We start from the raw sequence: 111246 nt of genomic DNA on the forward strand, positions 1-111246 counted from the left end.
CGTAGGAAAGGCGCATGACACAGCAAATGACATATCCGGGCCACGCCCGAGCCATCACCGTGATGGGGCTTCCGCTTGTAGGCGGGCATCTGGGGCAGATCGCGATCGGGGTCTCCGACACGGTCATGGCGGGCTGGTACAGCGTAGAGGCGCTGGCCGCTGTCACCCTCGCCAGCACATATTTCTTCGTGCTGCTGATCTTCGGATCGGGCTTTGCATGGGGCGTGATGCCGCTGGTCGCCGCCTTTGACGCCGAGGGCGACGAGGTCGGCCTGCGCCGCGCCACCCGCATGGGCATGTGGCTGTCGATGGGCTTTGCCGTGCTGGCGCTGCCGCTGATGATCTGGTCGCGGCCGATCATGGCATTGATGGGGCAGGATCAGGCGCTGGCCGATATGGTCGACGGCTATCTGTTCATCGCCGCTTGGGGCATCTTCCCCGCGCTGATGGTCATGGTGCTGAAAAGCTACCTCGCCGCGCTGGAACGCACACAGGTCGTGCTCTGGATCACGCTGCTGGCGGGCGTCGCGAATGTGCTGGCCAACTATGCGTTCATCTTCGGCAACTGGGGCGCGCCAGAGCTTGGCGTGCGCGGTGCGGCCATCGCCTCTGTCACGTCGCACAGCGTGTCGCTGGTTGCCGTGGTGATCTATGTGCTGTGGAAAATGCCGCAACACCAGATGTTTGTCCGCCTCTGGCGCCCCGATTGGGAGATGTTGGCCCGTGTTTTCCGCCTTGGCCTGCCCATCGGCTTCACAGGGTTAAGCGAGGTCGGGCTCTTTGCCGCCAGCGCCGTTATGATGGGGTGGCTGGGCACTGTGGCACTGGCCGCCCACGGCATCGCGCTGCAACTGGCGTCGATCACCTTTATGGTGCACCTTGGTATCAGCAACGTGGCTACGATCCGCGCAGGCAATGCCTATGGCCGCCGCGATCCGGCGCATCTGGCGCGTGGCGCGATCACCGCGACGGTGATGTCGGCGCTGGTCGCAGTGTTGACGATCTTTGTCTTCGTTATGTGGCCCGAACCGCTGATCAACCTGTTCATGCAACGTGACGAACCCGCGCGTGACCAGATCCTTGTGATCGGGGTGGGGCTGCTGGCGATGGCGTCACTGTTCCAGCTTGTCGATGGCGCGCAGGCCGTGGCCTTGGGCATTCTACGCGGAGTGCAGGACACCACAGTGCCGATGCTCCTTGCGGGCTTCAGCTATTGGATCGTGGGCATGCCCGCGTCGTATCTGCTGGGCTTTGTCTTTGATCTTGAAGGGGTCGGGGTCTGGCTTGGGCTGGTCTTTGGCCTTGGCGTGGCGGCGATCCTGCTGAACGCGCGCTTCTGGGGCAGCGTGCTGAAACGTCTGGGGCCAACAGACCCCGCAGCCGCGTAACACCGCTTCCTGACCGGCAGCCGCCTAGGGCAGCCGGTCGGCCTTCTTGCGTACCAAGGTGCTGCGCAGATCATGCATCGCCAACAGCAGCGCGTCCGTGACAGCATCAAGCTGGTCGTCCGTGGCCTTTGACTGCACCCATTGCGTTGTCAGGTTCAGATAATCCACCGCACGGTGGATATCGTCGATGTCGCGCTGCGCCAGCACCTGTGCGCGCTCGGTCATCCACTGGCGGATACGCGCCAGATCGCCCTCCGACAGCACGCGATCGCCTTGGGGTTTGATCTCGCCGTTGCGGATGTTCACAACGGCGATCTGGTCCATCTCGATCCGCCGCTGGCGGTTCTCTGCATCCACGCGAAACACCGCCGCGCCATTCTCGCGCACGCGAAAGTAATACTCTGGCAGGTCGCTCGCCATGGGGGGCTCCTTTACGGTCTGGCTTAGCTCAGCGCGGCGCAGAACTGCTGCAAACGGGTGCAGGCTTCTTTCAGCGCCTCGTCCGAGGTGGCATAGCTGATGCGGAAGTTCGGGCTCAGGCCAAAGGCCGCGCCAAAGACGACGGCAACACCGGTGTCTTCCAGCAGCGCCGTGGCGAAAACCTCGTCATCGGTGATAGTGACGCCCGACGGGGTGGTCTTGCCGATCAGCCCTGCGATGGACGGGTAGACATAGAACGCGCCTTCGGGTTTGGGGCAGACGATGCCGTCGATCTCGCTCAGCATATCCACCACCAGATTGCGACGGCGGGTGAACATCTTGTTGTTCTCGGCGATGTAATCCTGCGTGCCGTTCAACGCCTCCACCGCGGCCCATTGGCTGACGGTGCAGGGGTTCGACGTGGATTGCGATTGTACCTTGCGCATCGCGCCGATCAGCTTTTCCGGCCCCGCCGCATAGCCGATGCGCCAGCCGGTCATGGCATAGGCTTTGGACACACCGTTGACCGTCAACGTCCGGTCATACAGCGCGGGCTCCACCTGCGCGGGGGTGCAGAATTTGAAATCATCATAGGCCAGATGTTCATACATATCATCGGTCATCACCCAGACATGGGGGTGACGCATCAACACATCGGTCAACGCTTTCAGCTCATCCCAGCTATAGCCCGCGCCCGTGGGGTTCGAGGGCGAGTTGAAGATGAACCATTTCGTATTGGGCGTAATCGCCTCTTCCAAGGCCTCTGGGGTCAGCTTGAAATCATTCTCCAGCGTCGCGGGGGCAATCACCGGCGTGCCACCGGCCAGCAGCACCATATCGGGGTAGCTGACCCAATAGGGCGCAGGGATCACGACCTCTTCGCCGGGGTTCATCGTGGCCATCAGCGCGTTGTACAGGATCTGCTTGCCACCGGTCCCGACGCTGACCTGAGACGGCGTATAGTCCAGCCCATTGTCGCGCTTGAACTTGGCGCAAATCGCCTGCTTCAGCTCGGGGATACCGTCCACGGCGGTGTATTTCGTCTTGCCCGCGGTGATCGCGGCGATACCGGCGTCCTTGATATTCTGCGGCGTGTCGAAATCCGGCTCTCCGGCACCCAGCCCGATCACATCCTTGCCTGCGGCCTTCAGCTCGGCGGCTTTTTGGGTCACGGCGATGGTGGGCGACGGTTTTACGCGCGCAAGGGTCTTGGACAGCAGTTCCATTTCGGCCTCAGTTTGTTATGTGTTCGTGATACTCATAGGGCTGACCCCCGCACCGATCAAGCCAGATCGGTCCAAACAGGAGAGACGCAATGGCCGAGAACGAAGACTGGTACGCATCCGACGTGGCAACCTTTGGCGACCGGGTCGCCGCCGCGCGCGAGAACGCGGATATGACACAAGCCGCGCTCGCCAAGCGGTTGGGGATCAAGCAATCCACCCTGCGCGGCTGGGAAGACGACCTGTCCGAACCCCGCGCCAACCGCCTGTCCACGCTCGCCGGGGTCCTGGGCGTGTCGATGATGTGGCTGATCAACGGCGAGGGCGAAGGCATCGACGCCCCCGATGACACAGCCGCCACCGACGCCAATATCAAAGAAGCATTGATCGAACTGCGCGACATGCGCGCCGATCTGTTGAAACGGGCCGAACAAATGGGCCGTCTCGAAAAGAAACTACGCCGGATTTTCAAAGGGAACACCCATGGCTGAGCTGCACGAACACAAGGTCAAACGTCTGCATATGCGCTCCATGCGGCGAGGTATTAAGGAAATGGATCTCATTTTACCTTCTTATGCCTCGACCCGTCTCGCGACGATGGATGACGCGGCATTGTCACTATATGACGACATGCTAAGCGAGAATGATCACGATCTTTATCAATGGGTTACGGGGCAAACACCTGCGCCCGAACCCTTTACCGCGCTGATCGCGGACATCCAGACTCATCTGGCTGCAAACCCGCTTTAGGCGCGGTTTCCCCTGCGGATGTCGGCCCCCGCACGCCGACATCCGTCCGGTTTAACGATATATTTTATTTTTATCTTCAGCTTCCGCCCCAATCGCAATGTCGGAGTTGAATATGAGTATCCAAAACCCCATCCCCATCCCCCCGTCAGAGGCGGGATTCATGCAAAGCTACCTCGATGCGCTCGGGCTGGTCGAACGGCTGCACCGCCTGTTGCTGGACGTGATCAAGGATGAATTCGAACGCGTCGGCGTGCTGGACATCAACGCCGTGCAGGCGCTGCTGCTGTTCAACATCGGCGATAATGAAGTCACCGCCGGAGAGTTGAAAAGCCGCGGCTACTATCAGGGCAGCAACGTCAGCTATAACCTGAAAAAACTGGTGGATATGGGCTATATGCACCACCAGCGCTGCCAGATCGACCGCCGCTCGGTGCGCGTGCGGCTGACCGGCAAGGGGCGTCACATCAGCGGCGTCGTGTCAGACCTGTTTGGTCGCCACGCCAGCGGGCTGATGCACAAGGGCGCGCTGGGCGCATCGGGCATGGATGACATCACCCGCGCGCTCAAACGGATGGAACGCTACTGGACGGACCAGATCCGCTATATCTACTGACCGCGCAGGGCGGGCGGGGCTTCGTCAGCTAGTTGCGCCAGCGACAGCACCGCCAGCTCGCGCAGCAGCTTGGTGGTCATGGCAGATTGATAGGCATCAAACCCCGCGGCGGGCAGGGCAAAGGCACCGGGGCCGGTGATCACCTCTGCCACGAAATACCCCGTTAGCGTTCTGTCCTCCCCCGCCGCTTCGACCACCAGCGCGTTTACCGTCAGGTCACGTCCCGCAAGCTGTCGTTTCACGTCACGGGGGCGGGGCCCAAGGTTGGATATCCCGTCGCCCGAGATATCAAGCGTGTGCTTCAAACATGCGGGCCGCTGCGCCAGATAGGCCGCCCCCGCCGCCACCGCCACGCCAAGCGCGGTGCCGGGCGACGCCGCCGCGCGCTCTACCTGTCGCAGCCCGTCGATCAGCTCTTGCAGGGCGGCGGCATTACTGATCGACCGCCACGGGGCAATAACGCGCTGGTCTGTCGGGCCGCTCCATTCATAGACCAACAGGGACACCGGTGCTTCCGGTGCCGACAGGATCGCCGCGCGCACCGCCGGATCGTCCAGGGCCCCGGCAACCCCGTCCAATTGCAAGCGGTACTCCCGCGCATCGACGGACCCCGACACATCCAGCCCCAAGGCCAAGGCCTGCCGACACTCCGCCACGCCAGCCGACGCCCAAAGCGTTGCGCCGACAAGGGCCGCAACCCCGGCGCGGATCATCCCGCGTCCTCGACCACGGGCAGGCTGCCAATCGCAGGGGGCGTCAGCTCGCGTTCCAGCTTGATCCGCATGGCGCGTTCAAAATCCTCGAACCCGTTGGCGATCACCAGAAACGCGCCGGGGCCGTGCAAGACTTCGCGTTTGTAAAAGGCGATCAGCCCTGTCTCGGCCTCGAAATCGGCGGCATTCACCACCAACCCGTTGACCGTCACATCGTCGAAATCAAACGACCGATAGGCCAGCGGCGGGCCAAAGCCTTCGTTGTTCTGACCATCCCCCGCCAGATCAATTGTCTTGTATAAACAACGCGGTGCCCGCGCCATGACCGCCGCACCAAACCCCAGCGCATAGCCCATGGCCGTGGGGAAATCATTGTGACTGCGCTGGCTACCCGCCACCACGCCGGCCGCGCGCGTCAGATCGTCGGGCGAGTCTATCATCTGCCAATCGAGCACCATCTGTTGGTTATAGCGCCCCGACCATTCATAAACGGCCAGCGCCACCGGCAGATCACTGGCGAAAAACGCCCGCCGCACCGGGTCCGACAGCAACGCGGCGGCGGTGCCGCCACGCTGCAAACGGTCCTCGACCGCATCAACCGAACTGGACACATCCATCGCCAGCAGCAACGCCAGCCGACACTCCGCCGCCGCAAGGGCCGCGGGTGCGACGCCCAGCGCTGTGGCAAGGAAGGCCGTCCGGATCATCGGCTTACCAATGGCCGGTGTTTTCCATGCTGGCCCAGGGTTCCTGCGGCTCCAGCCGGTCCCCTTCTTGCAGCAATTCGACCGACACATTGTCGGGGGACCGGATGAACGCCATATACCCGTCGCGCGGAGGACGGTTGATCGTGATCCCGTTCTCTTGCAACATCTTGCAGGTTTCATAAATGTTTTCAACAGTATAGGCGAGGTGCCCGAAATGACGGCTGTCATCGGGCAGCGCATCATCGCCGTCCCAGTTATAGGTCAGCTCCACATCCGCATGGCCGTCGTCCTGCCCGGGAGGGCACATGAAAATCAGCGAAAACCGCCCATCCTCATTGTCGATCCGGCGGCGCTCTTTCAGGCCCAGCAGCTCGTAGAAGGCTTGCGATTTCTCCAGATCCTTGACGCGCACCATCGTGTGCAAATATTTGATCGGCATGGGTTGGCTCCTTTGCTTTCGTCTTCGACCTGCAGGGTAGCACGGCTGGCGGCGGTTGCCAGCGGATGTCAGAATTTTGACTGAAATCCCAACGAGACGGAAAACTCGCTCGTTTCGAACCGGCTGACATTGGATCGCGTCCGTCCGGCGCGTAAAGTCACACTGGGCGCAAACCCCGCATAGTCCACATCAGGTAACATGATGTTGACGTCAGCATAGGTTGCGTAGTCTTGCTTGCCACCGGGGACATCGAAAACCGCAAAATAGGTGTCGTAGTCGGTTTTTCCCAAGGTTAAGCCTGCATTCACAACCGCCGGACCGATTTGATCGGCGAAGCTATAGCTTAACCGTAGAGATGCGGCTTGCGAGGCATAGTTAACGAAGTCGCTGTCGGTCTCGCGTAGATTGACGGAAACGCCGATACCATCACCCCAAGCGAGCTTGTGTTGGGACCCTACAATCAGGGACACGGTGTTACTGTCAAAGTAACTAGTTCGGTCACTAAACCGTTTTTCTAGCGTCGCGCCCATGGAGACCGAAGTCGAAGCAGACATCTGCCAGCGGCGACCGACGCCAACACGCATGAATGAATAGCTGCGATCGCCTCCCGACCAGTATTCGCCAAGCGATCCGGTTACATCGGCGCTTCCGCCCGCCGCGCCGACCGCGAAGGATTGCCGAAGTGAAATATCTGCATAGGTTGCTCCGAAATCACTGTTACGTGCTTCAGGTGCCAAATCATGCGACCCGCTATCAAGCGCCACACGTTGTACAAACAGGCGACCCGAAAGATCCGTCCGCGTCTTTTGAGTGCTCCGCAAACGGTACCCGACGACCGCGTCGACGGTACCGACGATACCCGATAGGGCCTGCGCCGATCCGCTGAGCCGCCCGGTAAACGGCAAGCCGTCGATCACCTGCTGTGCGGTGTCAGCACCATTGTTGACATTGCTAGAGGGCTTCACCCCGCCTGTAATGGAAAAGCGAAACGGATTTTCACGCCGCACACGGGCATAGTCACGCGCAAGCTGCTCTTCTATCTCAGGGGTCGGGGCGTTTTGAACGGCACGTCTAAGCCAAAGCTGAGTGAGGGTCGGGTGCCCTTCTGCAAAGGTCAGCCGTGCTGCCAGTTCCGCGGCCTGAAACTTCTGTACCCTGGTGTCCGCATAGCGGTAGGCTCGGGCCGCAGACTTTCGCCCATCCGTTCCGTGCCCCATATCTGCATGCGCTGTGGCCAGAACATAATGCGCATACGCCGAATGCGGGTCCGCGACCAGCAACCCTTGCGCGATCTGCGACGCCAGAGCGGGGCGTTCACCATTCAGCGCATGGACCGCCAATGATCGGGCCTCGGGCAGGGACAACGCGACCGACTGCTCTGCCGCGGCAGAGCCACTGTTCAGCAGGCAGAGCCCGGCCACTGCACAGCCGATGGCGCAATTGGCGAAAGACACGAGACAGCCGCTCTATCGCTGGGGCTGATTGCAGATCGCGTCTTCACCGGGTTGGCCACATTGGGTCAGGACAAACGCGCCATACTCGATCGGTGTGCCCGATCCGCCAAGCGCAATGTGGTTCTCGGCGTGGATCACACCAGCAACTTCCGTGGCACCCGTGCCCCCGAAAATACCGCCGTATTCGCCGACCGCGCCGTTAGACTGTGACGCGGTCCCGAAGAAAGAGCCGTCGTCCGCGATGCCAGTGCTGTCCAGCGCGATGTTCTGCGCCTCGAAAGGGGTGGCGGAGTTGGGATCGTAGGTGCCGCCTGTATCAAAGTCGGTCACCTTGCGTTCATAGATGATCCCTGTAACCGCCGCGTCGGTAAAGTCGCCGGTCAGAACCACTTTGCCCGTCACTTCGGCGGCCTGACGCGACAGGGTGTCGGGGTTAGTCCCGTCTGCAACCGGTGCCAGATCTTCCCCTGACCCGGCGCCGTTCAGCAACCCGATGTAATTCCCCGCATAGGTCACCAGCCCGCCCTCGGACTGCGTGCCCGGTGCGACCGGCGCTGAATACGAGGTGTTGGAATATCCGGCACCCGAAAAGACCTGCTCGAATTGCCCGCCCGTCATCACCACAGCGGCGCGGGTGCCATCGATGCCCTTCACATACGCGGTGACGTGGCGGTCCAGCGACCCGTCCTGCGCGGTGTAGGCTTCATATCCGTTGCGGTCCAAGCCGGGGCGGCGGCGATAATTGGCGGTGAACTCGCTATCATCTGCGGTGATACCCGTGATCGACAGCGTCTGGGACGCCGGATCATAGCTAAAGCTCTTGAGGTCCTTCGCCAGTTCTGCGGGAATGGCACTGGCACCTGTGCTCCCGCCGGTGCCCGTGCCCGTATCTGCCCCCGTCTCGCCGTTAAACGGCGTGCCACTGCCACATGCTGCCAAAAATACGCACAGCGCCAGCGCTGATGTCCCGAATTTCATAACTGTCTGCCTCGAAAATTTCTTGTTGATTGCCGCGACAGTCGCCAATCGTGCGCCCTGCTGTCAACGCTCCACCTTGCCCCACGTGCATTTGCCGCCAAAGTGCTACCCAAAAACAATACCGCATATGGCGGTTCCGGTGGCCTGCTGCCGCAGATATAGTAGACCCCGAATCCACGCCCATATGACAGGACGCCCCCCATGCCGATCAGCCCCGACCAACAAGCCGAAATCGACGCTCTGCGGGCAGAGCCGAAACAGACCCTGCGCGCCGTCTCCGAAGGGATGGAGGCCCATCTCTACAAGGCCCTTCCCGTGCTCGACCACGGGTTTGTGCGCGTCATCGACTATATGGGCGACGATGCGGCGATCTGTCAGGCGGCCCGCGTCAGCTATGGGCGCGGCACGAAATCGGTGCAGAACGACGAAGGGCTGATCCGCTACCTGATGCGCCACTGGCACTCCACCCCCTTCGAGATGTGCGAGATCAAGCTCCACGTCAAACTGCCCGTCTTCGTCGCGCGCCAGTGGATCCGCCACCGCACCGCCAACGTCAACGAATACTCCGCCCGCTATTCGATCCTGGACCGCGAATTCTACATCCCCGAGCCGTCCCATGTGAACGCCCAAAGCGTGGTGAACAATCAGGGCCGTGGTGGCGTTCTGGAAGGGGCAGAGGCCGCCCGTGTGCTCGAGATCCTCAAGTCCGACAGCAACCGCGCCTATGACAATTACGAGGCGATGATCGCCGAAACCGGCCCCGACGGGGAACCGCAGGACGGTCTGGCACGAGAGTTGGCACGGATGAACCTGCCGTCGAACATCTACACGCAATGGTACTGGAAGGTGGACCTGCACAACCTGTTCCACTTCCTGCGTCTGCGCGCCGATGCCCACGCCCAATACGAGATCCGCGTCTATGCCGATGCCATCTGCAACGTCGTCGCCGACTGGGTGCCCGCCGCCTACCGCGCCTTCGAGGATTACCGTCTAGGTGGCGCAACCATGTCCAATACAGCTCTTGAGTGTATCCGCCGGATGGTGAAGGGTGAGGAGGTCACGCAGGAGACCTCTGGCATGAGCAAGGGGGAATGGCGGGAGTTTATTGGAGTGATTGGATAGTGTATAGAGTCGCGATCTTCATTAGTCATTCTTGGAAGTACTCACATCACTATGATACGCTTAGTTCATGGATATTTTCTGGATCATGGAATGTGGGTGGTATTAGTCTCGAATTTTCAGATACCTCTGTACCGAAAGATAACCCAATTCATAATGCTCCAAATTCGGGTGCGCTCGAAAGCGCGATCTACGAACGCATAAGGCAAAGCCAAGTCGTGATCATTCCCACAGGGATGTATGCCAATTATTCTACGTGGATTAAAAAAGAAATTGCTGGATGCTCATATCATCAAAAACCCATATTAGCTGTTAATCCTTGGGGGCAGAAGAAAAGTTCTTCAGTCGTGTCTATGGCCGCTGCAGAAACGGTCGGTTGGGCAAAGAACTCAGTTGTCAATGGTGTTTGGCGGTTGTCTCGATAGTAAGGCTTGAGATGGACATTTTTATCATCCATAGATCTGGCGATTATGATAGTGCCAACAGCTTCATCAAGGATGCGAAAACTGCGCTAAGTATAAAGCTTTCACCCCGGATGCTGAAGAATTCGTCTGCGCCGAATTGGAAGAGCCACGCGGAAGGCGAAATTAGGTCCTGCGAGCTTGTTTTGGTTTACGATACTAAGCAATGCTCGGAGTCTGAAAATACGCTTTGGGAGATAGAAGTCGCTGAAAAGCTGAGTAAGCCGATTGTCAGATATGATAGAACAATAGGGAAAGATAATTGCTTTCAGGATCTTAAGCTTGCTTATAATTTTGAGGAAGAATTTGAAGAATGTTTCGTTTCCGACGAGGGTAAATCAGAAGATCGCTTTTTGTTATTTAAGACAATGCTCGAGACTTCAGAGGAACTCATTCGCAGGCGTCAAATAACAAATGGCTTTTTCATAACGATTATCGGTGGGTTGCTGGCAGGATCTGGTTTCCTACTTAAGGAAAACATTGTTGCGGATAGGTCTAGTTGGCTACTTTTAGTACCAATTATGCTCGGGCTGTTATTGTGTATGTCTTGGTGGAATTTATTGGACAACTATGGGAAGCTTAATAGAGCGAAGTTTAAGGTTATTAATCGACTAGAACGCCAATTGTCATGTCAGATTTTTTCGGCCGAATGGATAGCATTAGGAAAAGGGGTTCGGAAGGAAAAGTATCGCTCGTTTACAGATACTGAGAAAAGGGTGCCGCTTCTATTTGGTCTTTTGCTGTTGGTTGTCGCTTTGGTTATTGGTTTTGAAAAGTTTTCTGAATTTCTGGTTGCATACAACCTAAACACCTCTCAGGTATCACACCCTCCTTAATTCTGCATATTGTAGTAGAACACCCTACTATTCATCAATGACTTAAGCCTTCAGAGCGCATCCTTTCGAACCCTGGAGCCAACATTCGTCCATGCCCAATCTCCGATTGGGCAGCGCCCGAACCGCCCCCACGGGGCGGGTCAGCGGATGCAAAGCATCCGCGTCACCGACGGAGCGAAGGCTTGCCTTCGCGGAGTCGGCGCTTCGCTTCCACCCCTCGGTTCGGGCGCGGCGGTTCCGATTTAGGTCACCTCACACATCTCCGGCGAAATGCTTGCGCATTCCGCGTTCGGCCCTTCGAACAGTCCACTGGACTGTTCAATCCGGCTTTGCCGAACCAAACCTCACACCAACGAACGCCCCCCACCGCACGCCGGTATAACCAAAAATAAACCAACAATAACAATTACTTAAGTTACCCATGGGTAACCCGAGCCCCGCTCCGCAGCCCGCGCCTCTCCCGCCACGCCGTACCAGCAACACACCCCTAGGGGGCAAAAAGGCTAGACTTGGCCGCTGACGCGGGGCAAATTAAGGGAAATTGAAAATAACGAGGGATATTATGCGTCTAACAACAGGAATGATGGCCGGATTGGGTCTGATGGGCGCGGTTCTGCTGCCCGCGCAGGTCTCGGCAGAGCCCAAGATCTATGCCTACCCGTCCTCGGCCAACTATTGCCCCGCAGGGCTCCAGCCGATCACCATTTCCGGTGTCATCTGCTGCGGCACGCCGAACACCAGCACCAGCTACCAGCAGATGATGGCGCACCCCGCGCCGAAAAAGCATAAGGTGCGGCACTATACGCCGCGTCCCGTCACCTATTCCTGCGTGCCGGGGGAAAAGGGCTGCCGCTAAGCCGCAGCCCCGCGTGCCTCTGCCCGCATGACGACCAGAAAACCCGGTGTCCCTTGGGCATCGGGCTTTTTTACAGCAGTTCCAGATCCGTCGCCATCTGACGGCCATCACGGCCCTCGGACATCTCGAAAGACACTTTCTGCTCGTCCGCCAGTCCGGTCAGCCCCGACCGTTCCACCGCAGAGATATGGACAAACACATCCGATCCGCCGCCCTCCGGCGCGATGAACCCGTATCCTTTGGTGGTGTTAAACCATTTGACTGTACCCGTTGGCATTTCTCAACGCTCCTCATTAATCGCTGTCACGGCGTCGAAAAATTGCTTTCGCCGCCTTACGCGATAAAAGGTTGTTCACCCGCGCCGGAAATCAAGAAATTTTGCGCTGCCCGATTATCTTAGGACATATGAAACCCCAAAAAAGTGAGGTGAGAATGCTGATCTACGGTCTGAAAAACTGCGATACCTGCCGCAAGGCGATCAAGGCGCTGCCCGACGCGCAGCTCGTCGATGTGCGCAAGGACGGTGTCCCCGCCGACGTGCTGGCCCGCGCCCACGCGCAATTCGGCGCAGCACTGGTCAATACCCGGTCGACCACATGGCGCGGTCTGGACGAGGCGGCACGCGGTGCCGATCCGCTGGAATTGCTCGCGGCCCATCCCGCCTTGATGAAACGCCCCCTGATCGCGGTGGGGGAGGATCTGTTCCTCGGCTGGAACGACGCCACAGAGGCAAAGGTCAAAGCCGCGCAGTAACCCTCAGCGGCGGCGCGCCAGCAAGACGCGATCCAGCGCAACCGGCCCGCCGCCCTTGACCACCAGCACCACCAGCAGCATCACCCAAAGCCCGCGTTGGTCCAGAATGGTCCCGTCCGGCAGGCGGTCAAACCACTGGCCAAGCGCGCTCCATTGCCCGTGGCCGTATAGATCCGTAAGCGATTGCAGCACCACAAAGCCGATCATCCCCAAGGCCGCAAACCGTGTGAACAGCCCCAGAACGATCAACGCGGGCAGCACGAACTCCGCCAGCGTCCCCGCATAGGCCACCAGCCCGTGCCACGCCGACAGCGCGGTCGCGTCATAGCCCGCCGCCTCGAACGCGCGGGGGAAGATCTGGACATAGGCACCGGTGCTCAGCGTGAACAGACCGTCAAGCTTGGTCAGGCCGGAGGTAAAGAAATACTGCGTCAGCACCGCGGCGAACAAAAACCGCGCCAATGTGGGCAGCAGCCAGTCTTGCGCGGTGATCCAGCCGGTCGCGCGATCGTAAAGGGTGAGGGTCTTCAGCATCTTATCCGCCGTTCTTTGCGCAAAACGCGCCGGTTGCAAAGCACAGGCCCAAAGCCGCGCCAAGGTCGAAATCGGGGTGCGTGGCCAGCGCGGTGTCATGGGCCTGATCAAGCGTGGCACCCCCAGCCAAGGCGGCGAACCATGCGCCGCCGCCGGCGGGCAACAGATGCGGGGCGGGGTCGAAGTCGGGACGGGTGATCAACACGTCCTGCGCCTGCATCTGCGGCTTGGGGGCATCCGCCTGCATGTTGAACCGCCAGATGTCATACAGCGGCCAGTCGGAGCGGAGCAACACCGTCGCGGGGGCGGGGGGCAACTGCGCCTGCATCATCGCGTCGGGCGCAATCTGCTGGAAGGCGGCAAGGTCAAAGGGCGCGCTGTCGGCGGCGTGATAGGACCGGCGGAGTGCGAGGTCGAGACGGGCGCAATCGGGCAGGTAACCCATTTTTGACAAAGGCGGTTGCGCGGCAAGAAACTGCGGAAAATCAGCGCCATAGTGCATCATTAACGGAGAGCTCGGCGGATGCGCACGCACAAAGGCGGGGGCGATCTGGTCGAAGTTCTGCGTGCCCAGAATCTTGACCACCAAGGGAAAGGCGCTGTGCAGCGCGCCGATCAGCGAATGGGTGACGTTGTTGCGGTAAACGTCATAGCGCGTGTCAGCGGGCGCGCCAGCGGCACCGCGCAACCCTTCGGGGCGGTCCTGCGTTGGGTCCAGCAGGGGGGTCCGAAACCGGTGCAGCGTGGTCATCGGGCCAGCACATCCGCCGCACGCTCTGCCTCGGCGCGCAGGGTCGGCCAATCGGGCACGTCATTGTCCCATTCCACCAGCACGGGCTTGGGGCCGGTACGGTCCAGCGTATAGGCCAGCAGATCCCAAACGGGGTCGACCACGGGGCGGCTGTGGCTGTCGATCAGCAGCGGCTGGTTGAAACCGACGCTGTCTTCCTCGTGACCGCCGACGTGAAGCTCGCCCACGGCGTCTACCGGATAGGCGTCGATATAGTCGCGCGGGGAGAGGGCGAGGTTTTTCGCAGAAATGAAGACATTGTTGACATCCAGCAATAAACCACACGAGGTCCGGTGGGTTAGCTCGGCCAAAAAGTCAGTTTCAGACAAGGTGGATTCATCAAAGGCGAGATAGCTGGAGGGGTTTTCCAGCAACATTTGACGCCCGATCGTGTCTTGCACCTGACTGATATGATCCGCCACGCGGGACAGGGTGGCTTCGGTATAGGGGAGGGGCAGCAGGTCGTTCAGAAACTCGCTGTCATGGGTAGACCATGCAAGATGTTCGGAGAAACTGGCAGGGTTTGCCCAGTCACAGAGCTTTTTCAAACGGGCGAGGTGGTCGCGGTCCAGTGGCATTTCGCCACCGATGCTCAGCCCGACGCCGTGCACAGATAGGGCAAATTTTTCGGACAGGGCGCGCAGCTGTGCCAGCGGGCGGCCGCCATCGCCCATGTAATTCTCTGCATGGATTTCGATCCATTCAACTGGACCAGGATCGTCTTGCAGATCTTTGAAATGCTGGGGTTTATAGCCGACGCCCGGGCTCGCGGGCAATGTGTCGAAACGGGTGGCACCGTCTGGCATAAGAGGCTCCCTATCCGAGGGGTCGCGTAAAGGGGCCTGCGCGGCGGCACGGGGCGTGCCGCGCAGGCGAAGGGTTTAAGCCGCTAAGGGCTTAGGCTGGCAGGTCACGGTCCAGCGCTTCGAGGGAGCCCATACGCTCGGACCCGTCGGCCATTGCGGGCAGTTCCATGTCAGCGCAGGTGCCTGCGTCAACCAGTTTCCAGGCGTTGCCCTGGTAGTCGGTGACGGATGTGCCAGCGCATGTGGTGCCCGGGCCTGCGGCGCAGTCATTCTGACCGGCAAGCGCCACGCCGTAGCATTTTTCTTTCGACGCGGCGTTTGCTGCGGTCGAATGTGCGGACAGGGCAGCGGCAACTGCGCCTGCAACGGCGAGTGTTTTCATTGTGTTGGACATTGGTGTTTCCTCCTGAGGTTGGTTGCTTGTCGATAAGGACATTAAGCCGCGTGGGGTGCGACAAAGCTACTCACATCGGAGTGTGTCACGGAGGCGTCAGAAAATCGCCGGTTTTTTTGTAACAATTCGCGAGATTCCAGCGTTGGGAGGCGCAATTTTGAAACATAGTGACATGTTCGGGGCGCAAGATCGTTGCGCCCCGAGAGGTTTGTTACAGTTTTCAGCCGCGCAAATCGGGCGGTGTGGCTTCGATGCCCAAGGCGTTCGCCACATCCGACAGCGCCTGAACCGAGGTCTGCTTTTCCCCCAGACGGCGGACGGACACGGTTTTCTCTTCGACTTCGCGCGCGCCGACTGCAAGGATCACCGGCACTTTGCCGACCGAATGTTCACGGACCTTGTAGTTGATCTTTTCGTTGCGGATGTCGGCCTCGGCGCGGACGCCTTGCGCCTTGAGCGTGGCCACGACCTCGTGCACGTAATCATCCGCCTCGGAGGTGATGGAGGCGACGACGACCTGACGCGGGGCGAGCCAGAAGGGCAGCTTGCCCGCGTGTTCTTCGATCAGGATGCCGATAAAGCGTTCGAACGACCCCAAGGTGGCGCGGTGCAGCATGACGGGGCGGTGTTTCGCGCCGTCCGATCCGATATAGGTCGCGTCCAGCCGTTCGGGCAGCACGAAGTCCACCTGATGGGTGCCGCATTGCCAGTCACGGCCGATGGCGTCGGTCAGCACGAATTCCAGTTTCGGGCCGTAGAACGCGCCTTCGCCGGGGTTGAGCGTGGGTTCGATGCCTGCCTTGCGGGTGGCCGAGAGCAACGCCGCCTCGGCCTTGTCCCAGACCTCGTCCGAGCCGGAGCGTTTTTCGGGACGGTCTGAGAATTTGACGCTGAAGTTTTCGAAGCCGAGGTCTTTGTAGATGCCCGACAGGAATTCGATGAACTTGGCGGTTTCAGCTTCGATCTGGTCTTCGGCGCAGAAAATATGGCCGTCGTCCTGTGTGAAGCCGCGCACGCGCATGATCCCGTGGAGCGCGCCCGAGGGTTCATAGCGGTTGCACGATCCGAATTCGGCCATGCGCAGGGGCAGGTCGCGGTAGGATTTCAGACCCTGGTTAAAGATCTGCACGTGGCAGGGGCAGTTCATCGGTTTCAGCGCGTTGACCGATTTCTCGCGGGCGTGTTCCTCGTCCACTTCGACGATGAACATGTGGTCTTGGTATTTCTCCCAGTGGCCGGAGGCCTCCCAGAGTTTACGGTCCACGACCTGCGGTGTGTTCACCTCGACATAGCCGCCGGCGCGTTGCTTGCGGCGCATGTAGTCTTGCAGCTGGGTGTAGATCAGCCAGCCGTTGGCGTGCCAGAAGACCTGACCGGGGGCCTCTTCCTGCATGTGATAAAGGTCCATCTCGCGGCCCAGCTTGCGGTGGTCGCGTTTGGCGGCCTCTTCCAGCATGTTCAGGTGGGCTTTCAGCTTTTCCTTGCCGGTGAAGGCCACGCCGTAGATGCGTTGCAGCATCGCGCGGTCGCTGTCGCCGCGCCAATAGGCCCCCGCGATGGACATCAGTTTGAACGCGTCGCCCGGCACCTGTCCGGTGTGTTGCAGGTGCGGCCCACGGCAGAGGTCCTGCCAGTCGCCGTGCCAATACATGCGCAGCGGTTCGTCGCCGGGGATGCTGTTGATCAGCTCGACCTTATAGGGTTCGCCGTTGTCCTCGTAATGCTTGATCGCGCGCTCGCGGTCCCAGACCTCGGTCCGGACGGGGTCACGCTTGTTGATGATTTCCTTCATCTTCTTTTCGATCAGGCCAAGGTCTTCGGGAGTGAAGGATTCCTTGCGGTCGAAGTCATAGTACCAGCCGTCCTTGATGACGGGGCCGATGGTGACTTTTGTGTCGGGCCAAAGCTCTTGCACGGCGCGGGCCATGATGTGGGCGAGGTCGTGGCGCACCAGCTCGTTCGCCTGCGCTTCGTCGGCCATGGTGTGGATCGCGATGCTGGCGTCCGCGTTGATCGGCCATGCCAGATCGTAATGGGCACCGTCCACGGTGGCGCTGATCGCTTTCTTGCCAAGCGATTTGGAGATGTCGTTCGCCACGTCGCCCGCAGTGATACCTGCGTCGTACTGACGTGCGTTGCCATCGGGAAGGGTGAGGGTGATCTGGGCCATCTGGGCCTCCTCGTCGGTTTGGCGCCTACGAGACGCCCGGTTGCGGGTTATATGCGTCCGGGCTGTTTGGCGTCGGTGGTCTGGCTTGTCAATATCGCGGTGGGGCGCGGGGGCGCGGCGTGTGAAATGGGGCGCTGTCCTTTCCTTGGGGGCGCGGTGCCATAGATAACATCAGATTAACGGGTAGCGACGGGACGCGAAGACATGCAGGATGATGTGGCGCAGCGGGCGTTTGAGACGCTTTCAGGGGCAGAGGGCGACGCGCAGGATCTGTCGCCCCATGCGCAAGAGGCCGAGGCCCCGAACGCCCTGCGCCATATCGCCAGCCTGACCATGACCAAAGTGGCTGACGGGCTGATTGACCCCAAGCTCATGTTGTCGTGGCTGCTGACGGCACTTGGCGCGCCTGCGGTCTATGCCGGGGCGCTGGTGCCGATCCGCGAGGCGGGGGCGCTGTTGCCGCAGATCGTGATGGCGGGCTGGGTGCAGGCGATGGCGCGGCGTAAATGGGCGTGGGTCGCGGGATCTGCGGGGCAGGGCGTCTTCGCGGCGCTGATCGTACTGGCGGCGCTCACGTTGGACGGATCAGCGGCGGGGCTGGCGATTTGCGCGGCGCTGGCGGGGCTGGCGGTCAGCCGTGCGGCCTGTTCGGTGTCGTATAAGGATATCCTTGGCAAGACCGTGGGCAAGTCGCGGCGCGGGTCGATCACGGGCACGGCGGGGTCTGTCGCCTCTGCCGGGGTGCTGGTGCTTGCGCTTTTGCTGATGTCGGGGTTGGTGCAGGATCGCGGCGTGGTGATTGCGGCGATTGCGTTGGCCGCGCTGCTGTGGGGCGGGGCGGCGCTGTTGTTTTCCACGCTGGACGAGGCCAAAAGCGAGGGCGGCAAAGCAACGCCTGCCAGTTTCTCTATCCTGAAGGAGGACGCGAACCTGCGGCGGTTCATTCTGGTGCGCGGGCTGCTGGTCGCCACATCGCTTGCGCCGCCGTATTTTGTGGTACTGGCGGGGGGCGAGGACCAATCCGCCCTCGGCCAGCTTGGCGCGCTGGTGCTCGCCTCGGCCTTGGCGTCGCTGTTAAGCTCGTACGTCTGGGGGCGGCTGTCGGATCAATCGAGCCGTCGTGTGCTGATGTTGACCGGCATTGTCGGGGCCTTGGCGATGGTCGGTGCGGTGGCGCTGGCACTGCTTGGGATGGCGACGCAGATCTGGGCCATGCCGCTGGTGCTGTTCATCCTGATGATCGCCTATCACGGGGTGCGGCAGGGGCGGTCTACCTATCTGGTGGATATGTCGCCCAAGGACCAGCGGTCGGCCTATGCCGCCGTGTCCAACACGGTGATTGGCGGGCTGCTGTTGGTCGCGGGCGTGGCGGGGGGCGGTGCCGCGCTGATCGGGCCGGTGGCAACGCTGGTTCTATTCGCCGTCATGTCCGCAGGGGCCGCGATTGCGGCGCTTGGGCTGCACGAAGTCGAAGCGGCGGATTGATCGTCGGGGCTGCGAGGCGTATGACTGGGGCGCGCATTTGATCCAAAGAGGTTCGCCCATGTCCAAACACAACCGCAACTTCGAGCTGACGATCAGCGATATCGACCTGATCGAGGCAGCGCTACATGTGACCAAACGCGATCTGTCGATGGATGCGCTGGACGAGACCGCATCGATGCTGCCCGCCGATGCCGCCAAAGACAGCCTGCGCCGGATCGACGATCTGCTGGGCCGTCTGCACAACCAGAAAATCTTTTATCGCCCCGCCAAGGGCACCTATCTGGGGGGCTGAGGATGACGGCGCCGATGTATCTGGAGACGCCCCAAGGGCGGCGGCTGGCCTATCACAAGACCGAAGGCACAGGCCCCTGCGTGGTGTTTCTGGGCGGTCTGAAATCCGACATGATGGGCACCAAGGCGGTGTTCCTTGAAGACTGGGCCAAACGCGAGGGGCGGGCGTTCTTGCGGTTCGATTACTCGGGTCACGGGGAATCCTCTGGCGCGTTCACGGAGGGCTGCATTGGCGATTGGGCCGAAGACACATTGGCCGCGGTAGAGGCGTTGACCGAGGGCCCGATCCTGCCGGTAGGATCATCCATGGGCGGCTGGCAATCGCTGCTGCTGGTGCGCGCGCTGCCCGCGCGGATCGCGGGGCTGGTGACCATCGCCGCGGCCCCTGATTTTACCGAAGACGGCTATTGGGCCAGCTTCACCGAAGCGCAGAAAAAGACTCTGGCCGAGACGGGGCAGGTCGAACTGCCATCCGATTATATGGAGCCTTACATCATCACCCGCCGGATGATCGAGGACGGGCGCAAGCAGCTGGTGCTGCGCGATCCGCTGCATCTGCCGTTCCCGACGCGCTTTCTGCAAGGCACCGCAGATACCGCTGTCAGCGTCGCCACAGCCGTGCGTCTGCTGGAACATGCGCAGGGGCCGGATATGCAGTTGCAACTGGTCAAGGATGCGGACCACCGCTTTTCCGACGACCGCTGTCTGGAGCTGCTGATCCAAGCGGTGGAAGAGGTCTCTGCCACGACCTGAGGATAAGGGGCTTTGCCATGCGTAAACCGGCCAGCATGTGGAGCCTTGAAACCTTTGGGCGGGTCCGGCTGTCGCGGCATTTCTTTATGCGCGATTTCATGTACTCCGAGATCTCGGGGTTTCACGGGCAGCCCAATATCCCCGACAATCCCGATCTTGCCATTGAAAACGGGCGGGCCTTTTGCACGACCCTGCTGGACCCGCTAGAGGAAACCTTTGGCCGCATCGCCGTGCGGTCGGGGTACCGGTCGGCGGCGCTGAATGCCTATGGCAACCGGCACAAGCTGAATTGCGCGGCCAATGACAACCCGATCGAATGTCACATCTGGGACCGTGGCGCGGGGGCGATTGCGGGGGCGACCATCGTGATCCCGTGGTTTGCCGACCAGTATGATCAGGGGCGCGACTGGCGTGATCTGGCGTGGTGGGTGCATGACCATCTGCCCTATTCCGAGATGTGGTTCTTTCCCAAGCTCGCCGCCTTCAACCTGACGTGGAGACCGCAGCCGCTGCGCAGCATCTCAAGCTATATCGCGCCGCGCGGGATGCTGTTGCGCGGCGGGAAGTCGCCGTCGGAGCCCCTGGCGCAGCGCCGTGCGCGCTATGGCGATTTTCCGCCCTTGCGTGGCATCGCCTATCCGTGATGAGGTGCGGCGCAGCAGCAGTGTCCCGAAGTGACGCGAATTTATGACTAGTGACAGGGACATACATGGCTGACCCTCTTGTTCTTCTGCCGGGCCTTATGTCTGACGCGCGGGTGTTCTGGCCGCAGATCGCCGAGCTGTCGGCGAAAACCGCTGTGACTGTCGCCCCGATTACCCAAGGCGAGCGGATCGAGGAAATCGCCTCTGGTCTGCTGGACCAGTTGCCCAAGCGTTTTGCGCTGGCGGGGTTGGGGTTGGGCGGTGCTGTCGCGCTCGAGATTTTGCGCCGTGCGCCGGATCGGTTGACGCGGTTGGCGTTGATCGATGCCAGCCCGCTGGCCGAAACGCCGCAGAGTGCCGCCGCGCGCGAGATGTTGATCGTCAAGGTCAAGTCGGGGCGGCTGGCCGATGCCATGCGTGAAGAGCTGAACCCCGTCTGGCTCGCCCCCGGTCCGAACCGCGCGGCGATTTTGGAGATCGCGCTGGATATGGCCGACACGCTGGGGCCGGAAGTCTATGTGCGCCAAGCCCGCGCCTTGCAACGGGCCCGTGACCAGCAGACGGTATTGCGCAAGTGCAAGGTGCCGACGTTGGTGATGTGTGGCGAGGTGGGCAGGCTCAACCCCGTCAAACGCCATGGTTTCATGGCTGAACTGCTGCCCTATGCGATTTTGCGCGTGATCGAGGGGGCAGGGCATCTGCCCACGCTGGAACAGCCCGAAGCCACGACTGCCGCGATCAAGGAATGGTTGAAGATGCCCCTGACCCCTGCGTGATCGGGACGGGTCAAGTGCCGGTTAGCGCAGCGCCTCGGTGATCGCCTTGCGCTGGTCACGCGGAACGATGTGCACGGGGCGTTTGGGCGTTGCCGTGTCCGGATCGATAAAGGGGTTTACCTTCCAGCGGCCTGTCACCTTGGCCCCGGCCGCCCGCGACAGCGCCCCCCAGATCAACCGTGGCAGCCCTTCGTTCCGCAGTTTGCCCGAGGGCGTCGGGATATAGCCGGTGCCGACGATCGGCCCAAGCGGGGCAGGGTCGGACAGGGTACGGGTCATGATGCTGGCAAAGGCGAGCTTGGGCTTGCGCAGCGTGTTGAACATCGGCGTGCCACAGCAAGAGGCATACCAGCGCAGCAGATTTGTCTCTCCGAAGGAAAACACTGACAATTTGTCGAAACCCTGGTCGAAGTGGAACCTGTCGGGGGTGGTCTGGAACAGTTGGATCGCCCGTGGCGCGGGGTCGGGCTGGTCGAGGTAGACCTCGGCCGCGCGGCAATCGATGCAGTGGCATTGGGCATGGCTGCCGCGCGAGGGTGTCACGCCGCGCAGGGTCCCTTTGACCGTGCCGCAGGCACAGGCAAAGGGCAGGTCACGCGGCGCGGCGGGCATTATGCCGTCGACTTCTGTGCGGGGACCGAGGTTTTACCCGCGCTGGCCGGAGCCGCAGGGGCCTTGGGGGCTGTCGCCTTGGCCGTGCGCTGGTTGTCGTCGATGAACTTCAGCACCAGCGGGCGGATATTCTCGCGCCAGCTTTTGCCGGCAAAGATCCCGTAGTGCCCTGCGCCGTCTTCAAGGTGGCTTGCCTTTTTGTCGTCGGGCAGACCGGTGCAGAGGTTCAGCGCCGCGATGCATTGACCGGGGGCCGAGATATCGTCCTTGGTGCCCTCGACCGTTTTGACGGCGACATCGGTGATCTTGCCGATGTCCACGGGCTGACCCTTGATCGAGAAGCTGTTGGTGCCGATCTCGTTGTCCTTGAAGATCCGCTGCACGGTGGAGAGGTAGAATTCAGCGGGCATGTCCATCACGGCGAGGTATTCGTCGTAGAACTTGTTGTGTTTGTCGTGGTCGCCCGCCACCCCTTGTGCGACACGCATGATCTGGTCGCGGAAGGCCTTGGCATGGGTTTCGGCGTTCATCGTGATAAAGGAATTCAGCTGCAGCAGACCGGGATAGACCTTGCGGCCCACGCCCTGGTGCTGGAAGCCGACCTGCTGGATCATCATCTCTTGCAGCTGGTTCATGTTCACGCGGTGACCGAAATCCGTCACCTCTGTCGGGCTGGCCGCGGTGTCGATGGGGCCGCCGATCAATGTGAGCGAGCTTGGTTGCGCCTTGGGGTCCTGTTCCGCCAGATAGGCCGTCGCGGCGAGGGTCAGCGGTGCGGGTTGGCAGACGGCAATGACATGCACGTCGGGGCCCAGATGGCGCATATAGTCAACGAGCCGCAGGGTATAATCCTCTACGTCGAACTTGCCGGCGCTGACGGGGATGTCGCGGGCGTTGTGCCAGTCGGTGATATAAAGGTCCGCGTCAGGGATCAGGCTGATCACGGTCGACCGCAGCAGCGTCGCATAGTGGCCCGACATGGGCGCGACCAGCAGGATCTTGCGCTTGGGCGCGTCGCGGCCCTGTACGACGAAATGCACCAGATCGCCAAAGGCACCTTCCAGCTCTTTCTCGATCAGGACGGGATGATCCGCACCATCAACGCCCACGGCGGGGGGGATATCCCAATCAGGTTTGACCACCATGCGCGAAAAGCTGCGTTCGGTCACTTCGCCCCATGCGGCCATCCAGTTCAGCGCAGGGTTCGGGATGGCGGCAAAAGCGGGATACGATGCCATCGCCAACGCCGTGGCACCCAGCCACTGGTTGGTGTTTCTCATCGTTTCCATTAAATCGTAAGATGCCATATACTTCATGTAAGGGGTCTCCTGTTGGGGGCCTTGTGCCCGGCATCTTGTCAGACCCTCCCCCAAAGGTCGGCGCGATGCTGCAGGTGCAAACATAGGGAGGAACGGTTACTATGACAATAAAAACAACCAAGACCGACGCAGAGAGCTCCAAGGCACAGGAACGTATGGAGGAAAACCTGCGTAAGGTCGAAGCGCTTGGCGCGCGGCTGTCGCAGATCATGGTCGGGCGGGACACGCATCAGGCGAGTTTGGACGGCCCGAATCAAGAGCTGTTTGCAAAGGCCGCCGCGTCCTATTGGACCGAAGCCGTACAGAACCCCGCCAAGATGATCGAACAGCAGGTATCCTACTGGAGCAAATCCGTCGGCCACTTTATGGAGGCGCAGCAGGCGCTGGCCAAAGGCAAGCTGGCCGCGCCGGAAGATACCTCGCCCGAGGATCGCCGCTTTGCCAACCCGCTGTGGAAGTCGCACCCCTATTTCAACTTTGTCAAACAGCAGTACCAGATCAACGCAGAGGCCTTGGGCCAAGCGGTGGATCACGTGGCCGATCTGGCCCCGCATGAAAAGAAACGGCTGCAATACTTCAGCCGCCAGATCATCGACATGATGAGCCCGACCAATTTTCTGGCCACCAACCCCGATGCGCTGGAGCGCGCTGTCGCGACCGAGGGCGAAAGCCTGATCCGCGGGCTGGAGAACCTGATTGCCGATCTGGAGGCGAATAACGGCGAGCTGATCGTGCGGCTGGCCGATGAAAGCGCGTTCGAACTGGGCCGCAACATCGCCACATCCCCCGGCAAGGTCGTCTATCGCAACAATCTGTTCGAGCTGATCCAATACAGCCCCAGCACCGAAAAGGTCGACGCCACGCCGATCGTGATCTTCCCGCCCTGGATCAATAAATTCTATATCCTTGATCTCAAGGCCCAGAACAGCCTGGTGAAATGGATCGTGGATCAGGGCTATACGCTGTTTATGGTGTCATGGGTCAATCCGGACCAAAGTCATCGTGACATCGGCATGGGCGACTATATCGAGGACGGGTTCCTGACCGCGATCCGCGAGGTCAAGGAGATCACCGCGCAGGAACAGGTACACGCCGTAGGCTATTGCATCGCGGGGACCACGCTGTCGCTGACGCTGTCCTTGATGAAGCAGCGCGGCGATACATCCGTCAAATCCGCGACCTTCTTTACCGCGCTCACCGATTTTTCCGATCAGGGGGAGTTCCAGCCCTTCCTGACCGATGACTTTATCGACGGGATCGAGGCAGAGACCAAGGACAAGGGGATTCTGCCCTCGGTCATCATGGCGCGGACGTTCTCTTTCTTGCGGTCGAATGATCTGGTCTATGGCCCCGCGATCAAAAGCTACATGCTGGGCGACACGCCGCCGGCTTTTGATCTGCTGTATTGGAACGGCGACGGGGCGAACCTGCCGCAGCGCATGGCGATGGAGTATCTGCGCGGGCTTTGCCAGCAGAACAAGCTGGTCGAGGGCGGCTTTGAACTGTTGGGTCATCGTCTGAAGCTGGAGGATATCGACGTGCCGCTGATCGCCATCGGCTGCGAGACCGACCACATCGCGCCGTGGAAAGACAGCTATCGCGGTGTGCGCATGATGGGCAGCGCGGACAAGACCTTTGTGATGACCCAATCTGGCCATATCGCGGGGATCGTGAACCCGCCGAGCAAAGGCAAATACGGCCACTACACAAACGACAACCTGTCGTTGGATCACGAGGACTGGCTGGAGGGGGCAAAGTTCCAGGAAGGGTCGTGGTGGCCCCGCTGGGGCGCGTGGCTAGAGAATCGCTCTGACGGGAAAGTCGATGCCCGTATTCCGGGTGAAAAGGGCCGTGATACCTTGGGCGACGCGCCGGGGACCTATGTGGTGCGCAAGGCAAGGGGCTGATCTGATTAGTCAATTTTTTATGGGGCGGTGGGCCGGAATGGCCTGATGCTGCATTGCAGAAAAAACTTGCAATGCCGCACCGCAGCATCTATCTATGGGGTAGTCATAACGTAGCGGTAGACGCCGCTTGACCCCAGAAGGAGAGTTTACCATGACGAAGACACCAGATTTCGCCGCGATGATGAAAGACATGATGGGTGCATTCCCAGTTGACACATCCGCAATGAACGACGCGTTCAAAACAACCGCGACACTGAACGAAAAGCTGTCCGGCGTAGCGCTGAACGCTGCCGAGAAATCCGCCGAGATTTCCAGCAAATGGACAAAAGACACTCTGGCAAAAATGTCCGAGATGTCGAAAGCCAAGCAAGAGCCAGCAGATTACGCCAAAGCAATGACCGAGTTCACCTCGGCCTCTGCTGAAGTCGCGTCCGAGCATATGGCCGCTTTCGCTGAAATCGCGAAAAAGGTCCAGATGGACACAGTCGAGCTGATGATGGCTGCGGGCAAAGACATGTCCGAAGAAGCAACAGCTGCTGTGAAAAAAGCGACATCCGACGCGACAGCCGCCACAAAGAAAGCCGCTGCGAAGTAATCGCACCGGCCTTTGGTTCAGGTAAAGATTGATCAGGGCAGACTTTGCGGTCTGCCCTTTTTTGTGGCACCTATCTTTTTCATTTAAGCTGCCCTAAGCTGCAATGCAGCATGCTATTTGGGAAGGATCTACCGTGACCGAAACAGTCAAGCCCCTGCTTATCAAACGATATGCCAGCCGCCGCCTGTATAATACCGAAACCAGTGACTATGTGACTCTGGATGATATCTCGGGGTTTATCCGCGACGGGCGCGAGGTGCAGATTGTCGACCTGAAATCAGGTGACGATCTGACCCGCCAATATCTGCTGCAAATCATCGCCGAACACGAAAGCCGCGGTGAATCCGTGCTGCCGGTGGATGTGCTGAACGATCTTGTGCGCAGCTATATGTCCCCCGATGCGAGCGTTGTGCCGCAGTTCCTCAAGACATCGTTTGACATGCTGCGCGACGGTCAGGCGCGGGTGCTTGAGAACATGAACACGATCAACCCGATGGCGAAGATGCCCGGTTTCGAGGTCATGCAGGCCCAGCAAGAGGCGTTCATGAAGGCGATGACCGGCAATATGCCGACGCCTTGGAACGGCATGGGCAAGACCGACCAGCGCCCCGCCAGCGCCAAGGGCGATGACGCCGAAAGTCTGGATGCGATCAAACAACAACTCGCCGAGCTGCAGGAAAAACTCTCCAAGCTGAAGTGACGGCGATTGGCCCCCGTTTGAACGGTTAAAGCCCACCCGCTGACGGGTGGGCTTTGGTGTGTCTGCCGGATGCCTCCGGCGGGAGTTTATCTGGCAAAATGAAGCCTCAGGCCGCGGCGGATTTCGTCACCGTCGCCAGCGCCCCGAGCAGCACATTCACAATCGCGTCGAGCTCGGCTGGTTGCAGTTGCACGGGCAGGCGCACGTCGCAGGCGGTCATCAACATGGCGCGGGTCCGGGGCAGGTCGGGCAGGTCTTCGATGAACTGCCAGTTCCAGAAGGCGCGCGCGTTGTCGGTGCTTTGGCCGAAGACCTGAACCTTGACGCCGGCCTTGGCGCTGGCTTCGGCAAAGGCGCGGATGGCGGCATCGTCCAGCCCGACCAGATTGAACTGTATGGAATCCGGCGCGCGGGTTTCGGGGGGCAGGGGGGCGGGGACGTCGATCTGGGGGGCGGCGTTCAGCTTGGCCGCGACATAGTCGTGGTTGCGCAGCCCGTCGGCCACACGGCGGGGCAGTTCGGCCAGTTGGGCCCGCACCAGCACCGCCGACAGGTTATTGAGACGCAGGTTATAAAGCGGCAGTTTGTTTTGCCAGCGCGCGCAGGCGTCCGCGATGCCGGGGTGTTTCTTCCAGTTGTGTTCATAGGCACCGGACATGATGATCGCACGGGCCACCAGATCGGCGTCGTCGGTGATCAGGATGCCGCCTTCGCCCGCGTTGACCATCTTGTAGGACTGGAAGGAAAAGCAGCCGATCTTGCCGATGGTGCCGATCTTGCGGTCGTGCCAGAGGGTGCCGAGCGAATGAGCCGCATCCTCGATCACCGGCACGTTTGCGGCATCGCACAGCTGCATGATCGCATCCATATCCGAGGTATGCCCCCGCATGTGGCTGATGATCACCGCGTCGACACCCGGCAGCTTGGCGGCGAAATCCGCCATATCGATACGGTAGTTTTCCCCGACCTCGCAGAGCACCGGCGTATAATTGGCGTGGATCACGGCAGAGGGCACGGCCGCGAAGGTAAAGCCGGGGATCAGCACCTTGGCATTCTGCGGCAGGTCGAGCGCCAGCAGCGACAGAAACAGCGCGGCAGAGCAGGACGACACCGCCAGCGCATAGCGGCTGCCCATCATCTGCGCAAACTCGGCCTCCAGCAGGGACACCGGCGCATCGGCGGCAGCGGTGTAGCGAAACAGATCGCCGCTTTGCAGCAGCTGCTCTATCTCGGCGCGGGCTGTGTCGGGAATGGCTTCGGCGCTGTGCATGTCGGGCAGGGTCATATTTCAATATCCTGAATGTTTGTTTTCAGAATGGTAAAGCAATGCGCCTATGGGACCAAGCCTTTTCCCCGTTCCGCTTCATGAATGTTTTGTGACTATATCCCCAGACGGTCGCGCAGGCTGAACCAGCTCATGGCGAGCGCAAGCAGCGGGCTGCGCAGCGCGCCGCCGCCGGGGAAGGTCGGCGTGGGCAGGGCGCTCATCGTGTCAAAGCCGTCGCCATCGCCCTGGATCGCACGGGCCATCAGCTGCCCTGCGTGGATCGCGGTGCCGACGCCGTGGCCGGAATAGCCCGAAGCCGACAGGATGTTCGGGGCCACGCGGGCCAGAAAGGGCAGCCGTTTCATGGTGATCGCCAGCGTGCCGCCCCAGGCGTAGTCGATCTTGACGTCGCGCAGCGCGGGGAAAACCTGGCCCATGGGTTTGCGCGCCTTGGCGGCGAGGTCGCTGGGGAAGCGGTAGCCATAGCTTTCGCCGCCGCCGAACAGCAGCCGCCCATCATGGCTGAGCCGGAAATAATTCACCACGAATTTGCTATCGGCCACGGCGACATCCCGGGGCAACACGTCTTTCACGCGGTCGCCCAAGGGTTCGGTAGCGACGATAAAGTTGTTGATAGGCATGACCTTGGCCGCAACCTTGCGGTTCAGCCCGCCCAGATAGCCGTTGCAGGCCAGGATCACATGGTCCGCCGTCACCCGCCCGCCATCGGTCTGCACAGTGGCGGGGCTGCCTTCGGTGATGTGATGCACGGCGCTGCGTTCATAGATCTCGACCCCTGCTGCCTGCGCCGCCCGTGCCAGCCCGAGGGCAAGGTTGAGCGGGTGCAGATGCGCGGCCCCCATATCCAGAATGCCGCCGCGATAAGCAGGCGACGCACAGACGTTGCGCAGCGCGTCGCGGTCCAACACCTCTATCCGGTCGTAGCCATAGCGGTCCTGCAAGAAGCCGGCATAGGCGTGCAGATGCTCTACGTCACCGGCAGAACTGGCGGTCCAGGCGACGCCGGGCTTGAGGTGGCAATCGATGTCATGGGTCTTGATCAGACTTTTGACAAGCGCTTTGGCGTCCTCGCCCAGATCCCATAGGCGCGTTGCGGCGTCGCGTCCGACCATCTTTTCCAGCGCGTCCTGTTCGACGCGCTGACCGCTCCCCAATTGCCCGCCATTGCGCCCCGAGGCCCCAAAGCCCACGCGCTGCGCCTCGACCAGCACGACGCGACGACCGGCCTGTGCCAGATGCAGCGCAGCCGACAGGCCGGTATAGCCGCCCCCCACAACGCAGACATCCGCGCGCTGATCGCCCTTGAGCGTGGGGTAGGCATCGGTCGGGGTTGCGGTCGCGGCGTACCAGCTGTCTGGATAGAGGCCCGGCGCGTCGTTTGCGTATAGCAGGTTCATTGCAGATCGGCCCCCTTGGCCGTTTCCAAATGGTCTTAAATCCTCGCCGAAGGCTCCCGCGGGTGCGGCGGGCCTAGACGTTCATCAACAGGTGCTCGCGTTCCCACGGGGAAATCACATGCAGGAACTCTTCGTATTCTGCGCGTTTGACGATGGCGTAGACGCGGGCGAACTCGGGGCCCAACACCTCGTGCAGGGTCGTGGCCTCTTCAAACAGATCCAGCGCGGATCCCAGCACCTGCGGGATATCCCCGTCGCCGTCATAGGCGTCGCCCTTGAATTCGGCTTTGGGCTTTTTCTGTTCCATCAGGCCCAGATAGCCGCAGGCGAGCGAGGCGGCGATGCCGAGGTAGGGGTTGCAATCCATCCCGGCGAGGCGGTTCTCGACCCGGCGCGACGCGGGGCCGGACAGGGGCACGCGGATGCCGGTGGTGCGGTTGTCGCGGCCCCATTCCAGATTGATCGGCGCGGCATGGTCTTTGACGTAGCGCCGGTAGCTGTTCACATAGGGCGCAATGACGGCCAGCGCGTCGGGCATGTGGTTCTGCATGCCGGCGATAAAGTGGTAAAACGCGTCCGTCTCGCCGCCTTGCGGGCCGGAGAAGATGTTCTTGCCCGTCGTGGCATCCAGCACCGAATGGTGGATATGCATGGCGCTGCCGGGTTCGTTGGCGATGGGTTTCGCCATGAAGGTGGCATAGCAATCGTGGCGCAGGGCGGCTTCGCGGATCAGACGTTTGAAATAGAATACCTCGTCGGCCAGCCGCACGGGGTCACCGTGGATCAGGTTGATCTCAAGCTGGCCCGCGCCGCCTTCCTGGGTGATACCGTCAATCTCGAACCCCTGCGCTTCGGCAAAGTCGTAGATGTCGTCGATCACGGGGCCGAATTCATCGACAGCGGTCATGGAATAGGCCTGACGCGCGGCAGCAGGGCGGCCGGAGCGGCCCATCATCGGTTTGATCTCATGCGCGGGGTCGAGGTTGCGCGCGACCAGAAAGAATTCCATCTCGGGGGCGACAACCGGCTCCCACCCTTGCGCGCGATAAAGATCGACAACGCGTTTCAGCACATTGCGCGGCGAATATTCGACCGGATTGCCGTCGCGGTCAAAGGCGTCGTGGATCACTTGCAGCGTCCAGTCGCCGGTCCAGGGGGCGGCGGTCGCGGTCGAGATATCGGGCCGCAGGATCATGTCTTTTTCGATGAACCCGTCGGCACCGGCGGCGTCGCCCCATTCACCGGTGATGGTCTGGTAGAAGATGCTGTCGGGCAGGTGGAAATATTCCTGCCGTGCGAATTTTGTGGCGGGCACCGCTTTGCCGCGTGCGATGCCGGGGAGGTCGGGGATGATACATTCAACTTCGTCGAGCCGCTTGCCCTCCAGATATTCGCGTGCTGCGGGGGGAAGCTCTTCAAGCCAGTCGGACATCATAATCTCTCTTTCTTGAGGAAATCTGCAATATGGTCGGCGATTTTTGCATTGTCGGTGGGGGCGTCCAGCAGGGCAGAGGCCGCCTGAAGCTGGTGATCGGGCACCACGCCCTTGCCGCGGGTGCGGATCAGCCCGTCGATAAAGTCTTGGGTGAATTCGGGGTGGGGCTGGATGGTCCAGATGTGATCATCATACAGCAGTGCCGCATTGGCGCAGAAGTCGGACGCGCCGACCACCTTGGCCCCCTCGGGCAGTTGGGTGACCTGATCCTGATGCCAGGCGTTCAGGGCCAGGGTCTCTCCGTCGATGGTGTATTCGGTGCGGCCCACGGACCAGCCGCCGGCGAATTTTTCGACCTTGCCGCCAAGGGCTTGTGCAATGATCTGGTGGCCAAAGCAGATGCCGACCAGCGGACGGCCTGCCTCGTGGATGGCGCGGATCAGCTGTTCCAGCGGGGGGATCCAGTCGTGATCTTCGTAGGCACCGTGTTTCGATCCGGTGATCAGCCAGCCGTCCGCATCCACCGCCGAGGCGGGGAAGTCGCCATCGACCACGGACCAGATCTGGAAGTCGAACCCGTGCCCGCCCAGCAATTTGACGAACATATCGCCATAATCGCCAAGCGCGTCCGTCATGTTGTCGGGGGAGTGGCCGGTTTGAAGGATACCGATTTTCATGGGGGGCATCTGATTACACCGTGTCCAGATAGATTTCGACCTGCTCTTGCGGGGTCAGTTCCTGCATATAATGCAGCTCTTGCCGTTTGGTGAGGATAAAGTTGCGCACCATTTCGGGGGCAAAGATACGCTTTACCTCGGCGGAGTTTTCAAAGGCGTCGATCGCGGATTTCCAGTCGCCGGGGATTTGCGGCAGGTCGGCGGCATAGGCGTTGCCGGTGATCGGGGCGGGGGGCTCTGCCCCGTCCTCGATGCCGTTCATCGCGGCACCCAGCACGGCGGCCAGCATCAGATAGGGGTTCACGTCGCCGCCCGACACACGGTGTTCGATCCGCCGCGCCTTGTGGCTGCCGGACGGGATACGGATGGAGGAGGTGCGGTTCTCGTAGGCCCAAGAGATCCCCGTGGGGGCGTGGGCACCGGGCACCATACGGTCAAAGCTGTTGGCATGGGGCGCAAAGACCAGCGCGCAGCCTGCCATGGCGTTCATACAGCCCGCCACAGCGTGACGCATGATCGCCGTGCCTTGGGGGCCGCCGTCGTCAAAGACATTGTTACCGTTCTTGTCGAGCACCGAGAAATGCGTGTGCAGGCCCGACCCGGGGTAATCTTCGTAGGGTTTCGCCATGAAGCTTGCGGCAAAGCCGTGGCGGCGGGCGAGGCCCTTGACCAGCATCTTGAACAGCCAGGCATCATCGGCGGCGCGCAGGGCGTCGTCGCAATGCATGAGGTTGATCTCGAACTGGCCCAGACCCGCTTCGGAAATGGCGGTATCGGCGGGGATGTCCATCTCTTCGCAGGCGTCATAAAGATCGGTGAAGAATTCATCGAACTGGTCCAGCGCGCGGATCGACAGGGTTTCGGCGGCCTTGCGGCGTTTGCCCGACCGCGGCGACAGCGGCACCTGCAGTTTGCGGCCCGAATCGTCGATCAGGAAAAACTCAAGCTCGACGGCGCAGACCGGCGTCAGCCCGCGATCCTTGTAGCGTTCGACCACCGCGCGCAGGGCATGGCGCGGGTCGCCGCCATAGGGGCGCCCGTCCTCGTGGAACATCCAGATCGGCAGCAGGGCCGAGGGCGCATCAAGCCAGGGCATCGGCAGAAAACCGCGTTCGGTCGGGTGCAGGATGCCATCGGCATCGCCGCTTTCAAACACCAGCGGGCTGTCGTCGATGTCTTCGCCCCAGATATCGAGGTTCAGCACCGACATGGGAAAGCGCGTGCCGTCCTCTACCACCTTGTCGGCAAAGCGCGTGGGGATGCGCTTGCCGCGGGCCTGACCATTGAGGTCGGCGGCGGCCACACGAATTGTGCGGACCTGAGGATGTTTGCGGAGCCAGTTTTTCATATCACACCTTGCAAGCGGCGGGCATGAACGGCGTTCTTACAACGTGAAAACCGGGGGTAGCGCCCACGCGCTAAATAATTTGATCAAAAAACAGATACTACCGGATCAGATTTAGACGCAAGCGAATTTTCCGCACCGCAGCCTGAGGCACATGGCGGTTCAAACGGCGGTTGATCAGCCCGAAGATGGCGATGATCACCAGCGTCAGCAAAATGAAGTAGCCCGCCAGAATGGGGTAGGGGATAAACGGGTTAAACGTCTTATCCGCGAAATAGCTGGCGTAATACAGCGCGTCCCCGCGTTGTTGCAGCGCCGGAAAACCGGTGAAAAACACCAGCGTTGTCGCATGAAACAGGAAGATCGCCTCGTTTGTGTAGGCGGGCCATGCTAGTCGCAGCATGGTGGGCCAGATGATGCGCTTGAACCGCGGCCAGCCGGAAATGCCGTAGGCATCGGCAGCTTCGGTGTCGCCCTTGGGGATGGATTGCAGTGCGCCATAGAAGATCTCGGCCGAGTAGGCAGAGGTGTTGAAGAACAGAACAATCAGCGCCCCAAGCCACGCAGAGGTGAACATATCAAAGAACGGGTGCACAGATTTTAGGCTAAGGAACAGGAAATAGCCAAAGAAGAACTGGATGAACAAGGGCGAGCCGCGGAACAGGAAGATAAACCACTCCGCCGGTTTACGCAGCCAAGGGCTGGGGTGGGCCTTGGCCACGGCCAGCGCGGTCGCCAGCAGGAAGCCGCTGACCAGCGCGAAAAACCCGTAGTAGATGTTCCAGATCATGCCCGACCCGATCAGGGTGAACTGGTCACATAGCGTAAAGTCGCTGCGCGGTAGCAGCCGTTCGCCATAGCCAAGCGAGCGCAGCCCATAGGATTGGATGGTTTCCCAACAGGTCATGCCGCTGCCTTTCGCTGTGCTTCGCCGCCAGCGGTGGCCTGACCCTTGGTCAGACGGCGCATCAGCCGGTCGAGCACGATTTCAGACACACGGGTAAAGCAGAGGTAGAACACCAGCAGCGCCAGAAAATACCACATGCGCCAGTCGGGGTGGGGGTAATCGGTAAAGCGCGGGGTCTTGGCTCCGCCCAGATCGCGCGCCCAATAAACGATGTCTTCGACGCCCAGCAGGAACAACAACGGGGTGGCCTTGATCAGCACCATCCACAGGTTCCCCAGACCGGGCAGCGCATAGACCCACATCTGCGGCACAAGGATACGCCAGAAGGTCTGGCGCGGGGTCATGCCATACGCCTCGCCGGTCTCGATCTGGGCGCGTGGCACAGCGCGCATCGCGCCATAAAGCACATTGGCGGCAAAGGCCCCGAAAACGATGGCAAAGGTCAGTACCGCGAGCGAGAATCCATAGGCCTCGTGGACCCATTGGGCAGAGTTGCCAAGCGGCATCTTGGCGGCCTGACAGACGATAAAGTCGCTGCCCTGACGGATCGGCTGATCCCAGTCGGGGCATTTCACCTTGTGGCGCAGGTATTCGATACCCTGATCCAGCGCGATGACAAAAAACAGGAAGAAGGCGATGTCGGGCACGCCGCGCACAATGGCGATATAGGCGCGGCCCAGCCATGACAGCGGCGCAAAGGGCGACCGCGCGGCCATCGCGCCGCCAAAGCCAAAGGCAAGTGCTGCGGGGGCGGTGATGGCGAGCAGCAGCAAGACGGTGCCGAATGCACCATAAAAGGCCAAATGCTTGCCCGTGGTCAGGTAGCACGTCAGCCACGACAGGCCGGAAAGCGTTTCTGGGTCGGTGCAGGCAAAAATGGCGGAATGTCCCGGTGGTATGCGCCCTTTGGCGGGCGTCTGGATTTGGGTCTTTAATCAGATCGGCAGGCAGAGAAAAGGGGCGGCCTCTGCGCCGCCCCGATCAAGATCAGAATGTTTTAGCGTCTTCGCCGAACCATTTGATGATCAGCTTGTTCAGGCTGCCATCGTCCTTCATGGACTGGATCGCGGCGTCAAATTTCGCTTTCAGCTCTGTGTCGCTTTCGCGCAGGCCAAGGCCGATGCCGCCGCCCAGTGGCACGTCGTCACCGACAAAGACCATCTCGCCGCCGGATTCCTCGACCGTGGGGACCAGCGCGTCCTTGTCGGCGAAAACCGCATCCGCTTCGCCATTGTTCACGGCTGCGACGGTTTCATCATAGGTGGCGAATTCCAGCAGGGTGGCACCGGATTCAGCCACGTGACCGGCCTGGATCGTGCTGGTCTGTGCTGCAACAACACCGCCCATCACATCGGCATCCGCCGATTTCGCCGCATAGGCGGAAGCCGCGGGCGGGAAGTAGTTCTGTGTGAAATCAATCACTTCTTCGCGCTCGTCGGTGATGCTCATACCGGCGATGATGGTGTCGTAGTTGCCCGATGTCAGGTTCGGGATGATGCTGTCCCATTCGTTGGTGACCCATTCGCAGGTCAGCTCGGCGCGGGCGCAGAGCTCGTCACCGACTTCGCGCTCAAAGCCGTCTACTTCGCCCGCGTCATTCAGGAAGTTATAGGGAGGGTAGGCCCCTTCGGTCCCCATGCGGATGGTCTTGCCGTGGGCGTCTGCCATGGCGAAACCGGTGCTGAGCGCCAGTGCGGCGGTTGCAAGAACGAGTGTTTTCATTTTTGAAGTCTCCCAGTTTATTGTTTTTAGGTGGTTTTACTCTGCGTGAGTGGCCGAGAGGAACCCGCGCAGACGTTCTGATTTAGGGGCGCCGAACAGGTCTTCGGGGGCCCCTTGTTCTTCGATCAAACCCTGATGCAGGAACACGACGTGATCCGAGACATCGGCCGCCAGTTTCATATCATGGGTTACGATCATCATGGTCCGCCCTTCGGCGGCCAGATCCTTGATGACTTTGACGACCTCTTGCTCAAGCTCGGGGTCCAGCGCCGAGGTCGGTTCGTCGAATAGTAGTGCTTCGGGCTCCATACACAGCCCGCGTGCGATGGCGGCGCGTTGTTGCTGGCCGCCCGACAGTTGCGCCGGAAAGACATCGCATTTGTCGCCAATACCCACCTTGTCGAGATAGGCCCGCGCGGCGGCCTCAACCTCGGCACGGTCGCGGCGCAGGACGGTCAGCGGGGCCTCCATCACGTTTTGCAGGATCGTCATATGGGACCACAGGTTGAACTGTTGGAACACCATCGACAGGTTCGTGCGGATGCGCAGCACCTGTTTGGGATCGGCAGGGCGGCGGTGGTGGCCGGTGCCTTTCCAGGTGACGGCCTCGCCGTTGAAGCGCAGATCGCCCTCTTGGCTGTCTTCCAACAGGTTACAGCAGCGCAGCAGCGTGGATTTACCAGAGCCCGACGACCCGATCAGCGAGATGACGTGCCCGCGCGGGGCCTTGACCGATACCCCCTTGAGCACCTCCAGAGGGCCATAAGCCTTGTGAAGATTGTTGATCTCAATAACGGGGGGCTGATCTGTCACTGTGCTGCCTTATTGTGCATTCCGCAGCAAGTTAAGGTGATTTCAAGGGGGATTTGCAATCCAGAACTTGGGTTTCGCCCAATAATTCAACGGTTGACCCCGCGTAAATTCACCGCCTGCGCGTAAACTAGTCTTTGTCTTCAATCTGCTTGCGAACGATGGCGCTGTCGGTGTCTGTGACCCCCAACAAGTTGGCCACCAACCGCAGCAATGCGTTTTCCTCGTCAGAGCGGCTGCCATCGGCCAGCACGACTTCCCACAGGGCTTTGATCACGGCAAGGCGGTCGTCATAGGGGACGGCATCCTTGATCGCGCGGGTAAAGCGGACGGTATCGGGGGCTTCGGCTTCCAGCGCTTCGGCGTCCGCCCGCAGGGAGGCGGTGCCGTCAGCGTCCAGCGCATAGCGTTTCGCGATGATCTGGTCGATGCGCGCGCGCTCGGACGGGGCGTAATCATTATCCGACTTGGCGATGCGCACCAAAAGCGCGGTCAGCGCAAGGCGGGCATCCCCATCGGGAAGCTGGGCGGGATCTGGCTGGGTCAGCCGTTTGATGAATTCTGCGAACATGGGCGTGATATAGAGCGGTTGCGGCGCAAGGCCAAGGTCACAAAGCGTTCAGCGCTTTTTCGCGGGCGGCGGTCATGTCGGCGTCGCTGAGGCCTAGCGCGGTCTCAATCGCCAGCAGCTGGATCTCTTCGTCGTCGTCACGTGCACCATCGGCCAGCGCCACAGACCACATCGCATCGCCAAGCGCCTTGCGGTCCTCATAGGGGACTTCCTCGCGCAGGATCTGGGCGAATTCGGGCGTACCGGGGGCGTGGCGTTCCAGCGCTTCGCAGGTGGCGCGGAGTTTCGCGGCCTCGATCGGTTTCAGACCAAAGGTCTGGGCGAGGATGCGGTCGATCTGCCCCACTTCGGCAGCGCGGTAGGTGCGGTCGGCCAGCGCCACACGCACCAGCAACGCCCCAAGGGCAAGCTGGGGGGTCGGCTGTGGCAGCGGCTTGGGGTCCGGCTTGCGGCGGGGGAATAGACGTTCAAACATGGCAACTCTTTATACTTGCGGGCACATGAGGCTAACCCGATTCCGCGCGCAGCGTTCCGTTTTTCCCATATTCGCAAAGGGGTGATGTATAAAAAGCGCAATGCCGCAGGGGCAGGCGGGGCGGGGGCGTCGGGGAGCCTGTCGCGGCCTTAGGCGTCATACCCTTCGACGATGACCAGATTGCCATCGGACACGGACGACCGGATATCCTTGGCCGCCTGATAGCCCTCGCTTTCATAGCAGGCCACGGCATCGGCCAGCGAGGCAAATTCGATCACCACGATGCGCGGGTGCGACGTGCCTTCGCGGATGTCGGGCGCGGCCCCACGCACCAGAAACTTCGCCCCAAAATCGGCAAAGGGCTTGGCGTTGGCGGCGCGGTATTTGTCGTAGACTTCGGCATCATGCACGTCGACGTTAGCGATCCAGTAACCTTTGGGCATCGGAGGCTCCTTATCGGGGTAGGGTTTTGAACTTGGCCGCCAGACGGGCCGCTTCTTCTTTCAGCCCAAAGGGCGGGTTCAGCACGAACATGCCAGAACCGACCATCCCGTGACCGGGGCGGGCAGGGGCAAAGCTGACCTCGTGGCGCAGGGCCTCGGGGTGGGCCCCCATCAGCGCGCTGAGCATCGGTTGATGCGCTTTACTGGTCAGAATCGGATACCACAGCGCGATGATGCCGACGTTCCACGCGCGCGCCAGCTTGCCGATGTGGCGCGGGATATCGGCGTAGTCTGTCTTGATCTCGAAGCTGGGGTCGATCAGCATCAGGCCACGGCGCGGCGTGGGCGGGGTCAGGGCGAAAGCCATGTCGAACCCGTCGCGGTGGTGGCATTTGACGTCATAGGGCGACATCGCCAGATCAAGGGCGGCATGTTCGCCGGGGTGCAGTTCGGCCAGATGGATGCTGTCGCTGTCGCGCAGCAGCTTGGCCGCCATCAGGGGAGAGCCGGGATAGGCGTCTGCGCCATGTTCACCGGTGATCTGGTCAAGCACCTGTGCGTAAGGGTGGGCATCGTCGAACCAGCCGCGCACGCGGCCAATGCCCTGCGCCGCCTCGCCTGTTTTCAGCGCCGGGGTGTCGGAAAGGTCATACAGCGCGCGCCCCGCATGGGTTTCCATATAGGACAGCGGTTTGTCCTTGCGGGTCAGATACCCCAACATCCACGCCAGCAGGCTGTGTTTGTGAACATCGGCCAGATTGCCGGCGTGGTAGATATGTTGGTAGCTGAGCATGCCGTTGGCCGCCTTTCGCGAGGGTCAGACCAGCCGCGACATTTCCTTGGCGGCGCGGATGAAATCCTTGAACAAGGGGTGCGGATCAAAGGGCTTGGATTTGAGTTCGGGGTGGAACTGCACACCGATGAACCACGGGTGATCAGACCATTCCACGATCTCGGGCAGCATGCCGTCGGGCGACATCCCCGAGAAGGTAAGACCCGCTTTTTCAAGCTGCTCGCGGTAGGCGGTATCGACCTCGTAGCGGTGGCGGTGACGTTCGTCGATGGACGTGGTGCCATAGACTTTGGCCACGTTCGACCCTTCTTTCAGCGTCGCGTCATAGGCACCAAGGCGCATGGTGCCGCCTTTGTCATCGTCGACCTTGCGTTCAACCTTGTGGTTGCCCTGCACCCATTCCTTGAGGTGGTAGACCACGGGCTCGAACCGTTTCTTGCCGGTGGATTCGTGGTCGAATTCTTCCGAGCCTGCGGTCGTCAGACCGGCCACGTTGCGCGCGGCTTCGATCACGGCCATCTGCATGCCCAGACATATCCCCAGATAGGGGACTTTCTGCTCGCGGGCATATTGCGCCGCCTTGATCTTGCCCTCGGTGCCGCGTTCGCCAAAGCCGCCGGGCACGAGGATCGCGTGGAACCCTTCGAGGTGGGCCGACACATCATCGCTCTGATCAAAGACCTCGGCATCGACCCAGTCGATCTTGACCTTGACGCGGTTGGCCATGCCACCATGAGTCAGCGCCTCTGCAATCGACTTATAGGCATCTTCCAACTGGGTATATTTGCCGACGATTGCGACGTTCACTTCGCCTTCGGGGTTGTGCACGCGGTCAGAGACATCGCGCCAGACCGACAGTTCGGGCTTGGGCGCGGGGGAAATATCGAAAGCATCCAGCACGGCCTGATCCAGACCCTGCGCGTGATAGGCCAGCGGCGCGTCATAGATGGTTTTCAGGTCATAGGCCGCGACCACGGCCTCTTTGCGGACGTTACAGAACAGGGCGATTTTCTCGCGCTCTTTCTCGGGGATGGGGTGTTCGGAGCGGCAGACCAGAATATCGGGCGCGATCCCGATGCTTTGCAGTTCCTTGACGGAGTGTTGCGTCGGCTTGGTCTTCAGCTCGCCGCTGGCCGCGAGATAGGGCAGCAGGGTGAGATGCATGAAGATACACTGGCCGCGTGGCTTGTCGTGGCTGAACTGGCGGATCGCTTCGAAGAAGGGCAGGCCTTCGATATCGCCGACGGTGCCGCCGATTTCGCACAGCATAAAGTCGACCTCGTCATCGCCGACATGCAGGAAATCCTTGATCTCGTTGGTGACGTGGGGAATCACCTGAATTGTCTTGCCCAGATAGTCGCCGCGGCGCTCTTTCTCGAGCACGGTGGAATAGACCCGACCCGAGCTGATCGAATCCGTCTTGCGCGCGGCCACGCCGGTAAAGCGTTCGTAGTGGCCCAGATCCAGATCGGTTTCGGCGCCATCGTCGGTGACGAAAACCTCACCATGTTCAAAGGGCGACATCGTGCCGGGATCGACGTTCAGATAGGGGTCCAGTTTGCGCAGACGGACGGAGTATCCGCGCGCTTGCAACAAGGCCCCCAAGGCCGCAGAGGCAAGGCCTTTGCCAAGGCTGGAAACCACACCACCGGTGATGAAAATATAGCGTGCCATGTGATGAAGGCCCCCGTGAGTTCAGATTTGATGCGGCAAAAGCCAAGCAATTGAGCTGCGGAAAACCGCAGCATCACGGGACTTAAGCCTAACAGGATTCGGATGGAAAAAGCAAGGCCAAGCCGCAACATCCTGTTGCGTATCTTGGCCCAACCTCAAGCTGTTGTAGTGTCTGGATTAATCCGCAGTCGGCACTTGCGGTGTATTTTCCGCAGGTGTCGGTGGCAGCAGCGCGTCGGCATCGGGCAGCGCTGGTGCGTCACCCTGGTTCAGCGCGGGTGGCGTGCCGCCCAGACGATCGATAACCGAAGAACCGGCAGATTTTTCAGCCGCGATGATGGTCAGCGTGATCGAGGTCACGATAAAGGCCGCGGCCAGAACCCAGGTCAGTTTGCCCATGGCTGTGGCTGCTGCACGACCGGAAACGGCCCCGCCGCCACCGCCGCCGCCCATGCCAAGGCCGCCCCCTTCGGACCGTTGCAGCAACACGACTGCAATCAGGCCAAGGGCCAGAATGAGATGGACAATCAGGACTACATTTTCCATGGGTACCTACGGCTCTGCGTTTTGGACTTTGGGCGTGTCTAGGCAAGTTTGCCTATGGGGGCAAGGGAGGATTGGCACCCGCGGTGCCGCTTGGGCGGAAAGCCCGTGTGAAAGCCGCCTCAGGTTTCCACATCGTCCACGTCTGCCTGACCGGATACCGCCCTGCGAAAGATGCTCCAGCTGAGGCCGATGCCCAGCACAAAGCTCAACGCGACAAGGCCGAGCCATAGGTTAAAGCTGCGGTTGTCCAGCCTTAGAGTCCGATTCAAAACGGGATGAACGATTTCAATCTGTTGCAAGGAGCCGGGTTACGCGCCGGATATGGGCGATCAGCAGCCAGGCCTCGGCGCTCTCGATGGATTTCTCCCAATCCTTTGCCAAACGACGGCAACGACCGAGCCATGCGAAGGTGCGTTCCACGACCCATCTGCGTGGCAGAACCTCGAAGCCCTTGGCGGTGTCGGAGCGCTTGACGATCTGCAGCGTCCAGCGTCCGAGGCTCACGAGGGCGCCCCGCAGCTTCGGTCCGGCATAGCCGCCGTCCGCGAACATGTGGCGCAGTTTCGGAGCCTCGCGGCGGAGCCTGGCAAAGACCCCGAGCGCACCGTCACGATCCTGAATGTTGGCGGTATGAACCTCGCATGCGATCAGGTTGCCGCAGGTGTCAGTGATGATATGGCGTTTTCGTCCGTTGATCCGCTTGCCCGCATCGTAGCCGGAAAGGGACGTGTTTTCAGAGGTTTTCACGCTCTGACTGTCGATAACACCGGCTGTCGGCTGCACATCGCGTCCTGCCGCGAGGCGCGCGTCCGCGACCAGGTGGCGATTGATCTCGGCCAGCAGGCCATCATCGCGCCAACGGTAGAAATAGTAGCGCACGGTCGAGACCGGCGGAAAGTCCTTCGGCAGGAGCGACCATGCGCACCCGGCGGCGGCAAGATACTGGATCGCATTCCAGACCCGGCGTAACTCCACCTTGCGCGGACGCCCAAGGCGGTTGCGACCGGGCAACAATGGCCGCACGATCTTCCATTCCGCATCGGTCAAATCGCTTGGATAGCGCTTCGTCTTGCGCTTATGCTGCGCACGGGTGAGTTCGGTCCAGGCCATCGTGATCTCCGTTTTGTTTCGCAACCGAACAGAATCACAACCTGCTGAATTCACTCAACCCATTTCCGATTAGACACTTAGGATGCCCAGATCATAAAGCACCCAAAGGCTTGACCCCACGAGCGCCAGCACCAGCAGCATCCCCAGCCCGCCGATAGAGCGCAGCGTCGCGCGGAGATAGATCACGTAGCCGATGAACAACAAAAGCCCCAGCAGCACCGCGATGGACAGGTTCATATGCCCGTATCGCTGCGCCCATGTGACATAGTTATAGGGGGTCGGGTTAAAGGTCGCGGCCAGCAAGACAAAGGCGCAGGCCCAACGTATGATGAATCCCATCTGCGGTACTTCCTTCTTTGATCCGGCATGGAATATCGGTGCAGCCCAGGCAAAGTCTATGGCCCGATGCGAAGTTTCACGGCCCCAAGCTGATAAATGCCCAGAAAAATGACGCGGCGGCGTTTTGGCTGCATTTTACAGTTTCGGTCCCCGACGGTCGTCGCTATACCTCCACGGGTTTGCACGGTTATTTGAACTGTTAAAGGAATATCTTCATGGCCAACGTCGTAGTCGTAGGCGCCCAATGGGGCGACGAAGGAAAAGGCAAAATCGTGGACTGGCTCAGCGAACGGGCCGATGTCATCGCGCGTTTTCAGGGCGGCCATAACGCGGGCCACACATTGGTCATCGACGGCAAGGTCTACAAGCTGCACGCGCTGCCTTCGGGCGTTGTTCGCGGCGGCAAGCTTTCGGTCATCGGTAACGGTGTTGTGCTGGACCCGTGGCACCTGCTGAAAGAGATCGAGACGATCCGCGCCCAAGGCGTAGAAATCACGCCGGAAACGCTGATGATCGCGGAAAACACGCCGCTGATCATGCCCTACCACGGCGAGCTGGACCGCGCCCGTGAAGAGGCCGCATCAAAAGGGACCAAAATCGGCACCACCGGTCGCGGCATCGGCCCGTGCTACGAGGATAAAGTCGGCCGCCGCGCCATCCGCGTCGCCGATCTGGCCGATACAGCCACGCTTGAAGCCCGCGTCGACCGCGCGTTGCAGCACCATGATCCGCTGCGCAAGGGTCTGGGCGTCGAAGCCATCGACCGCGACGGGCTGGTTGAACTGCTGAAAGAGATCGCACCGAAGATCCTTGAATACGCAGCACCTGTCTGGAAGGTGATGAACGAAAAGCGCAAGGCCGGTAAGCGTATCCTGTTCGAAGGGGCGCAAGGCGCGCTGCTGGACATCGACTTTGGCACCTATCCTTTCGTCACGTCGTCGAACGTGATTGCAGGGCAGGCGGCAACAGGAGTCGGCATCGGACCGGGCGCGATCAACTATGTGCTGGGCATCGTCAAAGCCTATACCACCCGCGTCGGCGAAGGCCCGTTCCCGACCGAACTGCATGATGCGGACGGTCAGCGTTTGGGCGAGCGGGGCCATGAATTCGGCACCACCACCGGGCGTAAGCGTCGCTGTGGCTGGTTTGATGCGGCTTTGGTGCGCCAGACTTGTGCGACCAGCGGCGTCACCGGCATCTCGCTCACGAAACTGGACGTGCTGGACGGGTTTGAAACGCTCAAGATCTGCACCGGCTACGAGCTGGACGGGGAGCAGTTGGATTATCTGCCCACAGCGGCCGACCAGCAAGCCCGCTGCACCCCCATCTACGAGGAAATGCCCGGTTGGTCCGAAAGCACCGAAGGCGCGCGCAGCTGGGCCGATCTGCCCGCGAACGCGATCAAATACGTGCGCCGCGTCGAAGAGCTGATCCAGTGCCCCGTGGCGCTGCTGTCCACCTCGCCAGAGCGGGACGACACGATTTTGGTCACCGACCCCTTCGCCGATTGATCTGACACGCCGGGGCCCTTCGGGGCCCTTGGCACGTGATGAAAGGACGACACAATGGCCCTTGGATATAAAGCACGCCGCCGGTGGGCGCTGGTCATTCTGCTGATTGGTCTGCCGCTCTATATCATTGCGGCGGTGGTCACCGTGTCGCTGTTTGACCGGCCACCCTTCTGGATCGAACTGGTGATCTATATCGCGCTTGGCGTGGTCTGGGCGATCCCGTTCAAATTTGTGTTCAAGGGGATCGGTCAGGCGGACCCGAACGCGGATCACGACGCGGAATAACCCGTTTCGCCTGCACGTCTTTCAGCGTTGCTAATCGCAATTATCGCATAAAAAAACGGCCCCCTCGGGGGCCGTTTTTCGTTTCGGTTGTCATGTTTTGTCCGCTTAGCCAGCGGCGCGTGCATCCGGTTGGAACCCGATCTGTTCGGAGGCCTTGAAGCGGCCACCTTCCAGCTTTTGCAGCTTGCCGGTGCGCAGCAGCTGACCGAAGGAACGCAGACCTTCCTCGCGGCTGAAATCCTCGGCACCGCCTTGGCGGACGGTGTTCATCAACTGCGGACGCGAGAAATCGTCCATGCCTTCGACAAAGGCCATATAGGCCGCGGCCGCCTCCAGCAGGTCGGGAAGCTGGGTCGCGCCCATTTCCTCGGCGAATTCGGCAAAGCCACCGGCTTGCGGCACCGGCGCGGGGGCCACTGCGGCCACGCGGCGAGGGCGTACGGGCGCCACATTGCGCGGCTGGTCCGTGTCGATCCGCTGTGCCGCTACCAGTTTCAGCGGGGCAGGGCGCGGTTCGGCGGGGCGTTCGGTGCGGGCCGTGGTTGACGCGGGGCGGCGCGGTTTGACCACCTCGGCCAGATCGCTGCGGTAAGCGTTGTTTTCGCGTTCAGCAGCATCGGGCGCACCAAGGGCCATATCGGCCTTTTTCGCGGCCACGGCGGCGCGCAGATGGGTGATCGCGTCGCGGCGTGTGGCGGCTTCGGGTTCGTCCATCTGGTTGTCGGTTTCCGCCAGCAGACGGTTCATATCCGGGCCGCTGTCCGCGTCGAGCGTTGGCAGGCTGCGGCGTTGCGGGGCGGCTTTGGGGGCTTCCGTTGCGGGCTCTGCCGCGGTTTCGGCTTGGACCTCGGCCTGTACCTCTTCGGCGTCATCCTCGGAAACATCAGTGTCGAGTGTTTCTTCTTGGGCCGTGTCTTCCTGCGAGTCTTCCTTGGCGGTCTCTTCTTTGGCGGTCTCTTCTTCGGGCGCGTCGTCCTCATCGGCGACAGCTTCTTCAGCGTCCTCGGGCGCGTCGGTCAGCGTGTCGGCAGCGGCAGAGGATAATGTTGCCTCAAGCTCGGCCAGCTCGCGGGCCAGATCTTCTTCATCCTCGTCAGAGAGCGTCGATTCGGGGTCGCGCTGGATACGCAGGGCGGGTTTTTCAGGCTCTTCCAGTACCGCAGGCGCGTCTTCTTCGACCTCTTCCAGCTCGCCTTCGGCGATGGCACGGTCGATGTCGGCGCGTTTGACCTTGAGCACACGGCCACGGGGCGCTGTGTCTTCTTCAGCTTCATCGGTTTCGTCAGCGTCAACCTGCGCGGCGTCAGCTTCTTCGACTTCATCAGTCGCAACGTCTTCGTGCTGTTCTTCACTCTCTTGTGCAGCGGTAACGTCTTCTTCAGCTTCGAGGTCGGAAGATTGTGCGATATTTTCGACCGTATCGTCGGCGTCCAGCGCGCCCTCAATGTCGTTGATCGCGTTCGCGATGACATCGTCGGTGCTATCTTCGGCGTCGATTGTGTCCTCGTCGTCAAAGACCTGAGGCTGCGGTGCGGCGGGGGCATCCTGATTGGCGACCACGGCGCGGATGCGCTGAAGTTTGGCCGCGATGCTATCGACGACAGGGGCTGCAACGGGCTGGATCTCGGCGTCTTGGTCGTCGACGGTCACCTCGTTGCGCGGGCTGTCGGCGAAAAACGCTTCGACATCTTCGTCGGGTTGGCCGGGGACGATATCCACCTCGGGGGCGGGGGCCGCAGAAGCAGGTGCCGCAGAAGCAGGGGCCGCTTCGGCTTGCGTGGCTTCCGGCTTTGGCGCGGCAACATCACGGCTGACCACCTCGTCGCGCGGTGCGGCGGCTTCGGCCTGAGGCGCTGGTGCGGCCTCTGGCGCTGTCACTGGCTCGGCAGATTTCAGCGCGTTGATGCGGTAGGCGTCATAATAGGCAGAGATTTCCTTGGGCCGGCGCGGCGCGAAGGAGGTCGACACCACCGACGGACCGGCAGCGGTGCTGCTGACCTGCGGCTGCGGCGCGGCAGGGGCCTTGGGTGTTTCGGCGGCTTCAGGCGCAGGGGCGGGCTGCGCTGGCGCTGCGGGTTCTTCCGGGGTCTGCGCGCTCAGGACGATCTGACCGTCCTGCTGGCGCGCCTCGACGCGACGCGAGATTTCTTTCTGGGCGATATGGGCCAGCATCTCCGCATCGGGCTGTGCGGGTTCTGCACCGAAATACCGATCCTCCGACGACAGGTCGCGGAAATACTCTGCGATGGCCTTCATGGTGCCGAATGAATCGTCAAAGCCTTCCAACGTGCACGAGAAAGTGCCGTATGAGACCGTCAGAATTTTGTTGTTATTCATCATCGGATGGTCGTCCTCTGCCTATTTGCAGCTTACTGTTTACCATAAGGTTCAAGACCAATTCGGCTCGAATCTGTGCCCTGCAACGTATCATTTAATGTCAAAATTGCGGCATTGTTTCCAATTTGAGGTAAAACCGCGTGAAAACAACCATTGTGGCAAGCCGCAGCCCTGTCACCGTCATTGGGGGCGGGCAGCCCGGCCCGAACGACCTGAACGAGGCGTTGCAGCTTGCCCCGATGTGTGTGGCGGTCGATGGCGGGGCAAATCTGGCCCGCGACGCAGGCGTAGAGATCGCGGCGCTGGTGGGCGATTTCGATTCCGTCACGCCCGAGACCCTGTCGCAAATCCCGCTCGCGCGGCAGTTCAAACTGGCAGAGCAGGAAACCACCGATTTCGACAAGGCGCTGCGGTCGGTGGCCGCGCCGTTGATCGTGGCGGTGGGGTTTTCGGGCGGGCGCGTGGACCATCAGCTTGCCGCCCTGAGCTCTTTGGCGCGGCATCCGCACCAGCGTTGCCTGCTCATCGCCGGAGAGCAGGTGATTTTCCTCGCGCCGCCCCGGCTTGATCTGCCGACGCGGGCGGGGGATGTGGTGTCGATATACCCGCTGGCGGCGGTCCACGGGGAAAGCAGCGGGCTTGAGTGGCCGCTTGACGGGCTAGAGCTTTCGCCGCTGGGACGATTGGGCACATCGAACCGTGCGACGGGGCCCGCGACCCTTAGGGTCGATCGTCCCGCTGCGTTGGTGATGGTGCCCAGGGTGCTCATTCCGCAGGTTGCACAATCGCTGCTGCAGCCAGACGCCGCTGCGTGGCCCGCTCCCTCAGAATAATATAGAGACCGGCGGCCATGGTGATCCCCATCCCGAGCGCCGCCAGCGCATCGGGCAGATCGCCAAAGACGATCAACCCGACCAGCGTCGCCACGGGAATTTCGAGATATTGCATCGGTGCCAGCGTGGCCGAGGGGGCGTAGCGCAACGACCATGTCATCAGCAGATGTGCCACGCTGCCAAGGATGCCGATTGCGATCAGCAGCATCCAGGCGTTTGCGTCAGGGACGCGCCAGCCCAAGGCGGGCACCGCTACGGTTTGACCCAGACCCAGCAAGGGCAGCAGTATCACCACGGCCATAAACCCGCTGATCGTTTGCAGGCTGATCGGATCGGTGTGTTTGGCGATCTGCCGTGTCACCAGCATGAACAGCGCAAAGTTCAGCGCTACGCCAACGGGGAGCAATGCGGGCCAGCCCACCTCGGCAAAGCTGGGTTGCACCACCAGCAGTGTGCCGCAAAAGCCGACGATACAGGCGAGAAGCCGGCGGGTGCCGACCTCTTCCCCCAGCACGTATTTGCCGAGCAGAAGCATAAAGAAGGGCATGACAAAGATAATCGCCACCGCATCGGCCAGCGGCAGGTATTTCAGCGCGGTGAACATCATCGCGATCCCGATGACATGCAACACTGTGCGCACAAAGGCGAGCCACAGCGTTCGGCCCCGCATCGCCAGCGGCCTGCCCGTCAGCAGCACGAGCGGCAGCAAGATCAGCAATTGCACGGCAAAGCGGATAAACACGACCTGACCCAGCGGCACGGACGATCCCAGCAGTTTCGCAATCGCATCACCCACAGGGGCAACGATGCAAAAGCCAAGCATCATGGCAATACCGGTCATCGGTTTATCGGGCAGCATGGCAAAGCCTTTGTCGTGGATCAGGGGGATACGCCCCGGATGTGCAGGCATATCGCGGCGAGAGTGGCGGCATTTTTCCGGCTTTGCAACCGTGGGGAGAGGATGATTTCACGCCGCTGACCGGATCAGACCGACGCGATCGCGCCCTCGGTGTTTCGCACTGTATAAAGCTTGATCCGCGCGGTCGATCAGCTCTGCCGCGATGGCCGAGGCATCAAGTGGGGCGGGGAAGGCGTCGCTGGTTTCAGGCTGTGCGGTACATAGCCCGATGCTGATCGTGGCATGGATAGGCTGCGCGCTGGCGGGGATGGTAAATGGCGTCGTGCGGTAGGCTTCGCACATGCGTTTGGCCATCCGGGTGGCCTCTGCCTCTGTGATGCCCGGGAGGATGAGTAAAAACTCCTCCCCTCCGATGCGGGCGGCAACGTCGAGCGGGCGCAGACATGATTTCAGCCGGCGTGCCGTTTCGACCAACACGGCGTCCCCCGAGGCATGGCCGAAAGCGTCATTCACGCGTTTGAAGTGGTCTATGTCTGCCAGCATCACGGCCAGCGGTATCCCTTTGCGGCGGGTGCGCAGGGCCAGCCGCGCGACCTCTGACAGGGCGTGACGGCGGTTGTAGATCCCTGTCAGCGGGTCAAAAACCGCTTCGCGCAGGCGTGTATCGACATCACGCCGGATCGTGTCACCCTGCTGTTTGCGCGCCAGAAGCCCGGTCAGCCGCAGCGAAAGTTCTTCGATATCAAAGCCATGCTGCATCAGGTCGTCGGCCCCCAGATCCAGCGCATGGGCGGCACCATCGGGGTGGGGGCGGGATTGGAGCACAAGAATACCGCAGTGGCGCGTCGTCGTATTCGCCCGCAGGGTCGAGATCAGGCGCAGTTGCGCCTCGTCGCGCGTTTCGACACCGGTCAGGGGCAGGATGAAGACATCGGGCAGCGCGTTCTGCCGGATACCGGTCAAAGCGTCGCGGATGGTCGTCTGGTTGACTGCCCCCCTCAGACGTTTGCGTAGCTGGGTGACATGCACCTGTGTCTCTGCCTTGTCATGGCTGACGACCTGGAACGTGCCCGGGCGGGTGAAGGTGGCGGCGGTTTCTTCCAGCCCGAGCGGGGGGCACATCGCGTCGCGCATGGCCGTGGGGCTGGCCCCGTGGCCCGCGCGTATCATGCTGCGCACCCGTCCCAGAAACAGCTTGTCGCAGACAGGTTTGACCATCGCTTCCTGTGCGCCATTCGCCAGCAGGTGCAAACACAGTGCCGCGCCACCGCCATCGGCTAAGGCAAAGACAGGTATCCGTGACGTCCGCGGAGACCCCGCGAGCATCGTGCATAGGGCCGTCGCATCCTGCCCGTCCAGATGATGCGCCGTGATGACCAAATCAGGCCCCGACCGGCGCGAGATGTCGACCGCCTGGGCCACGGTGGACGCCTGCCATACCTCGTAGGAGGCGGACGTGAGTTTGGTTTTCAACGCGATGCGGTTGGTCGCAACCGTATCCACAATCAGGACTTTACCGGGCACTTGTCTTCATTCTCCACTCACGTGTAACTGGCTTAAGCGCCCTTTGTTGCCGTGATTGGTTAACAAAGGGTTTCGTTTGGGAAACCGTGATGGAAATTAATATGATGAAGCAAGATGCCGCCGAGACGGTCGCCCTGCAGGCCTTGGCCTGGCTGGCCGCGAACGAAGACCTGATGCCCACCTTTATGGGATCAACGGGCGCATCTGCCGAAGATCTGCGCACGCAGGCCGGTGATCCGGTGTTTCTTGGCGCGGTGCTGGATTTCATCATGATGGATGACGCCTGGGTCACGGCGTTTTGTGATACGGTGAACATCCCTTACGATCGTATCATGCAAGCCCGTCAGTCGCTTCCGGGTGGCGCGCAGATGAATTGGACCTGAAAATGATCAAAGCCTTGCTGTTCGACAAAGACGGAACCCTGTTCGACTTCGCCGCCACATGGGAGGTATGGGCCAATGCCTTCCTGACCCGGATCAGCAAGGGCGACGGAGAGAGAGCGGCTTTGCTGGGGCAGCAGATCGGCTTTGATTACGGCACGCAGAAATTCTCGCCCGACAGCATCGTTATTGCGGGCACGCCGGGGGAGGTCGTCGATGCGCTGGCCCCCCATGTGGTCGAGATGGCGAAGACGGATCTCTTGGACCTGCTGAACCACGAGGCCGAAAACGCCCCTCAGGCAGAGGCGGTGCCGCTGATTGCCTTGCTAGAGGCGTTCAAGGCACGCGGGCTGGTGCTTGGCGTCGCCACCAATGACGCCGAAGCGCCCGCCCGCGCGCATTTGGGCGGTGCGGGGGTGACCGGATATTTTGACTTTATCGCAGGTTTCGATAGCGGCCACGGTGCTAAGCCCACGCCCGGGCAGCTCTTGGCGTTTGCCAAAGCCGTGGGGGTGGACCCGTGTGAAGTCGCGATGATCGGGGACAGCCTGCACGATATGGCGGCGGGCCGTGCGGCGGGTATGGCCTGCGTTGCGGTGCTGACGGGGCTGGCCACACGTCAGGACCTAGAAGGGGCCGCCGATGTGGTGCTGCCCGACATCGGCCATCTGCCGGCGTGGCTGGACGGGCAGAGGCATGACCCGCAGGGCTGACAGCTAGATTGCATTTGAGACAAAACCAAAGCGCATTCCGCCGCGGCGGAGGTTTAGCCTTCGGCCTTTGTTAACTCTCAGCCGCCATCTTCCCCGTGAAACGGCGGAAAGGGGCGCGATGCACGGGCTGATCAACCATACGATCCAACGGTTCGTGCTGGATAGCTTTGGCCACCGTGTCTGGGCGCAGGTCGCCCTGCGCGCCGATCTTTGCGCCGTTATGGGCACGGCGGATTTCGAACCGATGCTCACCTATGACGATGCCATCACGCCGCGGGTTATCAACCGCCTGTCTGCCGTGATGAAACGCGCGATCCCCGATCTTCTGGAAGATCTGGGTGCCTGGCTTGTGTCCAACCCCGACCGCGAAGGCGTGCGGCGCTTGCTGCGCTTTGGCGGCGACGATTTTGAAGAGTTCTTGCATTCTCTCAACGACTTGCCAGAACGTGCCACCCTCGCCGTGGAAGACCTGCAACTGCCCCAGATGGAGGTCGCGCAGCTTGATGACTGGCGCTTTACGCTAACGTGTCGCGGGAAAGTGCAAGGCTTTGGCTATGTGATGATGGGCGTGATGCGGGTGATTGCGGATGATTATGGCACATTGGCCCTGCTTGATTGCAAAGCCGCCCCACCGGAGGGGGAGGTGATTACCGTCACGATTATTGACCGGCACTACGCGCAGGGGCGCAGCTTTGATCTGGGTGCGCGCGGGTGACAGTAGGGGCAGCTTATGAGGCGGCATTAGATGTTCTATGCCCGATGCATGTGATCGTGCAGCCCTGCGGACGTATCCGGCATGTGGGCCCCACCATCCACAAACTGCGCCATCGTGGCACTTGGATCGGGAGCAATTTTTTCGACCAGTTTGTCATGCGCCGACCGAATATGGCCGACAGTATTGCGCAAATTCGCCCAATGGCGGGGCGCAAGCTGCATCTGGCGTTGCACGACCGGCCCGAGCAGATTTTTAAGGGGGTTCTGGTCCCGCTGCCTTGTGGCACCGAACAGATGGAAAGCTCGGAAACCGACTGTCTGATAAACCTGTCATTCGGGATATCGATCCTGAACGGCGTCCGCACCCATCGCCTGAGCAATGCCGATTTCGCGCCGACCGACCTCGCGGTCGAGATGCTTTATCTGATGGAGGCGAAATCGGCGGCGATGGCGGCGTCGCGTGCGCTGAACCAGAAGCTTGAGGTCGCAAAGATCGCGGCGGAGGAACAAGCGTTTACCGATACGCTGACTGGCTTGAAAAACCGGCGCGCGATGGATCACGTGCTGTCCCGGCTTATCGCGGGGAACAAGGGGTTCGCCGTGATGCAGATCGATCTGGATTACTTCAAGGCGGTAAACGACAGTCTGGGTCATGCGGCGGGGGATCACGTGTTGCAAACCGCGGCCCGGATCATGGTGGAGGCAACACGGGACATCGACACCGTCGCCCGCGTCGGCGGTGACGAATTTACCCTGCTGTTGCCTGGGGTTACCGGCAGCGCGCATCTGGCACAGGTCGCCGAACGGATCATCACGCGACTGGAATGGCCGATCGGATTTGATGGCGCGGCGTGCCGGGTCTCCGCCAGCGTCGGCAGCATATGGGTTAAAGCGGGGCAGAACGCCGTGGCCGAAGATGTCCTGTCGGACGCCGATGCGGCGCTTTACCGCTCTAAGCAGGCTGGGCGTGCGCGGCACACGGTGCACGGTGAAACTGTGCCAGACGCCATGCAGAAGGGGAGGGAGAAACCACACGCGCTGCAGTAGATGACGGCGCGCGCTGGGCGTGCTGGCTTTGGTACGCGTCATAAAAGCGGGGCCTGTAGATCTGCGGGCGTTCAATCTGCGCAATGCTTCAAGATTGTGCAGTTTGCCTCAAAACGCGCCGCAGGGGGCTGCGGCGACAGGATTATGGGGGCGCCGCTTTTGGCTGCTCGTCACACCGGCGCGGCTGCGTTAGGGTTTTGGGAAAGAATATTCAGGCAAGGCAGGACATCATGACGGACAGTGCCCGTTCTCTCGGCTCTCGGCTCAGCGCGGTGTTGGCAGAGGTCTATCCCGATCTGGATGCGGACATCCTTTCCAGCATGGTGCTTGATGCCTTCTGGCCCGAGGGGACAACCCGCCGCAAAAGAGGCCGGATTGCCGGCAATACGCTTTGGTCGGAACGTGACGCGCTGCTGATCACCTATGGCAACTCGATCGTAGACGGGGCGCATAAGCCGCTGGATTTGTTGAACGACTTCTTGCACCGCTACCTGCGCGGCACATTGAACAGCGTGCATATCCTGCCGTTCTTCCCCTATACCTCTGACGACGGGTTTGCCGTCTCCGATTTTCGCGCGGTGAACCCGCAGCTTGGGGATTGGCCTGATATCAACCGCATCGCCGCCGATTTCACGCTGATGTCCGATCTGGTGCTGAACCATGTGTCGAGCCAGGGGAACTGGTTCAACGCCTACCGTCAGGGGCAGGCCCCCTATGACAAGTTCTTTTTCGAAGCCTCGCCGCAAGACGATCTGCACGAGGTGGTGCGCCCGCGCACGACGCCGCTGTTGCAAGAGGTAGAAACCTCAAGCGGCCCGCGCCATGTCTGGTGCACCTTCAGCCATGACCAGATCGACCTTGATTTCCGCAACCCCGAGGTGCTGCTTGAGTTTTTGCGGATCATCCGCCTGCATGTGGATAATGGCGTGCAGATCATCCGGCTGGATGCGGTGGCGTTCTTGTGGAAGCAGATCGGCACCCCGTCGATCCACCTGCCGCAAACCCATGCGATTATCCGGCTGATGCGGTTGCTGTGCGACTATGCGCCGGAAAAGATCATCCTGCTGACCGAAACCAATGTGCCCAAGGCTGAAAACCTCAGCTATTTCGGGGCAGGGGACGAGGCACATGCGATCTATAATTTCCCACTGCCGCCGCTGATCTTGCATGCGATGATGTCGGGCAATGGGGCGCATCTGCGGCGCTGGCAACGCACGATGCCGCCGGCTCCCATGGGTTGCGCCTATCTGAACTTTACCGCCAGTCACGACGGCATCGGCATGCGCCCCGCCGAAGGGTTGTTGCCCGAGGATGAAAAACAACAGGTCATTGATACGGTGCTACAGGTTGGCGGGTTGGTGTCGATGCGCAGCCTGCCCGACGGCGGGCAAGGCCCGTACGAGCTGAACACGACCTTTTACGACGCGCTGTCGCGGACCTTTAAGGGCGAGGATGACCATCATCATGCACGGTTCATCTGTTCGCAGACCATCGTCATGTCGCTGGAGGGGATACCCGCCTTCTACATCCACGCCATGCTGGCGACGCCCAATGATCACGCGCAGGTCGAACATCGCGGGATGAGCCGCGCGATCAACCGACACCGATGGGATTATCCGAGCTTGCGCGACCGGCTGGCCGATGCGTCCAGCGCGCAGGCGCGCGTCTTGGGCGATCTGTCGGCGCGGCTAAAGGTGCGGCAGAAACAAAAGGCGTTTCATCCCAACGCGACGCAATTCACCGTGAACCTGCAAGATGACCGCGTGTTCGGCGTGTGGCGGCAAGGTCTGGACCGCAAACAGTCGATCTTTGCGCTGCATAACGTCAGCGACGCCTCTGTCGCGATTTCGGCGGCGGCGCTGAACCTGATCGAGGATCAACCGTGGCAGGACCTGATCAGCGGCGATTTGATTGACGCCAGCGCGGATCACATCACGCTGGCCCCCTATCAATGCTTGTGGATCACAAACCGGTTCTGACCCCGCCGCCCGCGCGGCCCCTAGCTAGGTGTATTCGGCGTCATCCGCTGCGGCGGCCTCGCGCAGATTGGTAAGGAACTCGGGCGCGGCGGCGTGGACGCGGTTCCATGTGGGGATAAAGGGGGTCTCGTGCGGGTTATCGAGAAAGAAGTGTCCCGCCCGCATGATATTCTCGGTAAAAAGCTCGATCGCGCGTTCTTCTTTGTGGCGATCGATGCTCAGCCCGTTCATCTTGGCGTCGTTGTAGTAGGCATCCAGCAGGTCGAGCGCACAGCGGTAATAGGTCGCCTTGAGCGTGCGAAAGACATTGGGCGTGAACACGGTGCCGTCTGCCGCCAGCTTGCGGAAAATCGCCTTGCAGATGTCGGTGGACATGCGGTTCAGCCCCGCATCGGCGTCGGCCTCGCTCAGATCTTGGTGCTTGTGGTCATAGTCGTCGGCGATTTCGACCTGACAGACGGATTTCGGCGCGAGGTTGCGCCATGCCTCTGACAGCACGCCGATCTCCAGCCCCCAGTCGGAGGGGATGCGCAGATCGGGCAGGATATTGGTCCGCATGGCAAATTCGCCCGAGAGCGGATAGCGGAAGGCGCGCAGGTAATCGATATAGTCACGGTCGCCCACGACCTTTTTCAGCGCGATCAGCAGCGGGCTGACCAGCAGCCGCGTGACCCGGCCGTTCAGCTTGTCGCTGCCCACCCGCGCGTAATAGCCTTTGGCGACCTGATAGGGGAAATTCGCATTGGCGACGGGGTAGATCAGCCGCGCCAGCAGGTCGTTGGTATAGGTCACGATATCGCAATCATGGATCGCCATCACCGCACTGTCCTGGCAGGCGATCAGGTAGCCGAGCGAGGACCAGACGTTCTTGCCTTTGCCTTGTTCCGCGGGGGCGAGGCCCATGTCTTTCAGCTGCGCGCCAAGCGCCAGCATCCGCGGGCTGTCGTTCCAGATCACGATGTGGTTCTGGTTGAGACCCTTGAAGAACTCTTTCGCATGGCGGAACTGTGCCTCGTCGGCGCGGTCCAGACCTATGATGATGCGGTGCAGATAGGTGACCTTGGACAGCTCTGCCAGAATGCGGGGCATCGCCTCTGTCTCTAGCTCGGAATAGAGGCAAGGCAGGATCAGCGCCATTTTGCGGGTCTGGGCAAACGTCTCGAGCTCGTAGGTCATTTCGTCCAGCGAGCGGGTGCGCAGATTGTGCAGGGTCGCGATATTTCCGTTTTGATGAAAATCAGCCATGCTTTGTCATTCCTTAGTTCAGGTTAAGCCGCGCGATCAGGTCCAGCACGGCACCGTTCCATCCGGCAGGGCCGGGGAGCGTGGTGCGGATGATCCTGCCGGTATCCTCACCGGGCAGCGGGGGCAGGGGGTCGCGGTGCGGGTTGGCGACAATGACGCCAAAGTCGGCTGCTTGCAGCATTTCTATGTCATTGGGGGCATCGCCAAGCGCCAGCGTATGGCGCGGCGCAAAGGCGTCGGTCAGCGCGGCCATCTGGTCGGCTTTGGTGCGCCCGTAGGAGAGGGTCAGAAACCGTCCCCCTTCGCGGGCATGGATGCCGTGATCGTGCAGGGCGTCGATAAATGCGCCGCGCAACTCGGCGCTGCCCGACCAGATGCCGGGTTCGGAAAAGGCCCGCTCTGCCGCGTTGGCGGCGTCATTATGCGACAGGCCGGTGATCTGTGCGATCTGCGCCACCGTCATATCGCCGAACCCGCAAAACGGGTCGCGCAGCTCCGCAGGCAGGCTGTCGAGCGTTTGGCGCAGGCGCACGTAACTGTCCGTTTTGGGCGTGTCGGTGCTGTCGGGCGGTAAAATACCGGCACCGTTTTCGATGATCGAGGGGCAGTGATCCCATGCCAGTTCGGCGCGAATCTCTGCGATCTCGGGCGCGGTTTTCGAGCTCGCCAACACCACTGCGGCCCCGATTTTGCGCAATGTATTCAAGGCCGGGGTGGCCGCATCCCAGCGATAGGAACTATGTGACAGCAACGTGCCATCAAGGTCGGTAAACACCAGCAGGGGTAAAGACATAGCCATAGATCAAGCGTGTGGTGCGGGACCGATTGTTGCAACTGTGCACAGGTGTTCATCGCGCGGTTTGCATTGTTTTTCTAGCTTTTGCCTAAAAAATGTGCAGAAACTGGACTGCGTAGATGCGCACGTATAAATAGAATCACAGGGGCGCTTTCGGGGGGAGGCTCCGGGGTAAAAGATGTCAGGTGACGTCGCGACCAAGGGTTCTGTTTTCACTCTGACAATAATTTTTATTGTTGACGTAAACAAAGTTGCGCGACAGTCTGAGCGCCAAGATACGCCAAAGCGTGCTTCGGGGGATTATTTGTCAACAACTGCGATACAGGCGGCGGCGCTTTCGCCGCCAGAGGGATTAGGCGACCGCATGCGGATGCAGCGTCATCGGATGGCGATGACATTGCAGCAGCTGTCGGCGGCCTCCGGTGTGTCGGTGGGCTATCTGAGCCAGGTGGAACGGGGCAACGCGACACCGACGCTTGGCACGCTGAGCCAGATCGCTGCCGCGCTTGACGTTGATGCGGATTTTTTCGTGCGGACCCCGCGCACGGTCGACAGCCTGACCCGCGGTGCCGCACGGCCCCGTTTCGCGGTGGCAGGATCGTCGATTGAATATGAACAGATCGGTGCCGAACGCGCGGGCCACGAGATGACATCCTATGTGATGAACGTGCCGCCCGGCTATGAATCCGAAACGGTGACCCATGTTGGCGAAGAGATCATCTATATCCTTGAGGGTGAGATCTCGCAGATGGTTGGCGAACGGGAGTATCTGATGACGGCGGGCGACAGCCTGCATTATCTGGGTACAACGCCCCATTGCTGGGCCAACAGGACAGACCGGCAGGCCCGCATCTTATGGGTCGGTCGCATGAAATACGATAAGTCCGGGGAAATCGGACAGAGTGAGGCCGCGCCAGCAGAGAGCTCGCGCGAAATGTTACCCCTCAGGCGTTAACCCTATCGCCCTCATCGGCCCAGAGAGGCCGTGGGGAGATAACACTTTACCAACTAGGAGAGTAAATCGAATGTCTTTCAAGAAAATCATGGCCACGGGCCTGCTGCTGAGCACGCTTGGCGTTGCGGCGCAGGCGCAGTCGCTGGTCTATTGCTCGGAAGGGTCGCCAGAAGGCTTTGACCCGGCCCTGTATACCGCAGGCACGACCTTTGATGCGTCCAGCCACCCGATCTACAACCGCTTGGCGGAATTCAAGGTCGGTACCACCGAAACCGTTCCCGCGCTGGCCGAAAGCTGGGAAGTGTCCGAAGACGGCAAGACCGTGACGTTCAAGCTGCGCAAAGGCGTCAAGTTTCACAGCAACGCCCAGTTCACGCCCACACGCGATTTTAACGCCGATGACGTGATCTTTAGCTTTGATCGTCAGGGCAACGCCGACAACCCCTACAACCAAGTATCGGGTGGCACCTGGGAATACTACGGTGCGATGTCGATGCCTGACCTGATCGAAAGCATCGAAAAGGTTGACGATTACACCGTTCAGTTCAACCTGACCCGCGCCGAAGCGCCGATCATTGCCAACATGGCAATGGACTTTGCCTCGATCGTGTCCAAGGAATATGCCGACGCGATGCTGGAAGCCGGCACGCCGGAAATGCTGAACCAGGCGCCTATCGGTACCGGCCCGTTCACCTTCCAAGCCTACCAGAAAGACGCCGTGATCCGTTACGTGCGCAACGACGAATACTGGGGTGACCCGGCGAAAGTCGAAGCGTTGATCTTTGCGATCACACCGGACGCCTCCGTGCGCTACCAGAAGGTACAAGCGGGCGAATGCCACGTCATGGCCTATCCGAACCCTGCGGACGTGCAGGCGATGAAAGACGCCGAAGATATCGTCGTGATGGAGCAAGAGGGTCTGAACGTGGGCTATCTGGCGTACAACACGCAGATGCCTCCGTTCGACAACGCCAATGTGCGTAAAGCCTTGAACATGGCGATCGACAAGCAAGCGATCATCGACGTGGTGTTCCAGGGCTCCGGCGAAATCGCCAAGAACCCGCTGCCGCCGACAATGTGGTCCTATAACGATGCGATCGAGGACGACAAATACGATCCGGAAGCCGCGAAAGCCGCGCTGGAAGCCGAAGGCGTATCCGACCTGACGCTGAAAATCTGGGCGATGCCGGTCCAGCGTCCCTATAACCCCAATGCCCGCCGTATGGCCGAGCTGATGCAGGAAGACTTCTCGAAGGTCGGTGTCGACGTAGAGATCGTGTCCTACGAATGGGGTGAATACCTTGAGCGTTCCAAAGCGAAAGACCGCGATGGTGCCGTTCTGCTGGGTTGGACCGGTGACAACGGTGACCCCGACAACTTCCTCGCGGTTCTGCTGGGCTGTGACGGCGTAGAGAAATCCAACCGCGCACAATGGTGCAACGAGGAATTCGACGCGCTGGTTCAGGAAGCCAAGGTTCTGCCAACACAAGAAGAGCGTGCGCCGCTGTATGAAAAAGCGCAGGAAATCTTCAAGGACCAAGCCCCTTGGGCCACCATCGCGCATTCGGTTGTTTACATGCCAATGCGCCCCGAAGTTGAAAACTATGTTGTGCACCCGCTGGGTGGCCACATCTTCAACCAGGTTGGCCTGTCGCAATAACAGCGATGACAAAGCAATGGGGACGGTGCATGTCGCGCCGTCCCTTCCTCTATTCTAGGCCCCGGCCACGTTAACGAAAGGCGCAAGCCCCCGTGTCAAAGAACCTCTCTCAACGTCTTGCCGACTATGCCGCTGTGGCCGCCGATCTGGGCGTCGATGCCGTGGCGCTGGTGCCTGGGCCCAATTTCTCGCGCGCTGTCGGCCAAAGCTTCATGAGCCACGAACGCCCCTTTGTTCTGGTGATCCCTGCGGAGAAACCCGCGGCGGTGCTGTTGCCGAACCTTGAACTGGGCAGCTGGGACACGGTCGGCTTTGACGGCGCGGTGTTTGATTGGCGCGACCAGACCGGCTATGCCGATGCTTTTGCCGCGCTGACGCAGCATTTGGGCATCACGTCGCTGGCGGTCGAAGGGCAGGTGATGCGCGTCTTCGTGCACCATGCGTTCAAACAGGCACAGCCCGATCTGACCATCACCGATGCAGAGCGTGAAATCTCTGCCCTGCGGATGATCAAAACCCCCGAGGATATCGCCGCCCTGCGCGAGGCGATCGGCATTTCCGAACGCGCCCTCCAGCGCACGCTGGACAGCGTCAAGCTGGGCCAGAGCGAGAAGCAGATCGAACAGACGCTGGTGCAGGCGCTTTTTGCGGAAGGGGCGGATGACCTGTCCTTTGGTCCCATCGTGGCCGCCGCGGATGGCTCGGCCCGCCCCCATGCCCATGCGCGCGAGGATTACGCGGTCAAGGCGGGCGATGCGCTGCTGCTGGACTTTGGCGCGCGCAAGAACGGCTTTGCCGCCGACATTACCCGCACCGTTTTTCTGGATCACGTCACCGACGAGGGGCGCGATGTCTATGACACCGTGCTGCGCGCCAATATGGCAGGGCTTGCCGTGACCCGCGCGGGGGTGACCGCCCATGACATCGACGATGCCGTGATCTCTGTGCTGGAAGCCTCGCCCTATGGGGACCGCATCCGCACCAAGACCGGCCACGGTCTGGGCCGCGAGGTCCATGAGGCCCCCTATATCATGCGGGGCAACCACATGACTTTACCCGCCGGAACGGTTTACACCAATGAACCCGGCCTCTACGAGATCGGAAATTTCGGCGTGCGCATCGAGGATGACGTGCTGATTACCGACGACGGCTATGAAACGCTGACCAACTTCCCCAAAGAGCTGATGGTGATAAAATGCTGAACTATGTTCTGGGACGACTGCTGACGTTCATCCCGACCTTCATCGGGGTGACGCTGATCTCCTTCGGGTTTATCCGCGCGCTGCCGGGCGACCCCATCCAGGTGATGGCGGGCGAGCGCGGCATCTCTGATGAACGCTATGCCCAACTGGCCAAACAATTCGGCTATGACCAGCCGATCTATGTGCAATTCTGGGACTATCTGACCGGCGTGCTGCAGGGTGATCTGGGCAATAGCTTTGTCACCAAGCGGCCGGTGTTCGACGAATTCTTTACGCTCTTCCCAGCCACGCTTGAGCTGGCGGTCTGCGCGATGATCTTTGCCATCGCGCTTGGCCTTCCGGCGGGGGTGATTGCGGCGGTGAACCGGGGCAAATTCTTTGACCGGGCGCTGATGTCCACGGCGTTGGTGGGCTATTCGATGCCGATCTTCTGGTGGGCGCTGCTGCTGATCATCGTCTTTTCGGGTAACCTGCAATGGACGCCTGTGTCGGGGCGGATTGATCTGCTGTATTATTTCCCCAACCCCACCGGCTTTATGCTGATCGACAGTCTGGCGTCGGGTCAGAAGGGGGCGTTCCTGTCAGCGGTGCGCCATCTGGTTCTGCCAACCATTGTGCTGGGGACAATCCCGCTGGCCGTGATCGCACGCCAGACGCGGTCGGCCATGTTGGAGGTTCTGGGCGAGGATTACATCCGCACCGCCCGCGCCAAGGGCATGTCTCCGGGGCGGATCAACGGCATCCACGCCCTGCGCAACGCGCTGATCCCCGTGATCACCGTGATTGGTCTGTCGGTCGGCACATTGCTGGCCGGTGCGATCCTGACCGAAACCATCTTTAGCTGGCCGGGCATCGGCAAGTGGATGGTCGATAGTATTTTCCGCCGCGATTACCCCGTGGTTCAGGGCGGGCTGCTGCTGATTGCTGTGATGGTGATGGTCGTGAACCTGACCGTCGACATGCTTTACGGCGTCATCAACCCCAAAATCAGAAAGCGATAACATGGACGACGCACTCTCTGCCGAAGCCGCAATGGTCCAGGAACGTCCGGGCCGCTTGCGCGAATTCTGGTTCTACTTCCGCGAAAACCGCGGCGCTGTCATCGGGCTGTGGATCTTTGCGGTCTTTGCCTTTCTGGCCCTGTTCGGTCCGTGGGTCGCCCCCCATGACGCGACAGAGCAATTCCGCGCCGCCACCCTACAGCCCCCCGCGTGGCAAGAGGGCGGCACTTGGACCCATATCCTGGGCACCGATCCGCTGGGGCGCGATATGCTGTCGCGTCTGATTGTAGGCGCGCGTTATTCCTTCTTTGTGGGGGTCGTCGTTGTCTCTATCGCGGCGACCGGCGGGATCATCATCGGGCTGATCGCGGGCTTTGCGCCCAAATGGGTCGATAGCATCATCATGCGTGTCATGGATATTGTGCTGGCGTTCCCGTCCCTGCTGCTGGCGCTGGTGCTGGTGGCGATCCTCGGGCCGTCGCTGACCAACGCGATGATCGCCATCGCGATTGTATTGCAGCCTCACTATGTGCGCCTGACCCGCGCCAGCGTCATGTCAGAACGGCAAAAAGACTACGTGACCTCGGCCCGCGTGGCGGGGGCGGGGATCTTGCGGCTGATGTTTGTCACCGTGCTGCCCAACTGCCTTGCGCCGATCATCGTGCAGGCCGCGCTGTCATTCTCGACCGCGATCCTTGATGCGGCGGCCTTGGGCTTTCTGGGGATGGGGGCGCAGCCGCCCACGCCTGAATGGGGCACGATGCTAGCCGAAGCACGCGAGTTCATCCTGCGCGCCTGGTGGGTCGTGACCTTCCCCGGCGTGGCGATCCTTGTGACCGTGCTGGCGATCAACCTCATGGGTGACGGCCTGCGCGACGCGCTTGATCCGAAACTGAAACGGAGCTGAGCCATGACACTTTTGCGTATCAGAAACCTAAGCGTTGATTTCGCCACGGCCTCGGGCAAGTTCCGGGCGGTGGACGGTGTCGACCAGGACGTGAACGAAAGCGAGATTCTCGCGATTGTGGGGGAAAGCGGGTCGGGTAAATCCGTGTCGATGCTGGCGCTGATGGGGCTGCTGCCCTGGGCCGCCACCGTCACCGCGGACGAGCTGACCTTTGACGGGCACAACCTGCTGACGATGGATGCCAAAGCGCGCCGCAAGATCGTCGGCAATGATCTGGCGATGATCTTTCAGGAGCCGATGTCATCGCTTAACCCCTGTTTCACCGTGGGCTGGCAAATCCGCGAGGCCCTGCGGGTGCATCTTGGCATGGGCCGCCGCGAGCGTCAGAAACGCGCGATCGAGCTGTTTGAACAGGTCGGCATCCCCGATCCCGAAAAGCGCCTGTCGGCCTTCCCGCACCAGATGTCGGGCGGGATGAACCAGCGGGTGATGATCGCGATGGCGATTGCCTGCAAGCCCAAGCTGTTGATCGCCGATGAACCTACCACGGCGCTCGACGTGACAATTCAGGCCCAGATCCTTGATCTGCTCGCGTCCCTACGCGAGGAAACGGGCATGGGGCTGGTGTTGATCACGCACGATATGGGTGTTGTTGCGGAAACCGCCGAACGGGTCAGCGTGCAATATGCCGGCCAGAAGATCGAAGAGCAGCCGGTGATCCCGCTGTTTGACGCGCCGCACCACCCCTATACCTCGGCGCTGCTGGATGCGCTGCCAGAACGGGCGACGGAAAAGCGGCTACCGACCATCCCGGGCGTGGTGCCGGGGCAATTCGACCGCCCCGCGGGATGCCTGTTTTCGCCACGCTGCAAATTCGCCAACGCCAAATGCAAGTCCGAAGCGCCGCCCGCCTTGGGCGCTGATCTGGGCTATGCGCGTTGTTTCTACCCCTTGAACACAGACGAAAGGGTCGCATCATGACCGCACCTGTGATGACTGCAACGGCGCTAGAGCGTCACTATGAAGTCGGCGGCGGGCTGTTTCGCAAGCCGCGTACGCTCAAGGCCGTCGGCGGGCTTGATTTCGCGCTCTATCCCGGCAAAACGCTGGCCGTCGTCGGCGAAAGCGGCTGCGGGAAATCGACCTTGGCGCGGATGGTCACGATGATCGAAGACCCGACCGCCGGATCGCTGACGCTGGATGGCAAACCCGTGGTCCGCGAAGACTGGGCATCGCTGCGCAAATCGGTGCAGATCGTGTTCCAAGACCCCTATGGCTCGCTCAACCCGCGCCAGCGGATCGGCGCGATCCTCGAGGAACCTCTCAAGATCAACCGCCCCGACATGAGCAGCAAGGAGCGTACCGCCAAAGCGCGCGAGATGCTCGGGCTGGTGGGCTTGCGGCCTGAACATTTTGACCGCTATCCGCATATGTTTTCCGGCGGTCAACGCCAGCGGATCGCGATTGCGCGTGCGTTGATGCTGGACCCCAAGGTGCTGGTGCTGGACGAGCCTGTGTCCGCGCTGGACCTGTCGATCCAGAGCTCGGTGCTGAACCTGTTGGTCGATTTGCAGGAACGTCTGCAACTGGCCTATCTGTTCATCTCCCATGACCTGAGCGTTGTGCGTCACGTGGCGGATGAGGTGATCGTGATGTATCTGGGGCGCGCGGTCGAACGCGGCAGCCGCGATGATGTCTTCGGTGCGCCGTTCCACCCCTATGCCAAGGCGCTGCTGTCGGCCACGCCCCAAGCGGACCCACGCGGCGCGAAAGAGCGGATCAAGCTGCAAGGCGAACTGCCATCGCCACTGGCGATCCCCGATGGCTGCCCCTTTGCGCCACGGTGCTGGAAAGTGCGCGACAAATGCCGCGCCCTGCGGCCCGAACTGCCGCAGGGGCATCATGCCGCGGCGTGTTTCTTTCCTGAAAACGGTGGCACCCCGGCCTAGGGCCGGGGGCGTCGTCGCTTATCGCGCGCGGCTCAGATCAACTGGCGCTTGCGTCGGCGCAAAGTTGCAGCCCGGCGCGCACATGGTCGCGGCGCGAGACGTGGCTGGCCGTCAGACCCTGGGCGGCAAGCCCGCGTGCATAAAGCGGGGCGAGCGGACTGTCGGACAGAATGACCACCTCGCGGCCCAGCCAATAGGCGCGGGCACCGGCCAGCTCTAGCCCGATCAGCAAACCCATCAACCGTGACCAGCCAGCGTCCGTCGTGGGGCCGTCGATTGTGGCTTGCGCCGAAATCTCGGCCAGCGCGGTGGCAAAGATTTGCGGGCGAGCCATGACATCATTCACGGCGGTATCGAAAGCATCCTCATCCAAGGCACCACCGACAACCGCCTTTGACAGCGGGGCTGTCGCGGACAACTGTGCGGCCATCATGGGGGTGAGAAAACTTTGAAAACTGACGACCTCGCGGGCGCTGATGTGGGCCCATGTGGACTGCGCATCAAGGCAACAGATCACCCCGTCAAACTCGGGCGCTGCCTGAAGGTAGCCCGCAATCGCCGTCTCGGCCCCTTGCATGATCTGGGGTGGGCTGGCCTGTTTCAGGCCGGGCACCGCGCGCAGTTCCAGCCGCGGGTCATCAACCTCTAGGGCAAGCACCCCGCCCAAGGGCTCTGCCGGAACGGGGCGCAGGCTGCTGGCGGGCAGGGCGGGCAGCCCCGCGACGATCACCGGCAGGCGTTGATGGTCCGACAGATAGGGCGACAGCAAATCCGTCAGGGCCGCGACAAAGCCGTCTTCCGCAGGCAAAGCAGCGACCGGCCCGTCGGCCTGCGCCAGCACATCGCCGCGTGGATCATGCACCCACAGATGCATATGCCCATCCGCGACATCGACCCCGATCCACGCGGGGCTTGCAGCGCTCACGCGCGGGGGCCTGTGAAGAGGGGAATGGTGAAATAGGGGGTGCCGATCATGGGGTGTCTCCTTGCCTGAGCCGCGTCTTGTCGCGCGGTCGTGTAGAAATCGGGTTGCATCAAAGCGCGCAATCGCGCTCTATTACGCGATCAACAATAAACATAACGGGAGTTCCTCTGCCATGAAAGTTCTTGCAGCAACCACCGCCCTTACCCTGTCCCTTGCCAGCAGCCTTGCTGCCGCAAGCTGTGACGAGATCACCTTTTCCGACGTAGGTTGGACCGACATCACCGCGACCACTGCCGCGACCACCGTTGTGCTGGACGCCTTGGGCTATGAAACAGACGTGAAAATCCTTTCCGTTCCAGTGACCTACACGTCGATGGCCGCAGGCGACGTGGATGTGTTTCTTGGCAACTGGATGCCCACGATGGAGGCGGACATCGCCCCCTACCGCGAGGATGGCAGCGTTGACACAGTGCGCGCGAACCTGACTGGCGCGAAATACACGCTGGCCGTGAACAAAGCCGCCGCTGATATGGGGATCAAGAATTTTGCCGATATCGCTGCCAATGCAGACGCGCTGGACGGTCAGATCTATGGCATCGAGCCGGGCAATGACGGCAACCGCCTGATCCAGTCGATGATCGACGACAACGCCTTTGATCTGGCCGAGTTCGAGGTCAAGGAATCCTCGGAGCAGGGGATGCTGGCACAGGTCAAACGCCTGTCCGCCAAGGGCGAGCCTATCGTCTTCCTTGGTTGGGAACCGCACCCGATGAACGCGAACTTTGATCTTACCTATCTGGAAGGCGGGGACGATTTCTTTGGCCCCGATCTGGGCGGTGCGACCGTGCACACAAACACCCGCGCCGGTTTTGTCGAGGAATGCCCTAACGTGGGCAAGCTGCTGACCAATCTGGAATTCACCCTCGCCATGGAGAACGAGATCATGGGGGCCATTCTGGATGACGGCGAAGAGCCCCGCGATGCGGCGACAGCCTGGATCAAGGCGAACCCTGATGTGCTCGACACATGGCTGGACGGCGTGACCACCGTGGACGGTGGCGACGCGATGGCGGCCGCCAAGACCATCGTCGAGTAATCTACCCTTAGGATGTGAAAAGGGCCTGCCATCGGGCGGGCCCTTTTTGCCATCATTGCATGATACCAGCCTCCGGAGGTTCCCATGAACTGGCTCACCGATAACAAGATCCCGATTGATGACGCCGCAGAGGCGGTTTTTGATTGGCTGCTGATCAACGCGGGGTGGCTGTTCGACGGGCTGGCCGTCGCGATGGAGTGGTTGATTGACGCGATCCTCTGGGTGCTGCAAACGCCACATCCGCTGATCGTTATCGCTGTCTTTGGCGCGTTGACCTGGGCGATCCAGCGCAACTGGAAAACCCCGCTGCTGATCGTGTTGGGGTTCCTGTTCATCCTCAATCAGGATTACTGGGAAGAAACCACCGAAAGCCTGACGCTGGTGCTGTCGGCCTGTGTGGTCTGCATGGGCGTCGGCGTTCCCATCGGCATCGCCGCGGCGCATCGACCGCGCATGTACCGCTATATGGCACCGGTGCTGGACCTGATGCAGACGCTGCCCACCTTCGTCTATCTTATTCCCGCGATTGTCTTTTTCGGCATCGGCATGGTGCCGGGGCTGATCGCGACGGTGATCTTTGTCCTGCCTGCGCCGATCCGGTTGACGCAGCTTGGTATCGCCTCCACCCCCAAGGCGCTGCTTGAGGCCGCGCAGGCCTTTGGGGCGAAGCCCAGCCAGACCCTGTGGAAGATCGAACTGCCCTATGCGCTGCCGCAGATCATGACCGGTCTGAACCAGACGATCATGCTTTCGTTGTCGATGGTGGTGATCGCGGCCCTCGTGGGGGCGGATGGCCTTGGCGTGCCGGTGGTGCGCGCGCTTAATCAGGTGAACACGGGGCTTGGCTTTGAATCGGGGCTGATCATCGTCGTGGTCGCCATCATGCTGGACCGGATGCTACGGGTGACACGTAAATGAGCGATCAAATGACCAACCCCGCAAACGCCGTCGAATTCGACAATGTATCCATCGTCTTTGGCCCGAAACCGGCCAAGGCGCTGCCCTTGATGGACGCCGGACAAGACCGTGCCGAGATCGAGGCCGAGACAGGGCAGATCCTCGGGGTGCATAACTGCACGCTTGACGTCAAACAGGGCGAGATCCTTGTGCTGATGGGCTTGTCCGGCTCTGGCAAATCCACCTTGCTGCGCGCGGTCAACGGGTTGAACCCGTTGGTGCGTGGATCGGTGCGGGTGCATGATGGCGACTGGAGCTGCGATGTCACTGCCAGCTCTGCCGCGGATCTGCGCCGCGTGCGCCGCGAATGTGTGTCGATGGTGTTCCAGCAGTTCGGACTGCTGCCGTGGCGCACGGTGCGCGATAACGTGGCGCTTGGGCTGGAACTGGCCGATGTTCCCAAACGCGAACGGCTTGAACGGGCAGAGGCGCAGCTTAGGCTTGTCGGGCTGGCCGATTGGGCCGACCGCAAGGTCAGCGAGCTGTCGGGCGGGATGCAGCAACGGGTGGGGCTGGCCCGCGCCTTTGCCACCGAAGCCCCGATCCTGCTGATGGACGAGCCTTTCTCAGCCCTTGATCCGCTGATCCGCACCCGCCTGCAGGACGAGCTGCTTGATCTGCAGCGCGAGCTGAAACGCACGATCATCTTCGTCAGCCACGATCTGGACGAAGCCTTCAAACTGGGCGGGCGTATCGCGATTATGGAGGGCGGGCGCATTGTGCAGTGCGGCACCCCGCGCGAGATTTTTTCGAACCCCGCGTCGGACTATGTGGCGGAGTTCGTGGCCAATATGAACCCGCTTGGCGTGCTGACTGCCCGTGATGTGATGGGCCCACCCTCCGCGAAGTCAGACGGGGCCGTCGCCGCCGAGACGCCGGTGGCCGAGCTGATTGGCAAGATCGGCGATGATGCGCAGGCGATCCCCGTGGTCGAGGACGGAGAGACGATCGGCACCGTGACCGCAGGCAGTATCGTATCGCGCTTGCAGTCCGAATGATGCTTTGACCTCAGGCGCTTGGCGGGTCATCACTACGCCACAGGACCGCGCAGCGCAGGGGATGAGAGGATGACGGATCAGGGAAGCTCGGGCCGCCAGAGCAATGCGCTTGGCGTGGCGGGCGTGCTTTTTGCGGGCACCGTCTGGGGCACCACCGGCACCGCCGCGACCTTTGCCCCTGACGTGAGTGCTGCGGCGATCGGTGCCGCGGCGATGGGGATCGGCGGCATCGGGCAGGCGCTGCTGGCGCTGCGGGGCATCGCCCATGCGCGTGCGCAACTTTGGCAGCAGCGTGGGTTGCTGCTGCTGGGGGCCTTGGCGGTGATGATCTATCCGCTGGCGTTCTATGGCTCCATGCGGTTGGCGGGGGTGACCATCGGGACCGTCGTCACCATCGGCACCGCGCCCCTGTTTGCCGCGCTGATCGAATATGTAATGGAGCGATCTTTGCTGACCCTTCGGTGGAGCCTTGGCGCGCTGGCGGGCGTGGCGGGCATGGTGCTGATCTGTCTGGCCGAGGGCGGGCATGGGGCCGTGGGGGGCACCAATGTGCCGCTTGGGGTCGTGCTGGGTCTGCTTGGCGGGTTTACCTATGCGCTTTATAGCTGGACGGCGCGCGCGATGATGCTGCGCGGCCTGCGGTCTTCGGTGGCCATGGGTGCCACCTTTGGACTGGGCGGGCTGATGCTGATGCCTGTGCTGTTGGCGACCGGCGGCCCGCTGCTGGCCTCGTGGGGGAACGCGGCGGTCGGGCTTTATATGGCGTTTGTGCCGATGTTTCTGGGCTATATCTGTTTCGGCTACGGGCTGTCGCGGGTGCGGGCGAGTACCGCCACGACCCTGACGCTGATCGAGCCGGTGGTCGCAGCACTGCTGGCCGTGGTCGTGGTGGGCGAACGCTTGCCCCCCCTTGGCTGGGCGGGCGTGGGGCTGGTCGTGCTTTGCCTGCTGGTGCTGACCGTGCCCACGGGGCGGGGCGCACAGCCAGTGGCTCCGATCCCGCCCAAGTAGTATCGGATTCGACTGACGCAGCGACATGGGTAAAATTCTTGCGCTTTTGCTACCTACATCGCGGCGTTTTAGTCTAGAAGCATCGCCAAGCCGCCCCATGCCCCGCCATGGCCCCGATAGATTGCAATGACGACCTTACCAAAAAGGACCGCCACAGATGAGCGCCACTGCCCGCAAGACCGCCCCCATGCCGACGGATATTCTGGCCCGCAAAGGGGGAGCTCCGCTGGTGAGCCTGACCGCCTATACCACGCCGATGGCGCAAGTGATGGATGGCATCTGCGATTTCGTGCTTGTGGGCGATTCAGTGGGGATGGTGCTGCACGGGCTGCCCTCGACGCTTGAGGTCACGATGGAGATGATGATCCTGCACGGTCAAGCGGTGCGGCGCGGGCTGACACAGTCGATGTTGGTGATCGATATGCCCTTTGGCAGCTACGAGCAAAGCCCTGCACAAGCCTTTGAGAACGCGGCACGTTTGATGCGTGAAACCGGTGCCGGTGCGGTCAAGCTTGAAGGGGGGGAGGTGATGGAAGACACCATCGCCTTCCTGACCAAACGCGGCATTCCGGTGATGGCGCATATCGGCCTGACGCCGCAGTCGATCCACACGCTTGGCGGGTACAAGGTGCAGGGGCGCGGTGCGGCGGCCACGCAGCTTATGGCCGATGCGCAGGCGGTGACGCGGGCAGGGGCCTTTGCCGTGGTGCTTGAGAAAGTGCCGCAGGCTTTGGCGGACCAGATCACTGAAACGGTCGCCATTCCCACCATCGGCATCGGCGCGTCAGCGCAATGCGACGGGCAAATTCTGGTGGTCGATGACATGCTGGGGCTGTTCACCGCCTTCAAGGCGAAATTCGTAAAACGCTATGCCCATCTGGGCGATGATGCAAAGGCCGCGGTGCAGGCCTATGCCGACGAGGTCACGGCGCGATCCTTCCCCGGACCCGAGCATGTATTTTCTGACGAGGTTTCCAAAACATGACACCCGAAATTATCCGCACGCTGGTTGAACTGCGCAGCAAGGTCGCCGGATGGAAAGCCGCGGGCGAAAGCGTCGCCGTGGTGCCGACGATGGGCGCGCTGCATCAGGGGCACCTGAGCCTCGTGCGGGCCGCAAAAGAGGCGTGCGACCGTGTGATCGTGACGATCTTCATCAACCCCAAGCAATTCAACAACCCTGAGGACTACAAGAACTACCCCCGCACCGAGGAAGAGGACGCGCGCAAGCTGATCGCGCTGAAGGCGGATGTCGTCTATGTGCCAGATGGGGAACAGATGTACCCCAACGGTTTCGCGACAACTGTGTCGGTCGAAGGCATCACCCAAGGGCTGTGCGGGGCGCATCGGGCAGGGCATTTCGACGGGGTTGCAACCATCGTGACCAAGCTCTTTACCCAGACCCAGGCGGACAAGGCGTTCTTTGGCGAAAAGGATTATCAGCAGCTTCAGGTAGTGACCCGTCTGGCGCGGGATCTGGACCTGCCGATAGAGGTGATCGGCTGCCCCACCATCCGCGAGGAGGACGGTCTGGCCATGTCCTCGCGCAACCTGCTGCTGTCGGATCGCGCCCGCACCTGGGCCCCCGAACTTCACCGCGCGATGGAGGAGATGTCAGAGGGGCTGCTTGCTGGTGGCGATCTCGAAACGATCCGCGCGGCGGCAGTGTCGCGGGTGGAACGTGCGGGCTTTACGCAGGTAGAATACCTTGACCTGCGATCTGCTGACCAGTTGGAGCTGATGACCACGCCCGACCGCCCCGCACGTCTGTTGGCCGCCGCGTGGCTGGCCGGTGTGCGGCTGATCGACAATATCGCCGTCGGTTAAATCTTCATCGGTTAGACAAAGAAAAGCGGGGCCCGTGAAGGCCCCGCTGATCGTCTCGCTTGGAATGTATCGGCGTTACTTGCCGCCGATGCTGAGGGCAGAAGCCATGCCGGGGGCTTTGGATTCCCCGCCCAGCTTCTCGCGCACACCGGCCTCGATCTTGTCGCCGGTGTCTTTGTCGATGTTGCGCCAGTATTCAAAGGCACGGACCAGCACCTTTTCGCTGACACCGTCGCACAGGTGCCCCACCACGTTCGACACCAAACGTTCGCGGGCATCGGCGTCCATCACCTCGCGGACAAGCTTGCCGGCCTGGCTCCAATCATCGTCATCGGGGCGCAGGGTATAGGCCTGACGTACCATGTCGCCATCGGAATACCACAGGCCCGCTTCATGCTGATGCGGCTGCGCAGAGGGCCCACCGTAGGAGTTGGGCGCATATACCGGATCAGACACATTTTCAGTCCGGCCCGCCCCGTCTTTCGAATAACTATGGGTGGGCGAGACAGGTTTGTTGACCGGAATCTGCTTGTAGTTCACACCCAGCCGCGCGCGGTGCGCGTCCGCGTAGGAAAAGCCCCGTGCCAACAGCATCTTGTCTGGCGACAGACCCACGCCCGGCACCATATTGTTCGGCTCGAACGCGGCCTGTTCGATCTCTGTATGGAAATCGGTAGGGTTGCGGTTCAGGGTCAGCTTGCCGACCTCGATCAGCGGGTAGTCCTCGTGCGGCCAGACCTTGGTCAGATCAAACGGGTTGATGCGATAGGTCTTGGCATCCTCGTAAGGCATGATCTGCCACTTGAGCGTCCAGCTGGGGTGGTTCCCGTCGCGGATGTTGTTGAACAGATCGGCGCGGTGGTAATCGCCGTTGGTCCCCGCCAGCTTGTCGGCTTCGTCCTGGCTAAGGTAGGCATTGCCGTCGCCCTGATCGGTGTGGAAGTGGAACTTGACCCAGAATTTTTCGCCCTCGGCATTGACCAGCGAATATGTGTGGCTGGAGTAGCCGTTCATCTCGCGCCAGTTTTTCGGAATGCCGCGGTCGCCCATAAGATAGGTCACCTGATGTGCGCTTTCGGGCGAGAGCGTCCAGAAGTCCCACTGCATATCGTGGTCGCGCATGTTGTTATCCGCACGGCGTTTCTGGCTGCGGATGAACTGCTGGAACTTGATCGGATCGCGGACAAAGAAGATCGGGGTGTTGTTGCCGACCATGTCAAAGATGCCTTCGTCGGTGTACATCTTGACCGAGAAGCCGCGCGGGTCGCGCCATGTATCGGGGCTGCCGCGTTCGCCTGCCACGGTTGAAAACCGCATCACCACATCGCATTTCGCGCCGGGCTGGAAGATATTCGCCATCGTGTATTTCGACACGTCTTGCGTCGTCTCGAAGGTGCCAAATGCGCCCGAGCCTTTGGCGTGGGGCTGGCGCTCTGGAATACGTTCACGGTTAAAATTCGCCATCTGTTCAAGCAGATAGTGGTCATTCAACACGATCGGGCCATCGGGGCCTACGGTCAGCGAATGTTCATCGCTTTGAACGCGAATGCCGGCGTCTGTGGTTGTGGGAGGGGTTTGCTTCTTGTCGGTCATCTGTAGCTACTCCTTCAGGGTCCACAGGCAAAACCTGTAGCGTGACGGATGGTTCCCGTCCAAATGCGTAAGGAGTTGGATAGAGCTGTGGCCGCCTGGCGCGCTTAGTGGGTCGCCGTGTGAAAGCGGATCACCTGCGCGTTATCCGCCGGATCGACAAGGAAATGCCCGCAGACGCCAAAGACCTCGCGCAGGAGGGTTTCGGTCATGATCTCGGAGGGGGTGCCAATGGCGCGCAGCTTGCCATCTTGCAAGACGCAGATCCGGTCGCAGAGCGTGGCTTGGTTCAGGTCATGCAGGGCGATGATCGCCGTTGTCGGCAAGCGCTGGATCAGATCAAGGATCGACAGCTGGTGGCGGATATCCAGATGGTTTGTCGGCTCGTCCAGCAGCAGCACTTGCGGCCTTTGGGCCAGTGCACGGGCGATATGAACGCGCTGTTGTTCACCGCCCGACAGCGTATGCCAGTGGCGGTCGCCAAAGCCCGACAGATCCACATCCGCCAGCGCCTGCGTGACGATGGCGTCGTCCCCTGCGCTCCACCCGCGCAGGGCGGACAACCACGGGGTGCGGCCCAGTTCAACGGCATGGCGCACGGTGATGCGATCTGCGGTATCGGCGTGTTGTTCGACCAGGGCCAGCCGCTGTGCAATGTCGCGCTGGCGCATCTTTGCCAGCGGTGCGCCGTCCAGCTCGACCCGCCCGCGCGAGGGTTTCTGAATACCGGCAAGCATATGAAGCAACGTGGATTTGCCGGACCCGTTCGGCCCGATCAGCCCCAGCTTTTCGCCCGGCCGCAAGGACAGGGACACATCGTTGACAATGGCGCGGTTGCGCACCCGCCAGCCCAGTTCGTGACAGGACAGAATCATGGCGACGTCCTTTTGCCAATCAGGATCAGTGCAAAGACAGGCGCGCCGACCAAAGCGGTCACCACGCCGATGGGCAGCACCTGGCCCGGTACAATCACCCGCGAAATCACATCGGCAAAGACCAGAAACACCGCCCCCGCCAGTGCGGAAGCAGGCACGAGGATCGCATGACGATGCCCCACGACGATGCGCATGGCATGGGGGATCACCAGCCCGACAAAGCCGATCGCACCCACCACCGAGACCATTACCGCCGTGACCAGCGCCGCCGTGCCGATCAGCAGCAGTTGCACGCGGCGCACCGGAATGCCCAAGGACGCGGCGCTGTCGCTGCCGAAGGTAAAGGCATCCAGCGCGCGGGCGTGCCACAGACAGGCCAGCAGACCGATCATCGCCGCGGGTAGGGCGCTTAGTACATCGGGCCAGCGCACGCCCGACATATTCCCCAAAAGCCAGAACATGATGGCACGGGCCTGTTCGGCATTGGCCGATTTCGTGATCATCAGCGCGGTCAGGGCGTTGAACATCTGGCTGCCCGCAATACCGGCCAGCACGATCACGCCCGCGGCCCGCAGGCCCACACCGCCCCCCGCCGCCTGCGCCAGCAAGGCGACAAAGGCAAAGGCCACCAGCGCCCCGCTGAACGCACCGATAGACAGCGAAATGGCACCACCCCCCAGCCCGAGGATGGTTACCGCAACAGCGCCTGTGGACGCCCCCGCAGAGATGCCCAGCAGATAGGGATCCGCCAGCGCATTGCGCAGCAGTGCCTGCAACACGACGCCCGACAGCGCCAGACCGGCACCACAGCACATCGCCACCACGGCCCGCGCCATGCGGTAGTTCCACACGATGCCTTCGTCAATTTTGTCGACCGCATAGCCCGCGTTCAGCGCCTTGTTGGCCAGCACCTTCAGCACCACCAGCGGCGGGATAGAGACCTCGCCGATGGCCGCACCAAACAGCAGTGCGGCCAACAGCACGGGCGGGATAATCACCCACCAGTGCCACTGCGGCCTGCGCGTCACAGAGCGGTCGATTGCGGTCATTCGGCCAGATCGAAACCGGACAGCGCGTCAGCCATCGTTTCCAGCGCATAGATCGCACGCACGGTCGGGTCCATCGCATGGGCGTCCATCGTGATGATGCGGCCCTCTTTCACCGCGGTCATCTCGCGGGCGACGGGGTCGTTCATCAGGAAGGCGCGCTTTTTCTCGATGTCATCCGCGGGGAAGCGGCGGCGGTCCATTTTGGCAAGCACGATGAACGTCGGGTCGGACTTCGCCAGAGTCTCCCAGCCGACCAGCGGCCATTCCTCGGCCGAGGTCACGACGTTTTCGACGCCAAGCTTGTCCATCATATAGGCGGGCACACCCTGTTGACCTGCGACATAAGGGTCCGCCGCCATCTCGGACGACGAGAACCAGAACAGCGCCGAGGTGCCTTGGGGCAGGTTCAGCGATTTGGCTTTCTCGACCGCCTTTGCCTCGCGCGATTGCAGGTCTGCCAGCAGCGTGGCACCGGCGTCTTGCGCGTTGTAGATCAGGGCGAGCTCTTCGATGCTGGTATACAGCTGCTGGGTCGTGAACAGTTCGGATCGCGTGCCGTCCGCGCCGACAGAGTTATCCTTGGCCGCGCAATCGGTGGGCATCACATAGGTCGGCACGCCCACCTCGTGAAAGCTGTCGCGGGTGCCGACCATACCTTCGGGGCCGACGTGCCATTCATACATCACGGTGACCAGATCGGGGCGTTTGCCCAACACGCTTTCAAAGCTGGGGTCGTTGTCCGCCAGCCGTTCAATCGCATCGTTTGTCTCTTTGAACTCTGGCAAAACGGGGCTGAACCAGACAGAGGTTCCCGCGATCCGGTCCTGCTGGCCCAGCAGATACAGGATCTCTGTCGTGGATTGCCCGATGGTGACGGTGGTCTGGGGTGCCGCGTCAAAGCTGAGCGTATGGCCGCAGTTGTCGATGGTCAGCGGATAGTCTGTCTCTGCGCCAAGCGCGGTGCTGCCTGCAAGGCTCGCAATCAGGGTCAGGCTGGAAAAAAATGGTTTCATATCAAGGGCTCCGGTTGGTCCGATGCCGGGGTCTTTGAATAGAAAGAGAAGGGGCCAGCCAAACGGCGCGCGGGCGCATTTTGGTCTGCGCTTGTGGTAAGATCCGGTCCCATCATCATCCTCTCCCGAGCAACCCCGCCCGGTGTTTCAGGTTCAGTGTCGGCAGGTCTCCTGACTGACGGATCGCGGCTGTCCCCGCCTTCCCGGACCTTTAGGCCCAGTGGCATGATGGAGGTAGCTCACCGTCTACAGTTGCGGGGGCAGTTCCGGTTCATCCACAGCAAAGCGCGGATGGCGAATTCCCTATTATTTCCCGAAGGAAACCGACCCGGTTTCGATGACAGTTGTCCGCCCACCCGTCAAGTTGCGTTTTTGCGGTCGTCATCGCGTGACAAAGGCAAATAACGCAGGCCACGGTTCCGCAGAACGGGCGAGAGGCAAATAACAAACGGATGGAAAACCAAGTGGCAGCCCGTAGGGGAGTCGAACCCCTCTTTTCAGGTTGAAAACCTGACGTCCTAACCGATAGACGAACGGGCCACTTAACTTGTGAGCGCTTCTTTAGGCAAAGCCATCGGCGGGCGCAAGTGTAAGCCGCATGAGAAAGCGGGGAAATACGGCAAAAAAATCACAGATTTTAATGCCGTATTCCAAGGGGCGTATGGCGAGAGGGGATCGCCGTGTGAAACGCGCGCCGCGCTCGGGATGCGGGCGCGCGTTTCCCTTAGGTTTCCCAGTGAAAACCCGTCGCTTTTTCGGAGACGGTCCAGAGTTTCTCCATCACGGGTTTGTCGTAGGCATGGGGGTTCAGCGTGCCTTTGCCAACGGGCCCTCCGGTTTGCAGCCATCCGGTCGGGCCATAAAGCGCGCGCTGCGCCAACCCGTCTTCGGTCGCGCACATGACCTCGGGATACGCGCCTTTTTCGGCGGATTGCACCATTGGCGTCTTGCTCATCATCCACCAGGTGACCCGTGTGAAAAGCCCGCCGCTTGTGCTGATCAGCGAGGTCGCCGACGCGCCGGGGTGGCAGACGTATACCTCAACGCGACTGTCGGTCGCTTTCAGCCGGTCCTGAAGCTCATAGGCAAACATCATCTGCGCCAGCTTGCTTTGGCTGTAGACCGCGTTGGCGCTATAGTTCTTGTCCCAGTTCATGTCGTCGAACTGGATCGTCTTGATCCCCATGTTGTACCCGAGGCTGGACACCACGACGATCCGGCCCGCGCTTTCCTGAATGCGATCAAACAGCATCCCGCACAGCAGGAAGTGTCCGTAGTGGTTGGTGCCAAGCTGGCTTTCGAACCCGTCAACGGTCAGTTGCTGTGTTGGCACCTGCGCGATGGCAGCGTTGCAGATCAGCGCGTCAATCCGGGGAACGGTGCTTTGCACCTCTTCAGCCGCGGCGCGCACGCTGGCCAGATCAGACAGGTCCATTCGCACAAAGCTCACCTCGGCGTTGGGACCGAAGGCGTCCTTGAGCGTTTTGACCGCGGCGAGGGACTTGTCGGCGTTGCGGTTCAGCATGACGACTTTTGCCCCCTTGGACAGCAGGATGCGCGTGGCCTGAAAGCCCGCACCGGCCGTCGTGCCGGTGATGAGATATGTTTTCCCCTTGAGCGATCCAAGGCGATCAGGTGTCCAGCCTTTGGGTCCGAAAGTCGTGTCCTTCATCGTCATGTTCCTTTTCGATGTCAGCGCGGCAGCGATGCGCGCTGTGTTTGATGTTGAAGGGTAAATAGCTCTCGGTTGGCTCTCAAAACAGGCGAGATCGTCGCGAATACTTGCCTGATTGTATCACGCGCTTGCGAAAGGCGGATGTGACGCAGTAGATTGCGCTCATGAGCAAAGACCAGATCAGACAGCTAATTCAGAACAACGCGACCCAAGAGGGGCTGACGGGAACCGGCATTGACGGGGTGCGCCTGTTTCGGGCCACGCAGGCGATTCCTTGCGTGCCGGCGGTCTATGAACCCAGCGTTATTGCTATCGTCAGCGGGGCGAAAGAGGCCGTGCTGGACGGGCACAGGTACATCTATGACGACAGCCGATATATGTGCTGCCCGATGTCGATGCCGGTGAAGGCCGGCACGCCGACCGCCTCTGCCGAAAGCCCGCTCTACGGGGCTATCATTTCGCTCGATAAGCGGATGATGACAGAACTGTCGATGGAGATGGAAAATACCGGCAATGTGATTCCCGAGGTCAAAGGCGGTTTGCGCGCGCAGGGGATCAGGCTGGCCGCTTGGGATGATGCCTTTGCCGACGCGCTGCTGCGTTTGCTGCAATTGGGTGGCAATCCGGCGGATACGGCGATCCTTGGCGAGGCACGGCTGCGCGAGCTTTACTACGCGATCCTGAAGGGGGAGGCAGGGCGCTTTGCCAGACAGGCCTTCGGGGCGGGCAATGCGATTGCACGGTCGATCGCGCATGTATCCTCTCACCTGGACGCGCCGATCTCTATCGATGATATGGCGTCCCGCGCCGGGATGAGCCGCGCCGCCTTTCACCGTAAGTTCAAGCAGGTGACGACGATGGCCCCGATCCAGTTTGTCAAATCCATGCGGCTCAACAATGCGGCGATGAAGATCGCAGGCGGCATGTCGGTGAACGAGGCTGCGGTCGACGTGGGATATGTCAGCCCGTCGCAATTCAGTCGCGAATTCAGGCGGATGTACGGGCAATCACCGCGCCAATGGGGGGATGCCCAGCAGTTTCCGGTTGAAATGGGCCAATAAGGGGCTGCCAGCGCCTGTGCGTTGGCAGCTCCTTTGCACAAGTCTGGTGGTATGATCAGACGTCTACAACCACCTTGCCGATGGCCTGCCCGCTGGTCAGGCGGTCATAGGCCCCGCCCACCGTATCGAGGTCGAATCTCTGGTCATCAAGCAAGGGCTTGAGCGCCCCTGCGTCCACAAACTCTGCCAGTTTGGTCAGGATCTCCTCGTGCTTTTCACGGCCTTGGTTGGCAAGCATTGGAAGCAGCATAAAGATGATATGCAGCGACAGCCCTTTGAAGTGCGCAGGGGACAGGCCGATTTCCAGCAGCCCAAAGGTCGACGCGATATGGGCGTTCAGGGCGGCGGCCTCGAACGTCGCGTTGCCACCCTAGGCGGTAAGGGTCATGGCTTTCATGGTGGTCATCCTCGGGTGTGTCTGATGCCCACCTAAAGACTGCCGTGATTCATGTAATTGACCTGATCTTGAGCTCAGTTTTCTGATTATGGATGTAATAGGCGAAACGCAAACCGCCGTCAGAGACATCAGAGCTTAGCCTTCCAGCCCGCCGCGCGAGATCGAACAGCGCAGAAACAGCGGCAAACACATCTCGCCCGGGCTCATGGGGTATTGTCTTCATAATGTCGGGTAAAGGTACAAGTGGCAGCCCGTAGGGGAGTCGAACCCCTCTTTTCAGGTTGAAAACCTGACGTCCTAACCGATAGACGAACGGGCCACTTAGCTTGTGAGCGCTTCTCTAAGGAATGCGGCGCAGGCGCGCAAGCAGAAATCGAAAGAAAATGAAAAATTTTTACGCAGGTGCCGCATCTTCCAGACGCAGCTGCACAGACTGTCGGCCGCGCCAGGTATTGATGTCCAGACGACCGGCCAGATGGAACCGTGCACCACCGTGATTTTCCAGTGCCGGGCCAAGCGGGCCGTCAAATGCGCCAAAGGCGATGGCGTCCATTTTGGTGTTGTTGCCGTCACCAAAACTGATCTTGAGGTGGCTTTCACCCACCCGCTTGGCAAAGCGGATCTGCATGTCGGCAAAGGCATATCGCGGGGCAGGGGCACCGGCCCCGAAGGGGCCTGCTTGTTCCACTTGCTGCGCCAGTTCCACCGTCGCGGCGGCGGGCATCAACATGCCGTCCAGCTTCAGGTCTGCGGCACCGGCCAGATGCGCGCCCTGCTTGGCCAGTAGCTCTGACAGCCGCGCCATGGCGGCGTCCAGCTTGTCTTCGGCCACGGTCAGACCGGCGGCCATCTTATGCCCGCCGCCCTTGATCAGCAGCCCCTCGGCCGCCAGCCGCTGGATCGGCGCGCCCAGATCGATCCCCGAGACAGAGCGGCCAGAGCCTTTGCCGATGCCATCCTCGAACCCGATCACGATCGACGGCCGGTTGGACGCCTCTTTCAAACGCGAGGCGACGATGCCCACCACGCCCGGGTGCCAGCCCGCGCCCGAGGCCCAGACCAAAGGCGCGTCAAAGCCGCGGGCCTCTGCCTGATCCAGCGCGGCGGCGCGGACAGCGGTTTCGACATCGCGGCGTTCGGTGTTCAGCAGGTCCAGCTTTTCGGCAAGCGACTGCGCCTCATGGGGATCATCGCAGGCCAGCAGCCTTGCCCCCAGATCCGCTTGCCCGATGCGCCCGCCCGCGTTGATCCGCGGGCCAAGCAGAAACCCAAGATGATAGGCCGCCGGGGCCGTATCCATCCGCGCCACATCGGCCAAGGCGGCAAGCCCCAACCTGTCGCGCCGCGCCATGACGCGTAGCCCCTGACGCACAAAGGCGCGGTTCACGCCGATCAACGGGGCGACATCGGCCACCGTGGCCAGCCCCACCAGATCCAACAGCGCCATCAGGTCAGGCCCGCGTGCGCCCGCTTCGCGCAGTTGGCGCCCTGCCTCGACCAGCATCAAGAACACCACTGCCGCGGCACAAAGATGCGCCAAGGCACCGTCTTCATCTTGCCGGTTGGGGTTCACCACGGCCAAGGCGTCGGGCAGGGTCTCTCCGCCCAGGTGGTGGTCCAGAATAACGACATCCGCCCCGACCGCTGCGGCCACCGGCCCATGCGACAACGTCCCGCAGTCAACGCAGACGATCAGATCATGGGCCGCGGCCAGCTCGGCCATCGCGGCGTCATTGGGGCCATATCCTTCGTCGATCCGGTCCGGCACATAAAGCGTCGCGGCGCAGCCCATCTCGCGCAGCCAGACCAGCAGCAGCGCGGCAGAGCTGCCACCATCCACATCATAATCCGCAAAAACGGCAATCCGCTGACGCGCTTTGACCGCAGCAAGAAACCGCGTCGCGGCTTTTTCCATGTCGCGCAGGGAACGCGGGTCAGGCAGCAGATCGCGCAACGACGGCGCAAGAAACGCTTCGGCTTCTTCCGCCGCCACACCGCGCCGCGCCAGCACCTGACACAGGGCCAGCGGCAGGCTGGTCTGCTGCACCAGAACTTCGGTCGCGCGTTCCACCTCGACACCGGGGCCCACCCAGCGACGCCCCGTCAAAGACGCATCAACACCTAGAAAGCTCATGCATCTCCCCCTTCCAAATGGTCAAAAATCCTCGCCGAAGGCATCCGTCCCATCCTCCCCACAATGGGCAGGGCAGGGACGCGGCCGCGCCCCTCGGGGTTACAGATCCTCGATCCGCAGCGCCACAGGATCGCTTGCCAGCACACCGGTTTTCTCCATCGCGGCCAGAGCCTCGTCCAGCGCGGTGCGGCTGCATTTATGGGTAACGATCAAGACGGGTGCCTGATCGCTGCGGTGTTCGGTCTGGCGCATGCGGTCGATGCTGATGCCGGCCTCGCCCAGAACGGTGGCGACTTTGGCCAGGGCACCGGGTTTGTCCAGCAGGCCCATGCGCAGATAGAAGGCGGCGGGGCGCTGCGACAAGGCTGCGGTGGCCGAGGCGAGCGTTGCCGCCTTCTGGCCAAAGACCGGGCCATGCCAGCCGCGTGCGATGTCGCAGATGTCCGACAATACGGCGCTGGCGGTGGGGCCTTCGCCGGCTCCGGGGCCGCGCAGGACGATCTGCCCGATCGCATCGCCTTCCAGCACGATCATATTGGTCCCGCCCGCGAGTTGCCCCAGCGGAGAGCTGTCGGGCACAAGACAGGGCTGCATGCGCTGTTCCAGCCCGCGGCCGGTCATTTGCGCGACGCCGAGAAGCTTGATCTTGTATCCCATATTCGCGGCAGCCTGAATGTCGTCGATGCTGACGCGCTGGATGCCTTCGATCTCGATCCCGTCGAAATCCACCTGTGTGCCAAACGCGATCGAGGACAGGATCGCCAGCTTATGCGCCGCGTCAATCCCGCCGACATCAAGGTTCGGGTCCGCTTCAAGATAGCCAAGCGCCTCGGCCTCCTCGAACAGGGAGTTGTAGCCGTTGCCGGTCTCTTCCATGCGGGTCAAGATATAGTTGCAGGTGCCGTTCATCACGCCCATGACGCGGGTGATCTCGTTCCCGGCAAGGCTTTCTGTCAGCGCCTTGATCACGGGGATGCCCCCGGCCACAGCGGCTTCATAGCGGATCAGGCAGCCCGCGGCTTCGGCTTGTTCGGCAAGCGCCTGACCGTGGATCGCCAGTAGCGCCTTGTTGGCGGTGACCACATCCTTGCCCGAGGCAAGCGCGGCTTCGGTCGCGTCCTTGGCGGGGCCTTCGTCGCCGCCCATCAGTTCGACAAAGACATCCACATCGTCACGTTTCGCCAGTGCGACGGGATCATCTTCCCACGCGTAGCCCGACAATGTGACACCGCGGTCCTTGTCGCGGCTGCGGGCAGAGACGGCGGTGATGGTGACGGGGCGACCGGTGCGGGCCTCGATCAAGGCAGCCTGCTTGCGGATGATCCGCACCACGCCGACCCCAACGGTGCCCAATCCGGCAATCCCAAGACGAAGCGGTTGTGACATGGTGCAATCCTTTTGGTGGTGCGCGGCAGCGGGCTGCGGCGTTTCGGGGGTTTAGCCGCGATGTAGCCCTTTCCCACCGCGCACGCAACGCGACATTGCATGCGCCTTATTGCAAACCTTGGGACAAACGCTGCTTTTCCGACCCCGACAGAACCGATCCGCGCAAGCGCGCCGCGCGCGCCTGCAACCGTTCGACCCGCGATGTCAGCCCGTTTTCGGTTTGCGGGATGTTCACCTGTCCGGCCTCGGCCTTGGCAAGCAGCGGATCGACCGGCACAATCGCGGGATAGTCCGAGGCGAGAAGCTCGGGCGTGGCACGGCTGTCAAGCGCGGGAAACTGCGTGCAGGCCGCGGGCAGCGTCAGCGCGGCAAGGCAGAGCGGAAGAAGGATACGGTGCGTCATAGATCAGTCATGCACCAGCGACGGAATTCGCGCAAGCAGGGGTTTGCCTTTGAACATGCGTTCAATTAACCTTTGACCCATGGCGCGCACAACCGGATCACATTCTGACATCACTCGGCCCAAAATCCGCGCGGCAGCGTTGCGGCTTTTCGCCCGTCACGGTTTTGCCGCCGTATCCATGCGGGCACTGGCGACGGAAGTCGGGGTGCAGGCGGGCGCATTGTACAATTACACGCCGGACAAGCAGACGCTGCTGTTCAGCCTGTTGCAAGACCATATGAACGACCTGCTTTCGGCCTGCGAAAGTGACCCCAGCCAAAGCGCGGTGGATCGCTTGCGCCAATTCGTCGATTTTCACATCCGCTTTCACGCCGACCGCCCGGACGAGGTTTTCATCTCTTATATGGAGCTGCGCAACCTCACGCCCGAGAATTTCGCCGAGGTCGAAGCATTGCGCCGCCAGTATGAAGACCGGCTAGAGACGATTTTGCGAGACGGGGCGGCGGCGGGGGATTTCGCCATCGCGGATACCAAGATCGCGACCTTGGCGGTGATTGCGATGCTGACAGGGGTGAATACGTGGTTTCGCGCCGGCGGACGGCTGTCGCTGGACGAGGTGATCGCGCAATATTGGGATATGGTGCGCAAGTCCGTCACGGCGGGTTAGGCCCCCGCGCGTGACGCTGGTTTTCAAGGCGCTCAGGGGCGCAGGGCGTTACTCGTCAAAGCCGACGAACCGCGTGACCTCTTCGACGGGGCGGCGGGTAGAGACGACGGCATTGGCCGAAAAGTCCTCGTCCGGCCAGCCCATGGCGACGCAGGTCATGATCACCTGATCGTCGGGGATTTGCGCATGTTCACGCACCACAGGCGATTGCATGATGCCCTGACCGTTGATCACGCAGCCCAGACCCTTGCTCCACGCGGCGAGGACAAGGCCGTAGGTCACCGCGCCCAGATCGAAATGCGCGATGGTGCCATTGTCATCCAGCGACTTGTCAAAGCAGACGACGATGGACACCGGCGCGTCAAACTGACGGAAGCCGCGCATCACCCAATCCTGACGGCGCTCCTTGTCGTCGCGTTCGATCCCCATGGCAGCAAAGAGCTGTTTCGCGATGCCGACCTGCCGGTCGCGGTGGACACCGCCATAGGCCCCGTGATCGCTGATTTCACGCACCGGCGGCACGCCTTGCAACATACGGGTCGAATTCCCTTCACGGACTTTCTCAAGCGGTTCGCCGGTCAGCACATGCAGATGCCACGGCTGGGTGTTCATCGAGGATGGCGCGCGATTGGCCAGTGCGATGACCTCTTCCAGCAGGGCGCGCGGCACGGGGTCTTTCTTGAAGCCCCGGATGCTGCGCCGTTCCTGCATTGCCTGTTTCAGTTCCATCTTGCCCTCCCGCAAATTTCCTGACGGCTGTCAGACTGTTGCAGTTCCGCCGTGGGGTCAAGCGCGGGTGGGGCCGCGTGCCGCTGCGTCAGATCAGCAGTTAGGGACGTTGACCGCCAGCCCCCCAAGCGAGGTTTCTTTATACTTTTCAGACATATCCGCACCGGTCTGGCGCATGGTTTCGATGCAGGCGTCCAGCGGCACCAGATGCGTGCCGTCTCCGCGCAGCGCAAGCGACGCGGCGGACACCGCCTTGATCGCGCCAAGCCCGTTGCGTTCGATGCAAGGCACCTGCACCAGACCGCGCACGGGGTCGCAGGTCATGCCTAGATGATGCTCCAGCGCGATTTCGGCGGCGTTCTCGATCTGCTGCGGCGTACCGCCCATGACGGCACAGAGCCCGGCGGCGGACATGGCGGCCGCGCTGCCCACTTCGGCCTGACAGCCCGCTTCCGCCCCCGAGATCGACGCGTTGAATTTGACCAGCCCGCCGATCGCCGCAGCGGTGAGCAGGAAATCCTCGATATGCGCCTCTGATGCGCCGGGGACGTGATCCAGATAATAGCGCAAGGTAGCGGGCATCACACCCGCCGCGCCATTGGTGGGGGCGGTGACGACTTGCCCACCGGCGGCATTTTCCTCGTTCACCGCCATAGCGTAAACGCTCATCCAGTCGTTGATCGTATGAGGCGCGCGCTGGTTCTGGCCGCGTTCTTGCTGCAGCGCATCATGGATCGCCTTGGCACGGCGTTTGACGTTCAACCCGCCGGGCAGGATGCCATCGGTTTCGAGCCCGCGGTTGATGCAGTCGTTCATCACCTGCCACAGCCGCTTGGTGCCGTCGCGCAGCTGCGCCGCCCCGCCGCGCGATTCCTCGTTGGCACGTTTCATCTGGGCGATGCTCTTGCCGGACTCCGTCGCCATCTGCAGCATCTCGGTTGCGGATTTGAACGGGAAGGGTATCGGCGCGCCTTCGTCCGTGTCCTTGCCCGCCGCCAGTTCGGCTTCGGTCATCACGAAGCCGCCGCCGATGGAATAATAGGTCTCGCGCAGGGTGACGTCGCCTTGGGCGTCGGTGGCCATCAGCATCATCCCGTTGGCGTGGCCGTCGAGCTTGGTGTCGTAGTCAAAGATCATATCGGACTTGGGCGCGAAGCTCAGCGTGCCAAACTCGGGCAGGGTGATCGTCTGCGTGCGATTGATCTCGGCCAGTACCTCTTCGGCACGGTCATTGTCGTAGTCTTGCGGCGTGAACCCCGCGAGGCCAAGGATCGTCGCGCGGTCCGTGGCGTGGCCCACGCCGGTAAAGGCCAGACTGCCGTGCAGGGACGCGCGCAGGCCCGCGAATTTGAACGGCGAGGCGCGCATCAGGTCCAGAAACCGTGCCGCCGCCACCATCGGCCCCATCGTGTGCGAGGAGGACGGGCCGATGCCCACTTTGAACATATCGAAGACAGAGAGAAACATCAGGTGGCACTTCCTATGGGTGGGGTGGCAAGCTGGGGCGCGGTAAAGGGCGTGGGCCCCAGCCCTTCGGCGGTTTGCGCGGCCGCCGTGCAGGGGAGCGTTTCGACCCTTGCGCAAAGCGCGTGCAGATGCGGGGTGGCGCGCAGATCGAACCAGCGGCGATCACGGTTGCGCGGATACAGCGCGCACCAGCGCAACAGCGGGGCGAGGTAAAGCGCAAGCGCGAGGGGCAGCGTATCCGCCGCGGCCCGGTCCTCCAGCCTGCGCAGGTGGGTCTGCAACGCTTGGGTTACGGTTGTGTGCAGCGCGTCTTGGGCGGTGTCGTCGTCGCCCACGTATTTTTCAGGGTAAAACAGCATACGCAGGGCAGGGTGCACCGTATTGGCAACGAAAAACAACCACTTGAGGAAATCCGCCCGTGTGGCATCCGTCGCGGCAGGGGCCAGCCCCCCGTGCCGGTCCGCCAGCCACAGCAGGATTGCGCCGGTTTCAAACATCGGCCCGTCCGGCGTCTGCAACGCGGGGATCAGCCCGTGCGGGTTCAGCGCCCGATAGGCGGGGGCAGACTGCGCCTGCGCCGCGCGATCGACCAGACAGGTGTCATAAGCCACGCCCTGCGCCTCAAGCGCGAGGCGGATGATCAGGGAAGCATTGTCGGGGGCGTAGTGCAGCGTGTAATCGGTCATAGGCCGGTGGTATCCCATTGCGCCGGAGGCGGGCGATTGAAAACGACCGATCTGCGCGGTTTGCGGTACTCTATCCAGATTATCGGCGCGTAACACCCCCGTGGCACCGTGGCGCAGACCATGTGTCCCCCCCCCCGCAGGCCACGCGACGCGACGACAATGCGGTTTTGAGGGTCGCGCGCCGGCGCGGCTGCGTCTATAAGGGCGTCGATTAACGAGGAGTCGCTGCCATGACCGGAGAATTGTCACCCATCGATAAGGCCAAATTTGTCGCCGCCAAACGCGCTGCACAATTTGTAGAAGACGGAATGCGCGTCGGATTGGGCACCGGCTCTACCGCCGCGTGGCTGGTACGCTGTTTGGGCGAGATGGTGCGCGACGACGGCTTGCGGATCAAGGGCGTGCCCACGTCGACCCGTACCGCGCAGCTGGCGCGCGAAGTGGGGATCGAGGTGATCAGCCTTGATGAAGCCAAGTGGCTGGACCTGACTATCGATGGCGCGGACGAGTTCGACGGAGAGCTGAACCTGATCAAGGGCGGCGGCGGTGCCTTGCTGCAAGAAAAGATCGTGGCCACAGCCTCCGATCAAATGGTCGTGATTGCCGACATCGGTAAAGAGGTCGAAACACTGGGCGCATTTCCCCTTCCGGTAGAGGTTATTCCCTTTGGCTGGCAGACCACACAAGCGCTTGTCGAAGAGACTTTGGTGTCGATGGACGTGCTGGGGCGCAATTCCACGCTGCGTATGAACGGCGACATCCCCTTCGTGACGGACGAGGGGAACTACATCCTTGACCTGCATCTCAAGCGGATCGGCAACACCCGCCAGATGGCCTTGGTCATGAACCAGATGCCGGGCGTAGTTGAAAACGGGCTATTCATTGATATCTGTGATGCCGTGGTGATCGGCTATGGCGATGGCCGCGTCGAAGTGCGCGACATCAACGAAGGCACTGTTGATCGCGATAAGATGGAGTTTGTCGAGACGGATAACCTGTTCTCCGACCTGAGCGATTAACAAAGAAAGGCCCCGGCCCAGATGAGCGATTTTGATTACGACCTTTTTGTCATTGGTGGCGGTTCCGGCGGTGTGCGCGCGGCGCGTGTTGCGGCGGGCGAATACGGGGCCAAAGTCGCCCTCGCCGAAGAGGACCGCTATGGCGGGACATGCGTGATCCGGGGCTGCGTGCCGAAAAAGCTGATGGTTTTTGCCTCGGGCTACGCCGAGCTGGTGGACGAGGCGCAGTGCTTTGGCTGGGACATCAAGCCGGGCACCTTCGACTGGCACGCGTTCAAGACCCGTTTGAACACTGAACTGGACCGGCTGGAAGGCGTTTACCGCAAGCTCTTGGCCAATTCGGACGTCGATACCTTTGACCAGCGCGCCACGATCAAGGACGCGCATACGGTGCAGCTGGCGAATGGCGAAACCCGCACGGCCAAACACATCTTGCTGGCCACCGGCGGCCGTCCGGTACGCCCTGATGTACCGAACGCCCAGCTTGGGATTGTGTCGGACGATATCTTCCATCTCGAAAGCCTGCCCAAGTCGATCCTGATTGTGGGTGGTGGCTATATCGGCTGTGAATTCGCCTGTATCCTGAATGGCTTGGGCGTCGAGGTGACGATGTACAACCGCGCGGCACAGATCCTGCGCGGTTTTGATGACGAGGCCCGCGGACTGATCGCTGAATCGATGACAAATGCAGGCGTCGATATCCACTGCGGCACCAACATCGTCGAAATGGCGCTGGAATCCGAACACGAGGCGGGCACCATGCCCAGCAACTCTGACGCGGCGATGGGGGCCACGGCTGAACAATCGAACGAGCTGAACAATTGCGACGCGCGCGCAGGCACGCAGGGGCCGATCTGGGTCAAAGCCTCCAACGGGGCCGAGAAGGTCTTTGATATGGTGCTGTTCGCCACAGGGCGCGCACCGAATACCGATGGCATGGGGCTGGAAGAGGTTGGCGTGTCGCTGGGCCGTCGCCAAGAGGTCGAAGTCGACGAATACAGCCAGTCGGGCGTACCGTCGATCTATGCCATCGGCGATGTCACCGACCGCGTGAACCTGACACCTGTTGCGATCCGCGAAGGCATGGCCTTTGTGCAAACCGTCTTTGGCGGCAACCCGACGCCCGTGGATCACGACCTGATCCCGTCGGCCGTGTTCACACAGCCCGAATTCGGCACCGTCGGCCTGACAGAAGAGCAAGCGGCAGAGCAGGAACCGGTCGAGATTTACTCGGCGTCGTTCCGGCCCATGCAAACGGCCTTTGCCGAAAAGAACAAACGTGTGATGATGAAGCTGATCGTCAGCAAGGAAACACGCGTCGTTCTGGGGTGCCACATCGTCGCACCGAACGCGGGCGAGCTGATCCAGCTGGTGGGCATTGCCGTGAAGGCGGGGCTGACAAAAGAGCAATTCGACGCGACCTGCGCCGTGCACCCGACCATGTCCGAAGAGCTGGTCACCATGCGCAGTCCGACACGCACTGCTTGAAGTTCGGGCGAATATGCCCAACTCTGCACAAGATAAAACCGCGTAGGCGGTTGGGATAGGGCCGCTGTAGCGGCCATACATAGGGAAGAATTAATGGCTGGAAATACAGGCGGTCCTTGGGGCGGCGGAGGAAACTCAGGCGGTGGGAACAATGGTGGCGACCGCAACCGGCCCGGAGGGCAGCGGCCCACCGGTGGTGGCGGGCGCGGTCCGGGTGGTGACAAAGGTCAGATGCCCGAGATCGACGATCTGGTGAAAAAGGGTCAGGAACAGCTGCGCGTCCTCATGGGCGGCAAAGGCGGCACTCGTAATTCCGGCGGCTCTGGCGGGAATATGGGCGGCGCAGGCCCCAAGTTCACCCGCGGCACAGTGGGTCTGGGTCTGGTGGCGGCCGCTGTCGTCTGGGGGATGGCAAGCTTTTATACCGTGCGCCCTGAACAGCAGTCGATCGAACTCTTCCTTGGCGAATTTTCTGGCATCGGGACAGAGGGTCTGAACTTTGCCCCTTGGCCCTTTGTCACCGCCGAAGTCTTTGACGTGACCACCAACCGCGCCGAAACCATTGGCGCAGGACGCAGTGGCGACGATAACGAAGGGCTGATGCTGACCACGGATGAAAACATCGTCGACATCGACTTTCAGGTCGTCTGGAACGTGAAGAATGCCGAGAACTTCAAGTTCTCGCTGCGGGACCCGCAAATGGCGGTGCGTGCGATTTCTGAATCCGCCATGCGCGAGATCATCGCCCAGTCCGAACTGGCACCGATCCTCAACCGTGACCGTGCCACCATCGAGGCTTCTGCACGCGAGCTGATCCAGACGACGTTGGACAACCGCCAGACCGGCATCAACATCATCCGCGTCAACTTCAACAAGGTGGACCCGCCCAGCCAGACGGTCACCGTGACGGATGCAAACGGCAACACGACGCAGGAATCCGTCATCGACGCCTTCCGCGACGTGCAAGCTGCCGAACAGGAACGCGATCGGGTGGAACGTCAGGCTGACGCCTACGCCAACCGCCGCACCGCCGAAGCCCGTGGTGAATCCGCCCGTCTGCTGGAAGCCGCCGAAGGGTACCGTGCGCGTGTGGTCAACGACGCCGTGGGTGAGGCAAGCCGCTTTGAAGCGGTATTGCAGGAATATGCAGCAGCACCCGATGTAACCCGTCGCCGTCTGTACATCGAAACCATGGAGAAAGTTCTGGGAGACGTGGACAAGATCATCCTCGAAAACGGCTCTGACGGGACCGGGCAGGGGGTCGTGCCTTACCTGCCGCTCAATGAACTCCGCAACTCCAACCGAGGATCGAACTGATGCGTAAACTCAATATCCTCATCCCCGTGGTTGTGATCGCAGCCGTTGTCGCCCTGTCGTCGATCTTTATCGTGGACGAACGTGAACGCGCGCTGGTGCTGCGTTTCGGCCAGATCAAACAGGTGCGTGAAGACGCGGGCATCGGGTTCAAAATCCCGCTGCTGGACGAGGTCGTCCGCTACGACGACCGTATCCTGTCGCTTGAAACGCCGATGATCGAGGTCACCCCCGCCGATGACCGTCGTCTCGAAGTGGATGCCTTTGTGCTGTACCGCATCAACAGCGTGCGCCAGTTCCGTCAGGCCCTTGGCACCGACGGTGGCCGTCAGGCTGAAATCCAGTTGAACGGTATTCTTGACGGTCAGATCCGTGCGGTTCTGGGCTCGCAGGGTGTGACATCCAACACCATCCTGTCGCCCGAACGCTCTGCACTGATGGACCAGATCCGCGAACGTTCTGACGCGCGTGCGCAGGCGCTTGGTCTGGATGTGGTCGATGTGCGTTTGCGCCAGACCAACCTGCCAGAGCAGAACTTTGACGCGACCCTGCAGCGGATGATCGCTGAACGTGACCGCGAAGCGACCGATGAACGCGCCCGTGGCCGCGAGGCGGCGCAACGTGTCACCGCCCTTGCGGATCGTACCTACGAGGAAATCCTGTCGGAAGCCCGTCGTGACGCCCGTATCACCGAAGGTGAGGCCGACGCCGAGCGGAACAAGATCTTTGCGCAAGCCTACTCCAAGGATGCGGAGTTCTTTGAATTCTACCGCTCGCTCAGCGCTTACGAGCAAGCGTTGAAAGGCGAGAATTCCACTATGGTGATGTCGCCCGACAGCGAGTTCTTTAACTACCTCAAGTCGGACGAAGGCAGCCGCAGCCAGCGCGCGACCACCACCGGGACCGGTAACTGATCCGATCCACGGTGAACCATTGAACGGGGGCTGGCAGAAATGCCGGCCCCTGTTTCGTTTGGGGGCATGACCCCGGGATCAACGGGATAAGGGGCGGCAATTTCGCATAGAAACCGAAGGTCGCGTTGACATGCGCGTGAGGATGACCATCTTTCACCTTGCAGCAGTGGGTTTGCGGATGCACTCTGCCAAGGACACATAAACGGGGTGTATCGCCCCTTATAAAACCGGAGTTGACGAATGCAGCCAAAGGCCGTTTCCCTGTCGCGTACCGACGCAATATCGCCCCAGATCAAATGGTTGATGATGGGCATGCTGGCGCTGGCTTTTGTCCTGATGCAGGCCGTGGTCGCACTGGCCAAACCCGAAAGCCTTGCGCCGCTTGCGGAAAAGATCAGCCCGTCGGTCGTGAATATCACCACTTCCACCACCGTTGAAGGGCGCACGGGCCCCCGTGGCATCGTGCCCGAAGGCTCCCCCTTCGAGGATTTCTTCAAGGAATTCCGTGACCGCAACAATGGTGGCGAAGCCCCCGCGCCACGCAAATCTTCGGCGCTTGGGTCGGGGTTTGTCATCTCTGAAGACGGGTTCGTCGTGACCAACAACCACGTGATCGAAGGCGCGGACGAGATCACCATCGAATTTTTCACCGGTCTTGAATTGAAGGCCGAAGTCATCGGCACCGACCCCAACACCGATATCGCCCTGCTTAAGGTTGAAGCCCCAAGTGCGCTGCCGTTCGTCAGCTTTGGCGACAGCAATGCCGCCCGCGTTGGTGACTGGGTGCTGGCCATGGGCAACCCGCTGGGGCAGGGGTTTTCCGTCTCGGCCGGAATCGTCTCGGCGCGCAACCGTGCTTTGTCGGGCACCTACGATGACTATATCCAGACGGATGCTGCCATTAACCGCGGCAACTCCGGGGGGCCGTTGTTCAATATGGACGGCGAAGTTATCGGCGTGAACACCGCGATCCTGTCGCCCAACGGCGGCTCCATCGGGATCGGTTTCTCGATGGCGTCGAATGTCGTGACGCGTGTTGTGAACCAGCTTAAGGAATTCGGCGAAACCCGTCGCGGCTGGTTGGGTGTGCGTATTCAGGACGTTACTCAGGATGTGGCCGACGCGATGGGGCTTGCCAAAGCGTCCGGCGCGTTGATCACCGATGTACCGGACGGCCCTGCGAAGGATGCGGGCCTGAAAACCGGTGATGTGATCCTCAGCTTTGCAGGGGTCGAGGTTGAAGATACCCGCGGTCTGGTCCGTCAGGTGGGCAACAGCACCGTCGGGGCCTCGGTCCGCGTGACTGTCCTGCGCGAGGGGAAATCCCAGACGCTCAAGGTCAAGCTGGGCCGCCGCGAAGATGCCGAAGGGGCAGGGGCGTCGGCCTCGGCACCAGAGGATGAGGCAGAGCCCGAAGCGCCTGCGTCAAAGTCGGTGCTTGGTCTGACAATCACGCCGCTGACGGATGATCTGCGTACCGAGCTTGGGGCGGATGATTCAGTCGAGGGTCTGGCCGTGACCGAGGTGGACGAGATGTCGGAAGCCTTCGAGAAAGGCCTGCGTGTAGGGGACATCATCACCGAGGCGGGCCAACAGCCGATCCTGTCCATCACCGATCTGGAGGACCGGATCACCGAGGCAAAAGACGGCGGCCGCAAGTCGTTGTTGCTGTTGGTGCGCCGCGCAGGTGACCCGCGCTTTGTGGCCTTGGGTCTGGGCGACTAAACCCGCCCCAGATCGCTGGAAAAACGCTGCCCCCGTCGGTCCCTGCACCGGCGGGGGTTTTGCGTGGGGCGCGTCTGCACGCTGCCGGTTGTTTCGCATATCGAAAGCCGATAGGATTTACTTCAAATGAAGGACAGCCCCATGCACGACACATCCACGACGGCCATTCGCAGCGATCGGCTGTCTGCGCTGCGCACCCAAATGCTGGCAGAGGCGGAGATTACCAGCGTGCAGAACCAGTCGCTGATCCAAAGCCGCCGCGAACAGATTTGCGAGGCGGCCTTGTCGCTGTTTCTTGAGAAAGGCTTTGCCGCCACCACGATCCGCGACATCTGTGCGCGCTCGGGCGTCAATCAAGCCAGCATCTATGATTATATCGCGAATAAGAACGACATCCTGCGCCGCCTGCTGAACCAACTGTGGTTCCGCGAGGACGTGTCGACGCTGCCGATCATCCTGCTGGATGAAAACCTGTCACTCGAGGACGCGTTCGAGAAATACTTCCGCGAAAGCTGGTCGATGAAACGGGATGGCACGTTGCTGGCCTATCGGTGCGTGCCGCATATGCAGGCCGAAGACCGCCGCGCCCTGCACGCGCGCGAGTTTGCCGTGATGAAGGATCTGGCGGACCAGCTTGCCCCGCGTCTGGGGACGCACAGCGACGATCAACGGCTTGATATCGTTGCCAATCTGATGGTGTTCCTGTCAGCCTTTGGCCCGATGCGCGACTGGCTGATCCGTGACATCCCGGACGAGGTGATCCTGCGCACGATCTCGGCCGGTGCGGCGGCGATGGTCAGATCGCTTGCGGATCAGACGCAGACCTAAAGCTTGCGGGCGCGAATGACCGTGTGGTGGCTGACCAGCTCATAGCCCATCTCGGCTGCGACACGATCCAGCAGCGTCGCGATCTCGATCCCTGGAATTTCCACCAGATCCCCACTGTCGACATCGACCAGATGGTCGTGGTCCGTGTGGGGCATCATCTCGTAGCGGGCAGGGGCATCATCCAGCACCAGTTTGCGCACCAGCCCCGCGTTTTCAAGCACTGACATCGTGCGATAGACCGTGGCGACTGACACGGTGTCATCCAGCCTGCGTGCCTTTTCATACAGGTCTTCGACATTGGGGTGATCGTCGGTTTCCGACAGCAGCGATACGATGGTTGTGCGCTGTGGCGTGACCCGCAGGCCCGCTTCACGCAGCAATTGCTTGTAATCAGCGCTGTGGGTCAAACCGATGTCCTTTCTCGTCTGCCTTCTTGTTACGCAAGATTCATCTTGCCCGCAAGTTTATGCGACCTATTCTTATTTGCATGTTTGACATATGCGACTAATTCGCATTTACATCTAGCGAACGCATTGCTCCTTGGAGGAACAGAATGAGAAAGAATGTGCTGGCGTCGGTTTTTGCTCCGGTTCTTGGTGTTGCGGCGATGGCAGGCGTGCCTGCGGTTGCGGCTGATTTCAAAGTCGTCACGACCTTTACGGTTCTTGCCGATATGGCGCAGCAGGTGGGCGGCGATGCGGCAGAGGTGGTATCGATCACCAAGCCCGGTGCCGAAATCCACGGTTACGAGCCCACCCCGCGCGATATCGTGGGCGCGGTGGATGCCGATCTGATCCTGTGGAACGGCATGAACCTAGAGCTGTGGTTCGAGCAGTTCATCTCGAACCTCGGGGATATTCCGTCGGCCACGCTGACCGACGGGGTGGAGCCGATCTCTATCGGGGAGGGGGAGTATGAGGGCAAGCCGAACCCCCACGCCTGGATGGGGCTGGATAACGCGCTGATCTACGTCGACAATATCGCGGCAGCTTTTGCCGAACACGACCCTGACAATGCGGCGACCTATGCCGCCAACGCTGAAAGCTATAAACAGGAAATCCGCGATACGATCACGCCCCTGCGGGACCGGATTGCGCAGATCCCCGAAGACCAGCGTTGGCTGGTGACCTGTGAAGGGGCGTTCAGCTACCTCGCGCGGGATTTCGGGATGAAAGAGCTGTACCTCTGGCCGATGAACGCCGACCAGACCGGCACGCCGCAGCAGGTGCGCAAAGTCATCGATTCCGTGCGCGACAATGATATTCCGGTCGTTTTCTGTGAGAGCACGGTGAATACCTCGCCTGCAAAGCAGGTCGCGCGGGAAACCGGCGCGGCCTATGGTGGTGTGCTTTATGTCGATAGCCTCAGCACCGCCGAGGGCCCCGTGCCAAGCTATCTGGACTTGCTGCGCGTCACCTCGCAGACTGTCGCGGACGGGCTGGATGCAGGCCTGAAGTAAATGGATACCGCTATGCACCCCGCCCCCACGACGATCTCAGATGTCAGCCTTGCGCCCGATGCGATCGGCATCAAGGCCACAGATGTGACCGTGACCTATCGCAACGGCCACACCGCGCTTTATGATGCCAGCTTCGAGATCCCGCGCGGTACGATCACGGCGTTGGTCGGGGTGAACGGGGCGGGGAAATCCACGCTGTTCAAGGCGATCATGGGCTTTGTGCCCGCCGCGCAGGGGCAGATCACCCTGCTGGGCAAGACCGTCAAACAGGCGTTGCGAGAAAACCTTGTGGCCTATGTCCCGCAGTCAGAAGAGGTCGATTGGGCCTTTCCGGTGCTGGTGCAGGATGTGGTAATGATGGGGCGCTATGGGCATATGGGGTTTCTGCGCCGTCCCAAAGCCGCCGATCATGCCGCGGTGGACGATGCCCTGCGCCGCGTCAATATGACCGATTTCCGCCACCGCCAGATCGGAGAACTGTCCGGCGGGCAGCGCAAACGCGTTTTTCTGGCGCGCGCCTTGGCGCAGAACGGGCAGGTGATCCTGCTGGACGAACCCTTTACCGGCGTAGACGTAAAGACCGAGGACCAGATCATCGACCTGCTGCGAGAGTTGCGCGACGAAGGACGGGTGATGCTGGTGTCGACGCATAATCTGGGCTCTGTCCCGGAATTCTGTGACCGGACCGTCTTGGTCAAGGGCACGGTGCTGGCCTATGGCCCGACGGAAACGGTCTTTACCCATGACAATCTGGAAACGGCTTTTGGCGGGGTGCTGCGGCACTTTACCCTTGGGGGGCAAGACCTGCACGATGATGACGACGGGCGCGAGCTGCGGATCATCACCGACGACGAACGCCCCTTCGTGCATTACGGCGAACGCATCGACACCTCCGAGGACGACACATGATCGACCTGCTGCTAGAGCCGTTCAGCTATGACTATATGTTCAACGCCATGTGGGTGTCGGCGATGGTGGGGGCGGTTTGCGCCTTTTTGTCGTGCTATCTGATGCTCAAGGGCTGGTCGCTGATCGGCGACGCGTTAAGCCATTCTGTCGTGCCCGGTGTGGCGGGGGCCTATATGCTGGGGCTGCCCTTTGCGCTTGGCGCGTTTCTGGCGGGCGGTATGGCGGCGGGGGCGATGCTGTTTCTGTCGGGGCGGTCGGGGCTGAAGATCGACGTGATCATTGGCATCATCTTTACCGCTTTTTTCGGCTTGGGCCTGTTCATGGTGTCGCTATCGCCCATGTCGGTCAGCATCCAGACCATCATTATGGGCAATATCCTTGCCATCGCGCCGCAGGATATCGTGCAGTTGGCGATCATCGGGGTCGTCTGTCTGACCGTGCTGCTGCTGAAGTGGAAAGACCTGATGGTCACCTTCTTTGACGAAAACCACGCACGCTCCATCGGGTTGCGGCCCGAGCTGTTGAAGGCGGTGTTCTTCATGCTGCTGTCGGCGGCGGTGGTGGCGGCGATGATGACCGTCGGGGCCTTTCTGGTGATCGCCATGGTCGTGACACCGGGGGCGACGGCCTATCTGCTGTGTGACCGTTTCCCACGGCTGATCATCGTATCGGTGCTGATCGGCACGATCACCAGCTTTCTGGGGGCCTATGCCAGCTATTTTCTGGACGGTGCCACGGGCGGGGTGATCGTCACACTGCAAACCGCGATCTTCCTGCTGGCCTTTATCTTTGCGCCCAAACACGGTGTGCTGGCCGCGCGGCGCAAGGCTGCGGCGGCGCTCAAATCCTTGCGAGACGGGGTGGCCCCATGATCGAGACGTTGCTGTTTCCCTTCCAGTTTCCCTTCATGCAGAACGCTTTCTGGATCGTCCTGCTGGTCGCCCCGCCGACGGCGTTGCTGTCATGCTTTCTCGTGCTCAAGGGCTGGGCCTTGATGGGCGATGCCGTCAGCCATGCGGTCCTGCCGGGGGTCGTGCTGGCCTGGATTACGGGTTTGCCGTTGATTGTAGGGGCCTTTGCCGCGGGCATGTCCTGCGCGATGCTTACCGGATACCTGAGCTACAATAGCCGGATCAAACAGGACACCGTGATGGGGGTCGTCTTTTCGGGCATGTTCGGGATCGGCATCATCATGTACACCTCGATCACCACGAACCAGCATCTGGATCACGTGTTGTTCGGCAATATGCTGGGCGTCGGCGTGCAGGATCTTTGGACGGCGGGGCTGATCTCGGCCTTTGTGACGGCGTTTCTGGTGCTCAAGTGGAAAGATCTGCTGCTGCACGCCTTTGACCCCGCACAGGCGCAGGCCAGCGGGCTGCACACGGGGTTCTTGCACTATGGGTTGCTGGCGGTGTTGTCGCTGACCATCGTGGCGACGCTGACGGCGACGGGGCTGATCCTTGCGGTGGCGTTGCTGGTCACACCGGGGGCGATTGCCTTTCTGGTGGTGCGCAGCTTTGGCCCGATGCTGATCGTATCTGTGCTGGTCTGCCTGTTGTCGATGTTCGCGGGCGTCTACGCCAGCTTCTTTCTGGATAGCGCACCGGCGCCGACAATCGTGTTGATCCTGACGGTGATCTTTGTCCTCGCCTTCATCAACCGTTTGCTGGTGACGCGCCGCACCTCGCGTCAGGCGGCACGCGGGTAGCCTTGAAGGGGAGGCGGGCTCTAGACCCGCCCGACCTTGAACCCGCGGGACAGATGATTGCACATGGCAAACAGCAGCAATGCGCCGGGCAACATAGATGTCAGCGTAAAGGCCATGACCATCCCGATATCGGTCTGAAAGCCGAACATCGCGCTGAGCGCCATAGAGATCGGCTTGGCGTTGGTGGTGGTCAGGATGCGGGCAAAGACGACTTCTACCCAACTGAACATAAAACAGAAAAACGCAGTCACCGCGATGCCGGGCGCGATCTGCGGTAGCAGGATTTTCCAGATGTAGCGGGGGCGCGAATAGCCATCCAGAAACGCCGTCTCGTCCATCTCGCGCGGGACGGCGGCGATGAAGCCCTGCAGAATCCAGATCGATACCGGCAGGTTGAACAGACAATGGGCCAGCGCGATGCCGGTGACCGAGTTGACGATGCCAAGCACCGAAAAAAGCTGGAAGATCGGCAGGGTCAGCACTACCGGCGGGGTGATGCGAAAGGCGATGAAGCTGAAGAACAGGTGTTTGTCCCCCAGAAACGACAGCCGCGCAAAGGCAAAGGCCGCGGGCAGGGCGACGGGGATGGTGATCGCGATATTGATCAGCACATAGGCGACTGAATTGCCAAAGGCCGCGCGCAAGCTCGGGTCGGCCCAGATGGCGCGATAATTGCGCAGCGTCGTCTCGCCCAGGCTCAGCCCGTCCTGCGCCAGCGTCGCGGTAAAGCTCAGCACCGTCATCTGCACCAGCGGCAGGATAGTAAAGAGGATGAACGCCCCCAGCAGCGCCAGTTTGATCACGGGCCATGCCCGACGCGGTATCATCACGGCACCCCCGGTTTGGGATCGTCAAGCTTGGCCTGCACCTTGGTAAAGACCCATGCCACCGACAGCACGATCAGAAAATATAGCACCGACCGCGCGGCCGAGGGGCCGTAGTTGAACGCCTTGATCTCCTCGCCCAGATCGACGGCGAGGAACAGACTGGCCTCGGCCGGGCCGCCGGCATTGATCGGAAAGGCCTCGGTGTAGATCATGAAACTGTCCATGAACCGCAGCAGCACCGCCATGAGCAATACGTGCTGCAACCGCGGCAGCTGTATATGGCGAAACACCTGCCACGGGCGCGCCCCATCGATGGCGGGCGCCTGATAAAGCGGGTCGGGGATCGTGGTCAGCGCGCTATAGGCGAGGATGACCACAAGGCTGGTCCAATGCCACGTGTCCATTGCCAAGATCACCACCCATGTCAGCACGGCGCTGTCCTTCCACGCGGCGGGCCAGCCGTAGCCCGCCAGCCACTGCCCCAAAATGCCTGTGTCGTCGTTCATCAGGCTCAGCCAGAGCGCAGGGATCATATTCCAAGGTACCAGCAGCGGCAGCGACAGCACAGCCAAGGCCGCCCCCGCCCAGATCCGTCCGCGCGGGATGCACAGGGCCAGCGCGATCCCCAGCGGGATCTGGATGCACAGCACGAAGGTCGAGAACAGCGCGCTGCGCCCGAAGCTCGCCCAGAAACGCGGGGCGGTGATCAGGTCGCGAAACCATTCGGTGCCGATCCAGAAGCGCGATTGCAGGGTGAAAATCTCGAAGAACGAATAGTTGATGACGGTGATCAGCGGGATCAGCCCGACCACCCCCAGCAAGAGGCAGGCGGGGGCGACAAAAAGCCAGCCGCGCGAGTCATGCTGCTTCATGGGGTTCTGTCCATGTTTTGGTCAGGCCGTCACAACCGAGGTGCCCCAGCCCGCGCACTCCGCCTTCAGCGCATCGGGTAGGTGGTGGTCGGTGAACAGCGTGTTCACATCGCGCAGCGAACAGATCGTCAGCGGGGCCTTGCGCTGGAACTTCAGGTGGTCGGCCACGACCATCACCGTGCGTGACCGCCCGATGGCGGACCGGCTGACCAGCACCTCTTGCCCGTCGAAATCCAGCAGATCGCCATCCGCATCAATGGCAGAGCAGCCCAGAACCGAGAAATCGAACTTGAACTGCTTGACCATCTCGGCAGTCAGCCCGCCCACCATGCCGCCATCCGCGCGGCGCAAGACGCCGCCTGTCAGGATGATCTCGCAGCTTTGGTTGGCGGCGAGGATATTGGCGATGTTGAGGTTGTTTGTCACCACCAGCAGGTTTTCGTGATGCAGCATTTCCTGCGCGACTGCCTCGGTACTGGTGCCGATGTTCATGAACACCGACGCCCCATGCGGTATAGCCTGCGCGCAATGTTCGGCGATGGCGCGTTTGCCTTCCTCGTTCAGGCGGCGGCGTTCGTCATAGACGATATTCACCACCCCCGACGGGATCACCGCGCCGCCATGCACCCGTTCCAGCTTGCCGCTTTCAGCAAGCTCGGACAGGTCGCGGCGGATGGTCTGCACGGTGACGTTATACGCCTCTGCCAGCCCGTCGACGGTGACTTTGCCGTCCTTGCGCGCCAGCTCCAAAATCTCGCGCTGTCTGAAATTTGACATAGATCCCCCCGTCTTTGGCTGGGGATGCCCAAGGTTTCTGCACGCCCGACCAAAACTTACAATCTACGGAAAGCGAAGCACGTCAAGGCCGCGAATCGTGGTATATCGTCTGTAAGGCGCAGAAATGCGCGTCAGGCGAAGGATTAATGCGCCTAAAATCAAGGCTATAGTCGAAAACGAAAAGAAACGAACGTTCGATCTTGAAAAACGAAGGGGCTTGGTGTCTTTTGTCACGACGTCCCGCAAACCTAGCTGCGAGACGCGAAAATGATGCGGGGAGGCTTCATTGAGCCAGCTTGAAACAGAACACAGCGTCGATCTCTTTGTGATCGGCGGAGGGATCAACGGCTGCGGCATTGCACGCGACGCCGTGGGCCGTGGGTTTACCGTCGAGCTGGCAGAGATGAACGATCTGGCCTCGGCGACCTCCTCGGCCTCGACCAAGCTGTTTCACGGCGGGTTGCGCTATCTGGAATACTGGGAGGTCCGCCTTGTCCGCGAGGCGTTGATCGAACGCGAAACCCTGCTGAAAGCGATGCCGCATATCTCTTGGCCGATGCGGTTTGTGCTGCCTTATCATAAGGATATGCGGTTCGAGGGGGATACGCCCACCTCAAAGCTGCTCAACGTGTTCATGCCGTGGATGAAGGGGCGTCGCCCTGCGTGGCTGATCCGCTTGGGTCTGTTCATGTATGACAATCTGGGCGGGCGGCAGATCCTCAAGGGGACGACCGCGGTCGATCTGACCCAGGCCCCCGAGGGGGCACCGCTGCAGGACAAGTTCGAAAAGGCCTATGAGTATTCCGACTGCTGGATCGAAGACAGCCGTCTGGTGGTATTGAACGCCCGTGACGCCCAAGCCCGTGGTGCGCGGATCAACACCCGCACCAAGGTCGTCTCTGCCGAGCAGGTCGACGGCATGTGGCAGGTCACGCTGGAACCGAAAGACGGCGGCCCCCAACGCGTGGTACAGGCCAAGATGCTGGTCAACGCCGGTGGGCCGTGGGTGGAAAACGTGATCCGCAACACCGTGCGCATCAATTCCTCGGAAGGGGTGCGGCTGGTGCGGGGCAGCCATATCGTGACGCCCAAGCTGTATGAGCACGACAAATGCTACTTCTTCCAAGGCGAAGACGGGCGTATCATCTTTACCATTCCTTACGAGACAGATTTTACCTTGATCGGCACCACAGATGCCGACCACACGGATGTGTCTGAAAAGCCGGTCTGCACCCCTGAGGAGCAGGATTACCTCGTGCGTTTTGCGTCCAAATACCTGAAAAAGCAGATCACCACCGACGATATCGTCTGGACCTACTCCGGCGTACGCCCGCTGTATAACGACGGGGCGAGCTCTGCCACGGCGGCGACGCGGGACTATGTGCTGAAGGTCGACACATCCGCCGGTGCGCCGGTGCTGAACGTCTTTGGCGGCAAGATCACCACCTACCGCCGTTTGGCCGAAAGCGCGCTAGAGAAGATCCAGCCCTATTTCGCCAATGACGCCAAACCCTGGACGGCGGGTGTCGCCTTGCCTGGCGGCGATTTTCCGGTAGACGGCGTGGCGGCGTTGAAAAAAGAGTTGCAGGACCGCTACGGCTTTTTGACCCAACGTTGGGCGGATCGTCTGGTCAAAGCCTATGGGCGCGAGGCATTTGATGTCTTGGGCGACGCGCAAACCGCGGCAGATCTGGGGCGTGATTTCGGCGCGACCCTGACCGAGCGTGAGGCCAAGTGGCTGATCGACAAGGAATTTGCCCGCACCGCTGACGACATCATCTGGCGCCGGTCCAAACTGGGCCTGCGGCTTGACGCGGATGAATTGAACACGTTGGAAGCATGGATGGTGGAAACCACCGCCACGCCCGCCGACAACACTACAGCCGCCACTGGCGCGTGAAGGGGAGAGGAACATGTCGCTCGTTTTGCAAGGCGTGTCCAAGGTCGTAAACGGCCAGACGCATATTCATCCGACAGATCTTGAGCTGCAGTCCGGCACCATGAACGTGCTGCTGGGGCCGACATCTGCGGGCAAGACCTCCCTGATGCGGTTGATGGCAGGGCTGGATGTGCCCAACACCGGCAAGGTGATCTGGAACGGCGAGGATGTCACCGGCATGCGCGTACAGGATCGCGGTGTGGCGATGGTGTATCAGCAGTTCATCAACTACCCGTCGATGACCGTCTATAACAACATCGCGAGCCCCATGCGATTGCTGGGCAAATCCAAGGACGAGATCGACAGCGCCGTGCGCAAGGCCGCCGATCTGATGCAGTTGACGCCGATGCTAGACCGCAAGCCACTGGAACTGTCGGGCGGGCAGCAGCAACGCTGCGCGCTTGCACGGGCTTTGGTCAAGGATGCGGGGCTAGTGTTGCTGGACGAGCCATTGGCGAACCTCGATTACAAACTGCGCGAAGAGCTGCGGGCCGAGATTCCGAAAATCTTTGAAGAAGCAGGGTCGATCTTCGTCTATGCCACGACCGAACCCGAAGAGGCGCTTTTGCTGGGCGGGCACACTGCCACATTGTGGGAAGGGCGCATCACGCAGTTCGGCCTGACCCCCGTGGTCTACCGCCAGCCCGTCGATGCCACGACCGCGCGCGTCTTCTCTGATCCGCCGATGAACTTCCTCAACATCACCAAGGCCGGCGACACGCTGACCTTTGGCGATGGCAACACGGTCGCGACCTTCGGGAACTTCAAGACCGTGGCCGATGGCAGCTATGTTGCGGGCTTCCGCCCGAACCACCTTGAACTGTCCAAGCAATCTGACGACGCGCTGGAGTTTGCGGGCAAGCTGAACGTGACCGAGATCACAGGGTCGGAAACCTTTATCCACCTTGATCACCACGGTGAAAACTGGGTCGGTCTGGTGCACGGGGTCAAAGACCTCAAGATCGGGGCTCCGCTGAACGTCTATCTTGACCCGACACATGTTTACATCTTTGCCGAAGACGGCACATCCGTGGCCCCCGCATCCTATGCGGCAGCGGCCTGAGGGAGGACCGGACCAATGGCAAAAATCACCCTTGATAACCTGGCGCATTCCTATTTGCCCAACCCCACCAGCGAAGATGACTTTGCGCTGAAAGAGCTGAACCACGATTGGGTGGACGGCGAAGCCTATGCGCTTTTGGGGGCGTCGGGCTGCGGGAAATCCACGTTGCTGAACATCATCTCGGGCCTGCTGCACCCCAGTCAGGGCCGCATCCTGTTCAACGACCGTGACGTGACCAACGACCCCACGACCAAGCGCAACATCGCGCAGGTTTTCCAGTTTCCGGTGGTCTATGATACGATGACCGTGCGCGACAATCTGGCGTTCCCGCTGCGCAACCGGGGTGCGGATGCGGCCTATGTCGCGCAGCGCGTGCAGCAGATCGCGGGGATGATCGGCATGGAAGACATGCTGAACCGCAAGGCGCGTGGGTTGACGGCGGATGCGAAGCAGAAAATCTCGCTCGGGCGGGGGATGGTGCGCGAGGACGTGAACGCGCTGCTGTTCGACGAGCCGCTGACCGTGATCGACCCCCATATGAAGTGGGAGCTGCGCACGCAGTTGAAATCACTGCACCATGAATTCGGTCACACGATGATCTATGTGACCCATGACCAGACAGAGGCGCTGACTTTTGCGGATAAGGTTGTCGTCATGTATGACGGCCGCGTTGTGCAGATGGGCACCCCGCAAGAGCTGTTCGAGACACCACAGCACACGTTTGTGGGCTATTTCATCGGCTCGCCCGGTATGAATGTGCTCGACGCGACGGTGACCGGCGACAAGGCGGTCATTGGCGGCCACGAGATCGACTTGGGCCAGGGCTTTGCGCCGCTGGACGGCAAGGTCGAACTGGGCGTGCGCCCCGAATTCACACGGCTTGCCACGGGCGAGGCGGGGCTGCCTGTCACGATCAAGCGGATCGAGGACGTGGGCCGCCACAAGATCGTGCGTGCTGACTTTAATGGCAATGAAATCAACGTGATCGCCGAAGAAGGTGCCGAGATTTCGCCGGATATGAACCGCATTGTTTTCGACCCTGCCGGGGTGAATGTCTATGCCAACAGCTGGCGCGTTGCGCCGCAGGGGGCCTAAGATGATCCAATCCGCCGCTTTCCCGCTGACCCTCGCTGAAAGGACCGCGTCATGAACAAGACCGTCAATCAAAAGGCCTGGTTCCTTGTGCTGCCCGTGCTGCTTCTGGTGGCTTTCTCTGCCGTGATCCCGCTGATGACCGTGGTGAACTATTCGGTGCAGGATGCTTTCGCCGGAGATTTCTATCCGCTTGACGACAAGCTCGAGTGGTTCAAACAGATGCTGGCGAGCGAACGGATGTGGAATGCCTTGGGGCGTCAGGTAACATTCTCAGTAATCATTCTGGCGATTGAAATCCCGCTGGGCATCTTCGTGGCGCTGAACATGCCCAAGAAAGGGTTCTGGGCCTCGCTGTGTCTGGTCCTGATGTCGCTGCCGCTGCTGATCCCGTGGAACGTCGTCGGCACCATCTGGCAAATCTTTGGCCGCGTGGACATTGGCCTGTTGGGTTATACGCTGTCGGCCTTGGGCATCGACTATAACTACACCCAGGATTTCTATGCCGCATGGATCACTGTGATCGTGATGGATGTCTGGCACTGGACGTCGCTGGTGGCGCTGCTGGCCTATGCCGGTCTGCAATCCATCCCCGACGCTTATTATCAAGCGGCCAAGATCGACCAGGCGAGCCGCTGGAAAGTCTTCCGCTATATCGAGCTGCCCAAGATGATGGGGGTGTTGATGATCGCGATCTTGTTGCGGTTTATGGACAGCTTCATGATCTACACCGAACCGTTTGTCGTGACGGGCGGGGGGCCTGGTAACTCTACCACCTTCCTGTCGATCGATCTGGTCAAGATGGCCCTCGGACAGTTTGACCTTGGTCCTGCGGCGGCGTTCTCGATCATGTATTATCTGGTGATCCTGCTGATCTCCTATGTGTTCTACACCGTGATGACGAACCTTGATAAAAGGGATGGCCACTGATGTCCGATCTTGCACAAAAAAGAGGGTTCGCCCTGCCCAAGATCAAGGGCAATGCGATTGTCATGGCGCTCTATCTGCTGTTCTTGCTGCTGCCGATCTATTGGCTGCTGAACATGAGCCTCAAGACCAACACAGAGATCCTCAACAGCTTTACCCTGTGGCCGCGTGATTTGACGTTCGACAACTACATGACGATCCTGACGGATGCGTCATGGTACACGGGCTATCTGAACTCGATGGCCTATGTGGTGATGAACATGGTGATCTCGCTCGCGGTGGCGCTGCCGGCGGCCTATGCCTTCTCGCGCTACAGCTTCATGGGCGACAAGCACCTGTTTTTCTGGCTGCTGACCAACCGGATGGCCCCGCCCGCGGTTTTCGCGCTGCCGTTCTTCCAGCTTTATAGCTCTGTGGGGCTGTTCGACACGCATATCGCGGTGGCGCTGGCACATTGTCTGTTCAACGTGCCGCTGGCGGTGTGGATCCTCGAAGGGTTCATGCGTGGCGTCCCGAAAGAGATCGACGAGACGGCCTATATCGACGGCTACAGCTTCCCGCGCTTTTTCATCCGCATCTTCACGCCGCTGGTCGCCTCGGGGATCGGGGTCACGGCCTTCTTCCTGTTCATGTTCAGCTGGGTTGAGCTGCTGCTGAGCCGGACGTTGACCAGCGTGGACGCCAAGCCGATTGCTGCCACCATGACCCGTACCGTGGGCGCCGCCGGGATCGACTGGGGTGTGCTGGCCGCGGCAGGGGTGCTGACCATCGTGCCGGGTGCCCTGGTGATCTATTTCGTGCGCAACTACATCGCCAAAGGCTTTGCCTTGGGCCGCGTTTAACAAAGAAAGACCGGAGGAAACATTATGGACTGGATGGCTTGGACTTGGCCCACCGCCGCTTTCTTTGGGATCATCGCGGTGACGCTGATCACCTTTACGATCCTTGCAATCAAATTCCCCGAAGTGCCGCGCGCCGGTATACTGGGGATGGAAACGACGCGCGGTGACCGGTTGTTCATCACGCTTCTGGGCTCGGCCTTTATCAATCTGGCTTGGCTCGGGCTGCTCAGTGCGCCCCAATGGGGGGCATTGGTCGTCTGCCTTTTCTATGCCATCGCGGTTTTCCGCTGGGTCTAGGAAAGGAAAATAAGGGGGGCCGGCCTGCAAGAACCGGACCTCTCAAATGTTCAATTCTAGGGAGGAACATCATGAACTTGCGCTTAAAGGGAACGACTGCGATCGGGCTTGCGGCTTGCATGTTTGCCGCACCTGCGTTCGCCGACATGGAGGCCGCAAAGGCTTTCCTTGATAAGGAAATCGGCGATCTCTCCGCGCTGTCGCGCGAAGACCAGGAAGCCGAACTGCAGTTCTTTGTCGACGCTGCAAAACCGTTCGAGGGCATGTCGATCAACGTCGTGTCCGAGACAATCGGCACGCACACATACGAATCCACCGTTCTGGCCCCCGCTTTCGAAGCGATCACCGGCATCAAGGTCACCCATGACCTGATCGGCGAAGGTGACGTTGTCGAAAAGCTGCAAACGCAAATGCAGTCGGGCGAGAACATCTATGACGCCTATATCAACGATTCCGACCTGATCGGGACGCACTGGCGCTATCAGCAAGCCCGCAATCTGTCCGACTGGATGGAAGGCGAAGGCAAGGCCGTGACCAACCCCGGTCTCGACCTCGAAGACTTCATCGGCCTGTCGTTCACGACCGGCCCCGATGGCAAGATCTACCAGCTGCCCGACCAGCAGTTCGCGAACCTGTATTGGTTCCGCTACGATTGGTTCAACGACGAACAGAACAAAGCTGATTTCAAAGAGAAATATGGCTACGATCTGGGTGTTCCGGTCAACTGGTCCGCATATGAGGACATCGCCGAATTCTTCACCGGTCGCGACCTGTCGCGTCTTGGCGTCGAAGGCGAAGTCTTTGGCAACATGGACTACGGCAAGAAAGACCCGTCGCTTGGCTGGCGCTACACCGATGCGTGGCTGTCGATGGCCGGTGCCGGTGACGTAGGCGAGCCAAACGGTCTGCCTGTCGACGAATGGGGTATCCGCGTCAACGAAAACTCGCAGCCTGTGGGCTCTTGCGTTGCGCGTGGCGGTGCCACAAACGGGCCAGCAGCGGTCTATGCTGTGACCAAAGCGATCGAATGGCTGCAGAAGTATTCGCCTCCGGCGGCTGCGGGCATGACCTTCTCTGAGGCGGGCCCAATTCCGGCGCAGGGCAATGTGGCCCAGCAGATGTTCTGGTACACCGCCTTTACCGCCGCGTCGGTAGAGCCTGACCTGCCCGTGATGAACGAAGATGGCACGCCCAAGTGGCGCATGGCACCTTCGCCCCACGGTGCATATTGGACCGAAGGCACCAAGATCGGGTATCAGGATGCCGGGTCGTGGACGCTGATGAAATCCACTCCGGTGGACCGTGCACAGGCCGCGTGGCTCTATGCGCAGTTCGTCACCTCCAAGACTGTGGACGTCAAGAAAAGCCACGTTGGCCTGACCTTCATCCGTGAATCGTCGATCCAGCACGAAAGCTTTACAGAGCGTGCACCGAAACTGGGTGGTCTGGTTGAATTCTACCGTTCGCCAGCGCGCGTTCAGTGGTCGCCAACTGGTACCAACGTGCCTGACTATCCAAAGCTGGCGCAGCTGTGGTGGCAGAACATCGGCGACGCCATGTCCGGTGCGAAGACCCCTCAGGAAGCGCTTGATGCCCTGTGCGCGGATCAGGAAAAAGTCCTGATCCGTCTGGAGCGTGCCGGCGTTCAAGGGGACATTGGCCCCAAGATGAACGAAGAGCGTGACCCAGAGTACTGGCTGTCCCAGCCCGGTTCGCCCAAAGCGAAACTGGAAAGCGAAGACGAAGAGCCACAGACCATCGCCTATGATGAGCTGATCAAATCCTGGCAGTAAGCCACTCTTTCCGGGGCCGGTTCGCTGGCCCCGGAACCTTTGATTTTCCAACAACGCCGACATCCGTCATTGCCCTGACATCTGGTCGGGCCTGCCGACCCTTGCTAGGATACGGCACCATCTGACGGTTGCTACACTTCCAAAGGGACGCGCATGACGTATATCCTTGCCATTGACCAAGGCACCACCTCCACACGGGCCATCGTTTACGATGACACGATGACGTCGATTGCCAGCGCCCAGGAAGAATTTCCCCAGCATTTCCCCCAGTCCGGCTGGGTTGAACATGATCCCGATGATCTGTGGCGCACCACGCAGGCGACCTGCCGCGGGGCGATCGACAAGGCAGGGATCGCGGCGGGCGATATCGCCGCCATCGGCATCACCAACCAGCGCGAGACCGTTGTGGTCTGGGACAAGCAAACCGGCCGCCCAATCTATAACGCCATCGTCTGGCAGGACCGCCGCACCGCCAGCCAGTGCCGCACGCTGCGCGACGCGGGCCACGAAGAGATGTTCACCGACCGCACCGGTCTGCTGCTGGACCCGTATTTCTCGGGCACCAAGCTGGCGTGGATATTGGACAATGTCGAAGGCGCGCGCGACCGTGCCGCCAAGGGCGAGCTGCTGTTCGGCACTGTCGATTGCTTTTTGATCTGGAAGCTGACCGGCGGGGCCTCCCATGCGACGGATGCCACCAACGCCGCGCGCACCATGCTGTATGACATCCGCAAAGGCCGGTGGAGCCGGTCGATCTGTGACCTGCTCGACATCCCGATGGAGATGTTGCCAGAGGTCAAGAATTGCGCCGATGATTTCGGCCATACCGATGCGGATGTTCTGGGCGCTGCCGTGCCGATCCACGGGGTCGCGGGCGACCAGCAGGCGGCCACGGTGGGGCAGGCGTGTTTCGAGCCGGGGATGCTGAAATCCACCTACGGCACGGGCTGTTTCGCGCTGATGAACACGGGCGACACGCGGGTGCGGTCGGAAAACCGGCTGCTCACCACCATTGCTTATCAATTCGACGGCAAGCCGACGTACGCGCTCGAAGGGTCGATCTTTGTCGCGGGGGCCGTGGTGCAATGGCTGCGCGACGGTTTGCAGATCATTCAGGATTCGGCCGAGACGCAAGGGCTGGCCGAACAGGCGGACCCGCATCAGAACGTGGTACTCGTCCCCGCCTTTGTCGGGCTGGGTGCGCCCTATTGGAACCCCGATTGTCGCGGCGCGGTGTTCGGGTTGACCCGTGGCACGGGGCCCGCCGAAATGGCCCGTGCGGCGCTGGAAAGCGTCGGCTACCAGACACGCGACCTGCTTGAAGCGATGTCCGCCGACTGGAAAGCCGATGGCGTGCAGCCCACGTTGCGCGTCGATGGTGGCATGTCTGCCAGCGACTGGACCATGCAATTCCTGTCCGACATCATCGCCGCCCCCGTTGACCGGCCCACCGTGCATGAAACCACCGCCCTCGGGGTCGCGTGGCTTGCGGGGATGCACGCGGGTGTTTATCCTGATCAGGAACAGTTCGCGAAATCGTGGACACAGGAAACCCAATTCACGCCGAAAATGGACGATGACCAGCGCGACGCGAAATATGCGCTCTGGAAAAAGGCCGTTGACGCGACCCTGAATTTTTAAGGAACTCCCCATGACAGCCCCAACGCTTCGCCGGTATCTGACCCAAAACAGCTTTGACCCCGATCTGGTGTTTCTGCTGGAAGACATCGCATCGGCGTCGCGACTGATCGCCGGTCTCGTGCGTCGTGGTGCCTTCGAGGGCAACCTTGGTGCCGCCGGAGAGATCAACGTGCAAGGCGAGGCGCAAAAGACGCTGGATATCATGGCCAATGACGTGTTCGAGCGTGAGTGTGCCAACAGCCCGCGTGTCGCAGCACTTGTGTCGGAAGAGGTGGAAGAGGTTACTTGGCTGAAAGAGCCGCAAAAGGGCGACTACCTGCTGTATTTCGATCCGCTGGACGGGTCGTCGAACCTTGATGTGAACCTGTCGGTGGGGTCGATCTTCTCGGTCATGCAGGTGCAGGCCGATGGTGACCGCAACGTGCTGCACAACGGGCGCAACCAGATTTGCGCGGGCTATGCGATCTACGGCCCCTCGACCATGTTTGTGGTGACCAAGGGTGACGAGGTTGCAGGCTTCAGCAGCGATCCGGACACCGGCGAATTCAGCCTGACGCACCCCAAGATGACCGTGCCCGCCGAGACCTCGGAATACGCGATCAACACGTCACGCGCACGCTATTGGTATGCCCCCGTCAGCCGCTATGTGGACGAGGCCGTCGCCGGCAAGGAAGGCCCCCGTGGCAGGTCGTTCAACATGCGCTGGACCGCGTCGATGGTCGCGGATGTGCACCGTATCCTCACGCGTGGCGGCGTCTTTCTGTATCCCGCTGACAGCAACAACCAGAAAACCGGCGGCAAGCTGCGTCTGATGTACGAGGCGAACCCGATGGCGATGGTGATCGAAGCCGCAGGCGGTGCGGCATCGACAGGGCAGGGCGCGATCATGGACGTCGCCCCCACGGCACCGCACCAGCGCGTTCCGGTGATCCTTGGCTCGCGCGACGAGGTTGCCGTGCTTGACAGCTACCACAAAGACGCCGCTGACAGCTAAGCCGATGTTCTCGTTCTTCTCTCCGCAAGCGCTGTATTTCGGGCGTGGACAGGCCGCGCAGACGGCCACGCTGGCCGCTGGCTTTGGGACGCATGTGCTGATCGTGCACGGGTCCAATGCAGCGCGCGCGGCTTGGTTGGTCGAGGATTGCCGCGCGGCGGGCCTGTCGGTCACCACACAAAGCTGCGGGTCCGAGCCGAGCCTGCCAGCGCTGGAAGCAGGGCTCGGCCGTGTGTCAGCTGATCGGCCGGATGTGGTTGTAGCGCTTGGCGGCGGATCGGTGATCGACTTTGCCAAGGCGCTCGCGGCGCTGATCCCCTGCGCGGGGGCACCGCTGGACTACCTCGAAGGGGTAGGGGGCGGCAAACCGCTCGACCGCGCACCTTTGCCGATGATCGCGCTGCCGACCACGGCGGGCACGGGGGCAGAGGTGACCAAGAACGCAGTGATTGCCGTGCCGGAACATGGGGTCAAGGTCAGCCTGCGCGACGCGCGGATGATTCCCGATATCGCCATCGTGGATGCCGGGCTGATGCAGGGCGCACCGCGCCGCGTCACCCTTGCGGCGGGGCTGGATGCGGTCACGCAGGTGATCGAACCCTACCTGTCCATCAAAGCGACGCCGATGACAGATGCGCTGTGTCAGGCAGCGATCCCTAAGGGGCTGGCCGCCCTGCGTGCCGTGGTTGAACAAGACGCAGCGGAAGCGTGGGAGGACATGGCTTGGGTCAGCACCTGCGGTGGCTTGGCCTTGGCGAATGCGGGGCTGGGGGCGGTGCATGGCTTTGCCGGCGTGCTCGGCGGCCAGACCGGTGCCCCCCACGGAGAGATCTGCGGCGCGCTTCTGCCCGCGGTGCTGGCGTCTCACTTGGAAAAGGCAGAGGCAGGCACGCAGGTCCACACGCGCCTGATGTGGGTGCTTGGCCTGATCGACGATGCCTTCAACGTCGAAAA

Annotated in this window: 116 protein-coding genes, 2 tRNA genes, 1 pseudogene and 1 riboswitch (2 of these 120 only partly in view); of the genes and pseudogenes, 60 read left to right on the top strand and 59 right to left on the bottom strand. The window is 61.2% G+C overall.

Annotated elements, in window-relative coordinates; translation table 11 throughout:
• Window positions 1–16, bottom strand: the 5' portion of a protein-coding gene (locus C1J04_RS06950; RefSeq protein ID WP_009826534.1) for an alpha/beta hydrolase family protein. The gene continues 1277 nt to the left of window position 1, outside the view; only the first 16 of its 1293 coding nucleotides appear in the window; its start codon is at window positions 14–16; its stop codon lies off the left edge, out of view.
• Here C1J04_RS06950 and C1J04_RS06955 point away from each other — a divergent pair.
• Entirely contained in the window at window positions 15–1388 is a 1374-nt protein-coding gene (locus C1J04_RS06955) for an MATE family efflux transporter (RefSeq protein ID WP_005852382.1), read from the top strand. The two genes, C1J04_RS06950 and C1J04_RS06955, sit on opposite strands and share 2 nt — an antisense overlap.
• A gap of 24 nt (window positions 1389–1412) precedes the next feature.
• On the opposite strand, the gene C1J04_RS06960 is transcribed toward C1J04_RS06955, so the two are convergent.
• Both C1J04_RS06960 and C1J04_RS06965 read right to left on the bottom strand, forming a co-directional pair.
• A complete protein-coding gene (locus C1J04_RS06960; RefSeq protein WP_009826535.1) occupies window positions 1413–1808 on the bottom strand; it encodes a hypothetical protein in 396 nt (131 codons plus the stop codon).
• A 23-nt stretch (window positions 1809–1831) separates the two neighbouring features.
• Window positions 1832–3034: a pyridoxal phosphate-dependent aminotransferase gene (locus tag C1J04_RS06965; RefSeq protein ID WP_009826536.1), complete on the bottom strand. Its 1203-nt coding sequence runs from the start codon at window positions 3032–3034 to the stop codon at window positions 1832–1834.
• Window positions 3035–3123: 89 nt separating this feature from the next.
• Between C1J04_RS06965 and C1J04_RS06970 the strand changes: the two genes are divergently transcribed.
• The 3 genes from C1J04_RS06970 to C1J04_RS06980 all read left to right on the top strand — a co-directional run bounded on the left by C1J04_RS06970 (window position 3124) and on the right by C1J04_RS06980 (window position 4394).
• Entirely contained in the window at window positions 3124–3522 is a 399-nt protein-coding gene (locus C1J04_RS06970) for a helix-turn-helix domain-containing protein (protein WP_005852388.1), read from the top strand.
• Window positions 3515–3781, top strand: a complete 267-nt coding sequence (locus C1J04_RS06975) for a succinate dehydrogenase assembly factor 2 (RefSeq protein ID WP_009826537.1) — start codon at window positions 3515–3517, stop codon at window positions 3779–3781. Before C1J04_RS06970 ends, C1J04_RS06975 begins: the two co-directional genes overlap by 8 nt.
• Before the next feature lie 112 nt (window positions 3782–3893).
• Complete coding sequence (locus C1J04_RS06980) at window positions 3894–4394, top strand: MarR family winged helix-turn-helix transcriptional regulator (protein ID WP_037943810.1); 501 nt, start codon at window positions 3894–3896, stop codon at window positions 4392–4394.
• Here the strand turns inward: C1J04_RS06980 and C1J04_RS06985 are convergent.
• The 5 genes from C1J04_RS06985 to C1J04_RS07005 form a co-directional block, all read right to left on the bottom strand.
• The gene (locus tag C1J04_RS06985) at window positions 4388–5107 is read right to left on the bottom strand and encodes a DUF1194 domain-containing protein (protein ID WP_009826543.1); all 720 of its coding nucleotides are present in this window, start codon (window positions 5105–5107) and stop codon (window positions 4388–4390) included. The two genes, C1J04_RS06980 and C1J04_RS06985, sit on opposite strands and share 7 nt — an antisense overlap.
• On the bottom strand, window positions 5104–5814 hold the full coding sequence (locus C1J04_RS06990) for a DUF1194 domain-containing protein (protein WP_009826544.1): 711 nt from the start codon (window positions 5812–5814) through the stop codon (window positions 5104–5106). Before C1J04_RS06990 ends, C1J04_RS06985 begins: the two co-directional genes overlap by 4 nt.
• A 4-nt stretch (window positions 5815–5818) precedes the next feature.
• A complete protein-coding gene (locus C1J04_RS06995) occupies window positions 5819–6253 on the bottom strand; it encodes a VOC family protein (RefSeq protein ID WP_005852400.1) in 435 nt (144 codons plus the stop codon).
• A gap of 68 nt (window positions 6254–6321) precedes the next feature.
• Window positions 6322–7617 carry a tetratricopeptide repeat protein gene (locus tag C1J04_RS07000; RefSeq protein WP_254693856.1) on the bottom strand — a complete coding sequence of 432 codons (1296 nt, stop codon included), beginning with the start codon at window positions 7615–7617 and terminating at the stop codon, window positions 6322–6324.
• Window positions 7618–7719: 102 nt separating this feature from the next.
• Entirely contained in the window at window positions 7720–8685 is a 966-nt protein-coding gene (locus C1J04_RS07005) for a hypothetical protein (RefSeq protein WP_009826546.1), read from the bottom strand.
• Between the two features lie 201 nt (window positions 8686–8886).
• Here C1J04_RS07005 and thyX point away from each other — a divergent pair, with 201 nt between their 5' ends.
• Both thyX and C1J04_RS19770 read left to right on the top strand, forming a co-directional pair.
• Window positions 8887–9807: an FAD-dependent thymidylate synthase gene (thyX, locus tag C1J04_RS07010; RefSeq protein WP_009826547.1), complete on the top strand. Its 921-nt coding sequence runs from the start codon at window positions 8887–8889 to the stop codon at window positions 9805–9807.
• Window positions 9777–10079: pseudogene (locus tag C1J04_RS19770) on the top strand (TIR domain-containing protein); the annotation flags it as partial. The gene thyX and the pseudogene C1J04_RS19770, both read left to right, overlap by 31 nt.
• A 17-nt stretch (window positions 10080–10096) precedes the next feature.
• On the opposite strand, the gene C1J04_RS19555 reads toward C1J04_RS19770, so the two are convergent.
• Complete coding sequence (locus C1J04_RS19555) at window positions 10097–10261, bottom strand: hypothetical protein (protein WP_254655164.1); 165 nt, start codon at window positions 10259–10261, stop codon at window positions 10097–10099.
• Between C1J04_RS19555 and C1J04_RS07020 the strand changes: the two genes are divergently transcribed.
• On the top strand, window positions 10241–11101 hold the full coding sequence (locus tag C1J04_RS07020; protein ID WP_009826548.1) for a RipA family octameric membrane protein: 861 nt from the start codon (window positions 10241–10243) through the stop codon (window positions 11099–11101). The two genes, C1J04_RS19555 and C1J04_RS07020, sit on opposite strands and share 21 nt — an antisense overlap.
• 562 nt (window positions 11102–11663) lie before the next feature.
• Window positions 11664–11957 carry a hypothetical protein gene (locus tag C1J04_RS07025; protein ID WP_235183766.1) on the top strand — a complete coding sequence of 98 codons (294 nt, stop codon included), beginning with the start codon at window positions 11664–11666 and terminating at the stop codon, window positions 11955–11957.
• A 70-nt stretch (window positions 11958–12027) separates the two neighbouring features.
• Here the strand turns inward: C1J04_RS07025 and C1J04_RS07030 are convergent, their stop codons facing one another.
• Complete coding sequence (locus C1J04_RS07030) at window positions 12028–12234, bottom strand: cold-shock protein (RefSeq protein ID WP_005852411.1); 207 nt, start codon at window positions 12232–12234, stop codon at window positions 12028–12030.
• A gap of 155 nt (window positions 12235–12389) precedes the next feature.
• On the opposite strand from C1J04_RS07030, the gene C1J04_RS07035 reads away from it, so the two are divergent.
• Window positions 12390–12710: an arsenate reductase family protein gene (locus tag C1J04_RS07035; RefSeq protein ID WP_037954304.1), complete on the top strand. Its 321-nt coding sequence runs from the start codon at window positions 12390–12392 to the stop codon at window positions 12708–12710.
• 3 nt (window positions 12711–12713) lie between these two features.
• Here C1J04_RS07035 and C1J04_RS07040 read toward each other — a convergent pair whose 3' ends face one another.
• From C1J04_RS07040 to thrS, 5 genes are all read right to left on the bottom strand, one after another.
• A complete protein-coding gene (locus tag C1J04_RS07040) occupies window positions 12714–13244 on the bottom strand; it encodes a DoxX family protein (RefSeq protein WP_009826551.1) in 531 nt (176 codons plus the stop codon).
• A gap of 1 nt (window position 13245) precedes the next feature.
• Window positions 13246–13995 carry an HvfC/BufC N-terminal domain-containing protein gene (locus tag C1J04_RS07045; protein WP_009826552.1) on the bottom strand — a complete coding sequence of 250 codons (750 nt, stop codon included), beginning with the start codon at window positions 13993–13995 and terminating at the stop codon, window positions 13246–13248.
• Window positions 13992–14840 carry an MNIO family bufferin maturase gene (gene bufB / locus C1J04_RS07050; protein ID WP_009826553.1) on the bottom strand — a complete coding sequence of 283 codons (849 nt, stop codon included), beginning with the start codon at window positions 14838–14840 and terminating at the stop codon, window positions 13992–13994. The genes C1J04_RS07045 and bufB overlap by 4 nt, the downstream gene beginning before the upstream one ends.
• Before the next feature lie 91 nt (window positions 14841–14931).
• Window positions 14932–15234 carry a BufA1 family periplasmic bufferin-type metallophore gene (locus tag C1J04_RS07055; protein WP_005852422.1) on the bottom strand — a complete coding sequence of 101 codons (303 nt, stop codon included), beginning with the start codon at window positions 15232–15234 and terminating at the stop codon, window positions 14932–14934.
• A gap of 220 nt (window positions 15235–15454) precedes the next feature.
• Window positions 15455–17404, bottom strand: a complete 1950-nt coding sequence (gene thrS, locus C1J04_RS07060) for a threonine--tRNA ligase (RefSeq protein ID WP_009826554.1) — start codon at window positions 17402–17404, stop codon at window positions 15455–15457.
• Window positions 17405–17608: 204 nt separating this feature from the next.
• Between thrS and C1J04_RS07065 the strand changes: the two genes are divergently transcribed.
• From C1J04_RS07065 to C1J04_RS07085, 5 genes are all read left to right on the top strand, one after another.
• A complete protein-coding gene (locus tag C1J04_RS07065) occupies window positions 17609–18889 on the top strand; it encodes an MFS transporter (RefSeq protein WP_009826555.1) in 1281 nt (426 codons plus the stop codon).
• A gap of 58 nt (window positions 18890–18947) precedes the next feature.
• Entirely contained in the window at window positions 18948–19181 is a 234-nt protein-coding gene (locus tag C1J04_RS07070; protein ID WP_009826556.1) for a hypothetical protein, read from the top strand.
• A 2-nt stretch (window positions 19182–19183) separates the two neighbouring features.
• Window positions 19184–19933: an alpha/beta hydrolase gene (locus C1J04_RS07075; protein ID WP_009826557.1), complete on the top strand. Its 750-nt coding sequence runs from the start codon at window positions 19184–19186 to the stop codon at window positions 19931–19933.
• A gap of 35 nt (window positions 19934–19968) precedes the next feature.
• A complete protein-coding gene (locus C1J04_RS07080; RefSeq protein ID WP_009826558.1) occupies window positions 19969–20577 on the top strand; it encodes a hypothetical protein in 609 nt (202 codons plus the stop codon).
• Between the two features lie 65 nt (window positions 20578–20642).
• Entirely contained in the window at window positions 20643–21353 is a 711-nt protein-coding gene (locus C1J04_RS07085) for an alpha/beta fold hydrolase (protein ID WP_009826559.1), read from the top strand.
• Window positions 21354–21374: 21 nt separating this feature from the next.
• On the opposite strand, the gene C1J04_RS07090 is transcribed toward C1J04_RS07085, so the two are convergent.
• Together C1J04_RS07090 and phaZ are read right to left on the bottom strand one after the other, a co-directional pair.
• On the bottom strand, window positions 21375–21965 hold the full coding sequence (locus tag C1J04_RS07090; RefSeq protein ID WP_009826560.1) for a DUF6151 family protein: 591 nt from the start codon (window positions 21963–21965) through the stop codon (window positions 21375–21377).
• Window positions 21965–23281 (bottom strand): polyhydroxyalkanoate depolymerase, encoded by a 1317-nt coding sequence (gene phaZ / locus C1J04_RS07095; protein WP_037954307.1) that lies wholly within the window; start codon window positions 23279–23281, stop codon window positions 21965–21967. The genes C1J04_RS07090 and phaZ overlap by 1 nt, the downstream gene beginning before the upstream one ends.
• A 104-nt stretch (window positions 23282–23385) precedes the next feature.
• Between phaZ and C1J04_RS07100 the strand changes: the two genes are divergently transcribed.
• The 3 genes from C1J04_RS07100 to phaR all read left to right on the top strand — a co-directional run bounded on the left by C1J04_RS07100 (window position 23386) and on the right by phaR (window position 26486).
• Window positions 23386–25191 carry a PHA/PHB synthase family protein gene (locus C1J04_RS07100; RefSeq protein ID WP_009826562.1) on the top strand — a complete coding sequence of 602 codons (1806 nt, stop codon included), beginning with the start codon at window positions 23386–23388 and terminating at the stop codon, window positions 25189–25191.
• 151 nt (window positions 25192–25342) lie between these two features.
• The gene (locus tag C1J04_RS07105; protein ID WP_005852437.1) at window positions 25343–25786 is read left to right on the top strand and encodes a phasin family protein; all 444 of its coding nucleotides are present in this window, start codon (window positions 25343–25345) and stop codon (window positions 25784–25786) included.
• A 133-nt stretch (window positions 25787–25919) separates the two neighbouring features.
• Complete coding sequence (phaR, locus tag C1J04_RS07110; protein ID WP_005852439.1) at window positions 25920–26486, top strand: polyhydroxyalkanoate synthesis repressor PhaR; 567 nt, start codon at window positions 25920–25922, stop codon at window positions 26484–26486.
• Between the two features lie 106 nt (window positions 26487–26592).
• On the opposite strand, the gene C1J04_RS07115 is transcribed toward phaR, so the two are convergent.
• The 18 genes from C1J04_RS07115 to C1J04_RS07200 form a co-directional block, all read right to left on the bottom strand.
• A complete protein-coding gene (locus tag C1J04_RS07115; protein WP_009826564.1) occupies window positions 26593–27771 on the bottom strand; it encodes a DegT/DnrJ/EryC1/StrS family aminotransferase in 1179 nt (392 codons plus the stop codon).
• A gap of 95 nt (window positions 27772–27866) precedes the next feature.
• The gene (locus tag C1J04_RS07120) at window positions 27867–29171 is read right to left on the bottom strand and encodes an NAD(P)/FAD-dependent oxidoreductase (protein ID WP_009826565.1); all 1305 of its coding nucleotides are present in this window, start codon (window positions 29169–29171) and stop codon (window positions 27867–27869) included.
• Window positions 29172–29244: 73 nt separating this feature from the next.
• Window positions 29245–30603 carry a glutamine synthetase family protein gene (locus tag C1J04_RS07125; protein WP_037944976.1) on the bottom strand — a complete coding sequence of 453 codons (1359 nt, stop codon included), beginning with the start codon at window positions 30601–30603 and terminating at the stop codon, window positions 29245–29247.
• Window positions 30603–31283 carry a type 1 glutamine amidotransferase gene (locus C1J04_RS07130; RefSeq protein ID WP_009826567.1) on the bottom strand — a complete coding sequence of 227 codons (681 nt, stop codon included), beginning with the start codon at window positions 31281–31283 and terminating at the stop codon, window positions 30603–30605. The genes C1J04_RS07125 and C1J04_RS07130 overlap by 1 nt, the downstream gene beginning before the upstream one ends.
• 13 nt (window positions 31284–31296) lie before the next feature.
• The gene (locus tag C1J04_RS07135; RefSeq protein ID WP_005852447.1) at window positions 31297–32631 is read right to left on the bottom strand and encodes a glutamine synthetase family protein; all 1335 of its coding nucleotides are present in this window, start codon (window positions 32629–32631) and stop codon (window positions 31297–31299) included.
• Between the two features lie 97 nt (window positions 32632–32728).
• Window positions 32729–33535 carry an ABC transporter permease gene (locus C1J04_RS07140; RefSeq protein WP_009826568.1) on the bottom strand — a complete coding sequence of 269 codons (807 nt, stop codon included), beginning with the start codon at window positions 33533–33535 and terminating at the stop codon, window positions 32729–32731.
• Window positions 33532–34413 carry an ABC transporter permease gene (locus tag C1J04_RS07145; RefSeq protein WP_081781238.1) on the bottom strand — a complete coding sequence of 294 codons (882 nt, stop codon included), beginning with the start codon at window positions 34411–34413 and terminating at the stop codon, window positions 33532–33534. Before C1J04_RS07145 ends, C1J04_RS07140 begins: the two co-directional genes overlap by 4 nt.
• 109 nt (window positions 34414–34522) lie before the next feature.
• Window positions 34523–35257, bottom strand: a complete 735-nt coding sequence (locus C1J04_RS07150) for a transporter substrate-binding domain-containing protein (RefSeq protein ID WP_009826569.1) — start codon at window positions 35255–35257, stop codon at window positions 34523–34525.
• Between the two features lie 36 nt (window positions 35258–35293).
• On the bottom strand, window positions 35294–36070 hold the full coding sequence (locus tag C1J04_RS07155) for an ABC transporter ATP-binding protein (protein ID WP_005852455.1): 777 nt from the start codon (window positions 36068–36070) through the stop codon (window positions 35294–35296).
• A gap of 127 nt (window positions 36071–36197) precedes the next feature.
• Window positions 36198–36638 carry a TerB family tellurite resistance protein gene (locus tag C1J04_RS07160; RefSeq protein ID WP_009826570.1) on the bottom strand — a complete coding sequence of 147 codons (441 nt, stop codon included), beginning with the start codon at window positions 36636–36638 and terminating at the stop codon, window positions 36198–36200.
• Window positions 36639–36675: 37 nt separating this feature from the next.
• Window positions 36676–37113, bottom strand: a complete 438-nt coding sequence (locus C1J04_RS07165; RefSeq protein ID WP_005852459.1) for a TerB family tellurite resistance protein — start codon at window positions 37111–37113, stop codon at window positions 36676–36678.
• 149 nt (window positions 37114–37262) lie between these two features.
• A complete protein-coding gene (locus C1J04_RS07170) occupies window positions 37263–37556 on the bottom strand; it encodes a DUF1330 domain-containing protein (RefSeq protein ID WP_005852461.1) in 294 nt (97 codons plus the stop codon).
• 10 nt (window positions 37557–37566) lie between these two features.
• Complete coding sequence (gene rlmJ, locus C1J04_RS07175) at window positions 37567–38349, bottom strand: 23S rRNA (adenine(2030)-N(6))-methyltransferase RlmJ (protein WP_009826571.1); 783 nt, start codon at window positions 38347–38349, stop codon at window positions 37567–37569.
• Between the two features lie 24 nt (window positions 38350–38373).
• Window positions 38374–40023 (bottom strand): CTP synthase, encoded by a 1650-nt coding sequence (locus C1J04_RS07180; protein WP_005852465.1) that lies wholly within the window; start codon window positions 40021–40023, stop codon window positions 38374–38376.
• A 177-nt stretch (window positions 40024–40200) separates the two neighbouring features.
• On the bottom strand, window positions 40201–40569 hold the full coding sequence (gene secG / locus C1J04_RS07185; RefSeq protein WP_005852467.1) for a preprotein translocase subunit SecG: 369 nt from the start codon (window positions 40567–40569) through the stop codon (window positions 40201–40203).
• A 119-nt stretch (window positions 40570–40688) separates the two neighbouring features.
• Window positions 40689–40838 (bottom strand): DUF6524 family protein, encoded by a 150-nt coding sequence (locus C1J04_RS07190; RefSeq protein WP_437129174.1) that lies wholly within the window; start codon window positions 40836–40838, stop codon window positions 40689–40691.
• 16 nt (window positions 40839–40854) lie between these two features.
• Entirely contained in the window at window positions 40855–41679 is an 825-nt protein-coding gene (locus tag C1J04_RS07195) for an IS5 family transposase (RefSeq protein ID WP_009826572.1), read from the bottom strand.
• A 69-nt stretch (window positions 41680–41748) separates the two neighbouring features.
• Window positions 41749–42018, bottom strand: a complete 270-nt coding sequence (locus C1J04_RS07200; RefSeq protein ID WP_009826573.1) for a DUF6524 family protein — start codon at window positions 42016–42018, stop codon at window positions 41749–41751.
• Window positions 42019–42233: 215 nt separating this feature from the next.
• On the opposite strand from C1J04_RS07200, the gene C1J04_RS07205 reads away from it, so the two are divergent.
• Together C1J04_RS07205 and C1J04_RS07210 are read left to right on the top strand one after the other, a co-directional pair.
• Complete coding sequence (locus tag C1J04_RS07205) at window positions 42234–43529, top strand: adenylosuccinate synthase (RefSeq protein WP_009826574.1); 1296 nt, start codon at window positions 42234–42236, stop codon at window positions 43527–43529.
• 54 nt (window positions 43530–43583) lie between these two features.
• Window positions 43584–43814 carry a DUF2842 domain-containing protein gene (locus C1J04_RS07210; RefSeq protein ID WP_005852473.1) on the top strand — a complete coding sequence of 77 codons (231 nt, stop codon included), beginning with the start codon at window positions 43584–43586 and terminating at the stop codon, window positions 43812–43814.
• Window positions 43815–43919: 105 nt separating this feature from the next.
• On the opposite strand, the gene C1J04_RS07215 is transcribed toward C1J04_RS07210, so the two are convergent.
• The gene (locus C1J04_RS07215; protein WP_009826575.1) at window positions 43920–46154 is read right to left on the bottom strand and encodes a hypothetical protein; all 2235 of its coding nucleotides are present in this window, start codon (window positions 46152–46154) and stop codon (window positions 43920–43922) included.
• A gap of 137 nt (window positions 46155–46291) precedes the next feature.
• On the opposite strand from C1J04_RS07215, the gene C1J04_RS07220 reads away from it, so the two are divergent.
• Complete coding sequence (locus tag C1J04_RS07220; RefSeq protein ID WP_005852476.1) at window positions 46292–46984, top strand: thiamine diphosphokinase; 693 nt, start codon at window positions 46292–46294, stop codon at window positions 46982–46984.
• On the opposite strand, the gene C1J04_RS07225 is transcribed toward C1J04_RS07220, so the two are convergent.
• Window positions 46917–47894 (bottom strand): DMT family transporter, encoded by a 978-nt coding sequence (locus C1J04_RS07225; protein WP_009826576.1) that lies wholly within the window; start codon window positions 47892–47894, stop codon window positions 46917–46919. The genes C1J04_RS07220 and C1J04_RS07225 overlap by 68 nt on opposite strands.
• A 57-nt stretch (window positions 47895–47951) precedes the next feature.
• Window positions 47952–49367 (bottom strand): diguanylate cyclase domain-containing protein, encoded by a 1416-nt coding sequence (locus C1J04_RS07230; protein ID WP_009826577.1) that lies wholly within the window; start codon window positions 49365–49367, stop codon window positions 47952–47954.
• Between the two features lie 89 nt (window positions 49368–49456).
• Here C1J04_RS07230 and C1J04_RS07235 point away from each other — a divergent pair, with 89 nt between their 5' ends.
• From C1J04_RS07235 to C1J04_RS07255, 5 genes are all read left to right on the top strand, one after another.
• A complete protein-coding gene (locus C1J04_RS07235; RefSeq protein ID WP_009826578.1) occupies window positions 49457–49750 on the top strand; it encodes a DUF3572 domain-containing protein in 294 nt (97 codons plus the stop codon).
• A gap of 2 nt (window positions 49751–49752) precedes the next feature.
• Complete coding sequence (locus C1J04_RS07240; protein ID WP_254655166.1) at window positions 49753–50460, top strand: HAD family hydrolase; 708 nt, start codon at window positions 49753–49755, stop codon at window positions 50458–50460.
• 118 nt (window positions 50461–50578) lie between these two features.
• Window positions 50579–51175 carry a heme NO-binding domain-containing protein gene (locus tag C1J04_RS07245; protein WP_005852486.1) on the top strand — a complete coding sequence of 199 codons (597 nt, stop codon included), beginning with the start codon at window positions 50579–50581 and terminating at the stop codon, window positions 51173–51175.
• A gap of 44 nt (window positions 51176–51219) precedes the next feature.
• The gene (locus C1J04_RS07250) at window positions 51220–52221 is read left to right on the top strand and encodes a GGDEF domain-containing protein (RefSeq protein ID WP_009826580.1); all 1002 of its coding nucleotides are present in this window, start codon (window positions 51220–51222) and stop codon (window positions 52219–52221) included.
• Between the two features lie 230 nt (window positions 52222–52451).
• Window positions 52452–54200, top strand: a complete 1749-nt coding sequence (locus C1J04_RS07255) for a sugar phosphorylase (protein ID WP_009826581.1) — start codon at window positions 52452–52454, stop codon at window positions 54198–54200.
• A 24-nt stretch (window positions 54201–54224) separates the two neighbouring features.
• Here the strand turns inward: C1J04_RS07255 and C1J04_RS07260 are convergent, their stop codons facing one another.
• Together C1J04_RS07260 and C1J04_RS07265 are read right to left on the bottom strand one after the other, a co-directional pair.
• Window positions 54225–55445: a glycosyl transferase gene (locus C1J04_RS07260; RefSeq protein ID WP_009826582.1), complete on the bottom strand. Its 1221-nt coding sequence runs from the start codon at window positions 55443–55445 to the stop codon at window positions 54225–54227.
• 13 nt (window positions 55446–55458) lie between these two features.
• Window positions 55459–56244, bottom strand: coding sequence for an HAD-IIB family hydrolase (locus C1J04_RS07265; RefSeq protein ID WP_037954311.1), 786 nt, complete (start codon window positions 56242–56244; stop codon window positions 55459–55461).
• Window positions 56245–56605: 361 nt separating this feature from the next.
• Here C1J04_RS07265 and C1J04_RS07270 point away from each other — a divergent pair, with 361 nt between their 5' ends.
• The 7 genes from C1J04_RS07270 (at window position 56606) to C1J04_RS07300 (ending at window position 63915) form a co-directional block, all read left to right on the top strand.
• The gene (locus C1J04_RS07270) at window positions 56606–57196 is read left to right on the top strand and encodes a helix-turn-helix domain-containing protein (protein ID WP_050766225.1); all 591 of its coding nucleotides are present in this window, start codon (window positions 56606–56608) and stop codon (window positions 57194–57196) included.
• 70 nt (window positions 57197–57266) lie between these two features.
• Window positions 57267–58856 carry an ABC transporter substrate-binding protein gene (locus C1J04_RS07275; protein ID WP_009826585.1) on the top strand — a complete coding sequence of 530 codons (1590 nt, stop codon included), beginning with the start codon at window positions 57267–57269 and terminating at the stop codon, window positions 58854–58856.
• Between the two features lie 92 nt (window positions 58857–58948).
• Window positions 58949–60058: a M24 family metallopeptidase gene (locus C1J04_RS07280; protein ID WP_009826586.1), complete on the top strand. Its 1110-nt coding sequence runs from the start codon at window positions 58949–58951 to the stop codon at window positions 60056–60058.
• Entirely contained in the window at window positions 60052–61059 is a 1008-nt protein-coding gene (locus C1J04_RS07285; protein ID WP_005852501.1) for an ABC transporter permease subunit, read from the top strand. The genes C1J04_RS07280 and C1J04_RS07285 overlap by 7 nt, the downstream gene beginning before the upstream one ends.
• A gap of 1 nt (window position 61060) precedes the next feature.
• Window positions 61061–61966 carry an ABC transporter permease subunit gene (locus C1J04_RS07290; RefSeq protein ID WP_009826587.1) on the top strand — a complete coding sequence of 302 codons (906 nt, stop codon included), beginning with the start codon at window positions 61061–61063 and terminating at the stop codon, window positions 61964–61966.
• Between the two features lie 3 nt (window positions 61967–61969).
• A complete protein-coding gene (locus tag C1J04_RS07295; RefSeq protein WP_009826588.1) occupies window positions 61970–62947 on the top strand; it encodes an ABC transporter ATP-binding protein in 978 nt (325 codons plus the stop codon).
• Window positions 62944–63915, top strand: coding sequence for an ABC transporter ATP-binding protein (locus tag C1J04_RS07300; protein ID WP_009826589.1), 972 nt, complete (start codon window positions 62944–62946; stop codon window positions 63913–63915). The genes C1J04_RS07295 and C1J04_RS07300 overlap by 4 nt, the downstream gene beginning before the upstream one ends.
• Window positions 63916–63952: 37 nt before the next feature.
• Here C1J04_RS07300 and C1J04_RS07305 read toward each other — a convergent pair whose 3' ends face one another.
• Window positions 63953–64840: a 2-dehydro-3-deoxygalactonokinase gene (locus tag C1J04_RS07305; protein ID WP_009826590.1), complete on the bottom strand. Its 888-nt coding sequence runs from the start codon at window positions 64838–64840 to the stop codon at window positions 63953–63955.
• 172 nt (window positions 64841–65012) lie between these two features.
• On the opposite strand from C1J04_RS07305, the gene C1J04_RS07310 reads away from it, so the two are divergent.
• The 6 genes from C1J04_RS07310 to panC all read left to right on the top strand — a co-directional run bounded on the left by C1J04_RS07310 (window position 65013) and on the right by panC (window position 70729).
• The gene (locus C1J04_RS07310) at window positions 65013–65936 is read left to right on the top strand and encodes a choline ABC transporter substrate-binding protein (protein WP_005852512.1); all 924 of its coding nucleotides are present in this window, start codon (window positions 65013–65015) and stop codon (window positions 65934–65936) included.
• Window positions 65937–66020: 84 nt separating this feature from the next.
• A complete protein-coding gene (gene choW / locus C1J04_RS07315) occupies window positions 66021–66854 on the top strand; it encodes a choline ABC transporter permease subunit (protein WP_009826591.1) in 834 nt (277 codons plus the stop codon).
• A gap of 8 nt (window positions 66855–66862) precedes the next feature.
• Window positions 66863–67891 (top strand): choline ABC transporter ATP-binding protein, encoded by a 1029-nt coding sequence (choV, locus tag C1J04_RS07320; protein WP_114865320.1) that lies wholly within the window; start codon window positions 66863–66865, stop codon window positions 67889–67891.
• A gap of 69 nt (window positions 67892–67960) precedes the next feature.
• Window positions 67961–68902 carry a DMT family transporter gene (locus C1J04_RS07325; protein WP_009826593.1) on the top strand — a complete coding sequence of 314 codons (942 nt, stop codon included), beginning with the start codon at window positions 67961–67963 and terminating at the stop codon, window positions 68900–68902.
• Between the two features lie 157 nt (window positions 68903–69059).
• Complete coding sequence (gene panB, locus C1J04_RS07330; protein ID WP_009826594.1) at window positions 69060–69887, top strand: 3-methyl-2-oxobutanoate hydroxymethyltransferase; 828 nt, start codon at window positions 69060–69062, stop codon at window positions 69885–69887.
• Entirely contained in the window at window positions 69884–70729 is an 846-nt protein-coding gene (gene panC / locus C1J04_RS07335) for a pantoate--beta-alanine ligase (protein ID WP_009826595.1), read from the top strand. The genes panB and panC overlap by 4 nt, the downstream gene beginning before the upstream one ends.
• A gap of 75 nt (window positions 70730–70804) precedes the next feature.
• On the opposite strand, the gene C1J04_RS07340 is transcribed toward panC, so the two are convergent.
• The 6 genes from C1J04_RS07340 to C1J04_RS07365 all read right to left on the bottom strand — a co-directional run bounded on the left by C1J04_RS07340 (window position 70805) and on the right by C1J04_RS07365 (window position 76928).
• Window positions 70805–72322, bottom strand: a complete 1518-nt coding sequence (locus C1J04_RS07340; protein WP_009826596.1) for a catalase — start codon at window positions 72320–72322, stop codon at window positions 70805–70807.
• A gap of 104 nt (window positions 72323–72426) precedes the next feature.
• Window positions 72427–73194, bottom strand: a complete 768-nt coding sequence (locus C1J04_RS07345; protein ID WP_009826597.1) for an ABC transporter ATP-binding protein — start codon at window positions 73192–73194, stop codon at window positions 72427–72429.
• Window positions 73191–74243, bottom strand: a complete 1053-nt coding sequence (locus C1J04_RS07350) for a FecCD family ABC transporter permease (protein WP_009826598.1) — start codon at window positions 74241–74243, stop codon at window positions 73191–73193. The genes C1J04_RS07345 and C1J04_RS07350 overlap by 4 nt, the downstream gene beginning before the upstream one ends.
• On the bottom strand, window positions 74240–75256 hold the full coding sequence (locus C1J04_RS07355; RefSeq protein WP_009826599.1) for an ABC transporter substrate-binding protein: 1017 nt from the start codon (window positions 75254–75256) through the stop codon (window positions 74240–74242). Before C1J04_RS07355 ends, C1J04_RS07350 begins: the two co-directional genes overlap by 4 nt.
• Window positions 75257–75400: 144 nt before the next feature.
• Window positions 75401–75599, bottom strand: a riboswitch (cobalamin riboswitch).
• A gap of 122 nt (window positions 75600–75721) precedes the next feature.
• A tRNA-Glu gene (locus tag C1J04_RS07360) sits at window positions 75722–75796 on the bottom strand.
• Between the two features lie 184 nt (window positions 75797–75980).
• Window positions 75981–76928, bottom strand: coding sequence for an SDR family oxidoreductase (locus tag C1J04_RS07365; RefSeq protein WP_037954313.1), 948 nt, complete (start codon window positions 76926–76928; stop codon window positions 75981–75983).
• A gap of 167 nt (window positions 76929–77095) precedes the next feature.
• Here C1J04_RS07365 and C1J04_RS07370 point away from each other — a divergent pair, with 167 nt between their 5' ends.
• Entirely contained in the window at window positions 77096–77992 is an 897-nt protein-coding gene (locus C1J04_RS07370; protein ID WP_009826601.1) for an AraC family transcriptional regulator, read from the top strand.
• A 55-nt stretch (window positions 77993–78047) separates the two neighbouring features.
• On the opposite strand, the gene C1J04_RS07375 is transcribed toward C1J04_RS07370, so the two are convergent.
• The 5 genes from C1J04_RS07375 to C1J04_RS07395 all read right to left on the bottom strand — a co-directional run bounded on the left by C1J04_RS07375 (window position 78048) and on the right by C1J04_RS07395 (window position 82312).
• The gene (locus tag C1J04_RS07375; RefSeq protein ID WP_009826602.1) at window positions 78048–78242 is read right to left on the bottom strand and encodes a zinc-binding dehydrogenase; all 195 of its coding nucleotides are present in this window, start codon (window positions 78240–78242) and stop codon (window positions 78048–78050) included.
• A gap of 391 nt (window positions 78243–78633) precedes the next feature.
• Window positions 78634–78708, bottom strand: a tRNA-Glu gene (locus C1J04_RS07380).
• Window positions 78709–78783: 75 nt separating this feature from the next.
• Window positions 78784–80523 carry a single-stranded-DNA-specific exonuclease RecJ gene (gene recJ, locus C1J04_RS07385; RefSeq protein ID WP_009826604.1) on the bottom strand — a complete coding sequence of 580 codons (1740 nt, stop codon included), beginning with the start codon at window positions 80521–80523 and terminating at the stop codon, window positions 78784–78786.
• Between the two features lie 99 nt (window positions 80524–80622).
• Window positions 80623–81909 carry a homoserine dehydrogenase gene (locus C1J04_RS07390; protein WP_009826605.1) on the bottom strand — a complete coding sequence of 429 codons (1287 nt, stop codon included), beginning with the start codon at window positions 81907–81909 and terminating at the stop codon, window positions 80623–80625.
• Between the two features lie 106 nt (window positions 81910–82015).
• Complete coding sequence (locus C1J04_RS07395) at window positions 82016–82312, bottom strand: hypothetical protein (protein ID WP_009826606.1); 297 nt, start codon at window positions 82310–82312, stop codon at window positions 82016–82018.
• Window positions 82313–82391: 79 nt separating this feature from the next.
• Here C1J04_RS07395 and C1J04_RS07400 point away from each other — a divergent pair, with 79 nt between their 5' ends.
• Window positions 82392–82979, top strand: coding sequence for a TetR/AcrR family transcriptional regulator (locus tag C1J04_RS07400; protein ID WP_009826607.1), 588 nt, complete (start codon window positions 82392–82394; stop codon window positions 82977–82979).
• A gap of 48 nt (window positions 82980–83027) precedes the next feature.
• On the opposite strand, the gene C1J04_RS07405 is transcribed toward C1J04_RS07400, so the two are convergent.
• The 3 genes from C1J04_RS07405 to C1J04_RS07415 all read right to left on the bottom strand — a co-directional run bounded on the left by C1J04_RS07405 (window position 83028) and on the right by C1J04_RS07415 (window position 85861).
• The gene (locus C1J04_RS07405) at window positions 83028–83708 is read right to left on the bottom strand and encodes a nitroreductase (protein WP_009826608.1); all 681 of its coding nucleotides are present in this window, start codon (window positions 83706–83708) and stop codon (window positions 83028–83030) included.
• Window positions 83709–83801: 93 nt separating this feature from the next.
• The gene (locus C1J04_RS07410) at window positions 83802–85175 is read right to left on the bottom strand and encodes an L-serine ammonia-lyase (RefSeq protein WP_009826609.1); all 1374 of its coding nucleotides are present in this window, start codon (window positions 85173–85175) and stop codon (window positions 83802–83804) included.
• Entirely contained in the window at window positions 85175–85861 is a 687-nt protein-coding gene (locus C1J04_RS07415; protein ID WP_009826610.1) for a glutathione S-transferase family protein, read from the bottom strand. The genes C1J04_RS07410 and C1J04_RS07415 overlap by 1 nt, the downstream gene beginning before the upstream one ends.
• A 230-nt stretch (window positions 85862–86091) precedes the next feature.
• Here C1J04_RS07415 and rpiA point away from each other — a divergent pair, with 230 nt between their 5' ends.
• The 6 genes from rpiA to C1J04_RS07445 all read left to right on the top strand — a co-directional run bounded on the left by rpiA (window position 86092) and on the right by C1J04_RS07445 (window position 93149).
• Complete coding sequence (gene rpiA, locus C1J04_RS07420; RefSeq protein WP_005852551.1) at window positions 86092–86880, top strand: ribose-5-phosphate isomerase RpiA; 789 nt, start codon at window positions 86092–86094, stop codon at window positions 86878–86880.
• A gap of 21 nt (window positions 86881–86901) precedes the next feature.
• On the top strand, window positions 86902–88368 hold the full coding sequence (locus tag C1J04_RS07425) for an FAD-dependent oxidoreductase (protein ID WP_009826611.1): 1467 nt from the start codon (window positions 86902–86904) through the stop codon (window positions 88366–88368).
• A 93-nt stretch (window positions 88369–88461) separates the two neighbouring features.
• A complete protein-coding gene (hflK, locus tag C1J04_RS07430; RefSeq protein ID WP_174226604.1) occupies window positions 88462–89685 on the top strand; it encodes an FtsH protease activity modulator HflK in 1224 nt (407 codons plus the stop codon).
• The gene (hflC, locus tag C1J04_RS07435; protein WP_009826613.1) at window positions 89685–90596 is read left to right on the top strand and encodes a protease modulator HflC; all 912 of its coding nucleotides are present in this window, start codon (window positions 89685–89687) and stop codon (window positions 90594–90596) included. Before hflK ends, hflC begins: the two co-directional genes overlap by 1 nt.
• A gap of 240 nt (window positions 90597–90836) precedes the next feature.
• Window positions 90837–92321, top strand: a complete 1485-nt coding sequence (locus C1J04_RS07440) for a DegQ family serine endoprotease (protein WP_009826614.1) — start codon at window positions 90837–90839, stop codon at window positions 92319–92321.
• Window positions 92322–92462: 141 nt separating this feature from the next.
• Window positions 92463–93149 (top strand): TetR/AcrR family transcriptional regulator, encoded by a 687-nt coding sequence (locus C1J04_RS07445; RefSeq protein WP_254655167.1) that lies wholly within the window; start codon window positions 92463–92465, stop codon window positions 93147–93149.
• Here the strand turns inward: C1J04_RS07445 and C1J04_RS07450 are convergent.
• Window positions 93146–93556, bottom strand: coding sequence for a Fur family transcriptional regulator (locus C1J04_RS07450; protein ID WP_009826616.1), 411 nt, complete (start codon window positions 93554–93556; stop codon window positions 93146–93148). The two genes, C1J04_RS07445 and C1J04_RS07450, sit on opposite strands and share 4 nt — an antisense overlap.
• Before the next feature lie 146 nt (window positions 93557–93702).
• Here C1J04_RS07450 and C1J04_RS07455 point away from each other — a divergent pair, with 146 nt between their 5' ends.
• The 4 genes from C1J04_RS07455 to C1J04_RS07470 are packed head-to-tail and all read left to right on the top strand — an operon-like array spanning window position 93703 to window position 97228.
• Window positions 93703–94608, top strand: coding sequence for a metal ABC transporter substrate-binding protein (locus tag C1J04_RS07455; protein ID WP_009826617.1), 906 nt, complete (start codon window positions 93703–93705; stop codon window positions 94606–94608).
• A 12-nt stretch (window positions 94609–94620) separates the two neighbouring features.
• Window positions 94621–95517, top strand: a complete 897-nt coding sequence (locus C1J04_RS07460) for a manganese/iron ABC transporter ATP-binding protein (protein WP_050766242.1) — start codon at window positions 94621–94623, stop codon at window positions 95515–95517.
• Entirely contained in the window at window positions 95514–96389 is an 876-nt protein-coding gene (locus C1J04_RS07465) for a metal ABC transporter permease (RefSeq protein ID WP_009826619.1), read from the top strand. Before C1J04_RS07460 ends, C1J04_RS07465 begins: the two co-directional genes overlap by 4 nt.
• Complete coding sequence (locus tag C1J04_RS07470) at window positions 96386–97228, top strand: metal ABC transporter permease (protein ID WP_009826620.1); 843 nt, start codon at window positions 96386–96388, stop codon at window positions 97226–97228. The genes C1J04_RS07465 and C1J04_RS07470 overlap by 4 nt, the downstream gene beginning before the upstream one ends.
• Window positions 97229–97248: 20 nt before the next feature.
• On the opposite strand, the gene C1J04_RS07475 is transcribed toward C1J04_RS07470, so the two are convergent.
• The 3 genes from C1J04_RS07475 to C1J04_RS07485 are packed head-to-tail and all read right to left on the bottom strand — an operon-like array spanning window position 97249 to window position 99704.
• Entirely contained in the window at window positions 97249–98055 is an 807-nt protein-coding gene (locus C1J04_RS07475; RefSeq protein WP_009826621.1) for a carbohydrate ABC transporter permease, read from the bottom strand.
• Window positions 98055–98927: a carbohydrate ABC transporter permease gene (locus C1J04_RS07480; RefSeq protein ID WP_009826622.1), complete on the bottom strand. Its 873-nt coding sequence runs from the start codon at window positions 98925–98927 to the stop codon at window positions 98055–98057. The genes C1J04_RS07475 and C1J04_RS07480 overlap by 1 nt, the downstream gene beginning before the upstream one ends.
• Window positions 98928–98948: 21 nt before the next feature.
• Window positions 98949–99704, bottom strand: a complete 756-nt coding sequence (locus C1J04_RS07485) for a DeoR/GlpR family DNA-binding transcription regulator (protein WP_005852573.1) — start codon at window positions 99702–99704, stop codon at window positions 98949–98951.
• Window positions 99705–99990: 286 nt separating this feature from the next.
• Between C1J04_RS07485 and glpD the strand changes: the two genes are divergently transcribed.
• The 10 genes from glpD to C1J04_RS07535 form a co-directional block, all read left to right on the top strand.
• Window positions 99991–101604, top strand: a complete 1614-nt coding sequence (gene glpD / locus C1J04_RS07490; protein WP_009826623.1) for a glycerol-3-phosphate dehydrogenase — start codon at window positions 99991–99993, stop codon at window positions 101602–101604.
• Between the two features lie 13 nt (window positions 101605–101617).
• Window positions 101618–102706: an ABC transporter ATP-binding protein gene (locus tag C1J04_RS07495; protein WP_009826624.1), complete on the top strand. Its 1089-nt coding sequence runs from the start codon at window positions 101618–101620 to the stop codon at window positions 102704–102706.
• Window positions 102707–102721: 15 nt separating this feature from the next.
• A complete protein-coding gene (locus tag C1J04_RS07500; protein ID WP_009826625.1) occupies window positions 102722–103801 on the top strand; it encodes an ABC transporter ATP-binding protein in 1080 nt (359 codons plus the stop codon).
• 51 nt (window positions 103802–103852) lie between these two features.
• Window positions 103853–104728 (top strand): carbohydrate ABC transporter permease, encoded by an 876-nt coding sequence (locus C1J04_RS07505; RefSeq protein WP_009826626.1) that lies wholly within the window; start codon window positions 103853–103855, stop codon window positions 104726–104728.
• A complete protein-coding gene (locus C1J04_RS07510; RefSeq protein WP_009826627.1) occupies window positions 104728–105567 on the top strand; it encodes a carbohydrate ABC transporter permease in 840 nt (279 codons plus the stop codon). The genes C1J04_RS07505 and C1J04_RS07510 overlap by 1 nt, the downstream gene beginning before the upstream one ends.
• A gap of 24 nt (window positions 105568–105591) precedes the next feature.
• Complete coding sequence (locus C1J04_RS07515) at window positions 105592–105864, top strand: DUF2160 domain-containing protein (RefSeq protein WP_005852584.1); 273 nt, start codon at window positions 105592–105594, stop codon at window positions 105862–105864.
• A 71-nt stretch (window positions 105865–105935) separates the two neighbouring features.
• Window positions 105936–107657 (top strand): ABC transporter substrate-binding protein, encoded by a 1722-nt coding sequence (locus C1J04_RS07520; RefSeq protein WP_037954316.1) that lies wholly within the window; start codon window positions 105936–105938, stop codon window positions 107655–107657.
• A 153-nt stretch (window positions 107658–107810) separates the two neighbouring features.
• Window positions 107811–109298: a glycerol kinase GlpK gene (gene glpK, locus C1J04_RS07525; protein WP_009826629.1), complete on the top strand. Its 1488-nt coding sequence runs from the start codon at window positions 107811–107813 to the stop codon at window positions 109296–109298.
• A gap of 10 nt (window positions 109299–109308) precedes the next feature.
• Window positions 109309–110292, top strand: coding sequence for a class 1 fructose-bisphosphatase (locus tag C1J04_RS07530; RefSeq protein WP_009826630.1), 984 nt, complete (start codon window positions 109309–109311; stop codon window positions 110290–110292).
• Window positions 110293–110296: 4 nt separating this feature from the next.
• Window positions 110297–111246, top strand: the 5' portion of a protein-coding gene (locus tag C1J04_RS07535; RefSeq protein WP_114865323.1) for an iron-containing alcohol dehydrogenase. 184 nt of this gene lie beyond the right edge of the window; the window shows 950 of its 1134 coding nt (coding positions 1–950); its start codon is at window positions 110297–110299; the stop codon falls past the right edge of the window.

The sequence above is a fragment of the Sulfitobacter sp. SK025 genome, assembly GCF_003352105.1.
In the GTDB taxonomy this organism is placed as follows: domain Bacteria; phylum Pseudomonadota; class Alphaproteobacteria; order Rhodobacterales; family Rhodobacteraceae; genus Sulfitobacter; species Sulfitobacter pontiacus.

Coding starts and splice junctions, on each gene's coding strand:
- C1J04_RS06955 (WP_005852382.1), top strand. CDS start 15: ATGACACAGCAAATGACATATCCGGGCCACGCCCGAGCCATCACCGTG.
- C1J04_RS06960 (WP_009826535.1), bottom strand. CDS start 1,808: ATGGCGAGCGACCTGCCAGAGTATTACTTTCGCGTGCGCGAGAATGGC.
- C1J04_RS06965 (WP_009826536.1), bottom strand. CDS start 3,034: ATGGAACTGCTGTCCAAGACCCTTGCGCGCGTAAAACCGTCGCCCACC.
- C1J04_RS06970 (WP_005852388.1), top strand. CDS start 3,124: ATGGCCGAGAACGAAGACTGGTACGCATCCGACGTGGCAACCTTTGGC.
- C1J04_RS06975 (WP_009826537.1), top strand. CDS start 3,515: ATGGCTGAGCTGCACGAACACAAGGTCAAACGTCTGCATATGCGCTCC.
- C1J04_RS06980 (WP_037943810.1), top strand. CDS start 3,894: ATGAGTATCCAAAACCCCATCCCCATCCCCCCGTCAGAGGCGGGATTC.
- C1J04_RS06985 (WP_009826543.1), bottom strand. CDS start 5,107: ATGATCCGCGCCGGGGTTGCGGCCCTTGTCGGCGCAACGCTTTGGGCG.
- C1J04_RS06990 (WP_009826544.1), bottom strand. CDS start 5,814: ATGATCCGGACGGCCTTCCTTGCCACAGCGCTGGGCGTCGCACCCGCG.
- C1J04_RS06995 (WP_005852400.1), bottom strand. CDS start 6,253: ATGCCGATCAAATATTTGCACACGATGGTGCGCGTCAAGGATCTGGAG.
- C1J04_RS07005 (WP_009826546.1), bottom strand. CDS start 8,685: ATGAAATTCGGGACATCAGCGCTGGCGCTGTGCGTATTTTTGGCAGCA.
- thyX (WP_009826547.1), top strand. CDS start 8,887: ATGCCGATCAGCCCCGACCAACAAGCCGAAATCGACGCTCTGCGGGCA.
- C1J04_RS07020 (WP_009826548.1), top strand. CDS start 10,241: ATGGACATTTTTATCATCCATAGATCTGGCGATTATGATAGTGCCAAC.
- C1J04_RS19555 (WP_254655164.1), bottom strand. CDS start 10,261: ATGGATGATAAAAATGTCCATCTCAAGCCTTACTATCGAGACAACCGC.
- C1J04_RS07025 (WP_235183766.1), top strand. CDS start 11,664: ATGCGTCTAACAACAGGAATGATGGCCGGATTGGGTCTGATGGGCGCG.
- C1J04_RS07030 (WP_005852411.1), bottom strand. CDS start 12,234: ATGCCAACGGGTACAGTCAAATGGTTTAACACCACCAAAGGATACGGG.
- C1J04_RS07035 (WP_037954304.1), top strand. CDS start 12,390: ATGCTGATCTACGGTCTGAAAAACTGCGATACCTGCCGCAAGGCGATC.
- C1J04_RS07040 (WP_009826551.1), bottom strand. CDS start 13,244: ATGCTGAAGACCCTCACCCTTTACGATCGCGCGACCGGCTGGATCACC.
- C1J04_RS07045 (WP_009826552.1), bottom strand. CDS start 13,995: ATGACCACGCTGCACCGGTTTCGGACCCCCCTGCTGGACCCAACGCAG.
- bufB (WP_009826553.1), bottom strand. CDS start 14,840: ATGCCAGACGGTGCCACCCGTTTCGACACATTGCCCGCGAGCCCGGGC.
- C1J04_RS07055 (WP_005852422.1), bottom strand. CDS start 15,234: ATGTCCAACACAATGAAAACACTCGCCGTTGCAGGCGCAGTTGCCGCT.
- thrS (WP_009826554.1), bottom strand. CDS start 17,404: ATGGCCCAGATCACCCTCACCCTTCCCGATGGCAACGCACGTCAGTAC.
- C1J04_RS07065 (WP_009826555.1), top strand. CDS start 17,609: ATGCAGGATGATGTGGCGCAGCGGGCGTTTGAGACGCTTTCAGGGGCA.
- C1J04_RS07070 (WP_009826556.1), top strand. CDS start 18,948: ATGTCCAAACACAACCGCAACTTCGAGCTGACGATCAGCGATATCGAC.
- C1J04_RS07075 (WP_009826557.1), top strand. CDS start 19,184: ATGACGGCGCCGATGTATCTGGAGACGCCCCAAGGGCGGCGGCTGGCC.
- C1J04_RS07080 (WP_009826558.1), top strand. CDS start 19,969: ATGTGGAGCCTTGAAACCTTTGGGCGGGTCCGGCTGTCGCGGCATTTC.
- C1J04_RS07085 (WP_009826559.1), top strand. CDS start 20,643: ATGGCTGACCCTCTTGTTCTTCTGCCGGGCCTTATGTCTGACGCGCGG.
- C1J04_RS07090 (WP_009826560.1), bottom strand. CDS start 21,965: ATGCCCGCCGCGCCGCGTGACCTGCCCTTTGCCTGTGCCTGCGGCACG.
- phaZ (WP_037954307.1), bottom strand. CDS start 23,281: ATGAAGTATATGGCATCTTACGATTTAATGGAAACGATGAGAAACACC.
- C1J04_RS07100 (WP_009826562.1), top strand. CDS start 23,386: ATGACAATAAAAACAACCAAGACCGACGCAGAGAGCTCCAAGGCACAG.
- C1J04_RS07105 (WP_005852437.1), top strand. CDS start 25,343: ATGACGAAGACACCAGATTTCGCCGCGATGATGAAAGACATGATGGGT.
- C1J04_RS07115 (WP_009826564.1), bottom strand. CDS start 27,771: ATGACCCTGCCCGACATGCACAGCGCCGAAGCCATTCCCGACACAGCC.
- C1J04_RS07120 (WP_009826565.1), bottom strand. CDS start 29,171: ATGAACCTGCTATACGCAAACGACGCGCCGGGCCTCTATCCAGACAGC.
- C1J04_RS07125 (WP_037944976.1), bottom strand. CDS start 30,603: ATGTCCGACTGGCTTGAAGAGCTTCCCCCCGCAGCACGCGAATATCTG.
- C1J04_RS07130 (WP_009826567.1), bottom strand. CDS start 31,283: ATGAAAATCGGTATCCTTCAAACCGGCCACTCCCCCGACAACATGACG.
- C1J04_RS07135 (WP_005852447.1), bottom strand. CDS start 32,631: ATGAAAAACTGGCTCCGCAAACATCCTCAGGTCCGCACAATTCGTGTG.
- C1J04_RS07140 (WP_009826568.1), bottom strand. CDS start 33,535: ATGACCTGTTGGGAAACCATCCAATCCTATGGGCTGCGCTCGCTTGGC.
- C1J04_RS07150 (WP_009826569.1), bottom strand. CDS start 35,257: ATGAAAACACTCGTTCTTGCAACCGCCGCACTGGCGCTCAGCACCGGT.
- C1J04_RS07160 (WP_009826570.1), bottom strand. CDS start 36,638: ATGTTCGCAGAATTCATCAAACGGCTGACCCAGCCAGATCCCGCCCAG.
- C1J04_RS07165 (WP_005852459.1), bottom strand. CDS start 37,113: ATGTTTGAACGTCTATTCCCCCGCCGCAAGCCGGACCCCAAGCCGCTG.
- C1J04_RS07170 (WP_005852461.1), bottom strand. CDS start 37,556: ATGCCCAAAGGTTACTGGATCGCTAACGTCGACGTGCATGATGCCGAA.
- rlmJ (WP_009826571.1), bottom strand. CDS start 38,349: ATGCTCAGCTACCAACATATCTACCACGCCGGCAATCTGGCCGATGTT.
- C1J04_RS07180 (WP_005852465.1), bottom strand. CDS start 40,023: ATGGCACGCTATATTTTCATCACCGGTGGTGTGGTTTCCAGCCTTGGC.
- secG (WP_005852467.1), bottom strand. CDS start 40,569: ATGGAAAATGTAGTCCTGATTGTCCATCTCATTCTGGCCCTTGGCCTG.
- C1J04_RS07195 (WP_009826572.1), bottom strand. CDS start 41,679: ATGGCCTGGACCGAACTCACCCGTGCGCAGCATAAGCGCAAGACGAAG.
- C1J04_RS07200 (WP_009826573.1), bottom strand. CDS start 42,018: ATGGGATTCATCATACGTTGGGCCTGCGCCTTTGTCTTGCTGGCCGCG.
- C1J04_RS07205 (WP_009826574.1), top strand. CDS start 42,234: ATGGCCAACGTCGTAGTCGTAGGCGCCCAATGGGGCGACGAAGGAAAA.
- C1J04_RS07210 (WP_005852473.1), top strand. CDS start 43,584: ATGGCCCTTGGATATAAAGCACGCCGCCGGTGGGCGCTGGTCATTCTG.
- C1J04_RS07215 (WP_009826575.1), bottom strand. CDS start 46,154: ATGATGAATAACAACAAAATTCTGACGGTCTCATACGGCACTTTCTCG.
- C1J04_RS07225 (WP_009826576.1), bottom strand. CDS start 47,894: ATGCCTGCACATCCGGGGCGTATCCCCCTGATCCACGACAAAGGCTTT.
- C1J04_RS07235 (WP_009826578.1), top strand. CDS start 49,457: ATGGAAATTAATATGATGAAGCAAGATGCCGCCGAGACGGTCGCCCTG.
- C1J04_RS07240 (WP_254655166.1), top strand. CDS start 49,753: ATGATCAAAGCCTTGCTGTTCGACAAAGACGGAACCCTGTTCGACTTC.
- C1J04_RS07245 (WP_005852486.1), top strand. CDS start 50,579: ATGCACGGGCTGATCAACCATACGATCCAACGGTTCGTGCTGGATAGC.
- C1J04_RS07250 (WP_009826580.1), top strand. CDS start 51,220: ATGCATGTGATCGTGCAGCCCTGCGGACGTATCCGGCATGTGGGCCCC.
- C1J04_RS07255 (WP_009826581.1), top strand. CDS start 52,452: ATGACGGACAGTGCCCGTTCTCTCGGCTCTCGGCTCAGCGCGGTGTTG.
- C1J04_RS07260 (WP_009826582.1), bottom strand. CDS start 55,445: ATGGCTGATTTTCATCAAAACGGAAATATCGCGACCCTGCACAATCTG.
- C1J04_RS07265 (WP_037954311.1), bottom strand. CDS start 56,244: ATGGCTATGTCTTTACCCCTGCTGGTGTTTACCGACCTTGATGGCACG.
- C1J04_RS07270 (WP_050766225.1), top strand. CDS start 56,606: ATGCGGATGCAGCGTCATCGGATGGCGATGACATTGCAGCAGCTGTCG.
- C1J04_RS07275 (WP_009826585.1), top strand. CDS start 57,267: ATGTCTTTCAAGAAAATCATGGCCACGGGCCTGCTGCTGAGCACGCTT.
- C1J04_RS07285 (WP_005852501.1), top strand. CDS start 60,052: ATGCTGAACTATGTTCTGGGACGACTGCTGACGTTCATCCCGACCTTC.
- C1J04_RS07290 (WP_009826587.1), top strand. CDS start 61,061: ATGGACGACGCACTCTCTGCCGAAGCCGCAATGGTCCAGGAACGTCCG.
- C1J04_RS07295 (WP_009826588.1), top strand. CDS start 61,970: ATGACACTTTTGCGTATCAGAAACCTAAGCGTTGATTTCGCCACGGCC.
- C1J04_RS07300 (WP_009826589.1), top strand. CDS start 62,944: ATGACCGCACCTGTGATGACTGCAACGGCGCTAGAGCGTCACTATGAA.
- C1J04_RS07310 (WP_005852512.1), top strand. CDS start 65,013: ATGAAAGTTCTTGCAGCAACCACCGCCCTTACCCTGTCCCTTGCCAGC.
- choW (WP_009826591.1), top strand. CDS start 66,021: ATGAACTGGCTCACCGATAACAAGATCCCGATTGATGACGCCGCAGAG.
- choV (WP_114865320.1), top strand. CDS start 66,863: ATGACCAACCCCGCAAACGCCGTCGAATTCGACAATGTATCCATCGTC.
- C1J04_RS07325 (WP_009826593.1), top strand. CDS start 67,961: ATGACGGATCAGGGAAGCTCGGGCCGCCAGAGCAATGCGCTTGGCGTG.
- panB (WP_009826594.1), top strand. CDS start 69,060: ATGAGCGCCACTGCCCGCAAGACCGCCCCCATGCCGACGGATATTCTG.
- panC (WP_009826595.1), top strand. CDS start 69,884: ATGACACCCGAAATTATCCGCACGCTGGTTGAACTGCGCAGCAAGGTC.
- C1J04_RS07340 (WP_009826596.1), bottom strand. CDS start 72,322: ATGACCGACAAGAAGCAAACCCCTCCCACAACCACAGACGCCGGCATT.
- C1J04_RS07345 (WP_009826597.1), bottom strand. CDS start 73,194: ATGATTCTGTCCTGTCACGAACTGGGCTGGCGGGTGCGCAACCGCGCC.
- C1J04_RS07350 (WP_009826598.1), bottom strand. CDS start 74,243: ATGACCGCAATCGACCGCTCTGTGACGCGCAGGCCGCAGTGGCACTGG.
- C1J04_RS07355 (WP_009826599.1), bottom strand. CDS start 75,256: ATGAAACCATTTTTTTCCAGCCTGACCCTGATTGCGAGCCTTGCAGGC.
- C1J04_RS07365 (WP_037954313.1), bottom strand. CDS start 76,928: ATGAAGGACACGACTTTCGGACCCAAAGGCTGGACACCTGATCGCCTT.
- C1J04_RS07370 (WP_009826601.1), top strand. CDS start 77,096: ATGAGCAAAGACCAGATCAGACAGCTAATTCAGAACAACGCGACCCAA.
- C1J04_RS07375 (WP_009826602.1), bottom strand. CDS start 78,242: ATGCTGCTTCCAATGCTTGCCAACCAAGGCCGTGAAAAGCACGAGGAG.
- recJ (WP_009826604.1), bottom strand. CDS start 80,523: ATGAGCTTTCTAGGTGTTGATGCGTCTTTGACGGGGCGTCGCTGGGTG.
- C1J04_RS07390 (WP_009826605.1), bottom strand. CDS start 81,909: ATGTCACAACCGCTTCGTCTTGGGATTGCCGGATTGGGCACCGTTGGG.
- C1J04_RS07395 (WP_009826606.1), bottom strand. CDS start 82,312: ATGACGCACCGTATCCTTCTTCCGCTCTGCCTTGCCGCGCTGACGCTG.
- C1J04_RS07400 (WP_009826607.1), top strand. CDS start 82,392: ATGGCGCGCACAACCGGATCACATTCTGACATCACTCGGCCCAAAATC.
- C1J04_RS07405 (WP_009826608.1), bottom strand. CDS start 83,708: ATGGAACTGAAACAGGCAATGCAGGAACGGCGCAGCATCCGGGGCTTC.
- C1J04_RS07410 (WP_009826609.1), bottom strand. CDS start 85,175: ATGTTTCTCTCTGTCTTCGATATGTTCAAAGTGGGCATCGGCCCGTCC.
- C1J04_RS07415 (WP_009826610.1), bottom strand. CDS start 85,861: ATGACCGATTACACGCTGCACTACGCCCCCGACAATGCTTCCCTGATC.
- rpiA (WP_005852551.1), top strand. CDS start 86,092: ATGACCGGAGAATTGTCACCCATCGATAAGGCCAAATTTGTCGCCGCC.
- C1J04_RS07425 (WP_009826611.1), top strand. CDS start 86,902: ATGAGCGATTTTGATTACGACCTTTTTGTCATTGGTGGCGGTTCCGGC.
- hflK (WP_174226604.1), top strand. CDS start 88,462: ATGGCTGGAAATACAGGCGGTCCTTGGGGCGGCGGAGGAAACTCAGGC.
- hflC (WP_009826613.1), top strand. CDS start 89,685: ATGCGTAAACTCAATATCCTCATCCCCGTGGTTGTGATCGCAGCCGTT.
- C1J04_RS07440 (WP_009826614.1), top strand. CDS start 90,837: ATGCAGCCAAAGGCCGTTTCCCTGTCGCGTACCGACGCAATATCGCCC.
- C1J04_RS07445 (WP_254655167.1), top strand. CDS start 92,463: ATGCACGACACATCCACGACGGCCATTCGCAGCGATCGGCTGTCTGCG.
- C1J04_RS07455 (WP_009826617.1), top strand. CDS start 93,703: ATGAGAAAGAATGTGCTGGCGTCGGTTTTTGCTCCGGTTCTTGGTGTT.
- C1J04_RS07460 (WP_050766242.1), top strand. CDS start 94,621: ATGCACCCCGCCCCCACGACGATCTCAGATGTCAGCCTTGCGCCCGAT.
- C1J04_RS07465 (WP_009826619.1), top strand. CDS start 95,514: ATGATCGACCTGCTGCTAGAGCCGTTCAGCTATGACTATATGTTCAAC.
- C1J04_RS07470 (WP_009826620.1), top strand. CDS start 96,386: ATGATCGAGACGTTGCTGTTTCCCTTCCAGTTTCCCTTCATGCAGAAC.
- C1J04_RS07475 (WP_009826621.1), bottom strand. CDS start 98,055: ATGATACCGCGTCGGGCATGGCCCGTGATCAAACTGGCGCTGCTGGGG.
- C1J04_RS07480 (WP_009826622.1), bottom strand. CDS start 98,927: ATGAAGCAGCATGACTCGCGCGGCTGGCTTTTTGTCGCCCCCGCCTGC.
- C1J04_RS07485 (WP_005852573.1), bottom strand. CDS start 99,704: ATGTCAAATTTCAGACAGCGCGAGATTTTGGAGCTGGCGCGCAAGGAC.
- C1J04_RS07495 (WP_009826624.1), top strand. CDS start 101,618: ATGTCGCTCGTTTTGCAAGGCGTGTCCAAGGTCGTAAACGGCCAGACG.
- C1J04_RS07500 (WP_009826625.1), top strand. CDS start 102,722: ATGGCAAAAATCACCCTTGATAACCTGGCGCATTCCTATTTGCCCAAC.
- C1J04_RS07505 (WP_009826626.1), top strand. CDS start 103,853: ATGAACAAGACCGTCAATCAAAAGGCCTGGTTCCTTGTGCTGCCCGTG.
- C1J04_RS07510 (WP_009826627.1), top strand. CDS start 104,728: ATGTCCGATCTTGCACAAAAAAGAGGGTTCGCCCTGCCCAAGATCAAG.
- C1J04_RS07515 (WP_005852584.1), top strand. CDS start 105,592: ATGGACTGGATGGCTTGGACTTGGCCCACCGCCGCTTTCTTTGGGATC.
- C1J04_RS07520 (WP_037954316.1), top strand. CDS start 105,936: ATGAACTTGCGCTTAAAGGGAACGACTGCGATCGGGCTTGCGGCTTGC.
- glpK (WP_009826629.1), top strand. CDS start 107,811: ATGACGTATATCCTTGCCATTGACCAAGGCACCACCTCCACACGGGCC.
- C1J04_RS07530 (WP_009826630.1), top strand. CDS start 109,309: ATGACAGCCCCAACGCTTCGCCGGTATCTGACCCAAAACAGCTTTGAC.